The following is a 115,343-nucleotide window of genomic DNA, read 5'->3' on the forward strand; positions in this document are numbered from 1 at the left end:
CAGGAGGGCGGCGGTCAGCAGCACGGCAGCCACTGCAATGGCCACGGGTGGGATGGGTGTCTCGAAGGGCATCAGGGTTCTTCGGCGAGGTTTTTAAAGTATTCTTCGACCAGTGTGCGGTACTTGTCCGGTGGCGGTGCGGACTGGCGCTTGTAGTTGACGCGTTCCTCGACCAACTGCTGGCGCAGGTACTGCTGGAGAATCGTTTCGGCCTGATTAAGCATGCCCATCGCCTCAGTCGTGTCACCCGAGGCACCATCCCCGCCCTGAGGGGCGGACATGCGAGCACCCAGCTCGTTCAGCTCGTTATTTTTCAGGTTCTTTGCTGCCTGTTGCAGGTTTTTTCCAAGTTGGTTGAGGCTGTTGTTGCCATCCTGACCGGATTCGCCTTCCTCGCCCGGAGATTCCCCCTGCTGGCCGGGAGACTGATTCTTCTGTTGGGAGAGGCGTCTCTGCTCCTGCTCGACCTGATTGATGAGCTTTTCGAGGCTGGCGGCCGACATGGACGGGATCTGGTCGCGGGCCTTGGCGAGGTTTTCGGCGAGCGCATCAAGCCCCTCTGCCGCCTCACCCTGGAGCTGCCCGGCCTTGCCGTAGCGGCCATAGAGCAGGGCGTTGGCAGAGCGCTGCATGGCGGCTCCGGTGCGGGCCTTACCGGCTTCACGGCTGGCGCGGGCGAGTTGCTCACCGGCACCGGGAAAAGCTTCGCCCATCTGCACGGCCTGGCGCTCGATCTCGGCCATGAGCTGCTGGAACTCGTCATTAAGGCCGAGCTGCTGCTCACGCAGCGCGCCTTTAGACTCACCCTCACCTCCGGCTGTCTCGGCCTCTCCGCTGGCTTCGGCGGCTCCGGCCTGCTGTCCGGCCAGCCCCTGAGCTTGCGAGACAAGCTCGTTCATGGCTCCGGCAGCTGCCTGACGGATGCGCTCGTCGAGAAGGGCGGCGGCATTGAGAAGGGACTCTCCGGCGCGGGCTCCGGCCTTGGAGGCCTGGCCTGCCTCACCCCCGCTGATCGCACTGGATGCGCTCTGCATGGTGCGCCCGGCCTCAGCGATTTCGCGGCGGATGTCGCCCATCCCGGCTTCACCCTGGAGGGAGGCTGAGGCGTCACGGGCTGCCTGACGCAGCGCCTCCTGAGCTTGAGAAAGTTGCTGGCGTTCGCTCTCGCCGGGGCTGAAGCGCTCGGCCCGCTCATAACGCTCGTTCTGGGCTGCCTGATCCTCAGCGAGGCTGTTGAGCTTCGCCATCAGCTCGCGCATCTGCTGCATGCCCATCGCATCTTCGCTCTGGCTTTGGCCTTCTTTGTCACCCTGGGACTGCCCGCTCTGCTCGGAGGGCTGCCCCTGGCCACCCCCGGCGGAGGGCGGGAGCGTAGCCTGCAGAAAGCTTTCCAGCTGGATAAGATTGCTCAGCGCTTCTTCTTGAAGGGGGATCGCGGACGCGGGCCGGTCGGCGTTGATTTCTTCCTCGGCTTCGCCCAGGCGCTGGAGGGCGTTATTCACCATGAGGAAAAACTCGCCCCCCTCGACCTGCATAAGCAGTTGGCCGATATCCGCGAGCAGGGTACGCGCCTCGGTTTGGACCTTGTTCAAGTCCGCCCCGAGCTCCTGACGGGCCTGACGGCGGACGTCGCCGGTGAGCGGCTCGATCCGGTAGGTCTGGCGGATGACGCGCTTGAGCTCCACGATGAGCGCGCGCAGATCGATTTCCTTTTTCTTGGCTTCGTCGCCTTCGCCCCCCTGGCTGTCGGACTCGGGCTGAGGCCGGTCAAGGTCCTTGACCACCTCGACGAAGTACAGCTCGGAGCGGGCGACGTTGGGCTTGGGCTCGCGGTTATCGGCTACGGTGAAGTAGTACGAAACGACGTCACCATGCTCGACGCTGAGCCGGGGGATGTCCAGCTGCGTGAGAAAGTTGCGCTCCAGCAGTGGCTCGGAGCCGGGCCGGGCAGTGAAGACCTCGATCGGGCGTCGGGGCAGACCCGATACCGAGACGTGCAGCTCGACCTTTGAGAGCCCGAAGTCATCCGCCCCGTACAGCTCAAGCGGGAGGATGGTGTCGGGTTGGGCATTGGTATCGTGGCCGGGATCGACGACATCGGCCACGGGTGGCTCGTCCGGCGTGACGTCGATCTTGTAGGACTCGGTCACGGCTTTGCGGTTCTCGGCGTTGGTCAGGGTGATCTGGTACTCGGCGTCCCTGTCTGCCGTAAAGGTCGTTGTCCCGAAAAAGGGCGTTTCTTCCTCGCCCACGCGGAGCGTTGTCCGGACGTTGGGGGTGGTTTTGACGATCAGGGTGATCTGCGTGCCCTCGATGGGGAAGAGGTCCAGCAGCTTGGAAAACTCTTGGGCTTCGTGGCGGGTATAGGCGGGTGGCTCAAGTGTGAGTTGGACTGCCTCGATCCTGGGAGCGTCGTAAACGGTGACGCTGTACTCGGGCGAGTGCAGCGATGAGGTCTCAACGCGGTAGGTTGTGTCCTCCTGCAGATCGAAGAGGGTAAACTGCCCCACGCGCTGCCCATCCAGCATCATCGGGTAGCGCACTTCGCGTCCGTCCTCGCGCAGAATGATCTGGGGGTCGCGCTCCCAGCGGTTGATGGTGGCGGTGACGGTGAGATCCGATCCGCGCGGAGCCTCGGCATCACCGGGCTCGACGATCAACCCCGTGGCCTCGCCCGTCAGCCGGTCACGCTGGTAGTATGAGGCCTTACTGTAGAGGCTGCTCTGCTGGGTAGCCTGAAAGAGCATAAACGCGCCCACCACGATTAAGATCGCGGCTACCGGGTGGAGCCAGCGCGGCAGTGTGGCTGTGCGGAAGACGATCTTCTCGGTATCGCGCTCGACTTGCCGGATGAGGGCCTGCTCCAGCGGGTTAAAGGGCTCGCCGCGTTCCAGCACCTCGACCGCGGTGGTGAGGTTTTCGCGCAGGGCAGGGTGGCGCCGCTCCACCAGCCGGGCCAGCATAGCCAGCGTCGGACGCCGAGCCAGAATGACGAGAATCCCCCCGACAAAGCCGATGCCCGCCAGCAGCATGAGCACGTTAAAATACAGCCAGGCGCTATGCTCCTGCCATGGGCTTGCGTAGACATCCAGCCCCGACCCGGCGAGAATCGCGAGGCTGAACAGCCCCAGCAGGCTGAACACATACAGCACGAGGAACAGCACGAACAGCAGCTTTCGCTGGTGCTGCAGATGGCGGTAAAACTCAGGCATGGGCAGCCTTTCGTCGAGATGGAGCACTCAGGAGCATCTCTGCCAGCAGGCAGGCCAGAGCCCCCGCTGCCAGCCAGGGCCACAGCGCAAGCGCAGCCGGTGCCTCCGCAGAGGAGGTTGCAGACTTTCGCTCAATAGCTTCACGGCCGAGCTGTGCCCGGATGTCGCTGAGCATGGCCGCCTGCGCCAGTGACTCGGAGCGGTCGATGTTTGTTTGGATAATGTAGGGACCCAGCTCAATGACGCCGGGCTCGGCGCTGACCTCGGGAGCGATTGCGCCCGGAGGCAGCGGGAAATCAGCGGGCAGCGGCTCATCCACCGTCAGGCGGATGACCGTATCGTCGGCTTTAGTCGCCTGGGAGAGGGCTTCCCGTAGCACGGGCAGGAAGGCATTCCGCAGCGGCAGGTCGCTCCAGCGGGGGTCGAGACCCAGCGCGCTGATCAGCAGCTCGCCCTTACCGAGCGTCTCGCGTACCAGCAGGGGGTCGCCGTCTTCGGTGGCGAGCAGGACGCTCGTTTTGGCTCCGGGGCGGAGTTTTACGTACTGGTAGATCTCGGTCAGGTACAGGTCGCGGGCGGACTTTCCGGTAAAGACATCGGCCAGTGGGCTGCCCGGCTCCAGGGTGGCGATGCGGAAAGGCTCGCTACGGTCGCGGTTGCGCCCCGGCATGCCCAGAAACGCCGTCTCGGTCAGCTCGCCTTCCCGTAGCTGGCGAAACAGCCGGGAAGCGTTCTGCCCCGGGGTGATCAGGGCGACCCCTCCGTTGGCGACGTAGTCACGGAGTTTTTCCAGCTGTACGGCGTCCAGCTCGGCGGCGGTGCCGGGCAGGTAGAGCACATCAATCGCCTCCGCGACTGCCCCGAAGTCAAAATCCGGCGCCACGCCATTCAGGACGAAGGCCGGGGGCATGTCTGCGCTGGTGGCAGTGAGCGCCTTTTGCACGAAGGCCACCTCCTCGAGCTTGTCGAGCCCCTGCGCGCCGGGAAGCAGGGCGACAACCTGTGCCGGAGCTGGCGTGCCCAGCCAGACGGAAAAGCTGTTATCCCCCGCGTAGGCATCGTCAGGAAGGTTGATAGTGCCCTGCGGGTCTTCGGCTTGATCAATAAGAAAAGCCACCGTCTGGGTCTGGCCGGGGCCAAAAGTCAGGGTCTGTTCCTCGACTTGATCGTCGCTTTGTAACTGGACGGTGACGTTTTGCGCCTTTTCGGAATCATTGCGCACACGGGCCAGCACGCGGAGGCGTCCGCCTGTGGCGGGGTAGGCCCGCGCGTCGAGGACGGCGGCGTTGGGGCGGGTGAAGTCGCCCACCTTGATCGTCTCGACCTCCACGACTTCACCGGCTGCAGGCCAGGCCGAGCTTTGCCAGGTGGTTTCTTGAAAGTCGCTGATGATAACCAGCTTGCGGAGGCCATCTGGGCCGAGCTCGTTCAAGGCGGCTTCGATGGCCGGGGCGGGATTTCCCATGCGCTGACCCGGTGGGATGTCGGCCACAATCTGCTCCAGGGTGCGGGCGGGAGAGCCGACGGGGACGGTGGCGAGTACCTCGGTATCAAACAGAATTAGTCCGGTCGGGTTTCCCTGCTCGGCGATTTCACGCACAGCATTCTCGGCTTCTTCCCAGGCACCCCAGCCGCTCATGCTGGCTGAGGCGTCCAGAACGATCACGGTGCGGGTTTGGCCGGTTGTCGAGGCGAGCGGTGCGTCCTCTGGCGGCGTCCACAGTGGTCCGGCCAGTGCCAGGGCTGCCAGCGCGATGAAAAGCAACCTGAGCAGGAGCAGGAGCAGGTCGCGCAGGTGGCGACGCTTGTCTCGGGGCAGCTGCGAGGCCCCGATATAGCGGACAGAGGGAAAGCGCAGGGGGCGGGCACGGGCGCGATTGACCAAATGCGCAAGCAGCGGCAGGGCCAGAGCAGCCAGGCCGGCGAGCAGGAGGGGCTGGGCGAAGCTCAACATGCGCTTAGCGGATGGCCTCCCGGTGGTGCAGGTAGCGGGCGAGCGCGTACCCGAGGGATTCGTGGGTGGTCAGGCTGAGTAAATCCACCTGCGAGCGGTTAAAACCCGTGGTGAGCGCCTCTCTAAAGTCACTCATTTGTGACTTATAGGTCTCGCGGGTAGACTCGGCCCAGGAAATCACTTCACGCCCGGATTCGCTGTCCTTAAACCGGGCCACACCCTCCATCGGGAGGTCCAGCTCATCGGGGTCGAGCACCTGGACGGCCAGCGTGTCGCAGTGGCGCAGGCGGAAGTGCTTCAGGAGCTCAGGCAGGAGTGACTCGCCCTCCAGCATGTCGGATAAAAAGATCACGACGCTGCGCTGACGGAGTTGATTACCAAAAAGTTGCAGCATGGCCTCATGGTTGGCCGAGCCCTCGGGCTGGAGGCGGGTAAGGGCCTGCAGGACGCGCTCAAGCTGGCCAGCCCGGTGGCCGCAGGGGATGGCTTCACGCAGGGTGTCGTTGTAGGCGAAGAGCCCGACGTTGTCGCCCTGCCTTGTGGCGAGGTAGGCGAGGCAGGCGGCCGTGATGCACGCGTACCGGAACTTCGTACAGGCCGCGCGTGAGCCCTGATAATCCAGGGAGGCGGAGGCATCCAGCACGAGCTGGACGTTCATGTTTGTCTCCTCCTGGTACACTTTTGTGTAGAGGCGGTCCGAGCGGGCCAGGAGCTTCCAGTCGAGGTACTTGAGGTCCGCGCCCGGCGTATAGTCGCGGTACTGCAGGAACTCCGTCCCGAAGCCGTGGAAAAGACTCCGATGCATGCCCGAGAGAAAGCCCTCCACGGCGGAGCGGGCCATCAGGGCGTAGTTCCCCAACTGAGCCAGATGGGCGGGGTCGAGCAGGTCGTGAACGCTGGGCGGCATGGCAGGGGCCGCTTACTCAGTCCTTGAGCGTGGCGAGGATGTCTTCGATCAGCCGGTCGGAGGTGACTCCTTCGGCCTCGGCGTGGAAATTCGGGATGATGCGGTGGCGCAGGACGGGGGCGGCCAGCGCCCGGATGTCCTCGATCGATACCGCATAGCGGCCATCGAGCAGTGCGCGGGCCTTACCGGCGAGCACCAGGGCCTGCGAGGCGCGCGAACCAGCCCCCCACTTGATTTTCTCGCGGGCGATAGGCAAACAGTCGGGGTGGCTGGGTCGGGTGGCGGCGCTCAGGCGCACGGCGAAGCGTACGACTTCCTCGGCCACCGGGACCGAGCGGACGAGCTTCTGCAGCTCCATGATCTCCTCTGCGGTGAAGACCGGCTGTGGCCCCTCTGCGCGTGGGGCGGTAGTGGCGGCGACCATGGCCACTTCTTTCTCCAGCGGGAGGTAGTCGACCTTGATGTTGAGGAGAAAACGGTCCAGCTGAGCCTCAGGGAGCGGGTACGTGCCCTCCAGCTCGATCGGATTCTGTGTGGCGAGGACGAAAAAGGGTGGCTGGAGCTTGTGAGTTTGTCCCGCAGCGGTGACTTGCCGCTCCTCCATCGCCTCCAGCAGCGCGGCCTGGGTTTTGGGAGGGGTACGGTTGATTTCGTCCGCCAGCAGCATATTTGCGAAGACCGGGCCCGGCACGAAGCGGAAGTTACGGCGGCCGGTGGCGGGGTCTTCCTCCACCACTTCGGTGCCAAAGATGTCCGCCGGCATCAGGTCGGGGGTGAACTGGATGCGCTTGAAGCTCAGCGTAAAGGTGTCAGCGATACTGCGGACCAGCAGGGTCTTACCCAGGCCGGGGACGCCGGTGAGCAGGGCGTGGCCGGAGCACAGCAGGCTGATCACGATCTGCTCGATCGCTTCCTCCTGCCCGATGATGGTGCGGTTGAGTTCTTCAAACAGGCGCTGGCGGGCGTCCTTGACGCGGGCGACGATTTCTTCGCCGCTGGCGGGCTGGGTGGTATCGGGCATGACGTAAATAATACTGGCGGAAGCGCGGTGTGCGTTTCCGGGCTAAATAAGTCTGTGAGAGCGAAAAGTGCACAATTGTTCCCTTTCGCCTAAAAGGCAAGGACGTTGCCGGGTGTTGAGGTGCCACGGCCGCTGTTCCTTGCGCTATCGGGGCGAGACGGGAGGTGTGCGCGGACCCGCTATCACTGTATAAAAAAACAACCGCCCGGGGGAAACCCGGGCGGCTGCAATATGCATACCTGTATAGGTTTATTCGCTACCGGAAATCATGCCTGTAACTCCATGATTTCCGAAAAAATTGACATCGTGAGCATTTCCTCCGCGTACTCGTTGAAGTCCTTGCCAGCGGTGGGCTCTGAGCTGGAGAGCAGGGCGAGCACGATGGCTGCGCGGCGCTGGAGTCTTTCCTGTACGTAGGTCTCGGGAAAGTTGGGGAGGTGGATCAGGCTGAGGGCGTCTTTGATGACGTCACCGGCAAGCGCAGAAAGCTCGCGGTGGAGTTCCGGGTTTGTTTCCCCGACAGGCCACGCGGCCGGCAGACTCTTGGTTTCAGGGGTCCTGGTCCGCTCTGCGATTGCTGTGTTGTTCATGATGTGTGAGAGAAGTTATGCGCCTATCATCGCACGAATTGGCCAAACCGCCCATCAGGTGAATCCTGTATTTTTGTTTTTTGACGGAAAAATCACGCCATTTGCGGTCACCCGAATCGCTTTTAGTCTGCTGCCCGACCTTGCCAATGATGCCTCGTCTGTGCAGGATAAAGGTACCGAGGCCGTTTAGCCTGAGCTATATATACTATCATGAAACCGAAAGTCGTTATACTGGATGCGGGGACACTGGATTTCTCCGGGGAAGAGCCTTGGGCGCCCCTGGCAGAGCTGGCGGACGTGACTCGCCACGACCATACCGAGCACGCGCAGGAGGCGATCGTTGAGCGCTGCGCCGAGGCGGATGTCGTTATCACCAACAAGGTGCCCTTTGATGCGGCCACGCTGGAGGCGCTGCCGCAGCTCAAGCTCATCACCCTGCTGGCTACCGGGTATAACAATATCGATACCGCGGCGGCGCGGGAGCGGGGGATCACGGTGTGTAATGTCCCCGGCTACGGAAACGAATCGGTCGCCCAACATACACTGGCGCTGATTCTAGAACTGTGTAACCGGGTGGGCGACCATGCCATGAGCGTCCGCGATGGCGGTTGGGTGCGGAGCCTCCATATTTGCTACTGGCTGCAGGCCCCGCGCGAGTTGGCGGAGCTGACGGTGGGCCTCGTCGGACTCGGAGAGATCGGGCGCGCCGTGGCCGAGCGGCTCTTGCCCTATGGCTGCCGCCTGCTGGCCTTCACCCCCAGCAAGCGTCGTGGCCTCGATCACCCGCGATTTGCGTGGGCCGGGTCGATGGAGGAGCTCTTTGAGCAGTCCGACATCGTTTCCCTGCACTGCCCGCAGACCCCGACCAACGCCGGATTTGTCAACGCCGACCTGTTGGCCCGCATGAAGCCCGGCTCCTACCTGATCAATACCGCCCGTGGGACGCTCGTCAACGAGGCGGACCTGGCCAAGGCTCTCCAGGACGGGCCGCTCGCTGCGGCTGCCCTTGATGTAATCGCCAAGGAGCCTATGCAGGCCGGTCACCCGCTGCAAAATCTGCCCAATGTCTACATGACGCCTCATCTCGCCTGGGCGAGCGAACCGGCCCGTCTGCGGTTACTCACAGTCACCGCGGATAACCTGCGCGCTTTCCTCGCCGGTAAGCCCCAAAATGTAGTCAACGCCTAGCCTCGGGCGGGATTTGTGCCCTGTGAATAAGTTGTGAGCGGTTGGGGATAAGTACCGGCTGCCGAGCAGTCTCACGCTCCGATCAGCGAGCGGCCCCGGTTCTTGCGTTCCAGGCCGTGCTCTGGCTCTTGGAGGTCTTCGGGGTCGAGTGCGGCGACGACATCCGTCCAGCTTTTTCCGGCAGCGGGCTCGGTGCTGAGCGGCAGCGGCTCGCCGTGTGCCTCGAAGCTGAAGACGCGCACAGGCTTATCGTCTCCCCAAGTACTTTTGCCGGTGAAGCGCAGGGCGGTGACTTCGCGGTCCACGGGCAGCACGATGAGGCGTCGCCGATTATCCGTGACCTGATGAATCGTTTCCCACTGGCCGCTGGCAGTCCGGGCCTCGATCTGGAAGTCCCGCACGAGCTGCTTCGGCAGTGCCGTGTGGCGCTCCTGGTGCGGGTAGAGCACCGGCATGCGTTTCTTGTCATTGAGGTCGCTGTCGAAGAGCAGCCGCACGCACGCGGCGCGGCGCGGGTTTTTAAAGGAAAGCGTGAGCGCGGTGCCGGGTGCGGCCTCCCAGGCATGGTCTTCGCCGTCGATGGGGCGCTCGTGCCCGTCGAGCAGGGCAGCGGCGGTGTCATCGTCATAGCTGGCGGCCTCCATCAGCGCGGGCAGCGGCTTGGTGAGGCCGGGCAGCCAGCAGTCGTCCTCCATCAGCATGCGCTGCAGCTCCTGCAGGACGGAGCCGGTGATCTGCGCAGGGCGGATCGAGTCGCGGGTGCACAGGGCGGCGGCAGTACCGACGGCCTGCCCCATGAGCGAGCACGTCGCCATGACGCGGGTGGAGGACATGGCGCAGTGCGTGGCCGAGATATTACGCCCGGCGCAGAAGAGGTTCTTTACGTTCCGCGAATACAGGCTGCGCAGCGGGATGCCGTACGGGGAGGGCGCACGGTGGAAGATCGTGGCCTCGCCGGGGTAGTAGAGCCCGGCGGGGTGGTGGTCGTCCATGCTCCAGCCGCCGTAGGCGACGATGTCCTCAAAGGCCCCGCCCCCCTCGATGTCGTTCTGGGTTAAAACATGCTCACCGAGATAGCGGCGGTTCTCGCGCTTACCGGGGAGTGCGCCCATCCAGCGCAGGCGCCAGTTGACCAGCTTCTCAGCCTGGGGGCCACGATTCTTCATGTAGTCCCATACGCCCCAGGCGGCTTTGTAGAGTTCGTCCCGGATCGTTTCTGAGTCGGAGATGGTATTGCTCAGCCCGCCCAGCTCCAGCCACCAGAAGTTTTCCCCGAGACCGGAGCCGACCCGGGCGGGCAAGTTCGAGTCTTTGCCGAAGTGGTAGGCCCACTGCGGCGGGGCAAAGCTCTGGGCGTACGGGGTCTGCTCAAGCTGGAGCAACACGGTGTTGCCCATGGTCTTGAGGTCGGATTTGCGCGGGGCAATCGACTCGCCGTACTCCTCCCGGCTCTCGCGACCCTCACGGGTTTCCGCGCCAGAGAGAGGGGCCAGGATCGAGTCCCCGGAGCTGTCCAGAAAGGTGCGGGCCTCGACGCGGTGGCGGGTCTGTGTCGTAAGCTGCCAACCCTCGATAGACACGAGCTGCCCGTCCTCGACCTCGGCGTCGCGGCAGGTGCAGTTTAAAAGCGTGGTCAGGCCGGGCGTCATCTTTGCGTACTCGAAGAGGACCGAATCCCACATCGCGTACATGCCCTGCGGGTTGCGGGCCTGATTCAGCAGTTGGATCTCCTCCAGCAGGCCGGTTTCTTTCTTATGGGGGCCGTGCGCGCCGCAGATCCACATGCGGACCTCCGAGGAGGCGTTACCGCCGAGGACGGGCCGGTCGTGCATGAGAACGACCGAGCAGCCACGCCGTGCCGCAGAGACAGCCGCAATCAGGCCGGCCATGCCGCCGCCGACTACGCAGAAGTCAACACTGTGGGTTTGCAGAGGGAAAGGGGAGGGAGTCGAGCTTGCCATGATGTTTCCAGTCTCGCCCAGATGGCCTCACGTCTCAATGCGGTAGCGAATCAGGAATTGCACATTTTATATAAAATATTCACCATCTAACTATGCTTCGTGAAGCATCCAGGAGTACGCTGCCCAACTTTCGCCTGAGCCAGTGGGTCACGCTGCGCCTGCAATTGCTGTGGGTCTATGAGAAGGCCATGGTGAAAGAGGCGACCTCGACCTCGCAGAGCGAGTACGGCTTTCAGAGCGCGCTGCTAGTCCACAAGGGCTGGGCCTTGGCTGGTGAGTCCGAGTCCGGAGCCCGCCGTGCAGGACCGGGCCAGTGGCTGTTTCTAAGGCAGGGCAAGCGCTGGCAGCGCTTCAGTGCGGACTGTGAGCTCCTCTCCATCGGCTACCGTTTCCAGTATCCCACGGGGGAGGCTGTCTACGACGAGGGGCTGCCGCTGGTGGTGGATGCGGCAGACTGCCTACAGCTTGAGCGTGAAGCCCGAAAAGTCCTGCGCACGGTCAAGCGGCACATCGGTCTGGGCTTTTATCTGGGGGAGCGCGTGGTAGACATGCGCGCCTACCTGCTCACCCAGAATGCATTCCGTCTCTTTCTCGTCGAGCTGGCGGAGGTCTATGCCGCAGAGGGGCTCTCCCGGCGTGATCTGCGCGAACCCAGCCAGTATGTGTTGCGCGCGTTGGACCTGATTCAGGGGGTGCCATCGGGGCGGTCGGTGAAGAGTGCAGATATCGCCCATGCCGCCGGGCTCAGCCAGACGCATCTGGACCGGCTGATGGTGCAGGATACCGGACACACCGTGCACCAGCAGATCGAGTTGAGACGGCTGCAGCTGGCGCAGGACGCCCTTCAGGCCGGAGCGGTGCCGCTCAAGACCATTGCCTACGATCTGGGGTTTTGCTCACCCTCTCACTTTCACAGCTGGTTCCGTAAGCGGCAGGGGGTCACTCCCGCCCAGTTCCGCCGTCGAAACGTGTGGTGATTTCTCTCAAGCCCGCTGCGTAGCGAAAAAACGGATACGCTCTAGAGCTTACCGGCCAGATGGCTTTCCAGGAAAAAGATGGAATTGATCGCTAGGGCGTGTGTGATGCCGCCCTTACGGGCCATCTGCATGGCCTCCTCTACGGTAAAGAGCCGGACCTCCAGCTCTTCATGCGGATCAAGGTCTTGGCCGCTTTGCAGGGTGCAGCCCTCTGCCAGGACGAAATGCGTGTGGTTTCCCTGTAGCGCGGGATTGGGGTAGCACTGGGCCAGCAGGCGTGCCTGCTCACAGTGATAGCCGGTCTCCTCAGAGAGCTCACGCAGGGCGGCGGTGACGGGGTCTTCGCCGTTATCGATGATACCGCCGGGGACCTCCCAGGACAACTCCTGCGTGCCAAAGCGGTACTGCCGCACGAGGATGATCTGCCCGTCGGTGGTCAACGGGATGCACTGCACCCAGTCGTTGCACTGGATGATGAAGAAGTCGCCGTTACGGCCGTCAACGGGGTGGCTGTAGTGACGCTTGTACACGTCATACACCTTGCACTGCGCGTGCAGGGTTTCCTCACCCGGGACCCAGTGGCTGGGGGCCTGCTTACTCATCGGCGGGGAGCGGGACCTTGATCTTTTGGCCGATGCGCAGGCGGCGCGGGTCAGCCTCGGGGTTGGACTCCAGCACCTTTTGTAAAGGCACGCCGTACTGCTGGGAGATGCTGGCAAAGGTCTCGCCGGAGGCGATCACGTGCGTGCGGAAGCCCGGTTCGGCGTCTTCACCGCTGGCGGTGTTCTGCGCCGAGGTGGATGCCCCGCTGCTCGTGCTCGCGGTAGCGGCAGGGCGGCTGGCGGCGGGGCGACTCTGCCCGCTGTTGAGCGCTTCAACGACTTTGCGTAGTGCCTCGGCATTATCCGAAATCTGGCGTCGGGTACTCAGGATCTCCTGGCCCACCTGGTTCAGGGCACTCTGCGTCTGCCCGGCGATGGAGCGGACCTGCTTCTCCAGCGCGTCAAAGTCGTGCTGGAGCTTATCGTTCTTCGCGCTCAGCTCCGTGATGCGCTTTTCCAGCGTCGCCACCTGGCTGCCGCTCTCGCTGAGCTTTGCGCTAAACTCCTCCTCTTTGCCACCTGTCAGCGCAAAGTACAGGGCGAGACCCCCGAGGGCCACGCCGATGAGCGCCAGGGCAATGGGAACAAAGATAGGCGTACCGCCGTCGCGGTTATCGTCCGTGGCCCCCAGTAACGAGTCGGATGCATCGTCCATGGCGCGAGATTAGAGGCTTCGCCGTCCGTGGGGCAAGCCGCATTCTTGCCTCCGGGCAGGTTTCCGCCCCGTGTGCTGAAGTGCCCGGTCGCCGCCACGAGGCCCCAAGTAAGCATTGACTTTGCCCCCCGCTGGCAGGATGTTTGCCGTTTCTTGTGTCGGGGCGTAGCGCAGCCTGGCTAGCGCATCTGCTTTGGGAGCAGAGGGTCGCAGGTTCGAATCCTGTCGCCCCGACCATTTATATTCAACACTTTACGTTGTGTTGGAGCGACTTATGGAATTTAGGCCACCGGGGCCGAGTCTCATCCAGTCTCAATAAATTTCGCCCAGTCTCGAAAAACCCCCTATTTTTGGGCAACTTTTTGGGCAACTATTTTTGAGCTTTTCAGACCTGTTTCGGACGGATAGTCCTCATGGTAGTAATCCTGCCCGATGAGCGCCGCCCCGAAGTACGATCCCAACAACGAGATTTTTGTCCGACGTGAGGACTTTGACCGTGTCTTTTTGAAGGCCATCCCCAAGGCGACGTTCCACCGCTGGGTCAATGAAGGTAAGATCAAGAAGGCCCGGGATCTGGAGGGCTGGTACCTGCTGAACAAAACGCTCGTACACCAAGGGATGGAGCCAGTGGACGTCGAGGAGTTCCGGCAGGAGCGGCAGGAGGTGCCCCAGGGCCTAAAGAATAGCCAGTTACTTTACATCGCCGTCCTGCAATCCGACGCCGCCTTCGCGACCCTGTCCCCACCGCGTTTTAAGCTGCCCGGCACACTGACCCCGGAAGAGGTCGGCAAAATCCAAATCCTGAAGGCCGAGCACCTCAAGCTCATGGATCTCTACACGGAACGGTCCGAGCGCATCATCTACCGACATGGTTTCCTGGATGCCCTAGATGCGGCAGCTTTCGTTGATGGAGAATAAGTGGTCGGGAGCTGGTAGGGGAGAGAGGAAGTAACCCTGTATTCGCTATCATGAAACGACATATCATCGGGCACATAACAGCCCTCTGCGCCGACTTTTTTGACCTCGTTGGCGTAAATCACGCCGAAAACAAAAACGAACGTGCACCTGGAGTGCCCTGAAATCCGGGGGGGGGAAGCTTTTGGGGTCAAATTCTAGTGGGATTAGATAGTGTGTGTATTTCTTAAATAGCTTATTGATAAGAGTTTAGGTGGTTTTTTCTTGTTATGCTGTGTTTTGATGCGTGTTTTCGATTACTAATATTTAGCAAAAAATCATGCGCAAAATTCTACTAAGGTGTGAATTGCGGGCGATAAGTAGGAGTTGTTGACGCTTAATAGTAACTATTTTTCCCCGAAACAGGCCTTATTACTCTTATTGCTACTAAGGCTGACCTTATTGGGAATCGATTTTGAGAGGTGGTCCGACGAGGGGGTGGGGCGTTTTTTTTGAGGAGGGCTGAAATGTGTCCCCCCGGAGGGATATTCAGGTGTAAACCATGGTTGTCATTGAGGCTATGTTAAATGCCCACATTCAGAATCTGCTTGGATATTCGCAATTCGCGAATGGCATATGCCCTCATGAAGCCACAGGATGTCGTTGTAGCCTTGAGTATGTTTGTTTCCGGCATGCCCTCCAACTATGCTGACAAGGGCAAGAGTCTGGGGATGAGCGCATCGGAAGTACATGCGGCGGAGAAACGACTGTCAGCGGCTCGCTTGTTGGAACCGCAATCGCGAGCAATCAATCGCGAGGTCTTTATCAAATTTCTAGTGCACGGGGTTCCATACGCGTTCGCGGTTTCTCCAGCGGAGATTACGAGGGGATCCCGACAGCTTGGGCCGCTCCGGCGTTGCGTGAGCGGTTTGCCGCGAGCAATCAGATGCCTCCAGTGTGGCCAGAGCCGGAAGGGAATGTTCAGGGAAGCGCAGTCAAGCCGCTCTACCGGAGTGTTACTAAAGTTGCTCAGGCATACCCGGAGCTATACACGCTGTTGGCATTGGTTGACGCCTTGCGTATCGGTCGCGCCCGGCAAAGAAAAATGGCCGAGGAAGCATTGAAACAATATTTGAATCATCATGCCTCAGCTTAACATAAGTTCTCTGCGCGCCGTTTCCGAGCAGTTGGATCAGACTGGGTTGGATTATGCCTTTACGGGAGGTTCCATCGTCAACTTGCTTTTGGACGATCCTGAATTATCGCCTGCCCGCCCAACGGATGATGTCGATGTGATTGTCGAGATCGTCAGTGGTACGCGTTATTCCGATGTCGAGGCCGTTTTTAGGGAAAAAGGCTTTGAGCACGATATGCGGCAGGGAGCCCCGATGTGCTCCCGGAAAACAGGGAGGAGGTGCCCGAAGCGGCCTGAAAAAACCATTAGTTAACAACTTTTCTACCTTCGGAGATTGCGGAGAAAATCTTCAACTTTCCGGAGAGTGCCATGCTTGGGCAGCCAAGATTTCCTTTCGGAAACTCTCGGTGCTTCCGATTGACTCCAGAGACCCGAGACCACGTTTGTCTCGGGATTTTTTTAATCCCGCTGTCAGCAAAGACTTACGGGGTCGGGCTGCGCCGGTCCGCTCTCCCTCTCCCTGCCACCGGAGAAAACCGCTCGTTAAGCACATTTCCCCCCACCGGTCCCAAAATAGCCCTTTTTCTCCGTTTCTCCGCCAGGGACCCAAAATAAGTTAACAAGGCGTCAGCCTCGCCCCGAGCCTGACGGTTTCGGAAGTTAGTTTAGGGCAATATCGATTTCCGTAACTACAAAAAGTATTCTACATTGGATTTACCTGGATCGATCAGTCCATTGCCATACTGGGCTCTTTCATCTAATTACCAGTGGGATGTCTGAGGCTATGACCATCCACCCACTGTCCTTTTAGCAGAACTGTTTCAGGATACAATGGCAGCCCCATATTGTTGATGAAGAGTTCACGTACTACAAGATTGACGGCTGCTCTTCCCATTTGCTCGGGAGGCGAGTATATACCGGAAACATTTTTCAATCCGCGCGTTGACAACATTGCGTAGCCACACTCTTCGGGTACGGAGATACCGACTTCATGCAGCCAATTCTTGTAATCAATAATGCTAGCTACGATGCAATCCGGTCGCCATCGATGATACCATGCCAGAAATTTTTCTTTATCCAATAGTTTCTCACGTCCTGATACGAGAGGTAATCGACGGTTGTGTGGTTGGCTCTGCTGCCAGGCAAAAAATCGTCCACTAAAAGCATAAAGTGTTTCTGGGTCCAACCGTTTGTTAAGGGCTAGGCCGACCCGTTGGTAGCCTCTAGCAACCACTTGTTCGAGGCACTCGGCCATTCCAGAGGAATAATCCCAGGCAGAACGGTGAATATTTAGCTCTGGTGAATGATATGCTACCGAAACAAGGCAGTGATTTTCATAATCTAGTGTTGGGAATGGGCGCTCCAGATCTCCACCGGGCATAAGAATAACTCCGCGAATATTTCTCGCCCTTAGAATCCGTCTCAAGGCTACACTGCCGAGACCATCTGGTCCTACGGTAGGGAACTCTTGCAGTGCGAACCCCAACTCGCTGCAGCGGGCGACCATCCCGTTGTATAAATCCGAATAGAATATGTGAGGTTCACGCCAAGATTCCAGTTTCTCACCGAACTTAGTTAAAAGCGCAATTCCTTCCCGAGTTTGCGCTCGGGGGCCGCGACGCGTTGCCATGAGAGCTGAGACCATCGGATTACGACGGTAGCCGTGTTCTGCGGCAAGTTCTTGGATGCGTTTACGCGTTTCCGTTGAGACCTTGTGGCTGTTTCGCAAGGCAAGAGATACCGTCATTACGCTGCAATTAGCAATCTTAGCCAAATGCTTCATACTGGTAGCTTGCTGCATGTTTTACGATTAAACCTCTGTTCAGATTGAGTCAACGTGCAATCTTATTCACTCTTAAACCAACTCGTTAACCATGTTCACCAACACCTCGAAAATATGAGATTAGCCATGAATAAAATGCCCCAATTCCTGTCCTTAGCTGTGATTAGTGCCTTGCTCCCCATCAGCCTGCATGCCGTCAACCTGATTGAGGAAAACCCAACGCTCTACACGGACATTTCTCCGGTTGATGGGGCGGTCGAGGTGAGCTTCAATGCAACCAATTCTGCTACAATGGCTGAATTGGAAGCCCTTTCTGGTCTCGGTGTCATCTATAATTACTCGTTTACTGGGAACATTTCGGGCTCAAATAACTACATCATCGCGTTTGATGATAATGCCCGTCCCGATGTCCAGTTTACCTATGGTAAAAGTTATTCATCGAGCGTCGCCTTGGACAATAACGGGTTCAGCACCTCTAGCAGCACGGCTATGCGACTGCCGGGGGACTCGAATACATTTACCCTGCGCATCGATTTTGGTTCCTATGACTCCGAGAGTGATACCTTTACGGCAGGGGCGGGGGTGTCGGCCGTTGGCTTTACCTTGGCAGGCAACCGCTTTGATCAGGTTGACGGTGACATCGCGATAACTTATCTGGACGCATCGAATGAAATCCTGAGCACACAAACCATAACTTCGTCTTCGAGCAGCACGATAGCCGGGTTCTCTGGCTATATCAGTACCGAAAATAATATTAGTGCGGTTGTTATCTCCTACGCTGGCGGCGGATTGTTCGGTCTGGATGACGTTAGCTATACCTCGATCCCTGAGCCGAGTACCTCTAGTATGCTGCTTCCCGTCTTAATTCTGGCGTGTCTGGTAGCCTTGCGCCGTCGGAACGACTAGGCTCTGTAAACAGTAGCCCAAGTCTTCGTTAGTCATGCTTTCACCTAACTTAGTTGGTGGGCTGTCGTTCTATACCCATACACTTGGACCCATGTGGCAGGAATGCGCTTTGTAATCAAACCACATCTTTATATGGCAAAAATCATCCTTCGTTCATCCTGGCAAACCGTCAATATTGGAGATATCGGACACACACCGGGCATCTTGCAGTTGCTAACGAAGTATCTACCAGAGCATGAGATCGTACTATGGGCGAATGACCTGGATCACGGTGTTTACGAGATGCTTAGTGCCTCATTTACTGAGGTGAGTCTCTACGTGAGCGCGACCGACACCGAAGGACTACCCACGAATGCTGACTTACGGGGACACTGGGATACTGCGGACTTTTTCCTCCACGGATCTGGCCCCTATCTGGTTGCTCAGGATGCAGTGGACGGTTGGGTTCGACATGGCCGGGGACGTCCCTTTGGTGTTTATGGTATTTCGCTAGAAAGCCCAGACCCGCAAACCGTAGCGCTGTTATCCCAAGCACGTTTCGTCTTCTTTCGAGATAGTCAGTCTTTGGCGAATGCCCGCAATAGTGGTGTCGATTCGGAGTCCATGTTTTTTTCTCCAGATGCGACTTTCGCGGGCGTTAATCCTGATTTTTCTGCTGGCGATGCTTATCTGTATGACTACGGGCTGTACGATAAGCCTTTTCTGTGCGCTATTCCTCGTCTCCGCTACACTCCCTATTTCAAAATGCAAAACAGGCAGCCGACGCCTCGCGAGATTGAGAGAGAGGAGGTTAGCCTGGCTTTCCGCATGGTGGATCACCATAAGCTGCGTGGTGTCATTGAAAGCTGGATACAAGGAACCGGCAACTGGGCATTTATTTGTCCAGAAATGACCTACCAGATCGAACTAGGTAGATCCATGCTCTATGATCACTTGTCGGAGGGGATGCAGGCAGCGACGCTCTGTCGCGACACATTCTGGAATCCGGATGAGGCAGCAGCGATCTATGCGCGTTCCAGTGTTGTCGTTAGCTACGAGATGCATTCACCCATTCTTGCGCTGTCAGTTGGTACCCCGGCTATTTACTTGCGCCAGCCCACGGACACTTGCAAAGGACAGATGTGGAGAGATATTGGTTTATCGGATTGGATTTTAGAAATCGATGAATGTGACGAGAGGGATATCTCGGCTGCTGTTGATAAGATATGGTCAAAGCCGGAATGGGCTGAATCATACGTTAAGCTTGCCCAGGAACGGATCGCTGAACTGCAAGCACAGTCTATGAGCGTGCTCAGGCGAGAAGTGTCTCAGCTGCTTTCAAGATATTAGTAGCTGTTGGATAGGAGGGCCTGAAAGGGAACCATGGGAAGCCCTGCCTGGTTGTAGAGTGGTGTATCTGGGTTGTCGGCCCAGGCATAGCGGATTGCCGTCTGGTCGGATAGTTCATCCACCAGAAGGTGTATTGTCTCGCCATCGACTCTTGCTTTGGCCCAGACAAACTTGCCGTCTTGGTTTTTGACAGCAAAGCCGCCGGGGTCTTGCGTGCGACTGAGGAGGCCACCTTCGGCATGATTGAAGTGGAGGATAATCTCATTCCCCTTGCGTTCCATGTGCGAAAAGACCGGCCCGCTGTAGGTGATGTCATCCCGGCCGTAAGCTAGCGCCTGTGCGGCCAGAGAAAGGCGTGCTCCGACGTCCTGTTTGTTGGCGGGGTGGATATTCCCGGCCTCGCCAATGTCTATCGTAACGACTAATCCCGTATTTTTCTCAGTGGCAGCAGTCATCGCCTGTGCCTCACGAAGCTCTGCCCATTTGCTTTCACTTGGCTGGTTTTGATGAGGCCTGAAATTAGCCAACTGCACGATCAGGAAAGGGAAATCTTCGTGTCCCCAGCGATCACGCCAATCTGCAATGAGACTGGAGAGGAGCTTTTGGTATTGCTCCGGTCGGGAGGCGTTTGACTCTCCTTGATACCAGATGACGCCGCGTATCCCATAGGGAATCAGGGGGGCTATCATTTGATTATACAAGACTGATGGTGTGTTAGGCGGGTGATAATATTTTGGCTTTTTCGGGAGGGCGTATTGGATTTTCATTTTCCATGACCCGGCCAAGGGAATGCGTTCGCCTAAGGGATAATTGGCTGTAGTTAAAAACATATCATTGGATACACTCCCCCAGAGTCCACCTTCTCCACTGGTATCTATGATTCGAATGGCAATGATGTTTGCGCCGGCTTTAACAATCTGTCCAGGGATGCTGTATGTGCGAGGTATATTCCAATAATCAACCACGCCGCCTCTCGCTCGTCCATCAGACCCAACCTCCCGACCATTAAACCATGTGATGTCGATTTCATCGACCGGCCCCAGGTTGAGTATTAGATCATGTCCAGCCCACTTTTCTGGCAAGTTTACCGTTTTGCGCATCCAGACGATCCCATCTAAGTCCTTGTAGCCGGCCTTCTCCCATGGCTGTGGTGTCAGTAGAATATCCCATTTGGAATCATCATATTTTGGGTTTGCCCAATTTGAAGCTGCATCCTTGTCGCTTTCCAACTCATACATAAGTTGGCGGGCTTTTAGATATTTTCTGTAATCCACATAAAAGCGTGTTAGATCGCTATTGGGATCGTTGCTGGCTTGCTCCAGTGTCGCTATTGTCTCTCTAAACTCAGGGAAATTAGCATATAGCGCCTCACCGCTAATCCATGCTTCAGCTATCGTCCCTCCCCAGTTTGAGCTAATGAGCCCAACAGGACAGTCTAGCTGATCCAAGAGGTCGCGTCCGAAGAAATAAGCGACTGCAGAGAAGTAGCGAACTGTCTGTGGTGTACAGCGCTCCCACTGCCCATGAAGCTGCGTCTGCGGGGTATAGGCTAGCTCGTTTTCAACATCAAAATAGCGTAGTAGAGGCTGTTCACCGGCGAGTGTCTCGATGTTTGCGTTTGCGACTTTGTTTACTCGCCACTCCATATTTGATTGCCCCCCGCAGAGCCACACCTCGCCGACAAGCACATCCTCAAAAACAATTTCTTCGCCGGAGGTATTACAAATTTTTACCTCACTGCCTTCCTTGCATGCCGACAGGGGAGGTAGGTAGGCCTTCCAGTGGCCATTCTGGTCAACCAGGACTGTCGTTGATTTACCGTGAAATGACACTTGAACACTCTCTCCCGGAGTATCCCAACCCCATACCGAGATTTCGCGCTCTCGTTGAAGAATCATGTGAGAACCGAAAATGGCAGGGAGTTTTAATTCCGCACGGACTAACGGGGTGACCGCAAGAGCCAACGCTGCCGTTATGAATGAGCATTTGAGACAGCGTTTGAGTATGCACATTCCATGTGTTTTCAGATTGTTAAAATACACTCTTAAAGGTGGCGTACTGTTTGTGTCGGGATTTAGATGAGTGCATGGACTCTGTCTAATCCTGATCAGTGAATAGATGTAAGGTGCTGTCTCCTGTCGGGATAAAATATTGGACGTAATTTTTCAGTGGCAAAGAGCCATTGATGAATTGGCCATTGTGAGTTCCCGTTTCGTCAATAATGAGTCCATCAATTAAGATATCCTGATGGACTACTGTATCAGCCTTTTGACTCCAGCCAGCCAGCACTATGTTGTCGTCTTTGTCGGCGAAGGCAAACAGGTTAATGCCCTGCTCTGGGTTACTAAGATCTTCAATTATTCGCTTGGTGTTCAGCAGCCTATCAAACGTAGCTGTCATCACCCCTAGAATCAACGGTCGTCCCGCATACCCGAATACCATGCGGTGGGCATCGTGGCCCGGGTAGCTTTTGGGGGCAGCAGCATAGAGATAATAGCGATCAATCCCGGCGGCAGCTCCACTGATAATGCTTTTGATTTGTGTTTGGCTGGTTTGATAGCCCTCCGTGCCCTCCTTCACCCCTTGGGGGGATAGGCAGGATTCGCTATCCCATACCGGAACGATTATGCCTTCATCTAGCATCGTATCGTCAAGCGAGTCCAAGATGCGACTGTAAGCACTCGTGCCATTTGCCCCAGCGAGCGAAGCCCCGTAGAAATGCATGGATAAGGCGTCGCAGTAATCAAGGACGCCGAACTCAATTATCTCTTGCAAAAATTGACTAGTAGTAGCAGCCCCGGCGATGATCTTAATGTTCGGATCGATGGATTTGATTTCTTCGTAGGCTACTTTTACCAGTTCGACATATACCTCCGCTTTACTGCGTTGTTCCTGCGGTGACAGGTTAAAGAAAATGTGATCAGGCTCGTTCCATATTTCCCATTCACGGATTTCGTCTTGATAGTGTACGACGATGGTTCGCACGTAATTGCGCCATGCTTCCATGTCTGTGGGGGCATAGCTGCCCCATCCCAGCCAGTCGCGATCAGCTTTCAAGACATCGTCGGGTGCAGAAGATGCATATTTTGCGGTGCCATCGAGCATGCCCAGTACAGTCATGTCGTTTGCTAGAATAGCATCCACAATGTCATCCGGCATCTGCCAGTTGCCTTTGGTTGGCTCAACAAACCACCACTTGGTAATTAACGGAGGGTGCGTCCTCACGGAGCGGAATCCCAAAAGCCGACCCAGTGCTAGTTTGTTATCATGATTTAGGAATATGTCCCGGACTCCCCCCTCTGGACTCTTACGGGTTGAGGCAATATCGAAATTATGGCTCCCCATGTAGGGCGGATATTCAGTCTCTACATTTTCCAACGCGGGTAGCTTGGGCAGTATGCCAAGCTCGTAAGGCAAGGATCTTACGGCGTCTCCGTCAATATACAGACTAAAACTGTACCAACCGACATCCAAGTTGCCACAGTCAATGATTGATCCCGGTGTACCATCGGGGAGATTGCCCATGTTTACGTCGAGTCGTTTGACAAGTACACCGCGTTGGTTGGTGATATGAACTTGGGCTGTTTGCACTTTGGCGGGCGTGTTGGCAACGCGTGTCGTCAAGACAATCGGTTCTCCTACGGTTAGGTAATGATCTTTACGCTCTGCGGGAAGTATAACCTCAAATGAAGCGCGTGGGGTTATCCTTGGCTCATTATTTTGTATACTGATGTCATCGAGCTGCGCTGTGTCCGCCGTTGATTTTAGGCGCAGCCAATAGCGATTGTCTTCAATCAATGCACCGCGATCAGGAGGGGTGGGGTTATAGGAGGTGATCCAAGTTCCATCAGTGGTGTTTACTCGCCATTCAGCGACATTCTCGGCATCCGACAAACGGTATAGACACAAAATGAGTCCCCGTGGATCCCCGTTTGCTTCGACCGATATCTGATAGTTTGATCCGTATTGGAGGGAAAAACCTTCTTCGGTGGTCAGTGATGAGCCTTTCGGCATTGTTACTATTGTTTGAGTGCCAGCGTAGTTCGGTGAAATATTGCCAGTGGGGACCCATCCACTCATTCCTAGCGCAAAGTCATGATTTAACAGGATTTCTCTGCTTTCGTCTTGGGGAGTCTCAGGCAGGATAAAATCATCGGCTTCTGTCACGCGTAAGGAACGCACTTCAATCTGGCCGACACCCTGTATTTTCAGAAAGAAGGCGGCTGTCTTCAGGTAGTCGAGGTCACTATCTACTACTCGTGCCTGCATGCGCCAAGTCGTCCATGACTCGGATGGCGTCCACCCGATATGACCGTAATCGTGCCAAGGGTGAGGCTCCATGCGGAATTGTGCGGTGATAGTTTCAATCTGACCGATACACCGAGCCTCCATCTCGACGGTGTATACTTTGCTGCTCACCATCCCTCTGACCGGGTAAAAGAACTGGGATGAACCGTTTATGCCGATACTTAGGAAACGCCCATCGTCTTCGTTGCTTTCGATGTTGAAGGTGGTTTCTGTCCCCATCCACGCGCTATTGTCCTTCCAGCGTATAGGTACATCATCCTGCTCGTAGTTGACGTTTACCAGGGTATTTTCGGCCTGCTCGCTGCTTTGCGAGGAGCAACTGGAACAAAAACAAAGTATTAATAGGGAGAAGGAAAGAGATCGTGTGGTATTTATCATAGAAATGTTTTCTTCGGGGTGGATTGAGATGCGTTTCTCTTCGCTACGATCATTATTTTGACTTTTCCCTTTGACGAGTCTGGACTGGTTCAATCAGTTGAAAAATCTTCCATGCAGATGTTATTCTGCGTCGCTTATAGTCAAGGTACAGCAAGATGAAAAATCGAGTGACCCTAAAGCAAGTAGCCCAAGAGGCTGGCGTGCATTTATCCACCGCATCTTTGGCAATGCGTTCTGACCCTCGTCTGCGTCCAGAAACCCGTCAACGCGTTCAGGATATTGCCAAACGCATGGGCTATGCCCCCGATGCGATGATGAGTGCCCTGGCAGCCTACCGAAGCTCTACTCGTCCTACTCACTGTCATGGGGAGCTCGCTTATTTGACCGATTATCCAAGTAATGAAAAGCACCCTTCGATGCAGGCATTTCAAGATTTCGCCCAGAAAAGAGCCGCCGATCTCGGCTATACGTTAGTTGAGTTTCCGGTTGAAAATCGTGCTATTACACCGCGACGTCTTATGGGAATTTGGAAGCAACGCTCTATCCGCGGAATACTGATAGGTCCATGGTCTGAGTCTGGAACTCTAACCGGTTTTGACTGGACCGATTTTGTCGTTGTTGCCTATGGCCATTCTACAGTGATTCCTGGTGTCAATCGTAGCAGCTCTGACCAATTCGAGAATATGCTCTGGCACCTAAATGCCTTACGCTCGTGCGGCTATCGACGTATAGGTCTGCATCTGCATCATATGACGAATATTCGCTCAGGCAGAAAATACCTCGCAGCTTACTTATGCGATCAATATAATCATCCTCAGAAGACAGCCCCCAAAATTCTGCACGAAGTAGCGCCGACTCCGAGTCAATTGCGTCAATGGATTGATTCAAACCGGTTGGACTGTGTTATTTCTCATATTGAATATTTACCCGTTCTGAGGGAACTGGGATATCGTATTCCGGATGAACTTGGATTCTCGTTGATTAGTAAATCTTCGGCCTCCTCGCCCTCGATGCCAGAGGTGGCGGGTCTGGATGAGCGAGCCGACTTATTGGCTGCCTCGGCAATAGATTTTCTAGTCTCTCTGATTCACCAAGATTACCGAGGGCTCCACCAAAACCCACGCAACTACAGCTTGTTATGCGACTACCACTTTGGGGATACGGTCAGACGCCCTACGACTACCACCATTAAGGAATTTTAAGCGTATGAGGTAGATGTTGTAGAAGGCTTTCAACTGATTGAATAAATCTTTCGTTGCTGCGTGACTCGGCTTGTTTAAGTTTTGGCCTCATGTTAACCCCAAACGGCGATTCTTCGCATGGCACACCCCTCCCTGCCTTCTCGTTGATAGAGTTGCTCGCTGCGATATCGGTGATAGCCATTATTGCGGCAATTTTGGTCCCGATTATCAATAGCGTTCAGCGTCGTTCTTATGTCACTCAGTCAGTCAACAATCTCCGCCAACTCCAACTCGCAAACCTAACCTACGCGAGCGATCATGGTGGCGAGTATGTGCCACTCTCGACAGTAAATGACAACGGATCCATTTCAGGACAATGGATGTACAATCGCGATTTTGGGGCCTATCTGAATTGCCCGAAGCCCGGCTACACGGACAAGACTTGGCTTCCTGTCGCGATTTCGGGCTTTCCCGCGACCCCGATTCCCGATTATCCGGGAATTCGTACGATAGGATATAATGGGAGCGATTTTGACGGCAAAGATCTGAAATCCTTCCGTACTTCGGAAATCAACTATCCAGAACGTTTGATCGCATTCGCCGAGGCAATTGACTGGCAAGTCAAGTATGGATCGAGGCATCGCTGGACAGCAGAATCTGATGAAGGAAAGAAAACCTATGGTGCGATTGCCTATCGCAATGGCGGAAACTGTATCGCCGTCATGTATAGTGGAGTCGTTACCCAATTTTCAGAGGTAGAAGCTGATGATCTCTTTCTTTGGTTCAATCAACCCCAATAAAGCAAAATACCATGAATAAAATAATCCATGCATTCACACTGGCTATTCTGCCGATAGTATCAGTCAACGCGGCTACCGTATTCAATTACGGACCATCAACTGAGTATGTAACGAATGATGCCGGTTATTCAAGAAATGTTAACAGTTCTGGAAGCGGTACTAGCGGCGACCCCTATGTCTATGAAAAGCCGTTTAGCGATACTAGCGAATTGAGTCCGGCATCCTCATATACGGGACCACAATTCTTCGGCGGATATGTCCTGACGAGTACGGATATTGCCACTGGGTACAACCGTCAACAAGTGCGCACAACGACAGGGAATCCTACGCTGGATCGAATGGTGCTGCAGTTTGACAACATAGATTATACCGGAACCACACTTTCGTTTGCTGGCGTTTACATCTTCAAGCAGGATCAGTTCAACCCTGGCTATACTTCAGGGGCTGTATCCATTGATGGTTTCTACAGTATTGATTCCCAATGCTTTTCCGGGCTTAACTGCGATGCGCGATGGGTTGTTGAGATAGATGATGTATATTATGTTAACAATTCAGTTTTCTCACTGAACGGAACTCGAGAATTGACTGGAGAAAATCTGCAGAATGCGCTGTGGGCAGTCTATGATCCTGCGACTAGTCTGAATTTTGACCAATCAAGCGCGGTGTTCTCGTCGCTTGCTCTCGATAATGTCGCAGCCGTTGGTCTTTATTTTGAAAAAGATTCATTTACGGTTACTGGTACTCAGGCTCCGACATTGATGATTGGTAATATTCAGGTCACCGGAACCATCCCGGAATCATCTTCATCGGCAATCCTCATGGGGTTATTCGTTATGATCGCAGTTTTCTACAGAATGAAGCGCAGGTAATGCACGTCACTTGATCGAGTAGGCTACGCTTTTGACTATTTAAAAATAATTCTGCGTTTCGATAATTTACTTATGCGACTTGGTTTTACTAACCAAGTCGCATGGTTTGTGCATGATTAATTACAACGCATACATGCTTAATAAGTTCACGTGAACCATACAAAATCATCTATCGAATGCAATGATGTCTTTGCCCAAATCGGGGCGCATCAGGCTGAGAGCAAAATCGCTCTTATCGAGCCAAGCCCCGCACCTTTGCCTGACTGCGTACTCCCGATAAGCGCGAGTGTACCGACGTGTACGCCGGTCGAACCAGTCGATGATAGTTGTTTTCGACGTGAGTTGGAGGCACTGAAGAAGCAATTCCAGCCATTTACTCAACAGCAAGGTGCTGCTCAGGTGTCGCTTCGCCAGCGAGTCGAAATCAAGCAGGCGCGACGGCGATCACAGGATGGTGATTGGGAGTCCATAAGTATACCGCATTATGGAGGTCCCATGGGACGGGCCCTGTTCATCTATGAGATGCAGGCAGAACTGTCTGCTGCCATGTTTAAAGCAGGGCGCGTATTTTTGTGTTTCCGGGGCGTGGATTACATAGCGGAGGTATACGTAAACAATTCTTTTGTTGGAACCCATGAAGGTTTCTTTGACGCCTTTGAATACGATGTCACGGACAAGGTCCACCCCGGCCAAAATGATCTGCGTGTGATTGTGCGTAACGATGCGATCATGGGGGGCAACAATTCCTGGGGAATGCCGATTGACGGAGATAAGATCTATGCTGCCACCGGGCCGGGATGGGATGAGCCTGGCCTTGGCTGGCATCACTGCCCTCCGGGGATGGGCATCTGGCAGCCTGTATATATTGAGTCGCGTGCGCCCCTGCATTTCGGTGACTCGTGGGTACAGCCTAACCTAAGCAACGGTACTGCCAAGCTCCATGTTCTGCTCGAAAATGCGGGAAATGAGAATACTCCTTTCCGCCTCGAAGGTGAGATGATGGGGTGGAACTTTAAAGAGTATTCTCGCCCGTTAGCAATGGCCACACCGGCACCGGCTGGGCCAGGAACAAACTGGTACAGTCTTGAGATCCCAATGCCGGATTGCCGCACGTGGTCACCGGAAACACCTTGGCTCTACGAGTGTCGCCTTCGTCTTTTTTTCGAGGATGGGCATGAACTCGACAGACAGGCTGTCCGCTTCGGAATGCGCAGTTTTGTCATCGATGAAGCCCCACCTGTTGCCGGACGTATCTTCTTGAATGACAAAGAAATTCGGCTGCGCGGTGCCAACACGATGGGGCACGAGCAGCAGTGCGTGCTGCATGATGACATGGATCAGCTCTACGAAGATATTCTTATCGCTAAGCATTGTGGTTTGAACTTTCTCCGCCTGACCCAGCGCCCCGTGCAGAAAGAAATCTATGAGGCATGCGACGAACTCGGCATGATGGTTCAATCCGATTTGCCGGTATTTACCTATATTCGGCGTAGCAAGGTATCCGAATCTCTCCGTCAAAGTGCAGCCATGGAGCGGCTTGTTCGCACGCATCCTTGCTGCGTGCTTGTTAGTTTCATTAATGAGCCGTTTCCGCTCTCATGGGGTGACCGTCGGCACCGAAGTTTGGACCGTCGAGAGCTAGAGCTGTTTCTGGAGGCTGCATCCCTGGCTGTACGCCTAGAGAATCCGGATCGACAAATCAAACCGATCGACGGCGACTACGACCCTCCTGGGCCTGGTATACCGGATAATCATTGTTATACTACTTGGTATTGCGGACATGAGATTGATCTCGGTCGTTTGCACAAGGGCTATTGGAGGCCTGTCAAACCGGGCTGGCAATATGCCTGTGGCGAGTTTGGCGCTGAAGGGTTGGATTTTCCCGATTTAATGAACCGCCGCTATCCTGATAGCTGGTTACCCCGCAATGAGGACGACAAACGTGCATGGACGCCGAACCGCGTCGCGCGGGCCCAAACCGGGAGAATGCACTCGCTCTGGATGGACCCACAAGAATCACTCGAAGCATGGGTCGAGGCCAGCCAAGCTCATCAGAGTTGGGCTGTGCGTTTCATGACGAGGGCATTTCGTCGGGACTCACGAATGGTTTCATTCGCCATCCATCTACTGATAGATGCGTTTCCGGCAGGCTGGATGAAAACGCTACTTGATTGCGAACGCCGTCCTAAGCCAGCCTACTTTGCCTTCCGTGAGGCACTTGCGCCTTACCTGGCCGACATTCGAATAGACCGATGGGGTTGGTGGAGTGGCGAAGATTTTCATGCTGAGCTATGGGTATGCAATGACAAGTTTCAGCCTTTGGAGGCGGCTCGTATTCGCTACGGCCTGCAAATCGATGGGGTCACCACCGCTGGAGGACAATCCGACGCATGGGCGTCTGAAGGGCAATCGCACTGTCTGGGCATTTTTTGCGTTAAACTGCCTGATGCCCGCGTGCGAAAAGATGCGTGTATCTGGTTAGAGCTTATTTCCTCGGACGGAAAGTTGCTCAGTCGCACCGAAGAGAAAATTACGATTTTTCCTCTGTTGAATGAGCCTGTCTTAACCATATCGGGGACGGGGACTAACGTGGATAGTTTGGTTGATGATTTGGGGGCGACTTGGGTGCCACAGGAGGACACGAATGTCTGGATACATGAAAATCCAGATGATGTTACGTCTGATATTTTATCTAGGGTCGAGCAAGGTGGTACTCTGGTACTGCTCAACTTGCCGGAGGGAGATTACGAGATTGTAGGTGAAAGCTTTTGTATCGAGAAAGCTGGTTATGCCCCACGCCATTTTGTATCTCGTGCTACTGGTCATCCTCTGGTAGCGGGTTTTGAAGCGCGTGATTTCAGTCTTTGGCACGACAGTAGTTTGGATATGATTAGCCCATTGGCTGAGACACTGATGCTCGCTGAAGGTTGGGAAGCTGTCTTGAAAACCGATCAGTGTGACTGGGGTCGGAAGCCCGAGCCAGCCTTTATTTGTGCGGAAAAACGCTATGGGAAAGGATGTATCCGTGTATGTCAATTGCGCCTTAAGGGATCACTGGTGACAAACCCGGTCGCTAGACTGTTCGCTATGCGGCTTATTGGAAATAGTGATTCTATAGCTCATGCATAGTTACTTCTCGGCCATTCTCTATCGGATTGTCTTGTTATGCATATCATAGACTGGCTTATTGTCCTTATGCCCGTTTCGCTAGTTTTATTTCTAGCTGTTTACAGTCGGAAATACGTACGCGGGGTGGTGGACTTTTTGGCGGCGGGTCGCGTGGCCGGACGTTACGTGATCTCAGCCGGGGACCTGACTGCTGGGCTGAGTGTGATCACGCTGGTGGCGTTAGTTGAATCCAAATATCAGGTCGGCTATGCGTTAACGTTCTGGGAGTACCTGACGGTGCCGGTGGGTGTGATCATGGGACTGACCGGATACTGCGTATACCGCTTCCGCGAGACACGCTCGCTCTCCATCGGACAGTTTCTGGAGATGCGCTATTGCCGCTCGTTCCGTATCGTGGCGGCGACCATCCGCACGGTCGCTGAGATGGTGACCAACGCCATCGGTCCGGCGGTGGCGGCCAACTTCTTCATCTACTTTCTGGGGTTGCCGCACCGGGTGATGCTTTTCGGGGTCAACCTGCCGACCTTCGGGCTGGTTGTGGCTTTATCGCTGTGTCTTTGTATGGTGGTGATCTGGCCGGGCGGACGCATCTCGTTGCTTATCTCCGACGCCTTTCAGGGGCTGATGAGCTACCCGATTTTTGTCATTATAGCCGGATACATCTTTTTGCACTTTGGCTGGAGCGACACGATCGGGCCGGTCATGATGGACCGGGTAGACGGTGAGAGCTTCATCAACCCCTTCGACATCGAAAAGCTGCGCGACTTCAATATTTTCGCGCTGTTTGTGACGATTCTGGGCAGCGTTCTGAACCGCGCCAGCTGGATCGGCAACGACACCAGCGGCAGTGGCCGGACCCCTCATGAGCAAAAAATGGCGGGCATCCTGGGAACGTGGCGGGTGCTCTACGCGCAGCTCATGATGCTGCTGGTGGCTGTGATGCTGATTGCGCTGATGACGCACCGCAAGTACGCGGAGCAGACGCACGAGATCCGTCAGGAGCTGACGGCAAAGGTTGCGCAGGAGGCCGTGTCGGACCCGATCTTGCGCGAGCAGCTCAACTCCAGCCTGGCACAAATTCCGATCCAGGGCCACGAGATCGGCGAGGATGCGCCGCTCTCGCGTGAGGACAACATCGACACCCCGTACATCGAGACCGCTCGTCAAACGCTGACCGGCACCCCGGAGGGCAACCTCGAGTTCCAAAAATTCCGCACTCTTTACCAACAGATGATGCTGCCGGTGGCCCTGAAAAACATCCTGCCGGTCGGGCTGATGGGCTTGTTCTGCCTGCTGATGATCATGCTGCTGATCTCGACCGACGACTCGCGCGTGTTCAACGCCTCCTCGACCATCGTGCAGGACATCATCATGCCGTTCCGCAAGACGTCCTTCGCGCCCAGGCAGCACCTGCGTGTGCTGCGTTTTACGTCGCTGGGGGTCTGCGTGTTTTTCTTTTTTGTATCCATTTTTTTCGTACAGCTGGACTACATCCAGATGTTCCTGGTCATCATGACCGGGCTGTGGCTGGGCGGGGCCGGGCCGATCATGATCTTCGGGCTCTACAGCCGCTTCGGTAATTCTGTGGGCGCCTTTGGGGCGCTGATCTTTGGCTCCGGGTTTTCGCTGGCCGGGCTCATCCTCCAGCGCAACTGGGCCGAGACGGTCTACCCCTGGCTTGTCTCGCAAGGCTGGGCCGTGCCGGTCGGGCATTTTCTGGAAACGGTTTCGCACCCGTTCAGCCCCTACATCGCCTGGCAGATGGACCCGGTGAAGTTCCCCATCAACTCCTACGAGCTGTACTTTATGGCCATGATCAGCGGGATCGCCGCCTACGTCATCGGCTCGGCCCTGACACAAAAGAAGCCCTACAACCTCGACCGTCTGCTGCACCGAGGCGTCTACGATGTGGCCGGCGAGTACAAGCCCCCTTTCAAGTGGAGCCTGCACAGTGCCCTTCAGAAACTGATCGGCATTACGCCGGAGTATACCTTGGGCGACAAAATCATCGCCTGGTCGGTCTTCGGCTACGCGATTGTTTACAAGTTCGGGCTGTGCTTCGGGGCCGTGCTGGTCTGGAATCTCATCTCCCCCTGGCCGACGCAGTGGTGGAGTACGTACTTCCTCATCACGAGCCTCTGGGTCACCGCCGTGCTTGGGGTTATTTCCACCGTGTGGTTCCTCATCGGCGGCGTCATCGACATCCGTAAACTCTTCCGCGACCTCGCCGCCCGCATTGATGATCCCCTCGACAACGGCATGGTCGAGGGTCACGTTTCCCTCGCCGACAAAGCCGCCTTCGAGGCAAAAGGGGCACCCGTGGACGACAATGATGAGCAGTAGTGGTAGGTCCCCTCTTTTTCGGTTTTATCCGGTCCAGTGGTGCCGAATAGCGGCTTTTCCCTTTATTCATGGGCGTTCAGGGGCGATTGGATACTTCCCGCAATGTCAACCATGGTTGACACCCAACCCTCCGCATTGGTCGGATTACGGACTTTTTAGGGTGTTTTTTCATGGACCACGGGAAATAACCAAATAGAGATAAGGGAGTTTTCGTATCTTTATGACCCCCTGATAGCGATGAATAGCACGCGCAGTGATATCCCCGAGACGACCCGTACGACGGTCGATATCCTGCTTGGCCCGGATAATCCCAGACGTCAGGCCCGTGTTGCTGAAATCGCCGCGATCTATCAGCCGGTTTTAAGAGGGGTTGCCGCCAGCTTTTTGCTCAAGCATGCGGGCAATGGCGATGGCTTATCAGAGGTGGAGGACCTTGCTGGCAATGAAGTCCTGTTGATGCTGGACCCCGGGCGGGACTATTTCTCGACGTATGACCCGATACGTGGACGGCTGAGGCATTGGATCAAGAGCAGGATCCGCCGTCATGTGCTCGACCACTGGCGTAAGCGCAGGAAGCTGGTGGCGTCCGAACTGGACGAGGAGCACATGCACTCGGAGTCGCAAATCGTCCAGTGCATCGATGAGCTTGAGGTGAACGAAGTCTTTCGTTTGGCCATGCGTCTGACCGCCGAGCACTATGCCGAGCTGGGTCAGTCCGAGCGCTATGAGGCCTATAAGGAACTGAAGTCCGGACAGGAGCGTTCGTCCGGCGTGCAGGCGATGGGCGAGTGGGAGATGCGCACCATCAAGAGCGAGGTGGCCTCCTACATCCGTCAGCAGGCTCTCTGGCGGGCAGCCTTGACGGTGTCCGACAACCCGGAGGATGTGTACGAGCTGGCCGGGGCAGTCTGGGACCGGGCCAAGAACAAGAAAACCCTCGATCTGGATTTTTAAGGGTGTCATGGATTTTTCCGACGACGAGTTGAAGGGCCTGATCGCAGGAGACGGCGGTGCTTTTGACCCCGGAGAGATTATCGGCAATAACTTCGAGGTCCTGGAGTTTATCAAGGAGGGAGCGGACGCGGAGGTGTACCGCGTCAGGAACCTGACAGACGGGCAGGAGTATGCGGCCAAGGTGCCGAAGGATGCGAATGCCTATGGGCAGTTCGAGCACGAGATCGAGTTGTATAATATTTTGAGTCGTCGGCATCGTTCGGAGCACTTGGTGCGGGTGCACCCCTCGATCGACCACCATGGCTGCCCGGTCTTCATTATGGAGTATTTGCACGGTCATACCTTGGCCGAGCGTATTCAGTCCGGGAAGGCGCTTCGCCCGCGGGAGATCGTCAAGATCATCAAAGATATCCTCAGTGGGCTGTCCGAGCTGCACCGCTCAGGGATTATCCACTGCGACGTCAACCCGAACAATGTCATGATCACGCAGCACGGGGCCGTGTTGTTCGATCTGAGCGCGGGCGTCCTAAGCGAGAAGGTCGGTGGGCGTACGCCCAGACGCGGGACCAAGGGCTACATGCCGCCGGATGAATACCTTTCCTATGCCTGGGATGTTTATTCGGTCGGCGTGATTTACTATCAGCTGATGCTCGGAGATTACCCGGCCTGGACGCGACCGGTCGGTGTGCAGGACGAGACGACCAAATCGCTGACGATACCAGAGAAGTTCGGGCGCTACCTGGGGGCGCGTCCGATCGTGGAAAAGGCCCTGCAGCTGGACCCGGATAAGCGCTACCGCAATGCCACGCAGATGCTCGCTCAAATGCGCAACCCGGTCCACAGCCAGCGTTTGTTTGAGGGGATGAATATTTTTAAACGCCGCCACCCACTGTCGTTCTGTGTATTGGGCTTCGTGCTTGTGATCGTTGTGCTGGCTGGTGTTGGGGGCTATCTTTGGTCTACTGGACGAGCCGAGAAACTCAGGGATACCTACTCGCTGAACCTGACCCATCAGGACCATGCCCTCGGATGGTGCTTTCTGTCGAGTGAGGCCTGGGACCTGCACAAGCAGATACAGACGCAACAAAGCGCAATGGATTCACAAGACGGGGCCATCGTAGCAATCGACGAGGTGTTGCTGCGTCTGAAGGATGATGGCAGTAAGCAGTATACGCTCACGCTTGAGTTTTCTTCGTTAGCCAGTGGCAGGTCAGAGGCGGTGGAATTTCCGTTGGAGTGGTCGGAGGTCCAGGGCGGCTACTGCCTGGACCTGAAAGATGCCAGAGTGGTTAAGGGGATCACCCCGAAAACCCGCGTGCTTATCAAATTGAAACGTCACCGGCGTTTGTGGTTGGATAAGGAGTACGCGGCCCCTGAGCGGGCTTTCCAGAGACTTCAGCCTACCCCGAATGGGTGGGTGAGCTGGGAGGACGATGGTACGTCCTTCAGCCTGAGAGTTGGCGGCAGCTACCTGTCCGCGAACTGAGTTTTGCCCCCGGATCGAGATCGATCGGAGAGGGTATTGCTGTGTTTAGGCCTGTGTCCATGCTGGATTTGCGGGGCCGTGCTGTCTTTGCATTTTGAATGCGGGGTAGGGGGATGAGCCTGCCCTAAAAACTTTTTTTCAAAAAAATCCCTCAGGGTGCGGGTGCTCATGCGTAACGGGTATGAAGGGTCGAAACAACTTCGGCCTAAAACTCAAAAATATAAGAAAAACCATGAGTAAAGAAACTCATCCGACCTGGTGCGACAGCACCGCGAATCCCATGATGGGCGGCAAACACAGTGAACTGTTTGCTCCCGCCGACACGATCCTCGATAGCATCGACAAGGTCGTTCATGCCCAGTGTGGCGACTGGACGGAAGGCCAGGCCCGCGAGCTCTACGCAGAGCTGATTAACGAAGCCTACGATGCGATCGAAGCGCCCAGCGAGCATCACAGCAAAGCACTCACCACCACGAACCTCTACCACCTTCGCAAGAAATTTATCGCGAAGGTGAAAGCCGATTACGGGAAGCATTCTTCCGCTGCTGCCCATCGGGCAATTGAGGAGCGGATCACTAGCCATGCTGCCATGCAGCATTTCAAGAAGGGCTACAGCCTGGTAAATCCGGAACGTAAGCCGAAGAAGGGATATGCTCCCACCTTTGAGAGCGTGACCAAATTCAATGGCAGGGGCCGTAAGGCTGCTGCCCTGTCAGACCTGCTTGGCTGTCGCTCGGCAAATGAAGCATGGAAAGTACCGCTCGCCCGCATCATCTGCATCGGTGACCTCGGAGATGCCTTCAGCGATGAGGCGAATTTCGAGTTTCTCGAAGCAGAAATGAAGCAGGCAATCCGTAGTGAAGCAGGCCAGAAACACCTCTGGGTCTGGTCAACCATGTGCCCCGATGTGATGGGCAAGTTCGCTGAACGCATTGGCGGTTTTTTTACCAATGTCTGTGTGATGACGACGCTCACCCGTGTCGACGAAGTCAATCTGAAGCGCTTGGATGATCTCAAGGCCGTCAACGCAGCCATGCGGGCACTATGCCTCATGCCCGCAGCCGAGATTGAGATGGATAAGCTGAATCTCGATAGCATCGACTGGGTCATCCTCGAAGGGGAAAGCAAGCACGGCAAATATCCTCGTGCCTTGACGGTTGAGTGGGTGGAAAAGCTGCGTGCGCACTGTCAGGAGCAGGGCGTGGCTTTCTACCTGCAGCAACTGGGCGGCAATCCATCACAAAACGGCATGACGCTCGGGCTGAAGGACGGGGACGGTGCGGACTGGGACGAATGGTCCTCCACGCTACGTGTGCGCGAATTCCCGCAGGCCTTCCATGAGTTCCGAAAAGAGGAGTTGGATAGTCCGGGCACGGAGTATCCCGACCGGAGTAAGGGGCGTCCGAATACGTCCACCTTGCCCGCTCTGCCTATGGATAAGCTCAATGAAGCCGAGCGCGAGGAGCTGGAGCAGTGCGAGGAATGTATTCAGCGTGGAAAGCATGTATTCGAGAAAGTCGGCTATGCGCTGCTGAAGATCAAGAACGACCGACTCTACCGCGAAAAATACAAAAGCTTCCAGGAGTACTGCGAACTGAAGCATGGGTTCTCGCGTCAATACGGTTACTTGGTAGCCAATGCCGTTGCAGCAAAGGAAATTATCTCTCCGAAGCTTGCCGCGCGTGGTCTGCCGTTAATCGAAACGGAGCGAGGCTTGAGGCTCTTCGGTGGCCTCAAAGGCAGTGCCTATGATGAGGTGATCGATATCGTTGCGGAGGAAATCGGTGAGGAAAAGGCATCCATTCCTTACCCGATTATCGAAAAGGCGGTCAAAACCATCAAGCAGAAGTCCAAGAAGCCGAAGGGGCCTGAACTCGATGATTCTATGGAGGACAAGGCACCGGTGAACGATGCTGTGATGCTCGGTACCGATCTGATGATCGATGAGGATGACACGCCACCGATAAGGCTGAGCAAGCCGATATTCCGGGGATTTCTCCCTCAATCGACCAGCGATAAGTGTACTTCGTCAGGCGAGGGACTCGCTGCCAAACTGCGGCGAGCTGTATCAATGGCAGAAAAAGGTGATCTGACTCAGGTCTACGAGGTTTTGGAAGCGATCCTGAAAGAAAAGGAAGTCAGGTCCTGAACGATAACTCACAATGGCCCGTCAGGCGTGGAAATATGCCTGGCGGGCAACCTTTAACAAAAAAAACATGAACTACACATCACCTTATTCCTACAACTTCAAGGAGTTGATCCGTCAGCGAAAACGATATGCCAAGGCTCTGGTTTCATTATGTGCAACGCTTCCTGGACCGAACAAGGGGTTATACACACTGATCATTCGGGACCTGATTTATCACTTTGACCGTACCGCAGCAGGCTATTGCCGATCCTCTATCAAGCATGACGGTAGACTCTGGAATGCGGATAACTACGAGGTCCTGACGAAGCGGTATAATAGGAAACTCAAAAAGCCTGTCAGCGTAAAGACCGTGAAGCGGTACCATGCTGACATGAAGAAAAATGGGCTGCTCTATACCTCTCGCTACATTTTTCGTGGCAAGAATACCCTGCATCGAAGCATTAATATCCCGGTTATGGAGGAGGTGCTTCTGAGCGTGGATCGAGCAATTCGCCTGCGCAACGATAAAGCGTTGCAAGAGCACGAATATGACGAACTGAGGTCTATGGTTGATGAAGCGAAACGCAAAGACATATGCCGCGAGAAATATGGCGTTGTCCCGTTTACCTATCAGACGAACGGTGAAATCGATCAGATTGTGGAATCCACGATCGAATTTGGCCACCTGTTGTTCAACCTGGGGCGGCTTACCGACACGGCGAAACGACCGACGCAGCGAGCTCGGGCCAGAATCAGGCGATTGGTTGAGCTTCGCATTCTCGGCCCTCAGTTTCTTGTTTGTTTGCGAGCCGCAATAGACCATGGGGAGTTCGAGAACGAAAAGTCTATCATCACGCACCGTTTTTGGCCAAATTGGCTGGAGACTTTTTACCCCGAAGAAGGAGAGGAGTCTATTGAGGATGGCCTTGCCGCTTCCTGGTTCCAGTTTGATGGTGCAGAGGATTCGACATGGATGACGCCCAGCATGCGGTACAACTTTCGGCGATGCCATGGGTTGTTCTGCGGGTATCTGGATAGTGTGAGGTACGCTGAAAGTACCAAAAAACTTGTTCAGGAAGCTACGGAGAGTACGGGTGAAAACGAGATTGTGTAATGTCCCTGATCCTTCCGGATTTGTCCCTGGGAAGCCATATTTTTTCCTCAAGGCTGTCCCTAAGGAATGTCCCCAATATTACTGAATGTGTTACTGAATTGAATATACTGAATATGTCCTGAATTCTTATCTGAACAATATAAAGAGAAAGAGACCTCACCTTACTGGTGAGGTCTTTCTATGTCTTTTATATTTAGCTAAACACGTAGATCCATGTCGTCCATGCTTGTCGTTCGACAGATCATCCATCGGCAGTGTGCCGGTACCGTACTCCATCGAACATATAAACATGCTGAGAGTGGGGGATTCCTGTGTTCAGGGTTTGATGTCCTTCCTCGTTCACAAACTCCAGGGAACCATCACCGTCAAAGTCCCAAAAGTAATACACCTCTCCAGTCCCCTCTATCGGGGGCAGTTCTTTAGGCCCATCCGCTTGCAGGATAAAGACACGCATCACCCAGGCAGGGGAACCCGACACGGGAAAGGTTTTTACGCTCTCCAGAACAGCCAAGGCCGGGACCCCATCTACAGGTATCGGTTCCCAGGGTTTCAGGGGACTGAAGATCGACATAGGCTCATAGGGCAGTTCCAGGCAGGTGTCCGCGCCCAACCTCTTTGCATACCTTGGCCGAATCGTTAGGGGCACCTGATCCTCCAGGGAGATTTGGATCTCTGTGACATACCCTTCAGCGTCTTTTTGCAGGTTCATCTCATGCCCACTGGCAGTCGGTGTTGCCATGCCACTTAGGAAGCACGTCAAGAAGGCCACCAGGAGGGCGCTGGGGAGCGTTTTAATCATCGAAGGTTAGGTGGGTTGCTTGCCGCATTTAAAGAGGCTGAGAGGGCGTTTGGGCGTTGGGCTTCTTGGGGCACAGGTTGATCCCGTTTCCCAGGCGGATCGGAATGACCCGTATCGGCAGTTCGAAGCTCTGCACGACCTGTTGCAGACGCGTCAGATATTTTTCCTGATCAGGCTTTTCGATGACCAGGATGATGGCGGCTTGTCGTCCGGTTTGAGCAGCGTAGTTCAGGCTCTGCCCGATGGCCTCGGTCCACTTGTCAGCAAAGTCCACCTCGATGGCATAGGTATCGGTCAGGATGTCACAGCGGGTGTCGTTGGGGAGGGCGACCTCTGTCTGGCCGTTCAACTGCGTAGCCGCACGTACCTGATAAAACGCCTCCGAGTGTTCACGCGCTGCCTCCAGGGACGATACACTGATGCCTGCCAGCCCGCCCACCAGCAGGAGACGGAGCACTCTGCCCGCGCTAACTGGACTCGGTCGGCTCATCCTCTGCCTTGGCGGGTATCGTGTGCTGTTGTTTGTAGGCGTTGATGACCTGCATGCGCCGTTGGTTCAGCTTCGCCCTCTGTTCGCACCGGTCGATCCGTTGCAGGGTGTCATCGCGCCACTCCAGCTTTTTAGCGGCAACCTCCTGCATGATCGGAAAAGTGCGCTGCGAGCCATCGGCCATCATGATGGGGTCCGAACGTCCTGCGTAGACCAGATTCCGTTCTGCCCACCCGGGGGTATAAAACACCGTCTCTTGCGTCCTGATGAAGACCAGCTGCTCTCCGACCTCGACTAGGTAGGCCCTCCAGCCATCGCCCGTGATTTCCTGATCGATCGATATTTGGCTCAGGTAAAACCGTACCTTTTCTCCGAACTCCTCCTCGCGCTCCTTCAGCATTTCCTGCAAGCCCTTTCCGTACTTTTCGTAGGTCATAGAGGGCATGCCCGTCGTTGTCATCAGGCCCTCTTTGTCGTCCTGAACATAGGCATACGCGTTGTCGTAGGCGATAGAGGACTCGTTTTTAGGCATCATGGTGAGTCCAGGGATTGACGGGAGTCTGTCCCATTGAGCGAACACGCTTTGGTAAATGGTTTCCTGGGTATCCACGGACAGTGCTGACAGGGCAATCCGGTAGTACCGGTCGCCGCTGCGGTAGATGATCGCGTCCAACCCATCGAGCATCACCACGCAGCCCTCGATGCTTTGCCCGGCGGCATTTTCGAGGGTCATGGGATCGGTTAAGCCCTGTCGGTGTCGCAGCGAGTCTAGACGTCCTTGCAGGTCTTTGACCGCGTTGAGCACGCGCTCGTTTTGCTCCAGCTCACGACGAGATTTTCTCAGTAGTTGCTCCCCTCGGGCCCGTATGTCTGCCTTGCTCAGTGACCGCCCGCTGACAAAGCTTCTCATGTCGCCGGTATTGCTCATGCTTTGGGCCTCTTCGATTTTGTCCATCAGTTGCGCGTTGCGGAGCTCCAGGCGCGTCAGCAGCGAGGACCACACCGACGGATCGTCCAGGCTGTAGTTGCGGCACCATGACGCGAAGGTCGGGTCCTGCTTCAGCAGGATAAAGAGGTCGTCGCGCTCATAGCCTGATTTGTTCAAGGTCTCGTTGATGGAGAACGCGTCCGGCCCGCCGAAAGCCAGAGGGGGCACGCACATAATCAGAAGTGCACACAGGGCCAAGTGTACGAGACCTTTAACCGGCCAGTAGGAGAGGGGCGTATTCACAAACACAACCCCAGCGATCACAGGTAACAAAGGCAAGCCTATTCCCCTACAATCACTGGGGTATGGATTCCGTTGAACGTGTCGCCCGCCGAACCCGTGAACTTCGTCAGAAGCACGGCCTGACTCAACAGGAGCTGGCCGAACTGGCCGACATGTCAGAGAAGTTCCTCCAGCAGATCGAGGCCTGCCGCAAAAAGGAAATCTGGGTCAGCACCGTCGAGCGTATCGCCGCCGCCTTCTGCCTGGACGTGCACGAATTCCTCGCCCCCGACCTGCCCAGCACCTCTAAGCTCGCTAAGAAAGTCCCCAGCAGCCGGGTGCATCGACGGTAGGGGGCTGCTCGGAATAGTGTCAACCATGGTTGACATCTTCCCTCGGGGTAGGGGGGGGCGCCGTTTACTCGGACTGCTACCTCTCTGGAGTTTGCAGCCAAGAAACCGCACCAGACCCCTTCGCATGGGCTACACTCGAACTACGCCCTCATTCCGCCCAAGCCTTGACACCCTCTACAACCTAACCCTATATCACATCATTAACTCGCTCAGACTAACTCTCAATGCGGTACAGTTTGCGTAGGCAGGTCAGAGCCGAAATCGTACCCTTTTCGCATCATCCTATGAATGCCACTGAGCATAGACTATCTTACTATCCCCTCGAAGGACGTGTGGAATCTCTGTTGGCAGAGAACTGTTCCGCATCCACGTGGCAACCGAGCGGCTATGACCGTGAGCTATATCTAGATAATTGCGAACGTATCGTACGCATGGCGGTCGAGTGGGTAAACAAAGAGGGCGCGGTCATTGACCCGGTGACGGGGGAAGAATGGAACCAAACCACTTCACGTTTTGTATCCTCGGCAGCCATTCTCATTTCGTTTGGACGCTGTCAGGAATATCTGGACATCGTTTGCCGATCCATGGCTTATTGTTGCCGCCGACTGCGTGACGGTACGGCTCGCGATATGTCACCAGACTTTTGGATGCGAGAGCTAATGACCGCCGATCAATGTCTGGAAGGTATCGCGCCTCCAGATTTGCAAGCAGCCTGGCGAGATGATTTGCGGGCAGTCGACGGCGAACGTAGTTACCAGTGTGTCGATCCCGCTCATGGCGAAAAATTGAAAGAACTGCACAACTGGGTTGTCTATTCCTCTGCCGGAGAAGGAATGCGAGAGCTAGCCGGACTCGGCCCCTCGGATGATCGCTTTCTTTGGGGCGCCGACTTTTTCAATGTCTATATGGAGCCGCAGCTTGAGCACATGACCGAGTATGGCATGTACCGCGACCCTGGGGATCCGATCACCTATGACATCACGACCAGACTGCAATTTTGTGCCTCACTTGCCTACGGACTCGACACACCACTACGCCCCACGCTGGAAGAGCTGGAGCGCCGGGGTGCGCTGACCGCGTTGTTGTTTACGAGCACGGACGGGTACGCCCCCTATGGGGGGCGCTCCAGCCAGTTCCAGTTCCAGGAAGCAATCCTTAGCGCGATTTTTGAACTGGAGGCTCAAGGCTACAAAGATAGCAATCCGCGCTTGGCTGGTGCGTTCAAAGCTCAAGCCCACCGATGCGGGAGGGTCACGCAACGCTGGCTGATGGAGATGACTCCCCCACGCCATTTGAAAAACGGCTTTGACCCAGACACGCGTCACGGTATCGACGGTTATGGTCAGTACTCGGTTTACTCTCTGCTGTGCTCTTCGTTCTACGGACTGGCAGCCTTGTTTGCCGACGAGTCGATCTCCGAGTCTGTACCACCGTCTGGACACTCAGGATACGTCTTTGAACTTAAGGATGCTTTTCACAAGATTTTCGCATCTTGTGGCGATACCTACGTAGAGATCGACACTAGCGCAGACCCACACTATGATGCTACGGGTATCGGACGTTTGCTCTTCGCCGGAACTCCGGTGGAAATGGTGTTGGGGATGCCCTTTTCGGCTCATCCGCAGTACAGCTTCGCTTCAGGGGAAAAGGCTACCGATGAACCCGCAGCTCTTGCTCCTAAATGGACGACTGAGACTGGAACACTTTCTCTCGCGTCTCTGGGAACTCCCGACCTGACTTATGAGCTAGAGATACTCACAGAGAGCCCGGAAGCGGTCGCGTTCGCGATCCACTATCAGCATGCCCCCAGCGCGAGCCAAGTTGACGAAACTCTGACTCTGAGACCGGGCGCACTTGATGTTGTCGCATCAGTAACGGTGAATCACACCTCAACGGAGCATCTGACTTATATGATCCCGATTATCGTCACGGATGGCTCCTCGCAGAGTCATGTCGTGCTGACGGATGGACTGCTTAGCGTTGAGTACTTAGGCTTCCACTGGAGTGTGCGGTGGGGTCCAGAGCAGGCAAAAGGAAGTCTGAGCGATCAAACGGTAGCAAACCGCAATGGATGTTACCGGCTACTGGAGCTAGACTTCGGTAAAAACGCAGCAGGATTCTCAATCATCAACCAATAACGCTGACTCTGCTTCAGTCGCGCGTGTCAGGCCTCCTCTCTACGCTCGTTAACTCATTTTTGAAGTTCTTCCTGCTGTTTGGCCTTGTCGACCTGCTGCACCCAAAACTCTTACTCCCAGCGGTAGGACGTCTGATTGTATGATGTATGCATCGGTTGCCTTTCATACTCTGAATTTTTCCTAAACACCGACTAACTTTGCAAGTGGCTCAGTTTTCGTGGACACGGTCACCTATGACAATGCGGGACGACTGAAAACCCGTACGGGTGGACGAGGTATCGTGACGACTTATGGCTATGACCCTCTCTACGGCTATCAGACCAGTATTTCCTATGGAGATGGTGTCACGGCCTCAGTCACCTACTCAGAGTTTGATCGTGCAGGCCGAGCAGGCCAGGTCAGCGATGCGTCAGGGACGCGTATACTTGGCTTTGATGCCGGAAGGGTTGTGTCTGAGACATATTCGGCGAGTGGCGAGCCTTGGGATGGTTTTGTGGTTAATCACGACTACGATGATGCTTCGCGCCTGAGTAGCGTCTCGGTGTCCGACGGGGCCAGTAGTATGCACGCCGTTGAGTATGGCTATGATGCCAACACGGGACGTTTGGGTACGGTCAGTTTTGCTCAGGGGGGAGAGACTCACACGGCTACCTACGGCTACAAGGAGGGGACCAGCCAGATTGACTCTGTGGTGCAGACTCAGGGTTCTGCGGAAGTGCTTGCTGTCGGGAAAGATTACGATAATCTTGGACGCTTAAGGAGCCTGAGCTATGGGCAGCCCCATCAGGAGCTTGGAATGACCTACGCCTACAACATGGCCAATCAGCGGACCTACGCGACTCGCGGTAATGGCGAGTACTGGCGTTACGGCTACGATGCACTCGGGCAGGTGGTCAGCGCCACGAAGTCTCTACCCGGCGGACAGATTGTTCCTGGTTACACCTTTAGTTACGGCTTTGATGACATCGGCAACCGCTCCGCGGCGGGGCGCGATGGAAATGCCGCTCGACGGCAGCAGTACTATGCCGGCACGGATGCGACCGGTGTCAATGGTGCCAATGCACTTAATCAATATGGCAGCCGTTCGGTGCCGCGTGTACTGGGCGTGCTCGGGATGGCCAACGCTAATGCGACCGTCACCGCAAACGCTCAGGCCGCTACCCGTACGGGGGATTATTATCAGGCGTTGCTGGATTACTCTTCGGGGGAGGCCCCAGATGCTGCCCGCTATGAGGACATCCTGCTTGTGGGCACCTATGCCGGGCAGGGTGCCAATGGCACCGATGCTGTGGCCGAGGTCGAGACTCGGGCCTATCTGCCGCCCAATCCGGAAAACTTCACCTACGACGACGATGGGAATCTGAAGTCTGACTCGCGCTGGCTCTACGCCTGGGACGGTGAAAATCGCCTCGTTACGCTGGAGCCGACCGCCACAGCCATTTCCCTCGGGCTACCCGGCCAGAAGCTCACCTTCACCTATGACTCGCAGGGGCGCCGAGTGAAGAAGGAGGTCTACGACTGGAGCGATACGACGTCGACCTGGGAAACCTCTCCTGCGGCAACTACTGCCTTCTTGTATGATGACTGGAATCTCTTGGCGGAGCTGGACTATGATGTTTCGGGGGTGCAGGTAGGCTCTCGCACCTATGCCTGGGGGATCGACCTCTCCGGATCGCTACAGGGCGCAGGCGGCGTCGGTGGCCTGCTCGCCGTGAACGTGTCGAACGGCTCCTCTGCGGGCACCTATTATCCCGCCTACGACGGCAACGGCAATGTCATGGCCTATGTGGACGCCGCCGGTGGCGAAGTCGCTGCGCGGTTCGAGTATGGCCCCTTCGGTGAGCCCCTGCGTGCGACCGGTAGCGCCGCCGATGCTCTCACATACCGCTTCTCCACTAAATACACCGACCCCGAAACAGGCCTTCTCTACTACGGCTACCGCTACTACTCTCCCGGAATGGGGCGTTGGCTCTCAAGGGACCCGATTGAGGAAGAGGGTGGGATGAATTTATACGTGTTCGTTGGGAATAATGGAGTGAATGGATGGGACCAACTCGGAATGCTAACAGATGAAGCCGTTGCTGCTGCTCTACTGCGGCACTGGGCCGAGCCTAACGGTAATGATACATTTGGACGCTTTGGTGGGTATTGGGGAGAATATATGAAGAGCCTCGGTGCGATTCGAGTCGAAGCGCAGAGTGCAATGCAAAAAGAAGCCCAAAAGGCTTGGGATGGGAATCGTAGCAGTGGGCAGTATAGCTCAGGTACGATACATATAAATTTAAACAGATCATTCTCCCTCACGGCAACTCTAAACGGAATTGACTATGTAATACGCGGAGGATATGAAATTGATCGAATTAACTGCGCAATAACAATGAGGCATAATTTTCATACTATTACAGATGTTTTTGATCCACATGAAGCTGATAATCCAGAGTCAAGCTGGGCTGACTGGGTCGGTCGTAGATTGCGGAGCGGTGGCAGTGTATATCCTTCAGGATTTAAAACATACCAAGATTTTAATATTATAATAGTTTGGAACTCCGATGATATTAAGTTTCCTGTATCGAATGGAAAGGTACTTACGGATGGCGGTACAAAAGCTTGGCCGTTTGCTGCGAATTAAAATAGATGCAAGGCCTTGTGCCGCCGTTCTATGTTTGATTCTGTGTGGTTGCTTGGCTCAGCGCGTGAGCGATGTTGCACAAGTTACACGCGTTTTGGAACATAAATTTAATTTTGAATTTCCAAAGGAAACCAAGATTTTAAATGCGGATCTTTTCTACGAAAAACGAAGCTCATCATGTTCAGTCTATATGCATCTTAAGATGAGCGAAGATGTCTTTAGTGACTTTAAAATAAAGCTTGGGGATCGAATGATTTCATTGGGTGAAGCTGGATGGGGTAAACAGAAGATTAGATCGAGCTTGGATTGGTGGGATGCTCATTTGATTAAGCATGAACGCCTATATGAAGTAGACTCTATTGAATATTCTAAAGTGAAAAATTCTCGCCTTTACTTTTCCACAAGACGTGACAATGAAGACTTTGTTGATATTTATTTATATGCCCAATGGTTCGTGCCTGAATAGAGCCGATCCGATTAATGTGACTGACATTGTGCTGATGTTTTCCTATAGATATGTCTTTTGGTTTTATTGATTTATATGGGTTGCTGTTGCTATATTCTAGGAGTTGTTGCTGGCATATCGCTGTTACCCTTGCTCACGCATGCGGGGCTTCGGTGGGAGCATACGCGTTTGACTGTGCCGGTGGAGGTGGGGCAGGAGCAAGCCGTGGGGGTATATGCCTTTAAGAATACCGGGAATGAGCCAGTGACGATTCTGGATATCCACTCCAACTGCGGCTGCACGGTGCCTGAGCTGGAAAAAAAGACTTACGAGCCGGGCGAATCCGGCGAGATCAAGGCCATCTTTACCCTCGGTGACCGTACCGGACCACAACGTAAGGTGCTGACGGTGAACGCAGATATGCCTGGGCACCCGATCACCCGTCTTGTCCTGGAGGCCAATATCCCCAAGTTGATGACCATCGCGCCCAGAATTCTCATCTGGCGAAAAGGGGCCGCCAACGAGAATAAAGAGATCTATGTAACGACGGATCCGGCGAATAGCATCTCAATCGAAAAAAATGCCGATGGCTACGATGCTCCGTGGTATGAGCTGGTGCCGGACGAGGATAAACCCGGGCGCTACGTCGTGCTCGTGCACCCCGAGAGCACTGAAGTCAGCAAGAAGCTGAAATTCCTGATCGTCGTGACTACCCCCGAGGGGAAGCAGGTAAAAAACGGTGCCTTTATCCTCGTGCGTTGACCCTCGCGGGCGATACGTTGGCTATCGTTTCTGAGCTTGGATAAAGGATACGATGAACTACAGAGTTCGCTACCTGCTCTGACATATCGTTTCTAATTGTCCTCGAACTCTCAGCTAAAAGAAAAGCCCCCGTGCCCAGCGCGAGAAGGCGGGACGGCAGGGGCTTTTCTTGGTGTAAACCATGGTTGACATGATGGGTGATTGCACTGCTGAGAGCGTCCCTACTTGCGCAGGATGGGTGGCAGTCTCCATCGTCCCGCTCAATTCAGGCCGAGGGCATTATCGAGGAGCAGGTGGAGGCGGTGGGTGCGGGTGGGCAGGAGGTTGAGGTTGCCTTTGAGGGCCTCGGTGAAGGCGTTCTGAAGGCTCCAGGCGGTACGGGGATGGAAGGCCTCGTGCCGGGGTTGACGCCACTCGTGCAGGACCTTGGGGATGGTGCTGTTGGCCATGACACCGGCATCGACGGCGCGGACAATCAGGTCGTGAGCCGTGCGATCCTGAAGCGTGATGCGACGGTAGTAATCCACCCGGCGGTCATGTCGGTCCCAGTGATGCCTGAGTCCTGACACCGCCTCCTTGGCAAGACTGGGGAGATCGTGCAGGATGCGCGGAGTGTGCTTACGGGCCAGCTGGATTTCTCCTGAGAACGAGAGATTATCGCAAACTAAAACCTGGCTCCCGGCAACGACTCCGGCGGAGAAACGCTGGTCGTGGCTGTTGCGGACGCCGACCACATAGGTGTATTCAAGTCCCGATACGGGGGCGTCGACTTCGAGTAGCCCGAAGTAGCGGGCGTTGTCATGGGTGAGGCCGTGGGCTTGGCCTGCGACGGTAAAGCCTTGTTCGAGCAAGGTACGTTCGACAACTTGTAACAACCCGATGTGCGGGATCGGCTTCCAGGTGGAGGTTGCCCGGGGAGTCTTGATCTGGGCAAGGTCGCACCGGCTGACGGCATGGCTGCCACAGTGCAGGAGCAGGTTGCAGCGTTGGGGAGCTGCGGGGGAGACAGGTTCAATGGTGTCTGTTATCATGGTGTTGATGCGTTGAGGTTGTGGTTTTGAAAACTACGAAAAACGTCCTGTTTTCGTAGTTTTGGGAAAATGCTGATTCGCCTGTATGCTCGATAAATGCAGGCCCGAGAGGCAGTGGTGTCGTAATCGGGTATGGGAGTGCCCAGTCCCTGTTACCGCACCGAATGGGCAGGTGGGATAGCCTCCGATGTTTGGGAAAAGTAAAAGCCCCGCCTCGTGTGATCGAGGCGGGGCTGTATTGGCCGGGTATGACAGATCAGGCTCAGCGGTAGCGCTCACGGTCCCGTTCGTACTCGGGGTATTCCGGGACGAAGGGCGAACGTCTCACCGCTCCCACGGCATAACCGATGGATCCGATGAGGATGGCCACGGAGATGACCAGGAACGGGCTGAGCGTTTCCTTGGCCTCGTTGACGGCCCCGATGGCCACCGGCCCCACCAGCGTGCCGACGCTGTAGGCAGTCAGCGCGATGAGCACGAGCTTAAGGACGGCATTCATGGTGAGGCAGGCTGTTGTGTTTGCGTCTGTTTGAGCGCGGCGGGCTCAGGTGCTTATACCTGGCGGCCCGCACGATACTGCTGCCCCAGATGAGGGAACAGGCGACCGAGCAGCCCCCGACCCAGTACAGGGCATGGGCCAGTGGCAGGAGGACGGGTTGCTCGACCGGAGGAGGGGAGGGTGGCTCGTCGTGCTCGTTGAGCATAAAAATGCCCGCGCCCACGCTGATCACGGTGATGAGGATGGCCTGGATCATCGCGCCCCTCCTGTCCATTTTGCGCACTGCGAGCGGTAGCTGCACCAGGCACAGTGCATGCCCGGTTGCGGATGAAACCGCTCATGGTAAATGCCGTCCACCGCCGCGCAGGCGATGTCCAGCACACGCTGTTTCTCTCGTTCGCTCGCCGGTTCCAACCGGTGCACGATAACCTTCGGGACCTTGGTCTTGACGAGGAAAACCAGTTCGCGTCCCTCGACCTTTTCGCTCGTGGCCGACTCGATCAACAGTTGGTAGAGCGTGAGCTGTACCTCGTGCTGGAAGGCTTCGAGCTGGACGTTTGGGGTGCTCGCGCAGGTCTTGTAATCGACCGGCACATTGCCCACCCGAACCAGGTCAATGTAGCCCAAAACCGGGCTGGGAAGCACCGGCAGGTCCTCCTCCAGTTGGACTTCGACACCGAGTGGAAGCTCTGTCATCTGCCCGTGCTCGGAGTCCAGATAGGCCTCGACCATCTTGATGCCTTTGTCGTGGTTGGTCTGACGCGTATCCATATCCGGATACACAGAGGTCTCCTCCGGCGCATTAAACGCCTGTGTGAAGGCCTCGATAACCGTCGACCGCTCGTGGCACTCCCCACGCCAGCGAGCGCGGTGAAAGTGCTGCAAGGCGGCGTGGACAGCCTTACCCAGGTGCAGGCTGGGGGAGACAGGCTCGGGCAACTTCAGGACCTTCTTGTACCAGAACTTCAGCGGACAGGTCAGGTAGAGTTTGACCGTGCTGGCCGAGATGTGGTCAAGCAAGCCATCGGTGGAGGGCTGCTGGCCGTTGCGATCGTGTTCCAGCGGCTGAATCATGACCGGTTCCTCCCCTTGGCAGAGCCGTAGGTGCCGATCAGTTCGTCGATCAGCCCGGAGGCCTGCATCTTGTTCAGGCGGGGGAGGGGCGTCTGGAAGCGGCTTTGGGCTAACTCTTCCATCGCATCAGTTGTGATGCCGTGCTCCTTCATCATCCGCTCGATCAGGGCCTGTTGTTTGGGCGAACAAGCCCATCGGTGCGAACTCTGTCGGATGAAGGCCGGGCGGTTGGGGTCTGCCCGTAGTGGCGAGCGTGTCGGCTCGTGTATCGATGAGCCGGATACAGGCAAAAAACCCGTCTCCTGGATGTCCCGGTCCACCGCCTCCTGCAATTGCTGGTACAGGTGCGTGCTGGCCTGCTGGATGTGGGCGAGGTCGTTAACCTCCGTGCGGACCGTGATCGAGTACTGGTGCGAAGAGAACTGCGGCAGGCCCAGCTTCTTCGAGTAGTTGGCTTCGAGGGTGATAGCCATGAGGAATCCTTTCGAATGTGACCGTGTGGGTACGAAAAAGCCCGGCGACGGGTCGGTGTCTGCCGGGCTTCTGATAGCGAGATCGTCCCGCTATCACGGATATATAACGCAGGTCGAGGGCTTTTTGCGCAGGGGAGGGGGAGTGGATTCTCATTGCGGTTCTCGCCGCTGCTCTGCATTTTTATCGTGCATGGCTGCGCAGAATTTCACACCTCCATATCCGTTCGAGCATCGAGTGAGCCCGGAAGATATTCTGGCTTACAATGAGGCCGTTGACCGCGATGAGGTGCGGAAGCTCTTTCGGGCGTGGTCAGCAGAGGATGACGCCCGGGCGGTTGAGGGTGCCAAGGTCGAGGCAGAGCGAAATGAGAAGCTGGCTATGCAGGGTGCCTTGAAGGCACTGGTGCAAAGCAGTGAGTCGCTGCAACAGGCTTCAGGGATGAACCATAAGGTCTGGCTGGATCGTCAGGAAGCTGCTCGTTACCTCGGCGTATCTACAAGAACGATTGATCGAAAGCGCGAGAGGGGCGAACTGCGCGGCTATTTGGTGGAGGGAACGAAGACGTTTCGCTTTAAGAAAACGGAGTTGGACGAGCTCATGGAGGGGTGAGGCCGCTGGGGCAGGTAGGACGAAAGCCTGCGGGATTGAGTTGCTAGCTCTGCGAGGAAGTGGATGCTTGGGAAGCCCAGTAGCCTCTGGGCATCGTTTTCAGCCCCAGCTTTTTCAGATGTTTTCTCACGGCCTGATCTGAGACGCCCAGTGCGCATGCAATATGGGTAACGGGCTGCTTTTTGACCATGTCCGCGAGTTCTTTGGGCGATGGCCAGTCGGCTTTGCTGACGGGAGCGCTGGTTTTGTCCTTCAGCTCATATTTGGACCTGGATGGGGTCAGGGCAAAGAAGGCTTTGCTTGTGGCCTTAGGAGTCAGGCCCTTGTAAAACTCCTCCAATGTCTGTTGGCTGCGGTGTCCGGTCCAGCCGCAGACTTTGCCGGGGTTGGAGGTGAAAGCGACCCCGTAGGTGGCAAAGCTGTGTCGGGCTGCGTTGCGGGGGTAGTTAATGCCAGCGCTTACGCAAAGCCGATGGCGGCGGCGATCGAGGTTATGCCTGTCCAGTTGGACTACGCTGTTGCTGTCCACAAAGGGTTTCAGCCAGAGCCAAAGGGCTTCCGGTAGGTGCTCAATGTAGCGGGGCAACGGGCGACCCTTGCGTTTCCTTTTGGCTACCTCAGGTCGTATATTGATAGCCTTGTCGTCGTAGTGAATGTCTTCCGGGGCGAGACGCTTGATTTCCTCTGCCCGGATTCCGGCAAAGAACGCCAGCGCGAGACAGGGGATGAGTCCGGGGTCTTTCTTTTCCGCTTCCCGGAAAAGGGCCTTAACATCAGACACACTCAGAAATTCCTTGGCTGGGGCGTCTTCGCGTTTGTATTCAAGGGCTTCGGCGGGCGAGTTGGCGATGAAGCGGTTCTTCCGCTTGGTGCACCACTTGAAAAACGTCTTATAGCCGCGCAGGTAGTTGTTGAAGGTTGTCTCGGAGAATGGCAGGTCATCCAGTAGATCTTCAAGCAGCTCGGGGGTGATGTCCTGGATGGCAAGGCTGCCCAAAGCCTCGTTGAGCATGCGGAGGATGGACTTTTTCCCGGCGATAGTCGTCCCCTGGAAATCGGGATAGGCCTTGTCTTCATACTCTTTGAGCGCCTCGGACAAAGTGATCTCCTGGGCTTTGGGGTGTCTCTCGATCCAGAATATGGCCACTTCGCGCAGGTCGGCGCCGTCAAGCATCGCCTTTGTCTCACGGTACTCGGCGAGCTCGATCTGGGTGAGGTTTCCGCTGGCACCCAGTTCTACGTTGATCTGCTTCTGGGCCCGTACCCAAGCCTCTGCGGCGCCTTTGGTTGCGAACGTCTTTTCCCGCTGAGCGTAGATGCGCTTACCCGTATCGGAAAGGCGGGTCGTCGGCATCTGGACCCGGGCCTTCCATTTGCCGTTGGTCAGTTGACGGGGATTGAACTGAGGTGGGGTTTCGTTCACGGGGTTCATTGAATCGAACCTGACAGAAATGACAAGTCACTAGAGGACGGGGGTCACTAGAAGTCACTAGGATTTCTGTCCATTCGGGTCCATTTCAGTCAATTTTGCATCTCCCCTGAAAAGTCGAACTTTCGGCTCAACTGCCTATTTGTCAGTGATTTAGGCTTAAAATGGGATGGTGCGGGCGGAGGGAGTCGAACCCTCGTCTCAAGCTTGGGAAGCTCACGTCGATGCAGTATTTATAGGAGGTTGAAGGCGACGTTACTATATTTTTACTAGAATTCTCGATTTGAAACGACCCCTGTCTTCAAGCTTGGATTAACTTCTACCGACTCCCGGTTGAATCTTCAATCCTTTACGAGTTCCTCAATGTACTCCGAGAGGCTGATGCCCTTTTTCCTCGCCCGTTGCTGGAATTTTGCGTGAATCTGCGGTTTCAATCGAATCGTATAGGGGTGACGGCCACTGGATTTACGTCCTGCCCCTTCGCGCTTGCCTCCATGCAGGCGACGGGCGGTTGACCAATCCAAGTGTTCGCTGATGTCTTCTCCGTCATCAAAACGGCGGTCAAACTCCTCAACTGAGATTTTCTTGGCTTTCATGATAGTGTCTTTCTTCGTTTGTTCTGGCTCGGCGTACTGAGATAATGCGGATTTTTCGGCCTCTCATCGTGAAAATCGCGATCCACACCTTACCCTTCAGGCGAGCAATCAGGGCCTTGCGAGGTTCGGACGTATGAGAGGTTGAAACGACAATTGCATCTCTGTCTTCCCACAACGCTTGAGCCTCTACAAAGTCAACGCCGTGCTTGAGCTTGTTGCCTTGGCTCTTGTTGGGGTCGTATTCAAACATTGCCGGGTACTCTAGTCATGTTCACTTGAAATGCAACGTTGTTTTCAAGCTGATATCGCAGTACAGATAACGCACCTGACGAGGGATCATCCACGGCGTCGTATAGCCCTCCGACTCGGACCTCAAGGTGCTGGTCTGGGAAAAGCCCTTGTCTCGTCTGGCCGATGATCTCGGGGTGTCAGACCAGGCTATCCGCAAACGCTGCCTCAAGCGCGGGATAGAACTGCCCAAGAATGGGCACTGGCAGCGGGAAAGGAGAACCGGGTGACGGGCGATTCAGGCCACTAAGACAAATGGGGATGCCTACTGCGAAGCCATTTGAGGACGGCCTCTTTCAACTCAAGGGTAAACGCAATCAGTTCCTTGGTTTCTTCCGGGCTTGTGCGTCCGGCGACATCATACTCAACGGTGTTTCGCTTACTGCGGCAACTGTCCAGATAATCCGCGTCATCCTTTCGGTCTGTTCCCAGCACCAGCGGCAATGCCTGTAGGGTGCGGTAGTGTGCCAGATGCTTTTCCGGGCGGTAGCCTTCTGCGTAGAGAAGGATCGTGCAGAGCTTCAAGGCCGCATTGTAGGCGATGCCGAACTGCCAGTCGGAACTGAGCCTTGCTGTTTGCGCGTCAGCCAAGTCACGCTCAACGATGGCCAACAAGTCCGCAATTTGCTGACGGTTTGTTGCATGAGGCCGCAACCACCCGTTTTTATGCCAACTTTGCAAGCTCATCGTCGCTGCCAATAATCCACCGTTTGGGTTTGGTTGTCACGTCCGTAATGTAGGCATCCCTCGCCCGCAACTTCTCTGCATAGGACTGAGGAGAGATCGCGTTGGGGTTGATTTCCCTGCCGAGCGTTGCCGACAGTGGCCGGAGACGGGGAGCCAGTTGACGCAAGCCAACGGAGCCGATCACCAGAAGATCAATATCACTTTGCGCAGTGGCGGTATCGGAGGCAAAGGAACCGTAGACAAACGCAAGGTCAATGCCCTCAACGGGTCTCAGTGCTTCTGTCAGTTGCGCTAGCCAGCCGGTTGTTTTCAGTGCAATACTGTGTAATTCGGGGTACAGGGGATGCTCCGGGTTTGCCCTGAAATAGAGCCGATTGCCGTCTCTTTTCTCAAGCACAAGACCAGCCTCCCGCATGTTGGCGATTTCCCGTTGAATGGTGCCAACCGCTAAATGGCTCAATCGCGCGAGGTCACGCAAGTGCAGCGACTGGCCCGAGTCCGCAAAAAGCAGCCTCAGTAACTCAGCCCTGGCTTTCGGAAAAATTTGTTCGAGGGAATTCAAGATGGATGCTTTTAGCATACAATCGTACGCCCAGTCCATACATTTATGACAGGTAGTTTACTGCCAAACTCCATCCCTCAGATAAAAGGCTACCTGTGGATCTTTGGTCGCTTGCGGGGAGTACATTGATCGGGCGGGATAGAGCTGCCCAAGAATGGGCACTGGCAGCGGGAAAGGAGCAGGTAATGTTTCTTGTATTTCCCCCCCCTGAGCGTCAGAGCCGAATTTCGGCTTTAACCGTATTGTCCTCTGTGTCCCCTGTCCCCCGATGATTTTAGCTTCGTTTATTTCTCTCCTCCTTCTCTTCCTCCTCTTGGTATCCAAATATATATCTTGTCATGCTACAGAAAGGGGGGACGAGGGGACAAAAAGCCATTAATCCCTTTATTCATCATGGCTAGCGGGTGTCCCCTGCTTGAAAAATACCAGGGGACAATCAAGGGACAGGGGGACGTGAGGCTAAAAAAAGATTAATATTCCAAAAAAAGATTGACATTTCAAGAAAATGCCCACATATGCCCCTCCTGCTCGTAAAGCACCTAGTTGACTTTCCCGATTCGAAAGGAGGAACATGAACACCCTCATCGAAGGACGGTCAAGGGCCGCAGCGAGTAAAACGAAATAAAGATCCAAAGACATAAAAACAAATACAACTGATGGCAAGTCATTGCCAGAAAATAAAATCGGGGCGGCGCTTACACACGCGGCCCAGCACAATATGACAAAGCTGTCGCTCGGAGATGCCCTTGAGCAAATCCGGGAAGGACGCGATTACCAGGGGCGCGATTTAAAGCCCCAGATTAAGCAGATTCGCACCCAGTGTGATAAGGAGCAGAGACGGTCCCTTAAGGGCCAGTTACCTGTCCTCGTGTTTAGCGGTTTCAGCTCGACCAACAACAAGGAGGAGATCGAGGCCAGCCATAACGGCCTGATCTGCGTGGACATCGACAATCTGAGCGAGAGCCAGCTTTCTTCCGCAAGGGAGCGACTGGTAGCAGACCCGCATACCTTGGCCTGTTTCCTGAGTCCCTCGGGGAACGGCCTCAAGGTGCTTCACTACATCCCATTCCCGCAGCGTTCCTGGACTGAGAACTTCCCGCAAGTCCAAGCGTACTACCGGGGCACCTACCAGCTAGAGATCGACACCTCATGCAAGAACATCAACCGTCTCTGCTATTACAGCTACGACCGTGACATCTACATCAACGGGGAGGCAACGCCCTTGCCCTCCGTCCAGATTCCGTGTCCGCAGAAACAGGCGGCACCGCTGGCAGCCAGCACAGCGGATAGCGCACAGGCCTTAGAACGGGGCAGGCTCCTGCTTGAGATCATCTCCGACACCGTGGGGACTCATGACGAGTGGATTCGGTTCTGCGGGGCGCTCTCCAACTACCTTCAGGCGAATGGTCACACGGCGGAGCAGGCTCTCGAAGCCCTTACCCAAAAATGGGATTCCGAGCAAGACCGCCTGCAACTTAAGGCTCTCGTTAAGGACCGGCGCGATACTCCGCTGGAAGCAGCGGAAGCCCTTGCCCGGCGGTGCTCACCTGATCGGTGGAAGGAGTATCAGGCGCGCTACCTTGAGGACTGGCCACACTGGCAGCGGTATGTCTACGACTCCGTGGCCGATGAGATCGTCGATGTCCACAGCGGGACTGCCCGCACGCGCAGAGGTTTCGACCTCAAGTATGCGAGTGACCGCCCGGTCGTCCGTAACGGGGACAAGGTTTCGACCGAGTCCCCGAGCACCTATACAATCCGGCGTTGTCCAGAAGTGGCAGGCAGGGAGTATGCCCCGGCTGAAGCACGCCCGGTCTTCGTGCATGAGAACGGGGAGCGTCTACTGAATCAGTATCGGCCCGTCCAGTATCCCAAGGACGCGCTTCCCGACAGGGTCGATCTCGCCCGTGAACTGATTGTCGGACACATCAACCATCTGTTTTCCGATGAGCAAGAGGCTGCCCTCCTGCTGGATTATCTCGCGTGGTGCGTCCAGAACCCCGGCCAGCTTAGGCCCTGGATGGTAATCCTGTACGGGGTCCAGGGCGACGGAAAGAGCTGGTTCCGTGAGCTGATGGAGGCGGCACTCGGGGAGCCCAATGTCGGCGTCCTCCAGTCCAGCAACCTTGAAGACAAGTTCGCCTCCCCCGCCTACGGGAAGTGCCTGACCTTTGTCGAAGAGCTAAAGCTCGACAACGTCCGCAAGTACGACACGCTGGAACGGTTGAAGAGCCTGATCGGCAACCGTCGTATCAGCCTGCGCGAAATGCGTAAGGCCCCCCGTGAGGCCCGGGCCACCGCAAACTATCTCGCAGCCACCAACCACTCCGACAGCCTGCCGGTCTCGGATAACGAACGTCGTTTCTGCGTCCTGACCAGCCAGTGGGTAAACCGCAAGGACGAACTGCGGGCATGGGTGCTGGAGAACCCGGATTATTATCCCAGGCTCTACCGGATGGTTCGCGAAGAGCCAGCGGCCTTCCGCGCAGCCCTTATGGGACACTTGGTGAGCGATAGCTTCCTGGCCACATACGAGGCCCCACGCACCCGTGGCACGTTGAGGATGATCGAGGAAGCAATGCCCGCCGGGGCCGTCGAGTTGCAGAATTGGATCAGCGAGTGGGAAGGGCCGTGGATCAACGACCGCATTGTGTACCTCCAGGCTCTGAAGGAAAAGCATGGGATCGAGTCGGACCCACACACCCGACATACCGCTGCCCAGATTGCTTCGATGCCCAGCGACAAAAGGCTCGGGACCTACCTCAAACTGCTCGGCTACACCGTATCAGTAAAGCGCTCTGTTCGGCTGAGCGGAGGCGAAAAGCGCAACATCACGATCTACCTTAAACCCGGCGTGGACGTAGAGGAAACCTTCGAGGCCATCAAAAACGGCCAATCCCCACAAAGAGTTTAAAGCAGATCCCCGCATATTCCAACGAGCTCAGCTAATTTCGGGCTCGTTTTTTTTACCTCAAAAAAACACACCCTCACCGGCGGTACGATCAAGAGGTTTTCACCTCGTCGGTCTGTATCGCGCTCCATCGAACATATAGACCCTCTTTGACTGCGGCACGGTGCCATCGACCCTGCCGGAATGACCTTCCTCGTTTACAAACTCCAGCCTGCCGTCCGAATCGAAGTCGCTGAAGTAATAGACCTCGCCCCCACCGCGTACGGGGGGAAGCTCACGTATATGGCCATTTTCCAGCAGGAAAATACGCATGACCCACTCAGGGGCACCCGAGACTTGTAAATGTATACGATTACTCGATCTGCCCTTCATGTAAGCGTTTAACCATTTGAGAAGTAATCATGGTGAGCACTACCGACAGAGCAAAGGCAATAAACGGGACGCTTAGCTCCGACTTGCAGGCGGTGCGTCTTCTGGTTGAAATTGTTCAGGATGTACTGAGAGATTTCCTTGATGCGGTCTGGGTGCAGTAAAGCCTGTCGATTCTCTGCTGCGCTCAGCTTCTGTTCGTCTTGTTCGCTCTCAATGGCTTTGAAGCGTGGGCGGACGTCGTTGTAATCCACCTTGAATTTCAGTACTTTCTCGTCGCGGATGGCATCGGTGATGACGTACGAGTGCAGCTCGCGACCAAACACGCTGGCCGTCGTCTCTGCCCCAAGGGCATTCTGGGGGAAGATCGGCGTCCCAGTGAAGCCAAACTGATAGAATCGCTTGAACTTCTTTTTCAGGTTCTTTTGTGCTTCGCCGAACTGGCGGCGGTGCGCCAGCGGCTCAAGGAAGAGGGAATGCTCGGTAAGGATGTCCCGGTCACGCTTTATCAGGGGCGCGATCTGGATAATGCCCAAAAGCAGGATGCGCGGTATTACAGCCCCGGCGATCACGTCTATTTCATCCGTAGATACGGTCGTTTCCAGAAAGGCGAACTGGTCCCGGTTCAGTCCGTCGATGAAAAATCCCTCACACTTTTAAAGAATGGCAAGGCATCCGCCGTCAGTCTTAAACAGGCCAAGCACTTCGTGGTAGCCCGCCCGTATGAGGCGGCATTGGCCGAGGGCGACCGCTTGCAGTTGAAGTTCAACGGGCGCTCCGTGGACGGCAAGCAACTGCTCAACGGGGAGTTGGTTACGGTCTCGAAGATTTTCAAAAACGGTCACCTGTCCGTCGTCGATGATCGGGGCATCCGCAAGACGCTCGCGCCGAATCAGCGCTTGGCGAACTTGGGCTACGCCATTACCTCCTACGGCTCCCAGGGCAAGACTGTAGATACGGTCCTGTTCAGCGATTCGCAGAATCAGGCCGCGACAAACCGCAAACAGTGGTACGTCACCATCTCGCGGGCGCGGCGCAAAATCAAGATTTACACCGCCGACAAGGAGACGCTGCGGGAAAACCTCCTGCGCTCCGGCGAGGAACCGCTCGCCCTGGATATGAAGACACACGCCGAGCGTGCCCGACAGCAAAGCATGATGATGCCCTCCGGCCATCACCACAGCCCGAGCCGGTCGCACGGCATACGCATGTGAAGCCTTTCAACCATAGATAACTATCAACACCATAAAAATCATGAGTTCGCTGAAAGAAAGAATCGAAGCCCGATTGAGGCAGGCAAAAACCGATAAATCCCTCCCGCCACCGTGCGTGGCTTCCCATCCCACGTCCAAAGACCTGCTGTTGATTGATGAAAACTGCCAATGCTGGCAGTTACCGTGGTCGTGTCTTCAGTACAGCTCACGCAATAAGGACGGAGATCACTTTCACCTGTCCTTCAAGACGCATGAGGTCTGGCTATATGGCAAGTACCTGACGGAGCCGACCCAGTCGCTGGCCAGACGCGAAATCGTTTCCATCCGTGCCTTCGGCAGCAAACATACCAAGCGGTCCCGCCCGGACCATGCATTTGTCGAACGGATGACCGTCACGAGTAAGGACAATCCGCGTATACTTGTTCTCTGAAGTTCAACTGTTGGTTATTCTGGAGAATCCAGCACTGATGTCCGCCGCATGGCGGCATTTTTTGCGCCGCTAGGCCGGACCAGACCGGTTGATCCCGACTCAACCACACGTTTTGCGTGTCAATTTTCTGTTAATTTATATAGTTTGCATCCGTCTTGCTGATATCGCGGCAAAGGCGAATCACTTCTTTTTTCCACTTCAGAGTTTTCTGTGGAATCTTTTTTGAGGGTTTTTAGGAAAAAGCACGTTTAATAGACTATGAACAATCAAGAACTTGATGGCATCATTGCGCAGATGAAGCAATTGCCTCTCCCAGACTGTCCCGGATCTCTTGAGGCAAATGTATTGCGGAGGATTCGACTCTCCCGTGCAGATGCGGAACGCTCGCTTTGGGCCTGGTTCACGGAATTGTTGCCCAAGCCAGCTTTCGTCGCAGTCGCACTTACGATGGCTGTGGCAGTCAGTGCTGGTGTAACTGCCGCAAGAACAAGCAACTACACCGTGGCCGCTCAAATTCAGCAACGCGCTTCCAGCGCTTTGGACTTTGGTTTTTTGAATCACAGTGAAATCCTCAACCTCGATAACGTGCGCTGACCATGAATTGCGGATGTAACAAGCGAAATAAAGCGGGCCTGTTGCTTGCGCTCCTCACTGGTCTTATTGTGCTCTGTGTCGCTGTATCGACCGTTACGTCCCAGTTCATGATATCTGGGGATAACTGGAGTCAGCACGATGCGATGCATGGGCATCAGTGGCTACACAAAGAACTGGATTTAACCGATGAGGAAGCGGCTTCCATTGATGCTTTCGAGCCGGAATACCGGCAGCAAAAAGCGATATTGCAGGCCGAATTCCAAGCGAAAATCGAGGCACTGCGGGAACTCCTTGTTGATTCCGATCATTTTTCCCCTGAAGTCCAGCAGGCGATTCATGAGCTTCACATGGTTCATGGTCAACTACAGGAGCTATCCATTCGTCATTATTTCCAAATGATGAGCGTTTTATCGCCTCAGAAACAAGCTCGCCTCAAGCAACTCGCCGGTCAGGTACTGAGTATTCCTCAATAAATTCCCCCATGCCGAAAAGCGATGAAGACAGTCTGCTCATCCAGAAAATTGGCAGAGGGGACGAGCATGCGTTGGTTTCCCTCATGGAGCGCTTTAAGGAATCGATTTTCCATTTTGCCTATCGGTATCTGAGAAGCGAGGAGGATTGTGCCGAGGTCACAGAAGAAACATTTTTTAAGGTTTTCCAAAAAGCGCGTACGTTCTCCCCTCGTGCGACCGTCAAAACCTGGATTTTTTCGATAGCGCTAAACCTGTGCCGCGATCGATTGCGCCGACAGAAAAAATTCCACGGGCAGGTTTCCTTGGATGCGCCTGTGTTCGAAGGACAAAGTGAAGGCGATCTACTTGAATCCGTTGCTTCCGGGAGCGCTGACCCCTATTCCGAGTTGCGTTCCACGGATACTCTCCAATTGGTGAATGCCCAGATCCTGAAGCTACCCGATAGGATTAAGTTTCCTTTCGTTTTCTGTGTGCTGGAGGGGCATTCCTACGACGAATGCGCCGCTGTACTTAAGACCAACAGAAAGACGGTCGAAACTCGGATTTACCGGGCGCGAAAGCTCCTTCGCGAGGCCCTGGACGGTATTCTGTAAATATGCTGAGGGTTTCGTTGGATTCCTGCGTTTAAGAGTATGGGTGAGTTGGTGTGGGAGAATCCCACCGCCCGGCCATATCAGTATTTTCAACGAAAAAGCAGGAGGCGAAAATGAAAGAAATAAAGGCATACATCCGCAAGAAGCAGCTGGACGCCGTCATCAATGCCCTTGCACAAGTCCAGGGTTTGAGCGGCGTAAGCGTGAATACCATCACTGGCTTCGGGCGCAGTCGCGGCATCTTGCGCATGGTAGATTTCGAAACTCACCTCAAGGTGGAGGCTGTTTGCCCTGACAATGTGAAGGACGCGGTGGTCCGAACGATTCTGGACGCTGCGCATACTGGAAAAAGGGGCGACGGAAAAGTCTTTGTCACCGAGGTGGCGGAGGCTTGGCGAATCGAGTCCAAGGACGAAATCCGTCCTGCACTCTAATTCTTTCCCATCCGTTCCCTCGATTCGAATCCCACTCCTATCGACAGGCGAAGCAGGCCTCATGGCTTATTTCCTCCCTCCCGGTTTAAATTAAATATAAAAATCATGAAGCACTGCTTTACTCATATACTCGGCTGTCTCCTTCCAATTGGCTTGATTTTCCTTCTCCCCGCACTGGGCATAAGCTCGGAGATTTCATTCGTAGCTTTTCTCATAATTATGCTGGGTTGCTGTCTTTATGGGAAGATCAGCCATAAATATAAAGGCGGGAATGCAAGAGATGCTGACATGTTATCATCCCCAAACCATACTACGAATTCGACCTCTAATATTGAAAGGCAACGATCATGAGTCACGATTGTCATACGTACACTGATGCAGACGCAAGCCATTCGCACGATCAGGCCAAACATCATCACGAAGGTCACGGCCATTCCCATTCAAACTCGGTAAAGCCCTCGGCCTCTGCCAAGTACTACTGCCCGATGTGCCCGGGCATCGAATCGGATGAGCCGGGCGATTGTCCCAAATGCGGGATGAGACTGGAGCGCAACCCGGCTTACCGGGAAAAAGGGTCTACCACTTGGACCTGCCCGATGCATCCAGAGGTGCAGCAGGACCATCCTGGCCAGTGCCCCAAGTGCGGGATGGACCTGGAGCCGATGACTCCCACGGGCGACGACGCCGACGAGGAATACAGGGAAATCCTCAGTCTGAAGCGGAAAACGATCGTGGCAGGTGTGTTGACGGTGCCGATTTTACTTCTGGCCTTTGACAGTATGATTCCGGGCCTTTCATTCGAAGCCATGCTCTCGTCCCGGTTGCAGGGGTGGCTGGAGTTCATCTTGGCGACCCCGGTTATCCTTTGGGCAGGCGGAATGTTCTTTGCTCGTGGATGGCGTTCCATTGTCAATCGAAGCCTGAACATGTTTACACTGATCATGCTGGGCGTTGGGGCTGCCTATGCTTATAGCGTGATCGCAATTCTGTTTCCCGGGATTTTTCCAGAGTCTTTCCGTAAGCAGGGCGAAGTCGCTCTTTACTTTGAAGCGGGTGCGGTTATCACAACGTTGATACTCTTCGGTCAATGGCTGGAAGCTCGAGCGAGGCGGCAAACAGGCCGGGCAATCCAAAGCTTGCTGGATCTGGCAGCGAAAACAGCACACCGCCTGCGCGAAGATGACGAAGAGGAAGAAGTCGAAATCGACGCCATTCAGACGGGCGACCGTCTGCGGGTACGTCCTGGTGAAAAAATTCCCTTGGACGGCATCATCCTTGATGGAAAAAGTGCAATTGATGAGTCCATGATTACCGGAGAGCCGCTGCCGGTGGCAAAAAGAGAAGGTGACAAAGTCATTGGGGCCACGGTCAACCAGACCGGAAGCTTCGTCATGCAAGCTGAAGCCGTCGGTGAGAAAACGATGCTCTCACAAATCATTAAAATGGTTGCCGAGGCACAACGTAGCCGTGCCCCTATCCAGAAGATGGCCGACCGAGTGTCGGGCTGGTTTGTGCCGGTTGTGGTCCTTGTCTCGATTTTTTCGGCTATCCTTTGGGCCCTGCTGGGTCCCGCTCCCGCTATGGCTTACGCAACCGTTGTCGCGGTATCTGTCCTGATCATTGCCTGTCCCTGTGCACTTGGTCTTGCCACTCCCATGTCGATCATGGTTGGAGTTGGCAAAGGCGCCCAGCACGGGGTTTTGGTAAAAAACGCTGAGGCCATCGAGCGAGCGGAAAAAGTTTCCCATCTCCTCACTGATAAAACCGGCACCCTTACCCAAGGCAAACCTTCGGTAGTGGACATCCGGGCTTCTGTGGACACGTCTGAGGATGCCTTGTTACGTATCTGCGCAGCGGTAGAATCTCAGTCGGAGCACCCGCTCGCACGAGCCGTTTACGAAAAGGCCAAAGAGCGCCGCCTTGATCTGCCAAGTGTCACTGATTTTGAGAGCTCCACAGGTGGCGGCGTTCAGGCCAAAGTGAATAATCGTTCCGTTCGTGTTGGTAAACGGGCGTTCATCGAGTCAGTCGGTATCGACATCCCCTCGAATCTTGGCGACGAGGCAGCGAGATTGCAGGAGGAAGCAAAAACGGTTGTTTGGGCGTCAGTGGACCATCAACTGCTCGGCCTGATCGCCATCGCTGATCCGATCAAGACAACCTCTCGGGCAGCTATTGAATTGCTGCATGCGATGGGGATTGTCGTGGTTATGTGCACGGGCGACAATCCGCGGACAGCTCATGCGGTTGCGAAAGAACTCGGTATTGACGAGGTCCACGCAGAAGTATCGCCCGCGGACAAGCAACGCATCGTCAATGAACTTAAGGCGAAGGGGCATCGTGTCGCCATGGCAGGTGATGGCATCAACGATGCACCTGCCCTCGCTGCCGCCGATGTTGGCATCGCCATGGGAACCGGCACGGATGTCGCCATTGAAAGCGCAGGGTTGACCCTGATCAAAGGGGATCTGCGTGGTATTGTTGACGGATTGCGCTTGAGTCGCGCTGTCATGCGAAATATTCGCCAGAATCTTTTCTTTGCGTTCATTTACAATTCAATTGGCGTGCCGGTGGCCGCAGGCATCCTTTACCCCGTCTTTGGAATTCTGCTTAGCCCGATGATCGCTGGCGCAGCCATGGCTATGAGTTCGCTGTCGGTTGTTACAAACGCGCTGAGGCTTAAGCGCTTCTCTTTCAATCGATGAGCCCGGGAAGGGAAATTGGAATTGGTTCCGATCCTTATTGGCGTCCTCATTTGATTGCTTGGTAAATGCTACTATCTCTCTATTTGTTACCGCTGCCACTTTTATTGGCTCTATGCGGAATATTTCCCTCGCTGCGGTCTTGAATGCGAAGGTGGTCAAGTTTGACATGGATCATGTCTATCGCCATGGTCGTAACCAAGTTGAACTTACATTACATTTTCCTTTTAAGGGGCTGACTGTTCGGACAGGAAAAATATGGCGCGTAGCTATTGGCAAAAAAACTTTTTTTGAGGGTTTTCGGCGGTGTTTGCGTTTAAGTAGGCATAGATGAATCCAAGCCGACGTAAGAAAATGCTGAAAATAGTATTGGGCCTGACCTTGAGTGTAGGGTTGATTAGCCCCCTGCTGGAGGCTGACGAAGCACCTTCAGACTCGCAGTTGTCGGGCCTGGAGAACTATCTGAGCCGGGCGATGGCCGCCAACCCTCAGTTGGATGCGTTTGAACGCCGCTATGAGGCCGCCATGCAGCGTATCCCACAGGCATCGGCCCTGCCCGATCCGATGTTTCAGGTGACGCACTTTGTGGAGTCGGTTCAGACACGGACCGGCCCCCAGGAAAATATCTTTATGCTCAGTCAGAAAATTCCCTGGTTTGGAAAATTGAGCAGCCGTGAAAACGCCGCCTCAGCCGAAGCGCAGGCTCTCTGGTTCGCCTACCAGAGCCAGCAACTAATGTTGGCACGCATGGTATCCCTGGCTTTTTACGAATACGGCTACACGGAGGAGGCCATTCGGATGACGCAGGAGAACCTGGAGCTTCTGCGCAACCTGGAGCCCATTGTGGAAGAAAAGGTAAGGGCCGGAGATGACATCAATGCGCTCCTGCGTCTGAAAGTGGAGACCGGAAAAATCGAGGACCGCCTGCAGTCTTTGCAGCAAAAGCGTGTGGGCCAGTCGGCCAAGCTGAGGGAACTCCTCGCTCTGCCCGGAACGGCCCTACTCCCCTGGCCGGAATGGGCAGCACCGGAAATTATCTCTCTGGACGGCCCTTCCCTCGTTGTGGCGATTGAAACCAACAACCCTGAACTGCAAATGCTCGAACGCAAGATTTCCAGCGCGGAGGCGCGCCGTGAAATTGCCCGCCTGGAAAGCTATCCGGATATCACCTTGGGCTTTAACTACATCCAGACGGGGGACCCCGTCGTGAATCCGAACACGCCCGATGCCGGTCAAGACCCCTGGGGCTTTACGGTCGCGGTGAACCTCCCGATCTGGTTTGACAAGTACGACGCCGCCAAGGCTGAAGCCCTGGCCAACCAGCGCTCGTATGAAAGCGAGTACGACAACCGCTTCAATGCACTGCGTGCGGAATTATCCGCGAGCTTGGCGAGCCTCCATGATGCCAATCGTCGCCTCCAGCTTTACGGCAAAGATTTACTGGGGTTGGCCGAACAGGCCGTCGAAAACAGCCGATCCGGCTATGAAACGGGCCGTATCAGCATTCTTGACGTGATCGACAGCGAGCGCTCTCTGCTCGACCTCCAACTGCTTTACTGGCGTGCCGCCGCCGATGCCTGGCAGCAGCGCATTACCATTCAAACCCTGGCGAATCTGCCCATTTTAGGAACATTCCACGCAACTCAGAACGATGAATAAAAAACTGATTTTAACCTTTGGGGGAGCGACCGCAGCAGCCCTGATCGTCGGTATTGTTGTCGGACGGATTATTTCCGGTGGCACACCGGAACACGCTCCGGCCAGCGCCAGTCACGTCGTGACTGAAACTGCTGATGTAGCTGAAAAGCCTACGATCTGGACCTGCTCGATGCACCCGCAGATTCGCCAGTCGGAGCCGGGTAAATGCCCGATTTGCGGGATGGATCTGATCCCGCTGGTCGAAGATGCCGGTGCCGAAGACGGGCCCCGCGTACTGAGCATGAGCGAATCCTCGCGCGCGCTGGCTGAGATTCAGACGGCACTGGTGCGCCAGGAATATCCCGAAGCGGACATTCGCCTGGTCGGCAAACTGGCCTACGACGAGACCCGGGAGAAGTCGCTGACCGCTCGGTTCCCCGCCCGCATCGATGAGTTGTTCGTCAACTTCACGGGTATTCGTGTGGAGGCGGGGGATCACCTCGCCATGGTTTACAGCCCGGAGCTGCTGACGGCGCAGCGCGAGCTACTGACGGCTTACCGGGCCGACCCGGACAGCTCGATCACCCGTGCCGCCCGTGACAAATTACAGCTTTGGGACCTGCTCCCTGAGCAGATCGATGCCATCCTTGCCAGCGGCGAGGCCAAGGATCACTTTGAGCTGAAAGCTCCGATCAGCGGCGTGGTCGTCGCGAAGAACGTGAAGGAGGGCGATTATGTCAAGACGGGTGAACCGCTTTTCAAGATCGTGGATCTGAGCGAACTGTGGGCCTATCTGGACGCCTATGAGACGGACTTGCCCTGGCTGCGCTACGGGCAGGCAGTCTCCTTCACCGCCGAGGCGATTCCGGGAGAGACCTTTGAGGGGCAGATTGCGTTCATCGAACCCGAGGTTGACCATAAGACGCGCACGATTCCGGTGCGGGTCAATGTGCCCAACCCGGACGGACGCCTAAAGCCTGGCATGTTTGTGCGTGCCGTGGTCAAATCCCGCCTCGCCGAAGACGGCAAGGTCTATGCGCCGGAGTTCGCCGGGAAGTGGATCAGCCCGATGCACCCGGAAGTGGTTAAAGACGGCCCCGGCCAGTGCGACATCTGCGGCATGGACCTTGTTCCCGCAGAACAGCTCGGCTATGTGGACAACGCCACCGAATCCGCACCCCTCGTCGTTCCGGCCTCCGCCGTACTTCGCACCGGCAAGCGTGCCGTTGTTTACGTGGAGAAACCGAATACGCAACGCCCCACCTACGAGGGTCGTGAGATCGTGCTCGGTCCGCGCGCCGGTGACAACTACGTCGTCGTCGCCGGGCTGGATGCCGGGGAGCGGGTGGTCACCAACGGAGCCTTCAAGATCGACAGCGCCCTGCAAATTCAGGCCAAACCGAGTATGATGAACCCGGAAGGGGGCGGCCCCATGCCCGGCCATAACCACGGAGGCTCGGCACCGGCACCGACAACTGGCGACAGCGGAGCTTCCGCTCACGCCGGGATGGTGATGCTGGAAATCCCTGCCGATCAGCTGCCCGCTCTAATGGAGCCCTATCTGAAGATGCAGGATGCGCTTGCTTCCGACGAGCTGGACGCCGCCAAAGCGCAGGCCAAGGCGATGATGTCCATCACCGGACACAGTGGCAGCCTGCCGGAGTTGTTGCATGACATGCTTGCCGCCGAAACGCTGGATGCCTTCCGCGTACCCTTCTTTGAAAAGCTCTCGCATGCCTTTATCGCAGCAGCCCAGAAAAGCCCCCAGACTCTGAAGCAGCCCCTGCTCGTGATGCATTGCCCGATGGCGAACAACAACGCTGGGGCCGAATGGCTGCAAGCCGCCGAACCGCTGCGCAATCCGTACTTCGGATCAGCCATGCTGAGCTGTGGCGAAGTGAAGGCAACGATCGAGAATAACGCCCAGGACCACTCCGGCCATGAGTAAGAACACCTCTTTCAATCCCATCAACAGCCTGATCCGGTTTTGCCTGGAGAACAAGCTGGTCGTCATTCTATTCACCGTGGTCCTTATCCTGTGGGGCGTGGCCGTGGCGCCCTTTGACTGGGAGTCAGACATCCTGCCGCGCGACCCCGTCCCGGTGGATGCCATCCCCGATATCGGGGAGAACCAGCAAATCGTTTTCACCGAGTGGATGGGCCGCTCGCCGCAGGACATTGAGGACCAGATCACCTATCCGCTAACGACCGCCTTGCTCGGGCTGCCCGAGGTCAAGACGATCCGCAGCTATTCGATGTTCGGCTTCTCCTCGATCTACATCATCTTCAAGGAGGACGCGGAGTTCTACTGGACGCGGAGCCGCATCCTGGAAAAGCTCAACAGCTTGCCCTCCGGCACCCTGCCGCAGGGGGTCTCGCCTCAGCTTGGGCCCGACGCCACCGCGCTAGGGCAGGTCTTCTGGTACACACTTGAGGGCCGCACCCCGGACGGTAAGCCTGCGGGCGGTTGGGACCCGGAGGAGTTGCGCAGTGTTCAGGACTGGTACGTCCGCTACGCGCTTCAGGGCGTGGACGGCGTGGCCGAGGTGGCTTCTATCGGCGGGTATGTCAAAGAATATCAGGTGGACGTCGATCCCGACGCTTTGCGCACCTATAACATTTCGCTTCAGGAGGTTTTTGATGCCGTACGTGGCAGCAACCTTGATGTGGGCGCGCGCACGATTGAAATCAACGCGGCTGAATACGTCATCCGTGGCCTCGGGTTTATCAAGAATCTGGACGACCTGCGCAAAACCGTCATCACGCAGCGGGATAATGTCCCGATCACGCTGGAGCAGGTGGCCGAGATCGAATACGGCCCGGCTCTGCGGCGGGGCGCGCTCGACAAAGCGGGCGCGGATGCCGTGGGCGGTGTTGTTGTCACGCGTTTTGGAGAAAACCCGTTGGCGGTGATCAAGCGCGTCAAGGACAAGATTAAAGACATCTCACCGGGTCTGCCGAAAAAGACCCTCGCCGATGGTACCGTGAGTCAGGTGGAGATCGTTCCCTTCTACGACCGCTCCGGCCTGATCAGCGAAACGCTCGGGACGCTGGAAGATGCCGTCCGCCAACAGATTCTTGTCACGATTATCGTCGTCGTGCTCATGGTGCTACACCTGCGAAGCGCCGCGCTGATTTCCGGCGTGCTTCCGCTTGCTGTGCTTTTCGCCTTCATCGGGATGAAGCTCTTTGGCGTGGACGCCAACGTTGTCGCTCTCTCCGGGATCGCTATCGCCATCGGGACAATTGTGGACATGGGGGTGGTGCTCATCGAAAACATCCTCAAACACCTCGACGACGCGCCCCCCGATGAGAACCGCCTGGAGGTCGTTTATCGAGCGTGCGCCGAGGTTGGCAGCGCGGTGGTAACCGCCGTCTTGACGACCGTGATCAGCTTCCTGCCGGTCTTTACCATGGAGGCCGCCGAGGGCAAGCTGTTCCGCCCCCTGGCCTATACCAAGACGTTCGCGCTGATCGGTTCAATCGTGGTGGCACTGACGATTATCCCGCCGCTGGCGCACTGGTTCATCGCCGGGCGCTATAAATCAGCGTGGTCAAAGTATGGCCTCTGGGGCGGTATTGGTGTGATCGGCTTGCTGGGGGGGCTGCTGGTCAGTTGGTTCCCCTGGTGGCTGGGGCTGCTGATGGTCGCCATCGCCGTCTTCCACCTGGCAGGGGCAGCCATACCGGAAAAGGTGCGAAAAGGCATTTTATTCGTCTTCAACTTCATCGTGGCTGTCCTCGTTGCACTGGGGCTGGCTGCGGACTGGAAGCCGCTGGGGCCCGAGCAGCACCTGCACAACATTCTCTTTGTCCTGATCGTAGTGGGTGGCCTGCTGGGTTTCTTCATGCTCTTTATCAAGTTTTACGCACGCATGCTGGCCTTCCTCTTACGGTTCAAGGCGGCTTTTATCGCCCTGAGTTGCGGGATCATCGTCTTCGGGTTCACGGCCTGGATGGGGTGGGGCAAGGTCTTTGGATGGTTGCCGGAATCTATCCGCGAGTCCAGGCCCTACGTGGCGATGGCTCATGCCGTGCCCGGCCTGGGTAAGGAGTTCATGCCTGCGCTGGATGAGGGCTCTTACCTGCTCATGCCCACCACGATGCCGCACGCCTCTATCGGCGAAGTCATGGATGTGCTCAGCAAGCAGGACATGGCCATCAGCGCCATCCCTGAAGTCGAGAGCGCGGTGGGGAAGTTGGGGCGTGTCGAAAGTCCGCTCGACCCTGCGCCGATCTCCATGATCGAGACCATTATCTCCTACAAGTCCGAGTATATCACCGACGAGAACGGGCGCATCCTCACCTTCGCCTACGACAAGGGCGCCGGAGCCTTCAAGCGCGACGAGGCGGGGGAGTTGATCCCGGACAAAGACGGGCGGCCTTACCGCCAGTGGCGTGACAATATCAAGAGCCCTGATGATATTTGGGAAGAGATCGTCAAGGCCGCGACGATTCCGGGCACAACTTCGGCCCCCAAACTTCAGCCCATCGCCGCGCGCATCGTCATGCTCCAGAGCGGCATGCGCGCCCCCATGGGCCTGAAGGTCTTCGGCCCGGACCTGGAGACGCTGGAGAAGGTTGCCCTGGAGATTGAGGGCTATCTCAAGCAGGTGCCTTCCATCAAGGCCGAGGCTGTGCTGGCCGACCGTATCGTGGGTAAGCCCTATCTGGAGATCGACATCAATCGAGACGCCATCGCCCGCTACGGCATCAAAATCAAAACCGTGCAGGATGTGATCGAGGTCGCCATCGGTGGTAAGCCGATCACTCAGACGGTCGAGGGGCGCGAGCGCTACCCGGTGCGCGTGCGCTATATGCGAGAACTTCGCGACACCATAGAATCCATTGAGGACATCCTCGTCGCCGCTCCGGATGGGACCCAGATTCCGCTGCGTGAGCTGGCGAGTATCGACTACGTGCGCGGCCCGCAGGTTATCAAGAGTGAAGACACCTTCCTGGTCGGCTATGTCATCTTCGACAAACGCGAGGGCTACGCGGAGGTGGAAGTCGTCGAGCAGGCGCAGCAGTTTCTTCAGGATAAAATCGACAGCGGCGAGTTGGTCATCCCTGCCGGGGTCAGTTACAAGTTCACGGGCAGTTACGAAAATCAGGTGCGCGCCGAGAAGAAGCTCCGCATCGTTTTGCCCATCGCTCTCTTCGCGATCTGGCTGATCCTCTACTTCCAGTTCAAGCGCATATCGACGACGCTGCTGGTCTTCTCGGGGATTCTTTTCGCCTGGTCCGGTGGCTTCATCCTGATCTGGCTGTACGGCCAGCCCTGGTTCCTGGACTTCAGCCTTTTCGGACATAACCTGCGGGAGCTGTTCCAGATGGGCACGATCAACCTCAGCGTGGCCGTGTGGGTGGGATTCCTCGCGCTCTTCGGTATCGCCACGGATAACGGCGTCATTGTCTGCACCTACCTTCAGCAAATTTTCCGGGAAAAGAACCCGAAAACACTGGAGGAAATTCGTGCTGCTACCGTCGAGGCAGGTGACCGCCGCGTGCGACCGGCCATGATGACCAGCGCCACCACTATTCTCGCGCTCCTACCGGTGCTCACCTCTGTCGGACGCGGTTCAGACATTATGGTGCCGATGGCGATCCCCTCCTTCGGCGGTATGCTGCTGGCGATCCTTACCATCTTCGTTGTGCCCGTCCTTTACTGCGGACTGGCCGAGATTTCCCACACCTTAAAACGCAAATCAAAACAATCATGAAAATCAGAAATATCCTGGCCCTCGGGCTTTCCCTCCTGTTAACGAATCTGCTCCACGCGCACGATGAAGCCTTCAAGCCGGACTTTGTCAGTGGACTTGTCCCCGGCTACCTGAGCATCGAAAAAGGCCTCGTGGCGGACGACCTCCCGGCGGCCCAAAAAGGAGCCCAGAGCTTTCTCGTCGCCATGGGTCAAGCTCCCGAAGGAAGCAAACGTATTGAACGGACCAATGAGAACCTCAGCACGCCTGCTAAAGCTATTGCCGAGGCGAAGGATCTCGCCGCCGCCCGCGAAGCGTTCCAGAGCCTTTCGGACAAGATGGAAGGCCTGATCATGCACGTCGGTGTGACCGGTGATACCCGCCTCTACCTGCTTCACTGCCCGATGGCTCTCGGCGGCAAGGGCGCCAACTGGATCCAGGCCGACAAGAGCGTGGCCAACCCTTATTTCGGCATGAAGATGCTGCGTTGCGGCAGCGTCCAGAAACAACTCGCCGGTGAAACCTCTGATATGCACGGCCATTCCGAGCATAATCATTAGAAAAGCATAGTAGCATAATTATAAAAGCCGTCCGAGCCTACCAGACCGGGCGGCTTTTTTTTTATCTGCTATGGATGCAAAAATATAGCTCCATCATCACGATATAACCCACCAAATCATCGATTGACTGGGTGTAAAAACAATAATCACCGATTCAATTGTGCCCTCTTTAATCACGGGTAGTCGCGTTTGCTCTTGGCGGTCTTCAGACCGATGCTCTGATCACAACGCAAACCGGTCGTTTTGTCGATGGGTCGCGACTGGCTGACATAGAAAGCCAGGTTACTTTTGGCCCGAGTGACGAAGTAGGCACCGGCCTGATGCATGCGGTGCAGCCGTGCGAAATCGACGTAGCCACGGTCCATGACGTAGATGCTTCCGGGTTCGAAAGCGATGTCGTCGAGGATGTTCACGTCGTGGACGCTTCCGTCTGTAATGCTTATGAATACAGGGATGGAGCCCTTCAAGTCCATCAGCGTGTGCAGCTTGATAGCCGCCTTGGTCTGGCGGAAATGAGCCCACGGAAACAGGGTCAGACACAGATCGATGGTCGAGGCGTCCAACGCGTAAACCATCTCGTCGATGTCCAAGCCGTGGCTGTCGCCAGAGTAAAGCCGTCGCGCTCGTCGAATCAAAACTTGAGCAAGTTCGGCATACACGCGCCAGTCCCGATGCTCGTTGGCGTAAGCCAGATTGGTGCGCGTAATGTTGCCTCGGAACCCCATCGCGTAAAGATGCCGACACCCGCTCAGGCACGCTTCGATATCCCGCAAACTCTCGCGAAAAGTCATCTGTGCAAACGCCATCGAAAGAAACTGATCCCGCGCCGAAAAGCCCCGACTCTCTCGCGGCATCGAGTACCGAGCAACACAACGCGTCAGCTCGGTCGGATCCAGAACATCCATCACTTGGGAAAAAATCGTACGGCCTTCGTTCATCCCTTATTGAGAATGAACCCACCCAAACACCGCCAGTCGTTTCAAATGCAGGACACCCTGCATTTTGCATAACCAACAGAACAACTAGAACTTATGAATCCTCAAGCCGCTCTTAACTGGACACCAGTGCGTTTTTATAAAAAATTTGAGGGTTATGCTTACGTAATGCGTTTAATTATATGAATGCGAAATACCGCTTTCAAAACTATAAATAATAGAACAAACATGAAAAAGATTGCATCAACCCTCATCGTATTCATCACACTCACAAGTGTTTCCCTGCTCGCCGGCCCGACTCCCGGAGGATGGTATAAACAGAAGACGTTATCAACCACTGAGGATTTCGCGGCCCTTGAGCCCGGCGATCAGGTCGCTCAGGTATGCAAAAAGTGCGATACGGTTTCCATGATCGAAATCGAATCCAAGAGTCAGGCGATGGCACTGTGCAAAGAAGGAAACACCATTGATTGCCCGTCATGCGACAACGTGGCGAAAGTCGTTCGCACAGGCCCTCCGTCTAAATCACGGCAGAAAATCCAGTTCGTCGATGACCACGGGGATGCATGCATGTTTATGGCGAAAATGGAACCCAAAATGCCGATGGGCTCTTCGCATAGCCATAAATAATCGAACAATCAGATTGTTGCCCGCAAAGCGATGGTTCAAAAGGCCATCGCTTTTTTGCTATAGATATTCAATGTACAATTATAGGCTTTGGGCAAATTCCTGTACTCAAAAAAAATGTCTACCGTGAGCGGCTTGGCATGACCACGGCAAAGTCTTCGTCAATCTGGTAGGGAATCACGCTATTTAATACGTGTGCTTTCGCTGTCAGTAACCGTTCTTGGGGAGGTCGATGCCCCGAGTGAGGCAGTGCTTGCGGACTGCGTTGTCGCTGACGCCGAGGTCGTTTGTAATGTGCAGATATTTATGACTCAGGCGGTGGCTGGCCGTGTTTGCAGGAGCTTTGCTTTGGCTACGACAGCAGGGGTCATGCTGGGGATGTGCGCAATGATGGATATCGGGAGATTTTTGAGTAGGGAGAGAATGTAGTCGTAGGGCTTGAGACGGTATCATTTGGAGGACTGGGGGAGGGCAAAGAGGATGGCAGCGGTTTTGCCGGACGCGCTCCGGCATTCTGGCAGCTAAAGAAAAGCCCCCCTTAATCCCTGCCGAATAGCGGCAAGGCCGATGGTGGGGCTTCTCCGGTGTAAACCATGGTTTACACCAAGGACCTGCGAGGCCTAGTTGAGTCCGGCCTCATGGTCGAGGAGGCGATGCAGGCGTCGGGTTCTGTCCGGGAGCAGGTCCACGCGGCCCTTGAAGACTTCCGTAAAAGCGTTTTGGAGGCTCCAGAGGGTGCGGGGCGCAAACGCTTCATGACGGGGTTTTCTCCACAGGGAGAGGACCTTGGGGATGTATCCGTTGGCCATGACACCTTTATCGACAGCGCGGATAACCAGGTCATGGGCACGCCGGTCATTGATGCGGGCCTCACGATAACGGATGACCCGGTAATCGTGCTGGTCCCAGTAGCGCCTGAGCTTGCCCACGGCGGCATCCACCAGCCGGGGCAGGTCGTCGAGGATACGCGGGGTGTGCTTGCGGGCCAACTGGATCTCTCCGGAAAAAGACAGATTGTCGCAAACAAGCACCTGGCTGCCCGCGACGAGCCCGGCAGAGAAGCGCATGTCATGAGAATTCCTTACACCGACGACGTAGTGGTAGTCGGGGTTGTGGGTAAAACCGCTGACCTCGATCAGACCGAAGTAACGGGCGTTGTCATGGGTGAGCCCATGCGCCTGCCCGGCAATGGCAAAGCCCTGGGTAAGCAGGGCAACCTCCACGACTTGCAGGAGCTTTAAGTGCGCAATCGGCCTCCAGGTGCTGGTCGGAGGTGGTGTCGGTGCCTGCGCGAGCTCTCCACGGCTGACGGCGTGGCTACCGCAGTGCAAGAGCAGGTTGCAAGGCTTGGTGGTTGTGGCTGAGACGGGTTCGATGGTATCGGTGATCATGGTGTTGATGAGTTGAGGGTGGTGAGTGATGCGCCGACTTGACGCATGCGGAAAAACAAAAGCCCCGCCTCGTGTGATCGAGGCGGGGCTGTATTGGCCGGGCATGACATGTGAGGCTCAGCGGTAGCGTTCACGGTCCCGTTCGTACTCGGGGTATTCCGGGACGAAGGGCGAACGTCTCACCGCTCCCACGGCATAACCAATGGACCCGATGAGGACGGCTACGGAGATGACCAGGAACGGGCTGAGCGTTTCCTTGGCCTCATTGACCGCCCCGATGGCGACCGGCCCCACCAGCGTGCCGACGCTGTAGGCAGTCAGCGCGACGAGCACGAGCTTAAGGACGGCATTCATGATGAGGCTGACTGTTATGTTTACGTTTTATCCGGCGCTGCGGGTTCAGGTGCTTATACCTGGCCGCCCGCACAATACTGCTTCCCCAGATGAGAGAACAGGCGACCGAGCATCCCCCGACCCAGTAGAGGGCATGGGCCAGTGGCAGGAGGACGGGTTGCTCGACCGGAGGAGGTGAGGGTGGCTCGTCGTGGTCGTTGAGCATAAAAATGCCCGCGCCCACGCTGATCACGGTGATGAGGATGGCCTGGATCATCGCGCCCCTCCCGTCCATTTTGCGCACTGCGAGCGGTAGCTGCACCAGGCACAGTGCATGCCTGGCTGTGGATGAAACCGCTCATGGTAAATGCCGTCCACCGCCGCACAGGCAATGTCCAGCACGCGCTGTTTCTCTCGTTCGCTCGCCGGTGCCAGCCGGTGTACGATAATCTTCGGGACCTTGGTTTTTACGATGAAAACCAGTTCGCGGCCCTCGACCTTTTCGCCCGTTGCCGATTCGATAAGCAGTTGGTAGAGCGTGAGCTGTGCCTCGTGCTGGAAGGCTTCGAGCTGGATGTTTGGGGTGCTCGCGCAGGTCTTGTAATCGACCGGTACGTTGCCCACCCGAACCAGATCGATGTACCCGAGCACGGGGCTGGGGATGTCCGGCAGGTCCTCCTCCAGTTGGACTTCGACACCGAGTGGAAGCTCTGTCATCTGCCCGTGCTCGGAGTCCAGGTAGGCCTCGACCATTTTGATGCCTTTGTCGTGATTGGTCTGTCGCGTATCCATGTTCGGATACACAGGGGCCTCATCAGGCGTATTAAACGCCTGTGTGAAGGCCTCGATCACCGTCGTCCGCTCATGGCACTCCCCACGCCAGCGAGCGCGGTGGAAGTGCTGCAAGGCGGCGTGGACAGCCTTACCCAGGTGCAGGCTGGGGGAGACAGGCTCGGACAACTTAAGGACCTTCTTGTACCAGAACTTCAGCGGACAGGTCAGGTAGAGTTTGACCGTGCTGGCCGAGATGTGATCAAGCAGGCCATCGGTGGAGGGATGCTGGCCGTTGTGGTCGTGTTCCAGTGGCTGGATCATGACCGGTTCCTCCCCTTGGCAGAGCCGTAGGTGCCGATCAGTTCGTCGATCAGTCCGGAGGCCTGCATCTTGTTGAGGCGGGTGAGGGGCGTCTGGAAGCGGCTTTGGGCTAACTCTTCCAGCGCATCAGTCGTGAGGCCGTGCTCCTTCATCATCCGCTCGATCAGGGCCTGCTGTTTAGGAGAACAAGTCCATCCGCTCGATGCCTGTTGGTTGAAGGCCGGGCGGTTGGGGTCTGCCCGTAGCGGTGTGCGTGCGGGCTCGTGTAGCGATGAACCGGATACAGGCAAAAAGCCCGTCTCCTGAATGTCCCGGTCCACCGCCTCCTGCAGTTGCCGGTACAGGTGCGTGCTGGCCTGCTGGATGTGGGCGAGGTCGTTAACCTCCGTGCGGACCGTGATGGAATACTGGTGCGAAGAGAACTGCGGCAGGCCCAGCTTCTTCGAGTAGTTGGCTTCGAGGGTGATAGCCATGAGGAATCCTTTCGAATGTGACCGTGTGGGTACGAAAAAGCCCGGCGACGGGTCGGTGTCTGCCGGGCTTCTGATAGCGAGATCGTCCCGCTATCACGGATATATAACGCAGGTCGAGGGCTTTTTGCGCAGGGGAGGAGGCTACAGCCCGAGTGCCCGTTGTCGCTGCCAGTAGCCGTTCTTGGGCAAGTCGATCTTGTGCTTGATGCAGCGCTTGCGGATCGCGTTGTCCGAGACGCCTAAATCCTTGGCCAGCTTCGACAACGGTTTTTCCCACACCAGTTTGGCCAGATCTTTGTCATCGGGCCAGTTGTCGAGGCCTTGTCCCGTGGGAAGATCGACCGTGACGGTTTTCAGGGATTCAGGAGAAATTTCCCAGTAGGCATCGACGGACTTGGGGTCATCGATGACGTCGCGGTAATGCCGCTCGATCATCGTTCTGGACGTGCCGTTGTTGAACGCTGTGTAAGCGTCATCCTTGTCGCGCTCCAGCTGAAAGCTGATCGAGGTGTGCCGGATGATGTCCTGCACCCAGTGCTCGGCTTGAGTGGCTGCTTTGAGGACCTTCATCTTATACGCTGCGCCCTTGGGCTGACCTGTAAATGGAAACTTTTTCAGCCAGGTGGAAAGGATCTCTGGCTTGGGAACCCGCCTGTTCATCTGACGGCGTAATTTCCCTCCTGTGACAACGATGTACTCGTCCTTGATGTTCTTGGGCTCAAGGTCATCGATTTCACTGGGACGTAGTCCTGCAAAGAGCCCAAGTGCGATGACCGCAGCCATGGCTCCGTCGCTGTAGAGCATGGACGCTCGGAGCAGGCGCTTGGCTTCATCGAGGGACAGGATTGAAACCTGGGAGGTGTCGGCTGGAAGCTTGTCTAGCCTGATGCACGGGTTTTCAACCGCATAGTGATGACGAACGCACCAGTTGAAGAAGGTGTTCAGACCGCGTCGATAGGTTTTCTGGGTATTCAGGTTGTTGTATGGTTTCAGTATCCTCTCCAGGTCCTTCATCCCTATTCGGTGAATAGGAGTGTTCGGGTCGAGTTTATTCAATAATTTCAGAGATGACTCATAGTGCGTTCTTGTTTTCGCACGCAGAATCGACTTGTTCTCATGAAAGTACGCTTTAGCCGTCTGCAAGGATAGCTCCTCCAATTCGGGTGTATAGTGCTTTAGAATGTAGTCTAGAGCAGAATCCAGCGACAACCCGGCCTGCTCTTTCAAGGTTGTGCCCAGTTTCTTGTAGTGGGTGACGATTTCGACAAGCGACTTTCCTTCGGCTAAGCTGACCGCACTCTCGGCGTCAGCGAGCTGCCCTTGGGATAGGGAGGTCCGGTGAAGCTGGTAGCCGATGCTTATCCCAGCGGCCTCGGTCTCAATCCGGGTGCGGTGCTCGATGGCATCTGTCTTCTTCTGGAAATTTTTGCGTTCACGCTTCCCATCCGGCCAGTAGCCGGTTACTCTCCATGACGTGCTGCCACTGTCATTCACATACTTCTGGAGCTGGAAACGCTCTGTTTTCTTTGGACGAGCCATGCCTGTACTTTGGACAACTATTTAGACAGTTGGCAATGATAATGCAAGTGAGATTAACGTAAGATGTTTAAATAAAACAATTAAAGTATGATAAACATCTGCTTTGGGAGCAGAGGGTCGCAGGTTCGAATCCTGTCGCCCCGACCACTTTGTTTTTCACTAAATCACTGAAAACAAAAGACCTTCATGCTGGTAGCACTTTGGGGGTCCACTCTGGTTAACGCGGTTCAACTCTGGGGAACTCTGGAAAAATGGTGCATTTTTGGCAACCGCTGAGGGGCTCGACGGGTGCCGTTGTCCTCCTGAATGTTCCGACGGGGGCATATCCATAAGTTAAATATTCTACATATATGGATACTAGCGAAGGTCGGTGTTCAATGTATCGGGGTGTAACAATGTTTAACTTATTGACATGACCTCTTCATTTTGTGACCCCTTCATTTCAAACAGAAACCGCTACTAGATAGTTATTATGTTTAAGAAATTTTTCGCAAAAAAAGAGCCGTTAGAACCTAGAGTGTCAGGGGAAGGTGACGTTAGTGGTCCCGACTACCATGACTATGTGGAAGGGGGGGTCGTTTCTATATGGATTGGCTCTTTTACTGATGAATCTGATTTAGACGATTATCTCCAATCGATTTTTCCGAAAGACTTTGGGATCAAGATTCCAACTTTCAAGATTGGGGAACTTTGGGCTGAATCTTCGCCAGTATCGATTTTTGAATTAGTGAAAGATTTTTCGAAAGCAGGACGATTTGAAATGAAATGTGTAGAGGCGGCTAAGAGGTTGAATATTGTTGAGGCCTCTTGTATGTTTATTGCTTATGATTTTCGGTATGATGCTGCCTTAATGAAGAATCAATCTGCTCCACTAACGTTTGTGGGGACGATTAAATATCGCTGATTCGCCCCCCCCCCCCCTCCCCCACCTCCTTACTTGCTTTTCGCACCATACTGAAGGGGTCAGGCCAATAATTTAAATATTCTACATATATTGACACTAACGAAGGACAGGGTTCAATGTATAGGGGTTTCACAATGTTTAACTTATTGACCTGACCTCATCATTACCTCACAGCACAAATACGATGATTATGGAAGAAAAAACAAAGAGAGGCCTGTAGAAAAAGAGAAAGAGGATTAGTTTTATGAAACCACGCATAAATGAAAAGCAGCTTAGATCTGTTATGGGACTGAGTGCCCCAAAGCGTTATTCCTATTTCATCAAGAAGGTTGCCGACTGGGAAATGGTTTGGGGTTTATATCAAAATGGATGGGCTTTAACACAGTCGTCCGAGGGGAATACCGTATTTCCTTTTTGGCCTGCCATGGAGTTTGCTCAACTCTGCGCAACCAACGAATGGGAGAATTACAGCCCAGAAGAAATACCTCTATCAGATTTTATGAATGATCTTTTGCCTAAACTTGGTAGTGATGGCATCCTCCCCGGTGTATTTTTTGTTCCCGAACACGGTAGTGTAAATGCATCAGCAAATCAAATACTGGAGGATTTAAATGAAGAGCTATCACGCCTTGAGTAGTGAACACCGACGGCAGAACGTTAGCACGCGCGGTGCCATGTTTCTAAACGCGACTAACTCCTCGGCCCAAGCAGGGGCGCATTGCAACGTCGGTAGTGTATCGTTTGCCTTTTGGCAGAGCGATGTCCGTGTGCGATGAGGGCGGTTGTTGCGGTTGGGGGGCTGTATAGTGTCTAGGGCTTATATCTGGGAGATTCTCCGGTGTGCCGGTATTTCGTGCGTCATTATTCGGATGCATCTGTCTGGCGTGGCTACTTTTTTAGCTTTCTAACTGCCAGCCGGTTAGGTGATTTTACTTGGGAGTTCCTGGTGGCGGGGTTTTATGTCAAGGATAGAAAAAATAATATTTACCTTTGACATAATTAGACGGCCTTCTGATTGTGGCCCCACATAAACATCCGCTGAGGCGTGCATTTCGCCTTGTTTTATGGGTGTTGTCCACATTCGCAGTCAGGCGTAGCTACGCGCCAGAGGTTACGGCGAATATACATTGGACAGTGACGTTGCTCTGGGCGGTGTCACACACAACGGGCGTTTTTTCGGCGTCCCTACAGTAACATGATTCAACTACGCAAACATACTATCGCTATCGTTGTCACGTGCGTGGGCTTAGCCAGTTCGCTATTCGCGGCTGAGCCTACCGTTGAGGAGTTGCAGGAGCAGATCCGGCAGCTACAGGTCCAGCTCCAGCAGGCGCAGGCTCAACTGCAGGAGAAGCAGATTGCCGCGGATGCCGGCAATTACGCCCCCCTGGATGAAGCCCCCTTACTACAGGATGAGACCGGTAACCCGGAGCAGGTCGCCGACTCGATGGAGGATGCCCCGGAAAAAGTTTTTTATCTTTTCGATCCGGAAGATTTTAAGATCGGCCCGGTGACGGTGGGCGGTGCGATTCGCGCCAACTACATCTACGGCGACTACCCCAGTGATGGCAGCGGTGGCCCCTCGCGTGGCAGCAACGGAGGTAACTTCGAGCTCGATACCTTCCGGCTCAACTTTGACCTGGACTACGAGGACTGGCTCATCGGTAAAATGGAGTACCGCTGGTATGATGGCTACAGCTTCATGCACACTCTGTGGCTCGGCTATCGCTTCGAGGATGGCATGGAAATCCAGGCCGGTATCAACCGCGTGCCCTTCGGCCCCGGCCCCTACGGGATCTCCAACAGCTGGTTCTTCGACCAGCACTACTACGTAGGGCTTTCTGACGACATGGACACCGGGATCAAGGTTACGACCGATGTCGGTAACTGGACACTGGACGGCGCGATCTACTTCTGCGGCGAAGGTAGCTGGCTCGGCCCAAACGGCCCCAACAATGCCTACGCTGACTCCGCTCGCTATTCCTATGACCCGGTCAAGGCGGCCTACGGCCGTGGCTACCAGCAGGACGGGCAGCTGAACTTCCGCGGCATTTACCACACCGAGTACTTCGGCCTGAAGGCGGACCTCGGTACCTCGCTGCAGGTTGGCCACTTGAATGGCACAGGCGGCTACGATGATGGCAGCATGTACGCCGTCTCCGGTTTTGCGGTCCATCGCCTCGGTGACTGGACGCTCCAGATGCAGCTTTCTTATTATAACTACAGCATCGATAAAAATGGCATGGGCGACAACGAGCTCATACCGATGGGTGCCTACTCCTACGAAGAAGGTGTGGCCACCGAGGGGCTCATCCCCGCGATCAGCCTGAGCTACTTCTACGAGGTTGATCAACTCGACTGGCTCGACTCCGTCACGCCGTACATCGAGTACAGCAACATCATCAAGTATGGTCACGACGATGCTACCGGCCAGGCCTTCAAAAACAGCGCGCTCTCAACCGTCGGGGCGGCTTGGGCTGCGGGACGCTGGTACATTTATACCGAGACCGCGTTCTCCAACGGCAACTACTTCGTCGGCGGTGATCCGTACACGAACTTCGGAGCGAACCTGAACGAGACCTGGGAGTACCGCATCAACATTAACTTCGGCTACTACTTCTGATCGAGTAGCCGTTCCGGATTTGGGCCCGCCAGGGAGAGAGGATAACCCCTGGGCCTTGGCGGGCTTGCCACGGTACGACTTTGCAAGAGCATGAGTTTAATTGAGGTTAACAACCTGTACAAAATCTTCGGCCCACACCCTGCCGAGCGAGCTCTGCCGATGCTCAAGGAAGGGAAGGGCAAGAAGGAAATCTTAAAGAAGACCGGCTGTACGGTTGGGATTAACGATGCCTCGTTCACCGTTGAGGAGGGCGAGATTTTCGTGGTCATGGGGCTGTCGGGAAGCGGGAAATCAACGGTCATCCGTTGCCTCAACCGATTGATCGAGCCGACCTCTGGAGAGGTCATGATCGACGGCGAGAACGTCGTCGGCATGAGCAAGAAACACCTGCGCGAAGTGCGGCGTAAGAAGCTCGGCATGGTCTTCCAGCGCTTCGGGCTGCTCCCGCACCGCAGCGTGATCGACAATGTCGCGTTCGGGCTGGAGATACAGGATGTCCCGAAAGAAGAGCGCTATGACAGCGCCATGAAGGCCATCGAAACGGTTGGTCTGAAGGGCTACGAGTATCAGATGACCGACGAGCTCAGCGGCGGCATGCAGCAGCGTGTCGGTCTGGCGCGCGCGCTGGCCAATGACCCCAAGATTTTGCTGATGGACGAGGCGTTCTCCGCTCTCGATCCACTGATCCGCGTGCAGCTCCAGGATGAGCTTCTGGAGATGCAGGCCTCGATGCACAAGACGATCGTCTTTATCACGCACGACCTCGACGAGGCTCTCAAACTCGGCGGCCGCATTGCGATCATGAAGGACGGTGCGGTGGTGCAGATCGGCACGCCTGAAGATATTTTGGCCAATCCGGCCGACGACTACGTGGAAGCATTTGTGGAAAATGTGGACCGCTCGAAGGTGCTGACGGCGAGCTCCATCATGAAGCCGACCGATGTCGTCTACGATACGGCAGGCCCGCACCAGTGCGCACGCCGCTTGCGGCAGATTGGTTCATCCACCATGGTGGTGGTCAACAAGGATCGCCACTTCCTGGGCTACGTGAAGGTCGATGACGTCATGCAGCTGTGCAAGAAAGTTCCCAGCGCGGAAGATGATCGCGAGAAGTGGAACCTGCGTTCGATCATCCAGGAGGATATGCGCACGGCGAAGGTGGACGACCTGATCGCTGACATGCTCAGCGACGCTTCGGCGCAGGCGCTTCCCATCGCTGTGATTGAGGAGAATAAACACTTTAAGGGGATCGTGACGCGCGCCGCCATCCTTGGAGCCATTGGGGGGAGCTGAGACGTATGAAAATACCTGTAGGCGATTTTTTTGAACACATTGTAAACTTTCTGAAGGACAACCTTCAGGGGCTGTTCGATGTCATCAGCACGGCGGTGAAAGCCGTTATCGTGTTTCTTGAAAACATTTTTCTACTAGAGCCTCATGTGCTTTATCCTTCCGTCATTGTAGCCCTTCTCTTTGGGCTGCTGGTGGCTGTTGCGTTTTGCCGTCGGGTGCGTTTGCCGCTGGCGATTGCAGCCGGCGTTGTTGCGTGTCTGGTCGTGGGTGGTATCGAGAGCTACCGGCTCTCTGAGCTGCGGGCTATGCTGACGCCTGAGAAGAGTGCGGCCATACAGGCCGACTTGCAGGCTGTCGTCACTGCGCTGGATAAGGCCGCGCCCGAAACGACAGACCCAGCGACGACAGCCCTGAATAAATTTGGTGTGCAGGTCGAGCGCGGCAGCAAGCTGGCCCGCCAGACACGTGTCGCGGGGATCAGCCTGCGCGACGTCGATGCCGATGAATACCAGGAGATTTTAGTCTCCCTGAAGACGCTCAGGGCCGAGGCAGACGAGGCTGGGCTGGATCAGTCACAGACGGAGGATCTGGATGACGCTATCGACTACTACGAGAGCTTCAGCCTGATCAAGGATGTGGAGCCGGTTGTTGGAATGCTGAAGAGGGTCACTGCGCCGGAGGCGCGTGTTGATGTTTTGAATACACGCACGTATGCGCGTATTGCCGAAAAACTACAGATCGTACAGGCTGTCTCGACTGACGTGAATGTGCAGCAGGCCAGTGAACAGGCGCTGGCCTCGTTTACCCGGCTCGACCCGGAGCGTCTGGCCTGGATGGGTAAGGCCTTGATCCTCGCCCTGCTGGCCCTGTTTGCCTTTGTCATCGCCGGTACTGGCATGTTTGCCATGGCAGTGATCGGTTTCCTGCTTGTGATGTCGATGAGCATGTGGGACCTGACGATGTTGACGCTGGCCATGGTGCTGGCAGCCACGGGGTTTGCCCTGGTTATCGGTGTACCGCTGGGGATTCTCGCTGCGCGCAGTAAGCTGGCGGAGAAAATCATCCGTCCCGTACTGGACTTTATGCAGACGCTCCCGGCCTTTGTGTATCTGATCCCCGCCGTGATCTTCTTTAACCTCGGGGTCGTTCCGGGCGCATTTGCCACGCTGATTTTTGCCATGCCCCCGGCGGTGCGCTTCACTACGCTGGGTATCCGTCAGGTGCCCGAAGAAGTCGTTGAGGCTGCACACGCTTTTGGCGCCAACGACTGGCAGATGCTCGTTAAGGCGCAGCTCCCGATCGCGATGCCGACCATCCTGGCCGGGTTGAACCAGACAATCATGCTCGCGCTTTCCATGGTTGTTATCGTCGGCATGATTGGGGCCGGTGGGCTCGGTGAGGCTGTCTTGAGCGGCATCACCCAGATGCAGATTGGCTACGGCTTCGAGAGCGGCATTTCGATTGTTATCCTCGCCATCTACCTCGACCGGCTGACCCAGGCCCTGGGCAGTCAAAAGAAGCACTAACACACAAATTTATTATTTTATGAAAACGAATAAACGTTACACCATCATCGCACTGATGGCCGCCGCGGCTGCTCTGTTTGCTGTCGGCTGCAAGGAACAGGCAGCATCCAGTACGTCCGCTTCCGAAAGCGAAGCCTCAAGCGCACCGGTCAGCAACACGGTTAAGATCGCCTACCCGAACTGGGCCGAAGGCATTGCCATGACCCACCTGATCAAGGGCGTCATCGAAGATAAACTCGGCTACGATGTCGAGTTGACGCAGGCCGACCCCGGCACGATCTACACCTCGCTGGCCAATGGCGGTGAAGACATCATGATCGACGCCTGGCTGCCCAATACGCACAAATCCTACTGGGACAAGTACGGCGAGAACCTGGAAGACTTTGGCCCGGTTTACGGCTATGGTGTTACCGGTCTGGTCGTCCCCGCCTACATGGATGTGAACTCGATCGAGGACCTCAACGGTATCGCGGATGAGCTCGACGGAAAAATCGTCGGCATCGGTACGGGTGCTGGCATCTACGCCAACACGAATAAGGCTATCGACACCTACGACCTCAAGCTGGAGCAGATCGCCTCATCCGGACCGGCCATGACTGCTGCGCTCCAGAAGGCAATCGAGGCTAAACAGCCCATCGTCGTCACCGGCTGGAAGCCGCACTGGATGTTCTCCCGCTTCGACCTCAAGGTCCTGAAGGACCCGCAGGGTGTTTATCCGATTGATGCGGTCAAGGTTGTCGGTCGCGAGGGGTTCGCCAAGGACTATCCGGATCTGGCGCAGCTCTTCATCAACTACAGCCTGACGGAGGCTCAGCTGCTTGACCTGATGGATGCCATCAGCGAAGCCGGCTCCTCGGCCAACCCCGACGACGTGGCCCGCGACTGGATGGCCCGTAACGAGCCGCTCGTGGGTTCCTGGCTGCCGAACTAAGTTCGCACACCTTTTTGCGCAACAGGACTCCTTCCTGCGTGTGTCATGGTTTTTCATGACGGCGTGGGGAGGAGTTCTTTTTTTATAAGGCCTCGGCAATCTCTGCCGGTGATTCGTCGCAGAGGATGTAGATGGGCTCGCCGGTTACGGTGATTGTGCTGCCGGGCTGTTGGGGCAGCGGGTTGCCCATGAGGTCATGAGCGGTGCCGGGGGTCTGTAGGGACGCGCTTGTTTCGTTTTCGGTCCAGGCGATGATCAGCGTTTTTCCATCTCTCCGGTTAAAGAGGTAGAGGCGCAGGTCGCCGCCGTTGAGGACGATCTCGCGCTCGAAGGTGCCGCCGTCGAGCATCCGCACGAGAATAGCCTGAGCTATCGCGAGCGGGCGTGGAGTGTTTGTGAGCTCCATCGTGCTGACGCGGCCCGAGACACGCGGGAGGGATGCCGCGTTGAGCGGGACATGCGCGTAGTAGTACTGCCGCATTATACCCATGCTGAGGCGGACAACGCTCGCCTGTACGTGGCCGATGGCGGCCCTGCGGCCAGGTGCGGTATCGGTGATTTCCGGAGCCTCCGGAAACTCGTACTGAACGCCGCGCAGGACGGAGCCGCCGCTGATGCCGCCCTCGGACATGACGAGCGGGATGCTGTCCACATCCTCGACGCCACCATCCTCGGCGAGCATCTGGCGCAGGTTGTCGATGGTCTCGCGTATTTCCTGCGGTTGAGTGTCGGCAGAGCGGTAGTCATGCCAGGCGACACCGTCGCAGGCTTCCATGATGCCCGCGCGCAGGGCGGTGCGCGCCCACTCGCCACGCGGGGCGAACTGCGCGAAGACCGTGATCTCCGGATCCGTCGCCTTGGCAGAAGCGTAAACGACGCGCGCCAGCGAAACATACTGCTCGGGGCTGCCGCTCCAAAAGCGCGGGACGTAGGGCTCGTTCCAGATTTCCCATTCGCGGATTTCTGGAAAGGCTCGGATGGAACGCTCGACGTAGCGGGCAAGTGCGTCCTGATTTCCGGGGACCCAGCCTTTGGGGTAGCCGGTGGTTTTTCGCGGTAGGCGGTCGCCATCCGTCTGAGCCGCCCAGTAGGGGGTGGCAAACCACTGACCGTAGTGCCGGTAGCCGAGATCGAGGTAGCGCTGGTAGCGCCGTTTATCGACGGTCCATGCGCCGGGCTCGGGCTCCATGTTTGTCCACCAGGTGAACTGTGACATGTTGTGGACACGGTTACTGGCGAAGCCGAGTTGGTGGCCGACTTCAGCCATGCCCGCGTTAGCGTTAATGTGACCGCCGAAGAAGTCGTGGCGGGGCGGCACACCCGGTTGCAGGCAACCAAACGTAGTGATGTCGCGCGTTACGGTACGCTCGCCAACCCGGGTCGCTACCTCGACGCGGTAGAAGCCGGTACGCGCGGCGGTAAAGCTGAGCGGCGTGCTGAAGGTGTCATACGCGGGAAGGTCAATCTGCTTCGGGCCCCAGGTCGCGACTTCCTGATCGTGAAAGTCGAGCAAGCGGGCAGACATGGTAGCAGTGATGTCCTGCTGAGTGTCGTTGCGCACTTCGAGGTCAAAGGAGAATGCTTCACCGGGGGCGATGATCGAGTCGGTAAAATGCCGGTAGACGAGCTGTGCCTTGGCGGGCCAGCTCTCCCAGCGCCAATCGCGTTTCAGTGTATGCAGCGCTTGGGCGGCTTTCTCAGGTTGAGTGGCGAGCGTTCGGATTTCCTCTTCGCTGAGGACGCGGTCCCAGACGGTGAGCTCGTCGTATGCGCCCGGAATTGCCCCGGCTTCGATCTCGCGTCCGTGATCACCTTTGCGCATGAGGGAGCTTTCCGCTTGGGCGGCGAGCTCTCCGTTGAGGTAGATTGCGCGGGTGTTGCGTGAGGCATCCCAGACCAGCACGAGATGCGTCCAGCGCGCCGGAGGAATCTGCTTCCAGGGGATACGGCAGCCGTAGCTCCATTGAAAGTCCTCGTCGGGGAGGCTGTCCCCGGTCATGAAGGTGAGCTGACCGGCAGGCGGCAGCACGGTGAGGTTAAAGTTACCGGGGAGCAGGCGAAGCAGGTCGGCCGGCCCGTCTGTGGGCGGGAGAAAGTCCGCGTCTGTACGAACCCACAGAGAGAGGGTGCCGCGGCTTTGTTTGAAGTTACCGTTGCAGTAGAAGCGGAAGGGTTGGCCGTGGGTCTGGGTGGCGTTACCTACGCGGCCCACCGTGCTTGAGCCGGGGTTGGCGATGTCGTCTTCGCCGCGGGCGAAGTTCGCCTGCTGCGTAGTGTCATCAAAGGACGCGTAGAAGATGGCTCCTTCGGCGATGGCGCTGGGGGCCGTATCCGCAAAGGCAGAACTGATCGCAGCGAGGACAGCCGTCATGAGCAGGGTAGGGAGTAACCTCATGGCTGAGCTCATCTATATACGCCCTCGTTTCCTATGCGTCCCATGATGCCGCATTGATTTGTACGACGGATAATAGCGATTTTACTTTTGATTCTACCGATGTGAAATATAGTCATTGATAGATATGGGCTTCTTAATTCCTATCGTTATTCTAGTAGTTTTTATAGCTATAGTAATTGAACCCCATCGCTTGATCCGAAAAGTAGATTTTCATGATGGATGGATTAGAGTTCATTTCTATGTAGGAGGCAGTACCTTGAAGGCCGAAGATGTTGATTCATTTAAATTCATAGGCCTAGGTGATTTGATTTATGAACTTCCGTTCCTAACACGGTTTACTGTAAGAAATAAACTGAAGACGCTTAATACAGATTTTTTGCTTATTAAGACGAAAAATAGATTCTTTGGCCAGTTTTGGGTTTTTTCGGAAAGTACGGGTGACATATCTCAGGCCTTGAAGCTTGAGTCGGTGTCTTGAGGAATTGTGTTTTAGTCGGGTAAATCGCCGGTGAAACTGACGGCGAAGAATTCCTACCGGCAGGGGATTGTTGGCAGCAGTCATGGAAAGCCTGGTCGTGACGGTAAACCGGACTCCTATCAGTTAACGCGCTTCTCGCCTTCGAGCAGGGCCTGGAGCTGAGGGTTTTCGCGGACCCATTCCTGGCACTCCTGGAGGTGGTTGATCATCTGCAGGGGGGAGTCTGGAGAGCGGCTGAGGACGGCGATACCATGGGGCATGAAGCGCAGGTACCAGCCGCGCCCATCGATCAGGACTGTCACCTCGGAGCAATCCTCCGGGTACTCCAGCTCGACGTTCGCGGGGTCTTCTTCCTCGACGGTGTCGATGAGGTCCTCGATGCGATAGCTGGCCTCCAGGGTGATGCGGACCTCATCAAAATGCCGAAAGAGTATCGCCTGCAGGCCGGTGTCGCGCAGGGCCTCGGGGTTGTGGATATTCGTGATCTGATACTCGATCGAGTAGGCCTGCCGGTCATCCTCGTCGTGGGCGTAGGTGATGGTCAGGTCAAAGTCCTTGGTGGAGATGAGCGCGTGGGCTCCCTCGCAGGCGTAGTTGAGCTCCTTGCGCTTGTAGTGGAAGTTCTTCTTGAGCTGGTCACGCAGGGCATCAGCCTCTGCGGTGATGTCTTCGGCAGCGATGCGCGCGACAAACTCCCGCGTACGCTCATTGACGGAGTCGGGGATGCGGTGCACGCCTTTGCGGAAGCCGCTGAGGTCGCGCACCCTTCCGCCGGCCCGGCCAAAGAGATCGATGCTCCGAAGTTTCATGCCGTCAGGTTATGGAGCTAGGCAGGCCGGGGACAATCCTGTTTGTGGGGCTGCGCCTTTTGTCTCTCAACAGTTTCAGTGATTTATAAGTCCTCGGGGCTTGCTCAGGGGGGCGAATTAGGGCTAGCTTGTTATCAAACGACCCGCTTACACGGGCCAGCCAGGAGCAAGACCACTGTTTTACGTCTGGAAATCACGATAACGCCTCGGACGCCAACTCCTTCCCGAGAAGTTCCCATCCGACACGAACCGTTCTACCCCCTGCATGAGCCTTGAATCAGAGCCCGAACCTGAACCTCCTCATTTGACGGCTACGTCGCCGTTCGCACCGCCTTTCCGCTACGGTCTTTCCTTTGGCGCCAGTAACGCCTTTACCTGGATGATCGCTCTGGGCACCCCGATGGTGCTGCTGTGTGAGCAGCTCGGGGCGACGACGTTTCAGGTCGGTCTGGCCTACGCCTCTGTCTTTCTGCTGCTGCCGGTGCAGGTGCTGGCTACGGGCCTGCTGCCCTACCTCGGCTACCAGCGGCAGATGATGTTGGCCTGGGGGCTGCGCTCCATATTTTTGTTTATACCGCTGGGCCTCGCCCTGAGCCGCCCGGATGACCCGCCGCCCTGGATGGCCATGCTCATGGTGGCCAGTATTATCCTGTTCAGCCTGTTTCGGGCGATGGGCAGCGCGCTGTTTTTCCCCTGGATGTATCAACTGCTGCCGATGGGGCTACGCGGGCGCTACTATACGACAGAGCAGGCGCTGACGGGGATTGCCGGGTGCCTGACCATGCTGCTGTCGGCCGGGCTGATGGCTCTGCTCTCGCCCTGGACGGCCTTTGCGCTGCTCTATGTGCTGGCCTTGCTGGGCTCGGCTGGCTCGGTCTTTTTCATATCCCGCCTGCCCCACGTCGAGGTGAAGCAACGTTTTGACCTGCGACTGATGGCACGGGAAATTCCCCGGCTGTGCCTGCGTCCGGGGAAGTTCCGCCAGTACATGTGGCTGGTTCTGTCGGTCGCTGCGGTCGGTAACGCCTTTGCCCCATTTACGACGTACTACCTGCGCGTGCATGCAGAACTCTCCGATGGCCGCATCCTGGTCTTTATGGCCGTGCAGGTCGTGGGAAGTGTGCTGGGGGCACTGCTGCTGCGTAACTTTATCGATGGTCTGTGTGCGCGACCGGTCTTCAAGCTGTTCCTGATACTACAGGCGCTGGTCTTTACCTACTGGCTGCTTCTGGTGCATGGTGGTTCCGGCTGGCTGGACTGGCTGCCGGTGGCGTACTTTGTGGTGGGCTTTGGTGCTGCGCTGAATATGCAGGGAAATTTGAAGTACTCGCCCCAGCTCAGTAACGACGCTCAACGCGCGCTGGTGCTGGCTATTCACAGCTCCGTCGTGGGCTTTCTCGGAGGGCTGGCGCCTATCCTGTGGGGGTGGTTCCTGAAGGAGCCCGGCCCGCCCGCCCGCATGAATATCGAGCACTTCAGCTACTACCTGATCGCCTCAATCGTCATGATGGTGGTGCTTTTCCCGTTTTTTGGGAGGCTCAAGGAGTCTGCGCCGCAGCCGCTGCCTGCGTTTGACAGCAGCAGCGTGCTTCGGCCTTTCCGCTGGGTCGCGGTCTCCATCAATCTCGTGCCGCGTGGCAACGGCCATGACGAAGATGACCCGAAGCCCGCGGCAGAAACAGCGGAAAAGTAGCGCTGTACCGAAGGTGCAGACCCCGACAGGCCCCATCCAGCCGGAGCCGCATGCGAACGCTCCAGCTGGCGTGTCATGTGCGGCTACGCACCCAGAACGACGTCCACGGTGACGGCTTTTTTATCCTGTACCGGGATGAGGCTGCCCTCGATGGGCTGCCCGTCGACGCGGATTTCGAGCAGCTTGCCGCGCGGGGCTTTCTGCTCGAAGCGGAAGAGGTAGCGCGTCCCGCGGAAGCTGCGCTGGAACTGGCAATGCTCCCAGTCCGGCGGCAGGCACGGGTCCACGCGCAGGCCTTCCCACTCGGCGCGGATGCCGAAGACGTGGCAGGTCAGGGCGTAGTAGAACCAACCGGCGGTGCCGGTGCCCCAGCTCTGGCCGGTCGTGCCGTAGCGGTAGGAGTCCTTGATGGTGAAATAGCTGTTGCAGAACACGTAGGGCTCGCAGGGCTTGCGCTCCTCGGAGTCGGTGAAGGGCAGCATGGTCTTCAGGGCGAAGGCCACCTGATCGTGGCGCTTGAGTCGGGCGTCAGCAGCCAGCTTAAAGGCGCAGGCGTGCAGGTAAACCCCTCCGTTCTCATGGGTGCCAGCGGTCTTCTCGCTCATGGCACCGATGCGCGAGTCGGGCTGCGGATAGGGATTGAGGACCGATGCTGTGCCTAGCGGGGTGGTCAGGTGGCGATCAGCCGCGTCCATGGCCTTTGCGCCGCGATCACCCTTGGCGATGCCGGTATAGACCGACCAGGCCTGCGGTAGTAAAAAGAGGGTGCCGAGCTCGTTCTCCGAGCCGCCGAGCCAGCCGCCGTCATCATGACAGGCGCGCAGATACCACTCGCCATCCCAGGTCTGCTGGTCGATGAGGTCCGCCATGTCGTCGGCCCATTTTTCGGCCTGGCGGGCGTCCTCATCCTTCCCGCAGAGGCGGGCCAGCTCTGCAAACTGTCGGCAGGCACCGGCCCAGGCCATGCTCAGCCAAACGCTTTCGCCCTGGCCCTTGGAGCCGATGCGGTTGAGGCAGTCGTTCCAGTCGCCGGAGCGAATCTTCATCAGTCCGTGCGGTCCACGGTCCGTGTCGTAGTAGGAGACGGAGCGCTTGACGTGCTCGTAGAGTGTGCCGGGGCTGCCGTCGTTGAAGGGGATGGGCGTCTCCAGCAGGGCCTTGTCACCGGCCTCCATGATGAGGCGGTTAACGGTGTAGGCGATCCAGACGTGATTATCGGAAAAGTCGTGGTCGAGGATCTTGCCGTCGAGCCAGGTGCGCGGGGCGTAGCCGCTGGCGTATTGAAATGCCAATACGCGGGCAACTTCGCGCAGGGCATCCTCGGGACACAGGAGCGCAAGCGCGCCGATGTCCTGCATCTGGTCGCGGAAACCATTATGGCGGACGCGGGCCCAGCGTGCACCGAGGGTGAGCTGGCGCTTGAGCCAGGGGTTGAAGAAATCGTTCAGGAGCGGGTCGGGCGTCTCGATGGTGTCGGAGCCGAGCTGCTTTTCGATCCGGGTGCGGGCCGCCTGGACTTCGCGCTCCGGGGCACCTGCGCTAAAGAGGCGTTCGCGTAACGCGCGGATTTCGTCAAGGCTGACGACACCGCCGGCCAGGACGTTAACGGTTTTTGTCTCGCCGGGGGCGAGGGTGATACGGGACTGCAGGGCGCAGCAGCTCTTTTCCATTTCCGAGGCGGTGTTAGAGCAACTGCCCAGGGCAACAGCATCCGGACTCTCGACGGTTCCCCGACCCATAAAGCCATTTTCGGCCGCGTCGTAACTGAGCACGGACTGGTCGATGGTCATGAATACCTTGACCGCGTCCGCACCCTGGTAGGGTTGGTGCTTACTCAGGCAAACCGTGTCCAGCTCCGGGTGAAAGCTCCCGTGTCCGGGATAGTAGATCTGCGGACGGTAGGTGCCGTCGAAGGCCGTACCCATGTAGGCAAACAGGTCCAGCTCGCGCGGGCTGTTACTCTGGTTTTCCAGTGCGATGCTCCAGCACTCGCAGGGGCCTTCGTTGGGGATGAACCAGCCGAAGACCGAGTGGATGCCGTGTGAGGTGCTCTCGATCTCGGTGTAGCCCAGGCCGTGGCGACATTGGGCCCCTTCGTAGGCGGAGCAGGGGAGGGCGTTGAGGTTCCAGTGCTCACCGGTGCTGCTGTCGCGCAGGTAGACCCGGCGGTCTCCGGCCACATGAAAGCGGTGGCCCTTGCCGTCCTGCACGAGGCTTTCGCCCTGCCCGTTCTGGGCGAAGAGGCCGACGATGGAGTCGTTCCACGCATAGTTATACCAGTCGCGCGGAGTGCGCAGGTTGGTGATGGCGAACTCCTGGCGGGAGGGGTCAAAGTGTCCGAAGGTGGGCTTGGTCATGGGTGTTCGTATTGGGTCAAAGGGTTGTTTGCAGGGGTAGAGTTATTGATCGCGTTCGGAAGGGATGCCAATGGGGCAGCATGAAAGGATGGCGATTGAGCGGTGGTTCGCAAAGCTAAGCTTAGTCACACAGTCAAGCCGGTCTTGCCGTCGCTGATTTTAAATGATTCCGCGGGCTGAATAACCTCCACCTCTGCCCCTACAAATACGTCACTGCGCTGGTCGGATCGGTATTGATTTTCAGAAGGGAGAAGTTCATGCTCGCTGCATCGTACATTTAGCAAGGCCCCATGCTGTCCCAACGGCCGGGGGCCTTCTCTTTTAACCCTACCCTGATATGAGCGATTACTTCAAGACGACCCCGACCAGTGATGGTTTCTTTGGCGAATTCGGCGGCAGCTTTATCCCGCCGGAGCTGCAGTCCGAGATGGACAAGATCACCGATGCGTACTTTCGCATCTGTAAGTCTCACGACTTCATCACGGAGCTGCGGAGCATCCGCAAGCACTTCCAGGGGCGCCCCACGCCGGTCTATTATTGCCGCCGCCTCTCCGAGCAGCTGGGGGCGGGCCTCTACCTCAAGCGTGAGGACCTCAACCACACCGGTGCCCATAAGCTGAACCACTGCATGGGCGAGGCTCTGCTGGCCAAGTACATGGGTAAAAAGCGTCTCATCGCCGAGACCGGAGCCGGGCAGCACGGGGTCGCGCTGGCCACGGCAGCCGCGTATTTCGGGCTCGAGTGTGAGATCCATATGGGCGAGGTAGACATCGCCAAGGAGCACCCGAATGTGGTGCGCATGAAGATCCTCGGGGCCGAGGTCGTGCCGGTCTCCCATGGCCTGAAAACGCTGAAAGAGGCGGTCGATTCGGCCTTCCAGTCCTACCTGAAGGACCCGGTGAACACCATCTACTGCATCGGCTCGGTGGTGGGGCCGCACCCCTTCCCGATGCTTGTGCGCGACTTCCAGCGCGTGGTCGGTATTGAGGCACGGGAACAGTTTGAGGAGATGACCGGCGAGCTGCCTGACAATGTCGTGGCCTGCGTAGGTGGAGGTAGTAACGCCATGGGCATCTTCTCGGCCTTCCTGGGCGACAGCTGTGATATCTACGGCGTCGAGCCCTCGGGGCGTTCCTATGAGACGGGCGAGCACGCCTGCTCGATGAAGTTCGGGACCCCGGGCGTCATCCATGGTTTTAAGTGCATGATGCTCCAGGACGAAAAGGGCGAGCCGGGGCCGGTATACTCGGTGGCCAGCGGGCTGGACTACCCCGGCGTGGGGCCTGAGCACTGCATGCTCGGCCAGCAGGGGCGCGTCAACTATGTCGATGCTAACGACAAGGACGCGATCGACGCCTTTTACCGGCTCAGCCGGCAGGAGGGGATCATCCCGGCGCTGGAGAGCGCGCACGCGGTGGCCTACGCCTTCAGGCTGGCCGAGGAAAAGCCGCGCCAGTCGATCCTGGTGAACCTCAGCGGACGCGGTGACAAGGACATCGACTTCGTGGTGGACAACTACGGCCTGCCGGAGGACGAGTAAGCGAGTACGAGCGGGAGTTGCCACCTCGCGTTTTCTGTAGCAGCAAGGAACGACCTTGCGGGGGAGTTTCTGTGCCTGCTTGGCCGCTTGATCGAGTCGAACGGTTTCGATGTCAGGCTCATTGCGTGTGCAATGACGATGGATACTGATGGGGTAAGTCGCATCATCCTGATGAGCCGATGGCTCGAGGGGAGTGGTGTCGATATCCTTAACCCAGTAACCCCTCGATATTGCCATGAAAAACGTCTTTTCCTTGTCGCTGGCTGCGGCCGCTCTATTCGTCGCGGCATCTGCTGCTAATGCAGCCGTCCTTGTCCACTACACGGACAACTCGACGCAGACGCCGATCAACAGCGAGTACACGATTAATCCGGTTACTCCGCATGCGCCTTTTGCCTACTCTGGCAGCGAGACATGGTGGACGCGCGCCAATGGTGAGGGACTCTCTGTGAATCCAACGGGCACCGCCGCCGAGAAGGAAACCGCTACGATTGCTGCGAACAGCTACGTGGAGTTTGGCCTCAATGCGGTAGAGGGCTACCAGATCGATATCGACTCGGTGAGCTTCTATGTGACAGCCCAGAGCCCAGTCAGTGGCACAGGTCCTACTGCGGCGATGACGGTTACGGTCTTTCTGCGGAGCAGTCTGGATGACTATACGGACACGCTGGTAAGCACCTCTATCGAGATTCCCGCACGCCCGGACGAGGGAGACTTCGTTTCCGATAACATTACTGCGACCGCTAATGAACTCTCCACTGCGTACAGCACGATTTCCGGTACGGTTGATTTTCGGGCCTATGTTTACATCGAAACGGCGGAGACAAGCTCACTCCAGGTCGTGCGTTTAGACAAGTTTACGATCAATGGTGAGACCTCGGTTATTCCTGAGGCTTCGAGTATGGGATTGTTCGGTGGTGTCTTTGCTCTGGCCGTGCTTTTGCTCTTTCGTCGCCGCTCTTAAGGGCGGCGTGGAAGAGGCTGTTTGAGCCGGTCGATTTTTGTTCAATTGGGAGTTTCGATAGTCTGAACGTGTTCGTTGAAGAAGGCTTTGCGGCACGACTGAAGATGGGAAATACCCTCAGCACACGACTGAGAGAAAGCGGGCGATCTCGATTTTATGCGAGGTTGCCCTTTAACCCATCAACCCCTCGAAATTACCATGAGAAAGATCTTCTCCTTGCCGTTGGCTGCAGCCGCCCTGTTTACCCTTTCATCGACCGCCAGTGCTGACGTTCTGGTTTTCTATACCGATGACACGACGCAGACCCCGATCAACAATGAGTACACGATCAACCCGATCGCTCCGCATGCGCCTTTCCAGTACTCGGCCAGCAAGAGCTGGTGGAGCCGCGCGACGGATTCTGGCTTCCCGGTGAACCCGGCTCCGAGCGGTACCATCGCAGAGAAACAGACCGCCACCGTCACGGCAAATAGCTATGTCGAGTTTGGCCTGAATGCGGTGGAGGGGTACCAGATCTCTATCGACCAGGTTGATATACTCGTGCAGCCACAGAGTCTTACGGGTACGGATGCACCCGCCACAGAGCCGATGACCTTGACGGTCTTTCTGCGTAGCAGCCTGGATAATTATGAAAGCACTCTGGCGGTGATTTCGTCTTCAATCCCTGGGCGCGAAGTTGGTGGGGCAGTCGTGACCAACCCGGTTACCCTGACTGCCGATGCTCTGCCGACTGAGTTTAACACGATCTCCGGTACGGTTAATTTCCGGGCGTATGCCTATATCGAGACCGAGGAGTCGAGCTTCTATCAGGTCGCCCGTCTGGATAATATCGAGATCAACGGGACGACCTCGGCTATTCCTGAGTCCGCGACCGTGGGCCTGTTCGGTGGAGTCTTTGCGCTGGCAGTGCTTTTGCTTGCCCGTCGCCGCCGCTAGGCTGTGAATCATCAGGCGGCTAGGGCCGCTATTACTTTCAGGCTGCTTTGACATATTGCAAAGCAGCCTTTTTCTTGTTTGAAAATCGAACGTGTTCGATCTCATGCCTCTTGTTCCCATATGGGACTGGAAGCTAGGATACGTGATAGCCTCGCGCTCATAACGTGACGGCACTTTGTCAGCCATGCCCCACCCGACACCTACCCCCACGCTCAGGGATATTTCCCAGCAAACCGGCTATGCGGTCTCTACCGTTTCGCTGGCGCTGCGTAATGATCCATGCGTGAAGCCGGAGACGGCGCAGCGCATCCAGCAGGTGGCGGGCGAGCTGGGATATCATCCGAATCCGTTGGTCTCTGTGCTCATGCGGCAGGTCCGTGATAAGCGCACCCGCCACGAGCGTATCGCGGTCCTGAGCTGCTTTAGCGAGTCGGTCCACCGCAACAGCCATCTCGACCCTTACTACCGGATGATCCATGAGGCGATCGAAGAGCGCGCGAGGGAGCGCGGCTACGGTCTGGATGAGTTTTACCTCGGGGATGGTATGTACTCAGATACGCGCATCGAAAACATTTTAGAGGCCCGGGGTATTCTTGGGGTCTTGCTATGCCCCGGCCACGACGACCCGGGTGAGTTCGGGCATTATCCGACCTTGAGCTCTCCACATCTGGCCACGGTTCTGGTCGGTCTGAATGCCTTCCAGCAGAACCTGCACCACGCCGTTACTGACTACTACTACAATATCGACTACGCCCTGCAGCGTGCTTTGGACGGAGGCTGCAAGCGGATTGGTCTAGTGCTCGACAAGTCAAAAGACATCGTCACGAACTGTGCCTGGGTGTCGCGCTATCTATACTTTCAGCAGAGCATCCCAGCGAAGCAACGGGTGCCGCTTCTGCGCCCGCTCACCTTGGCTCAGCTGCGCCAGGACGTACCCGCATGGTATAAAAAGAACCGGCCGGATGTGATCCTGACGGCGGGCTTGCCTGCTTTTCGTGCGCTGGAGGAGGCGGGTATCCGAATGCCCGAAGAGGTGCGGGCCATTAACCTGTCGAAACGAGATAATACCCGTATGGCGGGTATCGACCCTCACTCAGAGCTGCTGGGAAAGCTCGGAGTGGACCTGCTCGTGCAGCTGCTCCAGGCCAACCAATTCGGCCCCCCTCAGTACCCGCAGACCATTTCTGTCAAGGGCACCTGGGTGCCGGGAGAAACCTTTCCTGAGCCTGAGTCTGCTCCTGCGAGGCCCTAGCGCTCATTGCCTATTCATCCGTATACTTTAACCATGCCCAATACACTCGTTACCATCGCTAAACATTTGCCGCTGGCTGCGCTCATCCTGAGCGTGACGACCGGCATGTCTCCTGCCCCGTCGGAGAGCGACTCCGCGCCGAACAGCTCGGACTATGTCGCATCTTCGACACCCGAAAAGAAAGGGACGGAGGCTCTACCGTCTATTCCCGCAGATGCTCCTGCTGACGAGGGGATCGAATCCTTTAAGGCGGGCAACCCCGCGGACTTAAAGCCCAGCCGTGAGCTGCTGCTGATGGCTAAAAGCGATCCGTCTTTGAAGGAAAAATGTTCGGCCCTGATCGGTCGTGCACGCGAGAGCCTGGAGAAACCATTGATGGTGCGTGCCTACAGTCTGGATGAGCTCCGCGCTGTGACGCGGCTGCACTGGGATGAGCGTTACGACACCGCCGACGAGTCTTTTCGCGAGACCTTTGCGCTGGGGCGTTCGGACTGGATGATGGCCCCTCAGACCTACAACGACTGCGTTATGTTTGCCAGCGCCTACGTGCTCAGTGGCGAGCAGGTTTTTCTCGATCGCGTACTGGCACAGCTTGAGGAGAGCTCCACCTGGGAGCCACTGCAGCGCTCCGGCTGGAACTCCTATGCCCGTAAGGCACCCCCTACAGCTGAGGGTGATGGGGTCTGGCTGACAACCGGCCGCATGCTGAGTACCTTTACGGATACGCTGAACATGCTGGCCGAGGAGGATGTGCCGCCTGAGCTGCGTGCACGTATCAAGACGCTCATGCAGAACGAGGTGGAGCGGATCGTCGACGATTTTAAAAGCAACCGCCCCTGGTATGTGCGGGCACACGCTATCCACTCCAACCAGTGGGCACTGCCGCTGGCCGGGCTGGTTAACGCCACAGTCTACCTCGGGCGGGACAAGTACCCCGAGGAGTATGAGTATGGTGTCGAAGGCTTGATACAGACGCTGGATGCACAGGGTGAGAAGGGCGAGTTTATCGAGGGCGTTGTTTACTCGGTGGCCACCATCGGTGAAATCCTGAGTGCGGCCTACAACTCTGCGCTCGATGGTGACCGGCGCTTGATCGATCATCCCTTCCTGAAAAATTATCCCGTCTGGCTCGCCAATCAGATCCAACCCGGCGAGTACATCGTGAACCCTTTCGATAACGGATTTGGCACACGCTATTCGCTTCGCCGATTCATTAACATGTTCTCACGGATGGCCGTGATGATCGGCAGCCCGCAGGCGATCTGGGTGCGCAACCACTTTCCGGAGTGTCCGGACAGCTCGCTGTTCGGGATGCTCTCCCTGGCACTGCCAGCGTCCGAGGGGATTGCTCCGCCGCTCTACAACGAGTTTCCTAAAAATGCCACGGTTGTCTGGCGTGACAGTTGGGATAAAGAGGCCTCTGGTTTTTGGATGCGTGGGGGCAGCCCGGCTGATTTCCATGATCACATGGATCGCGGCCATGTGAGCTTTATCGTGGAGGGGCGCGCGATCCTGATTGAGGCGGGTGCCGGGCGCTACGGTAATCCCAACTACCTGCGCGACTACCGCTCGATCATGGGGCACAATGTGCTCCAGGTCGGCGAGGTGGATATGGAGTCTGTCACGAAGGAGCAGCTATTCGCGGCAGGCCAGCCACGGGAAGAAGCGCACCGTGTGGCGCCGCTCGACATTGCCTGGCTGGATGAGGAGGGTGGTTGTATCACCGCGGACATGAGCACCGTTTACCCGGCGGCAAAGGAGTGGGTGCGTACGGTCGAATGGGATACGCATAATCTGGAGGCCGTGGACGAGGTTGTATTGGAAAATCCTGACACCGTGATCTTCCGCTGGCACCTGGGGGCGCCCGCCAAGGATGTGCGCTCGCGCTATGGCCCTACGCTCCCGAAGGCGGACCTCACCCTCGAGGATGGTGTCCTCAAGGGTGAGGGCTACACGCTGAGCTTCGAGGCAGACCAACCTGTGACAGCGGAGATCGTGGCTGCGCCGGACTATACGCTCTGGTTCTCCAGTGAGCACTACTGCCTGGTCATTCGCTCAAAGGAGCCGGTTGCATCGCTCAATTTGACTACGCGTATTGAAGTCGAGCCGGGCGCATCGGGCCATCATTAGATGCTCGTTCGCAGGTGTACATTTCAGCCCGGGGGGTGTCCCCTCCGGGCTTTTTTATGTTCAAATTTCAGGATGCTGACTCGCATGTGCGCATGGCGATGCTCTTGGCTGCTGCGGGTTCAGGAGGTAGTTTGTTCTTATTCTGTCGTGCACGTCGTACTCCTGTCGGTACTTGTACTTTCAACTCCAACCCCAACCGAAACCCTGTTATGAATAATCATCTAAAATGCCTCGTCGCTTTGAGCGGCCTGCTGGCTGCTACCGGTACCCTGTCAGCCGCTAACTTGTTTTTCGACAACTTTGATTCCTATCCTGCTGGTGACGCTATCCCCGCCGGGACAGGCCAAAACTGGTCAGAGGTCAAAACCTCGGTATCCTTTACGGCCGAAACGGATTCCTCCCATATTTTCTCCGAGAGCAGCAACCAGTACGCACTCATGCAAGCGACAGCGGCGACGACGAATGTCTACGTCGCCAGCAAGTACTTCTCGGGTACGCTGACCGGGGAGGTGAGCATGAAGTTTTACGATAACTCGGAGGATGCGTTTGCCGGTAATGGGTGGTCACTGCGAATCGGTAACAGCGGTGGCAACAGTGGCACGGCCTTTGGGGTGTTTATTGAAAACGGACAAATCATCCGGAGTGCTAACACATCCGTCAGCTCCGGAGGCGGTACCATCACGAGTTACAGCTTTGATACCGTCAACGATCTCAATATTGTCTTTAACAATTCTGAGGACGTACTGACTTACTCCGGGGGTAGTGTCGCCTCTGGGAAGATGGACGTGTACCTCAACGGTGTCCTGGTCGGTAACGATCTGGATGGCTGCGGTGAAAGCAATATCGCTGATACCGAGGTGGAAGCTACGATCCGTGTTATTAACTTTACTGCGAAGGTCGGTACTGAAAACCCGTTTACGAGCACGCTATATCTGGACGAAATTTCGGTCGATAGCGAGGCATCGATCCCCGAGCCTGCCGAGAGCGGGATCTGCATCGGCCTCGGCATCCTCGCGCTGGCCTGGCTGCGCCGCCGCTTCCTGCGGAAGTAAACGCGCCAGAGTAGAAGGCTATTCTCCTCCCTTTGGGTATCAATTAACTTAACGGGCTGCCGCGCCTGCGGCATCGGTTAAGGTTTGGAGTCCGTCCGGCGTTTATGACGCCGGGCGGTTTTCCGCGATTAGTCCTCTGTGATCGGTACGAAGTCGACGTGCCAGTCAAAGTACAGATGGAGGCGCTCGGTGCCGAAGAGAGGCTCCGGGATGAGGTTCGCAGCCCAACCAGCATTGGGGTTGGTGACGTTGGCGGCATCGGCGGCGTACATGGCAGTGGTATCGGCGGCCTCATTTGACAGGAGAACGGTGCCAAACTTTTGCGGCGGGGTGCCTTCACCGACTTCCTGTGTGGTGCTGCGGTATCCCCAGGGGTTTCGATTGGCCGAGCCGATCTTTACCCGCTGGGTGATGAAATAGCAGGGTGTGCCGTTGGCGATACGCATTTCCTCGAAGAGGGGACAGGTCAGCTGGGGAATCTGGTAGGATGTACCGGTTTCCGGCTCGGGCAGCCCCAGGTAGGAATACAAATGATAACCGAGCGAGCGGTTGTCGTTACCGTAGTAGCCGTTAGTGGTGGACCAGAGAGGACCGGGCAGGTAGCCATCGTTGTCTTGTGAATACAACTGGATGGCGGTTGCCACCTCCCGCAGGCCACTCATGGCGATCGTCTTCTGCGATGAGATATAGGCCTTTTGGGTGACCGTGAAGATGAGCGTACCCAAGATCGCCAGCACGGAAATGACGACAAGCATCTCGATGAGTGAAAAGCCCGCTCGGGTAGTGCCAGTGCTGGCAGACTGATGTTGAACTGTTCTCATGGGGTAAATGATGGTTTGGTTAGTCTGTAAAGGGTTAGGAGTCAGAAGGTGTCGGACTGATGCTAATGCTGATGCAGGCGCTTTTGACCGGATTGACGAGGTAAATGCCGAGGCGCTTGGCTACGGCTTTCTCGGGACGGTAGAAGCCGTAGACACCGTCTTGCGCAAAGGCGAAGGGCTGCCCCTGCGTGTCGATGGTGACGTACAGCGATACCCCTTTATCGGTCACTTTTACGGTAGCGTTATCGAGAATCTCGAATGTGCCACGTGTGATCAGGGCGGTGGAAAAGTTCTGCGGTTGTGAGTAGGTCACGCAGTCGGTCAGGGTGATTGCGCCGGAGCCGCTTTTACCGGGCCGCTCATAGCGCATCGTGCGGATGAGCTGATCCAGGTCGGGGGCTCGGTAGGCCTCGGTCAGGTCCACCGTGATCGTGTCGGTCTGGTCGCCGCGTACAGCACTAATGACTTCCCCGCTGGCCTCGGGGCCGGACTTCTGCATGCGATTGGCGACGAGCGGCACAGGGTGACCGTAGGAGTTGTTCAGCGCGACATCGTAGCGCTGGGGGCTGAAGGACTTGGCCGTGTAGCGCTCCATGCCGGGGTCGAGCAGCACGGGTACGCCTTTGTAGACGATGACGTAGCTGCCGATGTCATTGTGGTTATGGGATTCGCCGTTGTTGCTGATGCGCATCGCCATGCTCATGGCGGGGGCATCGGTCTGGCCGGGACGGAAGATGTACAGCTCGCTCTCCGGGAACCAGGTACGCAGGGCCGGGTCGTCGGTGATGCTGGCCTGGGCGTTAAACCCTTCCACCGGCTCGGTGTCTTCTCCGAAGCTGCGGACAATTAGCGAATAAGCCTGAGCGCCGAGCGGGTGGGTAGAGCCGGTTTCGATTTGTCCAAATTGAGCGGGATCGTTACCGGGGAGGCCGTAGCGCAGGGCCGAGAAATTGAGGAGGCTCTGGCTGGGTTTTCCGTTCGCAGACTGGTCGCCAAAGGCTCCGTAGACGCGGTCGGAGATTTCCAGACTGATGGGTGCCTGGCTGATGCGGAAGACCTTTTCATCGTCGAGCAGGTCGATGGCTCCGCCGGTGGAGCGGCGGATGATCTCGCTGGCGTACAGGAAGTGGGAAAAACCGTAACTCCAGTAGCCGACGCCTTCCTCGCTGACACCCTCCTCGGTGAAGCTGCCGATATAGCGGCCCAGGATCACCTCGGCGTCTGCGATAAACTCGGCCCGTACCATCGGGTCCAGATCCAGCGTCAGCGCTGCACCGGTGACCGCGCCGCCGCAGACGGCGGTCCAGTTGTTGGGCTTGGTCATCCAGCCGGGTACTTTTCCGGTGCGGATAGCGTTCAGGTAGGGATTGAGGACACGGCGCTCGATCTCGGTCTTGGTGCGGGCGCGCAGATCGCTCGGGAGCTCATCGGCGAGCCAGTAGTCAATGGTGGCCAGCGTCCATGCCAGCTGGCAGGAAGCGAGCTCGACCACGAATTTTTTCCCCTCAAAGACGTCCATGGTCTTACCGTGCGCGGGAACGCTCCAGCTGCCCTGGTCGAGGATGGCGGTCAGGTTTTCCTCAATGGCAGGGAGGAAGCGGCCCTTGTACTCCAGCGCTTCACCCAGCGCGAGGTCGCGCAGGCGGTTGTAGCGGGAGCTGGAGGCATTCTGATAGGCGACACGGTCACCTGTCTTATCGTACTGCTGCCACAGCTCTGCCGTGAGCGGTACGATGGGAGATTTAAGAGCTTTTTCCGCCTTGGCGATCAGGTCTTTGGCTTGCGGCTGAGCAGCGAACTTATCCCAGACCTGGCGGTCACTGGCCGGAGCACCCACGCCGACTGGTTCCTTTGTCAGCAGCTTGGCGATCTTCTCGATTTCAGCACGCTTGGGGGCTGGCGGGGGAGGTAGCCGCTTGTGCTGGCGGTTGGGCTTGGAGCCGTTCTCGTCACCGAGGGCGGGCAGGTAGGCAGGCGCTTCAAACTCGGCCACTTCGAGTGCCGTTTGCTGCGTTTCCGTGCTCTGGGCAACCGGGGTGACGGGAGCTGAATCGGGAGACTCAAGGGTATCCTTGGTGCAACCGGAGAGGACTCCGAGGGTGGCCAGGGCCGTGGCGAAAAGCTTGGGGGAAAGGCGTGTCATGAATGTAGAAAGGTAAGTCGTTTATTTGCTCTGAGTCGGCAGGGGCCACTGCTCATTGAGCTGGGCAAGGAGCTGAGCCTGGACGTCGGCGTAAGCCGGGTCGCCAGCGAGGTTTTTGATCTCGGGCTCGGGCAGGGAGTAGTCGTACAGCTCGATGGCGAGAACCTCGCCCGTGTGGGCATCCCACCAGCGGTTCAGCCGGTAGTCACCACTGCGGAGGCTGCGGCCCTCGATGGAGCCGTCCCAGTTCATGGCGGCGTTTTTACCGCCCTTGCTGCGCAGGACTTCCGTGTAGGCGTAGTCCTTACCGGAGGCACCCTTGTTGGTCATGAGCGGGAGCAGGCTCTTGCCTTCCAGCTGCGGGGGGTGGGGCAGCTCGAGGAAGTCGAGTACTGTCGGGTAGATGTCGAGCAGCTCGACCGGCTGGTCGATGCGCAGGGGCAGGGCCTTGTCGCCGGGCATGTAAATAATGAGCGGGACGGCGCAGGTGGTTTCAAAGAGGGCCGACTTGTCCCACTGTCCGTTTTCACCCACATGGAAGCCATGGTCGGCGCTGAAGATGACCAGCGTATCGTCGTCCAGGTTGAGCTCTTTGAGCGTGTCCATCACCTTACCGACAAGCGCATCCACATAGGTGGCCGAGGCGTAGTGCCCGAGCAGTTGGTCGTAGTCACGCTCATAGTTTTTATCGCCGGGCTTGGGGGAGGCGGTGCGATGGCTCTTAAGGGCCAACTCGGGCGCGTCCTCGGGGTATCCGCCGGGGCCGGGGAAGGACAACTCTTTATCCGCGTACATGTCGAAGTACTTCTTCGGGGCGGTAAAGGGGCGGTGTGGGCGCTGATACCCGATATAGAGGAAGAAGGGCTCGTCCTTGAGCTCGTGAATGACCTCGATGGCGCGATCGGTTACACGGCCATCGGGGTAGGCATTGTCGGGGACATCGGCAGCCTCGGTCAGCGGCCCTCTGTTAAACCAGCCGCGTTTGCCTGCTTTGGAGTTTTTAATGAAGATCTCGCTGTTTTCGGGCAGGGCGTATTGCTCGGGGCCTTTGGCCTCGCCAAGGTCATCGCGGGACCATGAGGCGGGATCGTGCGGGCCGTAGGTCTTTCCCAGTCCGATCGAGGTGTACCCAAACTGCTGCACGTACTGCGGAAGGGTCTGTACGTCCGGGTGGTAGTTCCGGAAATAGGAGCGACGGTAGTTGTTGTCGCGGGGGCCGGCTTCGTCGGGGCGCATGCCGGTCATGATGCTGGCCCGCGAAGGGGTGCAGATCGTGGCCTGCGCGTAGGCGTGCTCAAAGAGAGCGCCTTCGGAGGCAAGGTTGTCGAGGTTGGGGGAGATAACATCCCCGCCATAGCACTCCAGGCGTGGGCTAAGGTCGTCGGCGAGGACGAAGATGACGTTCTTGGCTGATGCACTCTGGGAACCCAGAGCACAGGCCAGGGCGAGCGTGGCGAAACGCGGAAAATTTTTCATGGGGTTGGTTAGCGGGATAAGCCGTGTGTGTGTCAATGCCCGTAAAATATATCGCATAAAGCCAACCCGCATCAATTGAAGGGAGGCTACATACTTATGAAACCGCTTTTGATGCGGGTTCGGGAGGGAGTTTTCCCTGTTCCTAAGCCTTGGGCTTGATGGTTGGACCCTCTCGCCAGGTACCCTCGATTTGGAGCATACGCCGGATCGGTGGGGCCCCAAACTCACGGCGCCTGATGGTGCCCACTAGGACATCGACGGCGGCTTCTCCGATATAGCGGGAGTTTTCCCTGACGCCGGCAAAGTGCGATTCGCTGCCGCGTGAGGCAAAAGTGGCGATGCCGATATCTTTCGGGCAGTCCACGCCTATTTCCCTGAGGGTGGCTTCGATGAAGGTGCTGCTTTCCATCATGACCGCCAGCGCATCCGGGCGGTGCTTTTGGAACCACTCGTGGAGGCGGGCTTTCTGGTCGGGCTCAGTGGAGAGCAGGCGCAGGGTGGGGATCGGCTCCTGCCAGCCTCTGACGTTGATGGTCATCTCTACCCCGTGGGCCCAGAGGTGAAAGTTCAGCTTGTCCAGCTCGTCCGGGGTCATGACGAGGACGGCTGCGATGCGCCGATAACCTCGTGCGTACAGATGGCGTGTGACGAGGGTGCCGTTGTGGTAGTGGTTGGGGCTGACCGAGTGGAAGCTCGGCTCCGTCACCGACCAGCCGAAGGTAACGGCCGCGAAATGACTCCAGTCGAGCTTGAGGGCTGGCCCGGGGATAAGAAGAGGGGGGAGGATTACGCCCTCGATCCCGCGATTGTAGAGAATGTCTGACAGGCGATGCTGGTCGCGTGCTGTCATGTCCACCTCGAAGCTTTCCAGCTTGTAGCCATGGAGCAGGGCCTGTCGCTGGGCTCCCACCAGATAGAGGTTCCAGACGGAGTCTTGAAAATAGCTCAGCTCGTACACCTTGGGGTCGTTGAGCCAGGCGAGGGTGCCGTGGTAAGACTTTTCCCGGAGGTTATCGCGATAGGAGGCCAGAGCGGTCAGCATCGGGTCCTTGCGGTAGCCCAGCTTGCGCGCGGTTTTCAGGACCAGCAGGCGTGTTTTCTTGTTTACGCGGGGGTCGTCACGGAGGGCCAGGCTCACGGTGGACTGGTTTAGCCCGGTGGCTACGGCAATGTCTTTTTGGGTAACGAGTGAGGCCATGCGTGTGAATACGGGTGAGTGCCAGCGCGTCGGAACGATTAATGATTCTATGCCTCATGGCAATCCATGCAACCCTAATCCATATGTATGGAGCTGCGGGGGCATAGACACCGTATTGAGCCTGATATAGATTCGGAGGCGTATCATTAATGGTACGAAACCCACGCTTAAACCCCTCAAAAAAAGATACTATTATGACCCCAAGAACCCTTGTACTCGCGCTGGCATCCCTCACAGCCGCCAGTTTTGTCCAGGCACAGTGGACAGATCTCGTCTCTGATGATTTCGAAAGCTACACCTTCGGTGAGCAGCCCACTGGTAACTGGTATCGGCTTGGAAACAATGCCTCCTCTGGCTCGAATGAGTTGATCACGGATACCGATGGCGGTATCGCCAGCGCCTCCGGGCTGGACCTTCCCGGCTCTGGCGCAGGCCATGGCAATGCCCTTTACTTTTATGATAACAACACCAAGGGCTCTGCGCGTGCCGGTCTGAATCTGGACCCGACCGGCAGCTCGAACTACGACATCGTGCGCATGAGCGTTGATTTCAAATTTGATGCGATTGGGTCTACCTCGACTGGTTTTGGTTTCATCGGATTGGTCCCGGCTGACTTTACTGCCTTTGGAGGGGCAAAGTCCACGGCTCTGGCGATTAACCTTAGGTACGATGCCTCCCTGAGCTGGAGTGGCGGTAGCATCGATCTCAATGATACCAACTGGCACTCGCTGGAAGTCGTGGCTAACCGTACGGACGGCTCCTTTTCTTACACGGCCTTAGACGGTAGCGGGTCAACCAGTATCGACGCCAATAGCTACGACCTGTATGTCGACGGGGCGCGTGTTGGTTCCTCTGTCGCTATGGTGGTGCAGGATGACGACAGCATCCTGGAGATGGGGCGCTTCGGAATAAATACTTATAGCGGGTCAGAAGGGGTCGAGTTTACCATCGACAATCTGAAGACTTACACCGCCCCCGTTCCCGAGCCTGCCGAATCGGCTGTTCTGCTGGGAGCCGTGGTACTGCTGGCAAGCTGCCTCCTGCGCCGCAAGCGCGCGTAATCCTGCATGTTTTTTGGCATCATCCGACGAGGTAGATCCCGTCGGATGATGATAAATTACGTGTCCATGGGATAATTGGATCCATATGTATGGAGAGGACTCGTCGTGGACAGGTAAGGGCAGCGTAGCTAAGTTCGTCCATGTATCATCACTGGTACAAAACCATGCTTAAAACCCCTCAAAAGAAGATACTATCATGACCCCCAAGACCCTTGTATTCGCACTGGCATCGCTCACGACCGCCAGTTTTGCCCAAGCCCAGTGGACAGACCTCGTCTCCGATGATTTCGAAAGCTACACCTTCGGCGAGCAGCCCACTGGTAACTGGTATCGGCTGGGAAACAATTTCTCCACTAGCTCCAACGAGTTGATCACGGATACCGATGGCGGTATTGCCCCAGACTCCGGCCTGGATCTTCCCGGCACCGGGGCAGGCCATGGCAAGGCCCTATACTTTTATGATTACGGTGGTGGCTCTGCACGTGCCGGGCTGAACCTGGACCCGACGGGCAGCTCAAACTACGACATCGTTCGTATGAGCGTTGATTTCAAGTTTGATACGATTGGGACCAGCTCGGCTGGTTTTGGTTTTATCGGACTTGTCCCTGCCGACTATGTTACCTTCGGAGGGGCAGACTCTACGGCGCTGTCGATTAACCTTAAGTATAATGCCTCTCTGAGCTGGTCTGGTGGTAGCCTCTCGCTCAATGATACCAACTGGCATTCGATGGAAATTGTGGCCAACCGCACGGACGGTTCCTTTTCCTATGACGCTCTGGACGGTAGCGGAACAGTGAGCATCGACGCCAATAGCTACGACCTGTATGTCGACGGGGCGCGTGTTGGTTCCTCTGTCGCTATGATTGTGCAGGATGACGAAAGCATCCTGGAGATGGGGCGCTTTGGGTTGAATACTTACAGTGGGTCAACAGGGGTCGAGTTCACCATCGATAACCTGAAAAGCTATACCGCCCCCGTTCCCGAGCCCGCCGAATCAGCTGCGCTGCTGGGAGCCGTGGTCCTGTTGGCAAGCTGCCTCCTGCGCCGCCGCAAGCGCGCGTAAATCGGCTCTGCTTTTGACATGCTCCGGCGGGGGCGACTCCCCGTCGGATGCGTGCCCAAGCATCAGGCTCATATCCCACACCGTTTAGATCGGTATGACAAAACTCCGTCTGATGAAGATAAACTACGAGCTCCTGCGATGGGATGATCCATATGTATGGAAGGTCCATGCCGTGGACAGGTAAAGGCAGCTCAGCTAAGTTCCCTCATGTACCAGCGCTGGTACAGAAACTCATGTTTAAAACCCCTCAAAAGAAGATACTATCATGACCCCCAAGACCCTTGTATTCGCACTGGCATCCCTCACAGCCGCCAGTTTTGCCCAGGCGCAGTGGACATCCCTGGCCTCAGATAATTTTGAAAGCTACACCTTCGGTGAGCAGCCCGGTGGCAACTGGTATAAGCTCGGTAGCAATGCCTCTTCTGGCGCAAATGAGTTGATTACTGATGCATCTGGCGGCACTGCTTCTGCTTCAGGGATCGTCCTCCCTGCTACGGGTACAGATAAGGCGTTGTACTTCTATGACAATGCCACCCCGAGCACGTCCCGAGCCGGTCTGAATCTGGATACCAGTGGCAGCTCGAACTACGATGTTGTCCGAGTGAGTCTCGACTTCAATTTTGCCACTGTCGATTTGGAGAATACAGGATCTTTTGGCATTATCTGTCTGACGTCGGCCGGAAATACGTCTTTCGGTGGCCCGTTAAATCAGGCGATGTCGATTACCCTTCGGTACGACGGTACTCTTGCTTGGTCGGGAGGTTCACTGGCCATCGCTGATACCAACTGGCACTCGATGGAGATCGTGGCCAATGAAACTGATTCGTCGTTTTCCTATGATGCCCTTGATAGCAGTGGTCAGACGAGCATAGATGCTAATAGCTTTGACCTCTATGTCGATGGTGCCCGAGTTGGCTCATCCATCGCTTTGATTCAGCAAGATGACGACAGTTATATCGAGTTGGGGCGCTTCGGTGTGAACACTTACAGCACCGCCGTTGGAGCCGACTTCATGATCGATAACCTGGAGACCTTCACCGCGCCCATTCCCGAGCCCGCCGAGTCGGCTGCGATGCTCGGTGCCGTGGCTCTGCTGGTTGGTTTCCTCCTGCGTCGTCGCAAGCTTTAGTCCCGGGCGAGGGGTCCGGGATTTGAAAGGTACTGCTACGGGGCTTCGGCCCCGTGGCAGCGCCGATTAAAGCCCGCCTTAACCGGATACCGTCACATCTCGCTTTAACATTTTCTCTGTCGTGCTCCGTTGGGCATGGCCGGGGTATTTCTATCGATTGAATTGACCATGAACAGTGCATCTACAAAGCAGCCGAATATTATTTTCATGATGGCCGACCAGCTCCGCTGGGATTTTCTGGGCTACGCGGGAGCGGATTTTATCCATACCCCGAATATCGACCGTCTGGCTGCCCAGAGCACTCGCTACTCGCGCGCCTATTCGCAGCACCCGCTGTGTGTGCCTGCACGCGCGGCGCTCATTACCGGCATGCACGGCCTCACTACGGGGATTTTGACCAACGGGCAGTGGGTTCGCCCGGACTACGCGAAGCAAGGCATCCAGACCTGGCCCCAGCGCTTGGAAGCCGCGGGCTACCACAGCGCGGCCGTTGGGAAAATGCACTTTTACCCCTGGACCGAGCGCATGGGCTTTGGCTTCCGCTCCGTGACCGAGGATAAGCGCTGGCCGTACATCCGCGATGATTACTACCGCTATCTGCGCGGACACGGCAGCCGTAAGTACACGGGGCTGGAGCACGAGGGGTATCAGGATAACAAGGGGGCGATCATCAGTCGTAACCCCTGGGAGTTGTCCTGGGATCACTTCGTGGGCATGGAAGCGGTCGACTACCTGAATACCTATGGTGGGGATACGCCTTTTGCCATGATGGTCGGCTTTACGGGGCCGCATTGCCCCTATGACCCGAACGAAGAATTTGTCTCGAACATCGACATCGACAAGATTCCTGACCCGGCTCCGAGTGTTCCGGGAGATTGCGATGAGGCTAAAAAGGCCAACCACGCGGGCTGTAAGGGAGGCTGGAACGGTGTTGACCTGGATGGGTGGACGCTGGAGCAGAAGCGCCGCGTGCGCCAGCACTACGCCGGCCTCGTCCAGCAGATCGACTACGAGGTCGGAGAGATCCTGAAGGCCCTCGAAGCCGCCGGACAGCTCGACAACACACTCATTATCTTTACCAGTGACCACGGCGACTATGTCGGTGACCACGACATGGCGGGTAAGGGGACCTACTATGAAGGCAGCTGCCATATCCCGATGATCGTGCGCGATCCGGTCAGCCCCGAAGGGGTCGACTGCGACGATCTGGTGACCCTCACCGACGTGACGGCGACCATGCTCGCCTACGCAGGTGTAGAGCCGCCGGCCGAGTGGGAGAGTACTCCTCTGCCGAAGCTGCCCTACATGGGGCGTGGGCGTCCGGATGTGCCGACCCGCAGCAGCGTGATCGGCGCTCTCTCCAATGCCCGCATGTATTTGTCCGGTGACTGGAAGTACTCCAAGTACGCGACCGGGGAGATGACGCTCTTCAACCTCGCTGAGGATCCTCAGGAGCAGCGTAACCGTGTCAACGACCCTGAATGCTTCAAGCTCGTGCTCGAGTGCGAGCAAGCCCTGTGCCGTGCGGAGATCCCGATGACGCAGGATGGGCACCGCGATAAGGTGGTTGAGATGGGGGATCACCTCTGGCGGAGTGAGTCCTTTGGGCGCGAAGGCTACGTCCGCACGTACCCCTATCCGTGGGATAAGTCGCATACCCCCTCCAATTAGTAAGTATAAGGCGGAGGCTTTGCCATTTATAGCCGGATAGTATTAATGTCTATCCGACTGCTCCTATGTGGCGCAGATGGCCGTGGCCGAGCGGAAATACATGCAGGTGGTTTGCGATAGTGGGATGGTGGGTTTTTACTAAACGAGTTTAGTAAAAAAGCCCTTGTTGTGGTATAGTGTTAGGGTCTATTTTACATAGACTCCAACAACAGCTTTAGCTCCCCAAACTAAAGCCCATCAACAGGCACTACTCATGTTTCTACCCCTCTTCACTCGATATCTCCGCTCTCAGATCGGGCGGGTTGCACTTCTTTCACTTGGTAGTTTCGCTCTTGCAGCTACCAGTCAGGCTACCGTGCTAGCCTACGATACGTTTGATAGCTACACCTCCGGCAGTTCACTTTCTGGGCTCGATGGCGGCTACGGCTGGGAAAGCAGTTGGTCAACGAATGTGACGACCGATGTCAGTAGCTCATCGAGCATCTCGTTTAACAATGGCAGTATTGTTCGTGGTGGTGGTAACTCTTTGGTTATTAGCTCACAGTCAAGCTCTTCCGCCATCACGCGTAGTATGGCGAGCGACAGTAGCACCTACACAGGCTCGACCTACTATACCAGCTTCATCTTCCAGGTTAATTACGGTACGGGTACGAGTACAACCGTCACGAACGTCGGTTATCAGGAGGGAAGCTCTTTCTTTGGTGTAGGTGTAGATAATGGTACGACTTCATCGGTGACCAGCCTGCCCCAAGGCGGCATGAACGGGGCCAGAGCTTTTGCACGCGTTAATGCAAGCGGTGTAACCGATAATGTTGATCAAAATCAGATTAAATACAATAACACCTACTTTATGGTAGTTGAGCATGTCTGGAGTGGTACGACGAACTCCTACAGCTCAGTGAACGTTTATCTTTACGATGAGGCGAATACCATCAGTGGTCAGGTTGTGTCCTACGACGGTACTGCCAGCGAAACCAGCATCGAGCAGTTGGCCATGCGCGTTTTCTATATTGGTGGAGGTGACCGCAATGGTGAGGCCTACACGAATGACGTCGATTTGATTTTCGATGATTTCCTTTTCGCCGACAGCTTTGAGAGCGCAACCGGGGCTATCCCTGAGCCGAGCACTTATGCGGCACTGGCTGGGCTGGCAGTCCTTGGCATTGCCGTCCTCCGCCGCAAGCGCCGCGGTTAAGCGTGGAGTCGGCAAGTAGCCAAGTTCACACTATGCCGAGGGGCGTTATTTTCCGAGGAGGAGTATCCGTTTTTTATAAGTCCGTAAATCGCTTGTTAAGATGCCTTTAAATAGGGGCTTCGACTTGCAGTTTCCGACAGGTTTGATATACTATTATCATAGTTTGTTCTAGCAGCCACATCACCTATGCATTGTGTGGCTTAATATCTGTAATATTCTACCCCACCCCTATTCCCCATGTTTTCCCCTCTTAAGTCATCCCTTTGGCGTACCCCTCTTACGAGAGCGGCGCTTTTAGCCCTTGGCAGTTTGTTCGTTGGAGCGACCAGCCAAGCTGCAGTCCTCGCCTACGACACTTTCGATAGCTACACGAGTGGTAGCACCCTTAGTGGGCTTAATGGGGGCTATGGTTGGAATGGCGCTTGGGCTTCCAGCGTGAGTACCGACGTCACCAGCTCCGAGAGCATCTCGTACAATTACAACGGCATCGTTCGTGGTGGCGGTAACTCTCTGGTGGTCAGCAGTCAGGCGAATGAAGCGGTTGCCAGAAGTCTGGCCGGCAACGCCTCTACCTACACGGGAGCCGACTATTATGTCAGCTTTATCTTTCAGGTTAACTACGGGACCGGGACCGGGCAGATTTCCAACAGCAGCTATTCCGAAGACAGCTCTTTCTTTTCCGTAGGTGCTGGCGAAACTGCTACGCAGGCTCCTAACCTTGCCTTGGGCGGGGTGATTGGGCCGAGGCCTGTTGCTCGTATCAACGGCACCGGCGCCTCGGGTTCGTCGGTTGCAGATTACAACACGACCTACTTCATGGTGATTGAGAACGTCTGGAGCGAAACGTACAGCGCCTACACCCAGACAAATGTTTACCTCTACGATCAGACCGGTGAGGTTGCCGGGCTTGCAGTCAGCACGACGAATACAGCTTCCACTCAGAACAGCATGGAAAAGCTGGCGATGCGGGTTTTCTACATCGGAGGTGGTACAAACGGGGGCGTGCCCTACACCAACGACGTGACGCTGACCTTTGACGATTTTCTCTTTGCCGATAGTTTCGAGAGCGCAACGGGAGCCATCCCTGAGCCTGGCACCTATGCCGCACTGGCCGGGTTGGCTGTCCTCGGTGTCGCGCTCCTCCGTCGCAAGCGCTCATAGTCTCCTCTAACGCTGTCGCGGATGCCTCATGGCTGACTGTTAATTAGTCAGTGCTTGGTGTTTTGTTTTTTATATCATTATGGGGTAGTATTTAGATGCATCATATTTGCATCTGTCGAGATCTCATAAGGCTAAGCATGGCATTCTGATTGGGGATATTTTACTTGCGGCTACGGGGGCTTAGTAATAGGTTTATAACGTACCTTTCCCATACCCCAACTGACCAACATTCTACCCCCATGCGATTCACCCAACTCCTTGCCCCCCTCCGACTTCCAGCGGCTCTGGTTACATTAGGCCTACTCGCTCCAGCGATCAGTGCGCATGCGGCTGCGCTGGCGTGGGATACCTTCGAAGATTACACAGCCGGCAGCTCATTAAATACCCAGAACGGTGGTACCGGCTGGACGAGTGCCTGGGAAAGCTCAAACGCCACCCAGGTATCATCCACGAGCATCTCCTACAACAGCGGCGGTATTGTCCGCGGAGGTGGGAACTCGATGGTGATCAGCACATCGAGCACAGATGCGCTTGTTCGTGACACTTTCACCAGCGGTCAGACTGGTAGCGACTTTTACGTCAGCATGATTTTCCAGGTCAACAATCCTGAGATGGGTGACACAGACAAAGTGGGGGCTGGCTACACGGACAGTGGCTCATTCTTTGTCATGGGTGCTAATAACAGTTCGGACACGGGGATTTCGGCACTGTCCCGGGGTGGCATGAATGGCAGCGAGATTAACTCGCGCGTCGCTGGCGATACAGCGAGTACCAGTAACAATACGATCTACTATTCCACGACGTACTTTTTAGTCGTTAAATACGGCTGGGATGCCACTGCCAACGCCTACAGTACCGTAGAAACCTGGCTGAACCCCACGACATCCACAAGCAGCGGAACTTCTGTCCTGAACGAAGCCGGAGCGGGTGGTTCGAACAACATCGTCGGTATCAAATCACGCGTCTTCTACGTCGGGATGAGCGGTTCTGATCCGGTATACGACAACACCACGACGTTGGCTTTTGACGACATTGTCTTTGGCGACAGTTTTGCCAGCGTGACCGGAGCGATTCCTGAGCCGGCGACCTACGCGGTCTTTGCCGGGCTGGCCATACTGGGCATCGCAGTTTTGCGGCGCCGGTATCGCTCCTGAGTGGCATGGCGGTTATCGTTACAAATTTTACCACGACGCGCACTGTTTGACCATTACGTAGATTCATCGTAGATTTAGGTTTCACCTCCTGTATTTTCCGCTCCATGTTTCACTCAAGATTCGTTTCCCCCCTATGTTCCCTTTTGGCACTGGGCGACATCGGCTACCAACACTGTCGTCGATGCTGGTTTGAGTTTTAACGCCGGTGGTATCGTGCGTGGTGGAGGCAACGCGGTGAACCTGACGTCCGCTAGCACCTATGCCATGGTGCGTGATGTTTTCGAGAGCCTCAATACCAGTGGAGCGGACTACTACCTGAGCATGGCTTTTCAGATCGTAAGTGAGTCGTCTACCGGCACGGTTGGTTCCGGGACCTCATACTTCGCCTGGGGCGCCGATGATGATGTGACTTACGTGCATAATCAGACCCTCGGCGGTACTAATGCATCGAACGTTATTGCCCGTGTGGGGGACGCTAGTGAGTATCGGGCCTCCA

At 56.3% G+C, this 115,343-nt stretch carries 93 protein-coding genes, 1 tRNA gene and 2 pseudogenes (2 of these 96 only partly in view); 56 read left to right on the top strand and 40 right to left on the bottom strand.

Going from position 1 to position 115,343, the window contains the following annotated elements; genetic code table 11:
• The 6 genes from K0V07_RS04215 to K0V07_RS04240 all read right to left on the bottom strand — a co-directional run.
• Positions 1-72, bottom strand: the start of a protein-coding gene (locus K0V07_RS04215) for a vWA domain-containing protein (RefSeq protein WP_220623291.1). 2,106 nt of this gene lie to the left of the window's left edge; only the first 72 of its 2,178 coding nucleotides appear in the window; it begins with the start codon at positions 70-72; its stop codon lies beyond the left edge, outside the window.
• Positions 72-3,212, bottom strand: a complete 3,141-nt coding sequence (locus tag K0V07_RS04220; RefSeq protein WP_220623292.1) for a DUF4175 domain-containing protein — start codon at positions 3,210-3,212, stop codon at positions 72-74. Before K0V07_RS04220 ends, K0V07_RS04215 begins: the two co-directional genes overlap by 1 nt.
• A complete protein-coding gene (locus K0V07_RS04225) occupies positions 3,205-5,166 on the bottom strand; it encodes a vWA domain-containing protein (RefSeq protein ID WP_220623293.1) in 1,962 nt (653 codons plus the stop codon). The genes K0V07_RS04220 and K0V07_RS04225 overlap by 8 nt, the downstream gene beginning before the upstream one ends.
• Positions 5,167-5,170: 4 nt before the next feature.
• On the bottom strand, positions 5,171-6,073 hold the full coding sequence (locus K0V07_RS04230) for a DUF58 domain-containing protein (RefSeq protein ID WP_220623294.1): 903 nt from the start codon (positions 6,071-6,073) through the stop codon (positions 5,171-5,173).
• A 16-nt stretch (positions 6,074-6,089) separates the two neighbouring features.
• Positions 6,090-7,094 (bottom strand): MoxR family ATPase, encoded by a 1,005-nt coding sequence (locus K0V07_RS04235; RefSeq protein WP_220623295.1) that lies wholly within the window; start codon positions 7,092-7,094, stop codon positions 6,090-6,092.
• Between the two features lie 266 nt (positions 7,095-7,360).
• On the bottom strand, positions 7,361-7,684 hold the full coding sequence (locus tag K0V07_RS04240) for a hypothetical protein (protein WP_220623296.1): 324 nt from the start codon (positions 7,682-7,684) through the stop codon (positions 7,361-7,363).
• A 210-nt stretch (positions 7,685-7,894) separates the two neighbouring features.
• Here K0V07_RS04240 and K0V07_RS04245 point away from each other — a divergent pair, with 210 nt between their 5' ends.
• Positions 7,895-8,872 carry a D-2-hydroxyacid dehydrogenase gene (locus tag K0V07_RS04245; protein WP_220623297.1) on the top strand — a complete coding sequence of 326 codons (978 nt, stop codon included), beginning with the start codon at positions 7,895-7,897 and terminating at the stop codon, positions 8,870-8,872.
• 71 nt (positions 8,873-8,943) lie between these two features.
• On the opposite strand, the gene K0V07_RS04250 is transcribed toward K0V07_RS04245, so the two are convergent.
• Positions 8,944-10,833 (bottom strand): FAD-dependent oxidoreductase, encoded by a 1,890-nt coding sequence (locus K0V07_RS04250; protein ID WP_220623298.1) that lies wholly within the window; start codon positions 10,831-10,833, stop codon positions 8,944-8,946.
• 92 nt (positions 10,834-10,925) lie between these two features.
• Here K0V07_RS04250 and K0V07_RS04255 point away from each other — a divergent pair, with 92 nt between their 5' ends.
• Positions 10,926-11,810 carry an AraC family transcriptional regulator gene (locus K0V07_RS04255; RefSeq protein WP_220623299.1) on the top strand — a complete coding sequence of 295 codons (885 nt, stop codon included), beginning with the start codon at positions 10,926-10,928 and terminating at the stop codon, positions 11,808-11,810.
• A gap of 41 nt (positions 11,811-11,851) precedes the next feature.
• Here the strand turns inward: K0V07_RS04255 and K0V07_RS04260 are convergent, their stop codons facing one another.
• On the bottom strand, positions 11,852-12,412 hold the full coding sequence (locus K0V07_RS04260; protein ID WP_220623300.1) for an NUDIX hydrolase: 561 nt from the start codon (positions 12,410-12,412) through the stop codon (positions 11,852-11,854).
• Positions 12,405-13,067, bottom strand: a complete 663-nt coding sequence (locus K0V07_RS04265) for a LysM domain-containing protein (protein ID WP_220623301.1) — start codon at positions 13,065-13,067, stop codon at positions 12,405-12,407. The genes K0V07_RS04260 and K0V07_RS04265 overlap by 8 nt, the downstream gene beginning before the upstream one ends.
• Before the next feature lie 159 nt (positions 13,068-13,226).
• Here K0V07_RS04265 and K0V07_RS04270 point away from each other — a divergent pair.
• From K0V07_RS04270 to K0V07_RS04280, 3 genes are all read left to right on the top strand, one after another.
• A tRNA-Pro gene (locus tag K0V07_RS04270) sits at positions 13,227-13,304 on the top strand.
• Between the two features lie 195 nt (positions 13,305-13,499).
• Positions 13,500-13,985: a hypothetical protein gene (locus K0V07_RS04275; RefSeq protein WP_220623302.1), complete on the top strand. Its 486-nt coding sequence runs from the start codon at positions 13,500-13,502 to the stop codon at positions 13,983-13,985.
• A gap of 1,118 nt (positions 13,986-15,103) precedes the next feature.
• The gene (locus K0V07_RS04280; RefSeq protein WP_220623303.1) at positions 15,104-15,409 is read left to right on the top strand and encodes a hypothetical protein; all 306 of its coding nucleotides are present in this window, start codon (positions 15,104-15,106) and stop codon (positions 15,407-15,409) included.
• A 444-nt stretch (positions 15,410-15,853) separates the two neighbouring features.
• On the opposite strand, the gene K0V07_RS04285 is transcribed toward K0V07_RS04280, so the two are convergent.
• Positions 15,854-16,897, bottom strand: a complete 1,044-nt coding sequence (locus K0V07_RS04285; RefSeq protein ID WP_220623304.1) for a LacI family DNA-binding transcriptional regulator — start codon at positions 16,895-16,897, stop codon at positions 15,854-15,856.
• A 108-nt stretch (positions 16,898-17,005) separates the two neighbouring features.
• Here K0V07_RS04285 and K0V07_RS04290 point away from each other — a divergent pair, with 108 nt between their 5' ends.
• Both K0V07_RS04290 and K0V07_RS04295 read left to right on the top strand, forming a co-directional pair.
• On the top strand, positions 17,006-17,785 hold the full coding sequence (locus K0V07_RS04290) for a hypothetical protein (protein ID WP_220623305.1): 780 nt from the start codon (positions 17,006-17,008) through the stop codon (positions 17,783-17,785).
• Between the two features lie 132 nt (positions 17,786-17,917).
• Complete coding sequence (locus tag K0V07_RS04295) at positions 17,918-19,114, top strand: polysaccharide pyruvyl transferase family protein (RefSeq protein WP_220623306.1); 1,197 nt, start codon at positions 17,918-17,920, stop codon at positions 19,112-19,114.
• Here K0V07_RS04295 and K0V07_RS04300 read toward each other — a convergent pair.
• Together K0V07_RS04300 and K0V07_RS04305 are read right to left on the bottom strand one after the other, a co-directional pair.
• On the bottom strand, positions 19,111-21,012 hold the full coding sequence (locus K0V07_RS04300; RefSeq protein ID WP_220623307.1) for a sialate O-acetylesterase: 1,902 nt from the start codon (positions 21,010-21,012) through the stop codon (positions 19,111-19,113). The genes K0V07_RS04295 and K0V07_RS04300 overlap by 4 nt on opposite strands.
• 199 nt (positions 21,013-21,211) lie before the next feature.
• Positions 21,212-23,800 (bottom strand): hypothetical protein, encoded by a 2,589-nt coding sequence (locus K0V07_RS04305; protein WP_220623308.1) that lies wholly within the window; start codon positions 23,798-23,800, stop codon positions 21,212-21,214.
• Positions 23,801-23,955: 155 nt separating this feature from the next.
• On the opposite strand from K0V07_RS04305, the gene K0V07_RS04310 reads away from it, so the two are divergent.
• The 9 genes from K0V07_RS04310 (at position 23,956) to K0V07_RS04350 (ending at position 37,804) form a co-directional block, all read left to right on the top strand.
• Positions 23,956-25,002: a LacI family DNA-binding transcriptional regulator gene (locus tag K0V07_RS04310; protein WP_220623309.1), complete on the top strand. Its 1,047-nt coding sequence runs from the start codon at positions 23,956-23,958 to the stop codon at positions 25,000-25,002.
• 89 nt (positions 25,003-25,091) lie between these two features.
• Complete coding sequence (locus K0V07_RS04315) at positions 25,092-25,781, top strand: prepilin-type N-terminal cleavage/methylation domain-containing protein (RefSeq protein ID WP_220623310.1); 690 nt, start codon at positions 25,092-25,094, stop codon at positions 25,779-25,781.
• Between the two features lie 11 nt (positions 25,782-25,792).
• A complete protein-coding gene (locus tag K0V07_RS04320) occupies positions 25,793-26,650 on the top strand; it encodes a hypothetical protein (RefSeq protein WP_220623311.1) in 858 nt (285 codons plus the stop codon).
• Positions 26,651-26,800: 150 nt separating this feature from the next.
• The gene (locus K0V07_RS04325; RefSeq protein ID WP_220623312.1) at positions 26,801-29,779 is read left to right on the top strand and encodes a sugar-binding domain-containing protein; all 2,979 of its coding nucleotides are present in this window, start codon (positions 26,801-26,803) and stop codon (positions 29,777-29,779) included.
• 66 nt (positions 29,780-29,845) lie between these two features.
• The gene (locus K0V07_RS04330) at positions 29,846-32,122 is read left to right on the top strand and encodes a hypothetical protein (RefSeq protein ID WP_220623313.1); all 2,277 of its coding nucleotides are present in this window, start codon (positions 29,846-29,848) and stop codon (positions 32,120-32,122) included.
• Between the two features lie 237 nt (positions 32,123-32,359).
• The gene (locus K0V07_RS04335; RefSeq protein ID WP_220623314.1) at positions 32,360-33,076 is read left to right on the top strand and encodes a hypothetical protein; all 717 of its coding nucleotides are present in this window, start codon (positions 32,360-32,362) and stop codon (positions 33,074-33,076) included.
• A gap of 7 nt (positions 33,077-33,083) precedes the next feature.
• Positions 33,084-34,562: a serine/threonine-protein kinase gene (locus K0V07_RS04340; RefSeq protein ID WP_220623315.1), complete on the top strand. Its 1,479-nt coding sequence runs from the start codon at positions 33,084-33,086 to the stop codon at positions 34,560-34,562.
• A 181-nt stretch (positions 34,563-34,743) separates the two neighbouring features.
• Positions 34,744-36,711, top strand: a complete 1,968-nt coding sequence (locus K0V07_RS04345) for a DUF5131 family protein (RefSeq protein ID WP_220623316.1) — start codon at positions 34,744-34,746, stop codon at positions 36,709-36,711.
• Positions 36,712-36,724: 13 nt separating this feature from the next.
• Positions 36,725-37,804, top strand: coding sequence for a hypothetical protein (locus tag K0V07_RS04350; protein WP_220623317.1), 1,080 nt, complete (start codon positions 36,725-36,727; stop codon positions 37,802-37,804).
• A 241-nt stretch (positions 37,805-38,045) separates the two neighbouring features.
• Here the strand turns inward: K0V07_RS04350 and K0V07_RS04355 are convergent, their stop codons facing one another.
• Genes K0V07_RS04355 through K0V07_RS04365 form a run of 3 tightly spaced genes read right to left on the bottom strand, consistent with a single transcriptional unit; the run spans position 38,046 to position 40,255 of the window.
• On the bottom strand, positions 38,046-38,603 hold the full coding sequence (locus tag K0V07_RS04355) for a hypothetical protein (RefSeq protein WP_220623318.1): 558 nt from the start codon (positions 38,601-38,603) through the stop codon (positions 38,046-38,048).
• A 28-nt stretch (positions 38,604-38,631) separates the two neighbouring features.
• The gene (locus K0V07_RS04360; RefSeq protein WP_220623319.1) at positions 38,632-39,060 is read right to left on the bottom strand and encodes a hypothetical protein; all 429 of its coding nucleotides are present in this window, start codon (positions 39,058-39,060) and stop codon (positions 38,632-38,634) included.
• A 10-nt stretch (positions 39,061-39,070) separates the two neighbouring features.
• The gene (locus K0V07_RS04365) at positions 39,071-40,255 is read right to left on the bottom strand and encodes a hypothetical protein (protein ID WP_220623320.1); all 1,185 of its coding nucleotides are present in this window, start codon (positions 40,253-40,255) and stop codon (positions 39,071-39,073) included.
• A gap of 131 nt (positions 40,256-40,386) precedes the next feature.
• On the opposite strand from K0V07_RS04365, the gene K0V07_RS04370 reads away from it, so the two are divergent.
• From K0V07_RS04370 to K0V07_RS04390, 5 genes are all read left to right on the top strand, one after another.
• Positions 40,387-40,656, top strand: a complete 270-nt coding sequence (locus K0V07_RS04370; RefSeq protein WP_220623321.1) for a helix-turn-helix transcriptional regulator — start codon at positions 40,387-40,389, stop codon at positions 40,654-40,656.
• Between the two features lie 332 nt (positions 40,657-40,988).
• The gene (locus K0V07_RS04375) at positions 40,989-42,794 is read left to right on the top strand and encodes a hypothetical protein (protein ID WP_220623322.1); all 1,806 of its coding nucleotides are present in this window, start codon (positions 40,989-40,991) and stop codon (positions 42,792-42,794) included.
• A 217-nt stretch (positions 42,795-43,011) separates the two neighbouring features.
• Positions 43,012-45,423, top strand: a complete 2,412-nt coding sequence (locus K0V07_RS04380; protein WP_220623323.1) for an RHS repeat-associated core domain-containing protein — start codon at positions 43,012-43,014, stop codon at positions 45,421-45,423.
• Positions 45,386-45,889: a hypothetical protein gene (locus K0V07_RS04385; protein ID WP_220623324.1), complete on the top strand. Its 504-nt coding sequence runs from the start codon at positions 45,386-45,388 to the stop codon at positions 45,887-45,889. The genes K0V07_RS04380 and K0V07_RS04385 overlap by 38 nt, the downstream gene beginning before the upstream one ends.
• Positions 45,890-46,063: 174 nt before the next feature.
• The gene (locus tag K0V07_RS04390) at positions 46,064-46,630 is read left to right on the top strand and encodes a DUF1573 domain-containing protein (RefSeq protein WP_255568182.1); all 567 of its coding nucleotides are present in this window, start codon (positions 46,064-46,066) and stop codon (positions 46,628-46,630) included.
• 260 nt (positions 46,631-46,890) lie between these two features.
• On the opposite strand, the gene K0V07_RS04395 is transcribed toward K0V07_RS04390, so the two are convergent.
• From K0V07_RS04395 to K0V07_RS04415, 5 genes are all read right to left on the bottom strand, one after another.
• Complete coding sequence (locus tag K0V07_RS04395; protein WP_220623326.1) at positions 46,891-47,661, bottom strand: DUF932 domain-containing protein; 771 nt, start codon at positions 47,659-47,661, stop codon at positions 46,891-46,893.
• Between the two features lie 262 nt (positions 47,662-47,923).
• A complete protein-coding gene (locus K0V07_RS04400; RefSeq protein ID WP_220623327.1) occupies positions 47,924-48,160 on the bottom strand; it encodes a hypothetical protein in 237 nt (78 codons plus the stop codon).
• Positions 48,144-48,416: a hypothetical protein gene (locus K0V07_RS04405; protein WP_220623328.1), complete on the bottom strand. Its 273-nt coding sequence runs from the start codon at positions 48,414-48,416 to the stop codon at positions 48,144-48,146. Before K0V07_RS04405 ends, K0V07_RS04400 begins: the two co-directional genes overlap by 17 nt.
• Positions 48,413-49,234, bottom strand: coding sequence for a PD-(D/E)XK nuclease family protein (locus tag K0V07_RS04410; RefSeq protein ID WP_220623329.1), 822 nt, complete (start codon positions 49,232-49,234; stop codon positions 48,413-48,415). Before K0V07_RS04410 ends, K0V07_RS04405 begins: the two co-directional genes overlap by 4 nt.
• Entirely contained in the window at positions 49,231-49,707 is a 477-nt protein-coding gene (locus K0V07_RS04415) for a hypothetical protein (RefSeq protein ID WP_220623330.1), read from the bottom strand. The genes K0V07_RS04410 and K0V07_RS04415 overlap by 4 nt, the downstream gene beginning before the upstream one ends.
• Before the next feature lie 190 nt (positions 49,708-49,897).
• On the opposite strand from K0V07_RS04415, the gene K0V07_RS04420 reads away from it, so the two are divergent.
• On the top strand, positions 49,898-50,317 hold the full coding sequence (locus K0V07_RS04420) for a helix-turn-helix domain-containing protein (protein WP_220623331.1): 420 nt from the start codon (positions 49,898-49,900) through the stop codon (positions 50,315-50,317).
• Between the two features lie 43 nt (positions 50,318-50,360).
• Here K0V07_RS04420 and K0V07_RS04425 read toward each other — a convergent pair whose 3' ends face one another.
• From K0V07_RS04425 to K0V07_RS04445, 5 genes are all read right to left on the bottom strand, one after another.
• The gene (locus tag K0V07_RS04425; protein WP_220623332.1) at positions 50,361-51,740 is read right to left on the bottom strand and encodes a hypothetical protein; all 1,380 of its coding nucleotides are present in this window, start codon (positions 51,738-51,740) and stop codon (positions 50,361-50,363) included.
• Positions 51,741-52,087: 347 nt separating this feature from the next.
• Positions 52,088-52,342, bottom strand: coding sequence for a hypothetical protein (locus K0V07_RS04430; RefSeq protein ID WP_185677044.1), 255 nt, complete (start codon positions 52,340-52,342; stop codon positions 52,088-52,090).
• Positions 52,317-52,592, bottom strand: a complete 276-nt coding sequence (locus K0V07_RS04435; RefSeq protein ID WP_220623333.1) for a BrnT family toxin — start codon at positions 52,590-52,592, stop codon at positions 52,317-52,319. Before K0V07_RS04435 ends, K0V07_RS04430 begins: the two co-directional genes overlap by 26 nt.
• A 284-nt stretch (positions 52,593-52,876) precedes the next feature.
• Positions 52,877-53,317, bottom strand: coding sequence for a hypothetical protein (locus K0V07_RS04440; protein ID WP_185675598.1), 441 nt, complete (start codon positions 53,315-53,317; stop codon positions 52,877-52,879).
• Positions 53,295-53,879, bottom strand: coding sequence for a nucleotidyltransferase domain-containing protein (locus K0V07_RS04445; protein ID WP_185675597.1), 585 nt, complete (start codon positions 53,877-53,879; stop codon positions 53,295-53,297). Before K0V07_RS04445 ends, K0V07_RS04440 begins: the two co-directional genes overlap by 23 nt.
• A gap of 718 nt (positions 53,880-54,597) precedes the next feature.
• On the opposite strand from K0V07_RS04445, the gene K0V07_RS04450 reads away from it, so the two are divergent.
• Positions 54,598-56,793 (top strand): BT4734/BF3469 family protein, encoded by a 2,196-nt coding sequence (locus K0V07_RS04450; RefSeq protein WP_220623334.1) that lies wholly within the window; start codon positions 54,598-54,600, stop codon positions 56,791-56,793.
• Positions 56,794-57,233: 440 nt separating this feature from the next.
• Here the strand turns inward: K0V07_RS04450 and K0V07_RS04455 are convergent.
• Positions 57,234-57,707 (bottom strand): annotated as a pseudogene (locus K0V07_RS04455) (type I restriction endonuclease subunit R); the annotation flags it as partial.
• On the opposite strand from K0V07_RS04455, the gene K0V07_RS04460 reads away from it, so the two are divergent.
• From K0V07_RS04460 to K0V07_RS04510, 11 genes are all read left to right on the top strand, one after another.
• Positions 57,636-58,373 (top strand): hypothetical protein, encoded by a 738-nt coding sequence (locus tag K0V07_RS04460; protein WP_220623336.1) that lies wholly within the window; start codon positions 57,636-57,638, stop codon positions 58,371-58,373. The pseudogene K0V07_RS04455 and the gene K0V07_RS04460 overlap by 72 nt on opposite strands.
• A gap of 40 nt (positions 58,374-58,413) precedes the next feature.
• Positions 58,414-58,803 (top strand): hypothetical protein, encoded by a 390-nt coding sequence (locus K0V07_RS04465; protein ID WP_220623337.1) that lies wholly within the window; start codon positions 58,414-58,416, stop codon positions 58,801-58,803.
• Positions 58,804-59,061: 258 nt separating this feature from the next.
• Positions 59,062-59,397 carry a hypothetical protein gene (locus K0V07_RS04470; RefSeq protein ID WP_220623338.1) on the top strand — a complete coding sequence of 112 codons (336 nt, stop codon included), beginning with the start codon at positions 59,062-59,064 and terminating at the stop codon, positions 59,395-59,397.
• A 2-nt stretch (positions 59,398-59,399) separates the two neighbouring features.
• Positions 59,400-59,870: a periplasmic heavy metal sensor gene (locus K0V07_RS04475; RefSeq protein ID WP_220623339.1), complete on the top strand. Its 471-nt coding sequence runs from the start codon at positions 59,400-59,402 to the stop codon at positions 59,868-59,870.
• 8 nt (positions 59,871-59,878) lie between these two features.
• Positions 59,879-60,463 (top strand): RNA polymerase sigma factor, encoded by a 585-nt coding sequence (locus K0V07_RS04480; protein ID WP_220623340.1) that lies wholly within the window; start codon positions 59,879-59,881, stop codon positions 60,461-60,463.
• A gap of 113 nt (positions 60,464-60,576) precedes the next feature.
• Positions 60,577-60,897 carry a P-II family nitrogen regulator gene (locus tag K0V07_RS04485; protein WP_220623341.1) on the top strand — a complete coding sequence of 107 codons (321 nt, stop codon included), beginning with the start codon at positions 60,577-60,579 and terminating at the stop codon, positions 60,895-60,897.
• 347 nt (positions 60,898-61,244) lie between these two features.
• Complete coding sequence (locus tag K0V07_RS04490; RefSeq protein WP_220623342.1) at positions 61,245-63,602, top strand: copper-translocating P-type ATPase; 2,358 nt, start codon at positions 61,245-61,247, stop codon at positions 63,600-63,602.
• 351 nt (positions 63,603-63,953) lie between these two features.
• On the top strand, positions 63,954-65,258 hold the full coding sequence (locus tag K0V07_RS04495) for a TolC family protein (protein ID WP_220623343.1): 1,305 nt from the start codon (positions 63,954-63,956) through the stop codon (positions 65,256-65,258).
• Positions 65,251-67,185: an efflux RND transporter periplasmic adaptor subunit gene (locus K0V07_RS04500; RefSeq protein WP_220623344.1), complete on the top strand. Its 1,935-nt coding sequence runs from the start codon at positions 65,251-65,253 to the stop codon at positions 67,183-67,185. The genes K0V07_RS04495 and K0V07_RS04500 overlap by 8 nt, the downstream gene beginning before the upstream one ends.
• A complete protein-coding gene (locus tag K0V07_RS04505) occupies positions 67,178-70,960 on the top strand; it encodes an efflux RND transporter permease subunit (protein WP_220623345.1) in 3,783 nt (1,260 codons plus the stop codon). Before K0V07_RS04500 ends, K0V07_RS04505 begins: the two co-directional genes overlap by 8 nt.
• Positions 70,957-71,499, top strand: coding sequence for a DUF3347 domain-containing protein (locus tag K0V07_RS04510; RefSeq protein WP_220623346.1), 543 nt, complete (start codon positions 70,957-70,959; stop codon positions 71,497-71,499). The genes K0V07_RS04505 and K0V07_RS04510 overlap by 4 nt, the downstream gene beginning before the upstream one ends.
• Before the next feature lie 173 nt (positions 71,500-71,672).
• Here K0V07_RS04510 and K0V07_RS04515 read toward each other — a convergent pair whose 3' ends face one another.
• The gene (locus K0V07_RS04515) at positions 71,673-72,437 is read right to left on the bottom strand and encodes an IS4 family transposase (protein ID WP_220623347.1); all 765 of its coding nucleotides are present in this window, start codon (positions 72,435-72,437) and stop codon (positions 71,673-71,675) included.
• Between the two features lie 225 nt (positions 72,438-72,662).
• Here K0V07_RS04515 and K0V07_RS04520 point away from each other — a divergent pair, with 225 nt between their 5' ends.
• Complete coding sequence (locus K0V07_RS04520; protein ID WP_220623348.1) at positions 72,663-73,064, top strand: hypothetical protein; 402 nt, start codon at positions 72,663-72,665, stop codon at positions 73,062-73,064.
• A 617-nt stretch (positions 73,065-73,681) separates the two neighbouring features.
• Here K0V07_RS04520 and K0V07_RS04525 read toward each other — a convergent pair.
• The 6 genes from K0V07_RS04525 to K0V07_RS04550 form a co-directional block, all read right to left on the bottom strand.
• Positions 73,682-74,452, bottom strand: coding sequence for a DUF932 domain-containing protein (locus tag K0V07_RS04525; protein ID WP_220623349.1), 771 nt, complete (start codon positions 74,450-74,452; stop codon positions 73,682-73,684).
• A 117-nt stretch (positions 74,453-74,569) separates the two neighbouring features.
• Positions 74,570-74,806, bottom strand: a complete 237-nt coding sequence (locus K0V07_RS04530) for a hypothetical protein (RefSeq protein WP_220622020.1) — start codon at positions 74,804-74,806, stop codon at positions 74,570-74,572.
• Positions 74,790-75,062: a hypothetical protein gene (locus K0V07_RS04535; RefSeq protein ID WP_220623350.1), complete on the bottom strand. Its 273-nt coding sequence runs from the start codon at positions 75,060-75,062 to the stop codon at positions 74,790-74,792. Before K0V07_RS04535 ends, K0V07_RS04530 begins: the two co-directional genes overlap by 17 nt.
• Positions 75,059-75,880, bottom strand: a complete 822-nt coding sequence (locus K0V07_RS04540; RefSeq protein ID WP_220623351.1) for a PD-(D/E)XK nuclease family protein — start codon at positions 75,878-75,880, stop codon at positions 75,059-75,061. The genes K0V07_RS04535 and K0V07_RS04540 overlap by 4 nt, the downstream gene beginning before the upstream one ends.
• Positions 75,877-76,353, bottom strand: a complete 477-nt coding sequence (locus K0V07_RS04545) for a hypothetical protein (protein ID WP_220623352.1) — start codon at positions 76,351-76,353, stop codon at positions 75,877-75,879. Before K0V07_RS04545 ends, K0V07_RS04540 begins: the two co-directional genes overlap by 4 nt.
• 141 nt (positions 76,354-76,494) lie before the next feature.
• Positions 76,495-77,892 (bottom strand): site-specific integrase, encoded by a 1,398-nt coding sequence (locus K0V07_RS04550; protein ID WP_220623353.1) that lies wholly within the window; start codon positions 77,890-77,892, stop codon positions 76,495-76,497.
• A 472-nt stretch (positions 77,893-78,364) separates the two neighbouring features.
• Here K0V07_RS04550 and K0V07_RS04555 point away from each other — a divergent pair, with 472 nt between their 5' ends.
• The 6 genes and pseudogenes from K0V07_RS04555 to K0V07_RS04580 all read left to right on the top strand — a co-directional run bounded on the left by K0V07_RS04555 (position 78,365) and on the right by K0V07_RS04580 (position 85,169).
• Entirely contained in the window at positions 78,365-78,796 is a 432-nt protein-coding gene (locus tag K0V07_RS04555) for an immunity 22 family protein (RefSeq protein WP_220623354.1), read from the top strand.
• Between the two features lie 244 nt (positions 78,797-79,040).
• A complete protein-coding gene (locus K0V07_RS04560) occupies positions 79,041-79,433 on the top strand; it encodes a DUF2750 domain-containing protein (RefSeq protein WP_220623355.1) in 393 nt (130 codons plus the stop codon).
• Positions 79,434-79,991: 558 nt separating this feature from the next.
• Positions 79,992-81,419, top strand: coding sequence for a hypothetical protein (locus K0V07_RS04565; protein ID WP_220623356.1), 1,428 nt, complete (start codon positions 79,992-79,994; stop codon positions 81,417-81,419).
• A 90-nt stretch (positions 81,420-81,509) separates the two neighbouring features.
• On the top strand, positions 81,510-82,712 hold the full coding sequence (locus K0V07_RS04570; RefSeq protein ID WP_220623357.1) for a glycine betaine/L-proline ABC transporter ATP-binding protein: 1,203 nt from the start codon (positions 81,510-81,512) through the stop codon (positions 82,710-82,712).
• A gap of 845 nt (positions 82,713-83,557) precedes the next feature.
• Positions 83,558-84,238, top strand: a pseudogene (locus tag K0V07_RS16650) (ABC transporter permease subunit); the annotation flags it as partial.
• A 19-nt stretch (positions 84,239-84,257) separates the two neighbouring features.
• On the top strand, positions 84,258-85,169 hold the full coding sequence (locus tag K0V07_RS04580; protein ID WP_220623359.1) for a glycine betaine ABC transporter substrate-binding protein: 912 nt from the start codon (positions 84,258-84,260) through the stop codon (positions 85,167-85,169).
• An 82-nt stretch (positions 85,170-85,251) separates the two neighbouring features.
• On the opposite strand, the gene K0V07_RS04585 is transcribed toward K0V07_RS04580, so the two are convergent.
• Both K0V07_RS04585 and K0V07_RS04590 read right to left on the bottom strand, forming a co-directional pair.
• Entirely contained in the window at positions 85,252-87,564 is a 2,313-nt protein-coding gene (locus K0V07_RS04585) for a LamG domain-containing protein (protein ID WP_220623360.1), read from the bottom strand.
• A 597-nt stretch (positions 87,565-88,161) separates the two neighbouring features.
• Positions 88,162-88,851 (bottom strand): hypothetical protein, encoded by a 690-nt coding sequence (locus K0V07_RS04590; RefSeq protein WP_220623361.1) that lies wholly within the window; start codon positions 88,849-88,851, stop codon positions 88,162-88,164.
• A 265-nt stretch (positions 88,852-89,116) separates the two neighbouring features.
• On the opposite strand from K0V07_RS04590, the gene K0V07_RS04595 reads away from it, so the two are divergent.
• Positions 89,117-90,544 carry an MFS transporter gene (locus K0V07_RS04595; protein ID WP_220623362.1) on the top strand — a complete coding sequence of 476 codons (1,428 nt, stop codon included), beginning with the start codon at positions 89,117-89,119 and terminating at the stop codon, positions 90,542-90,544.
• A gap of 83 nt (positions 90,545-90,627) precedes the next feature.
• Here K0V07_RS04595 and K0V07_RS04600 read toward each other — a convergent pair whose 3' ends face one another.
• The gene (locus tag K0V07_RS04600; RefSeq protein ID WP_220623363.1) at positions 90,628-92,901 is read right to left on the bottom strand and encodes a hypothetical protein; all 2,274 of its coding nucleotides are present in this window, start codon (positions 92,899-92,901) and stop codon (positions 90,628-90,630) included.
• Between the two features lie 337 nt (positions 92,902-93,238).
• On the opposite strand from K0V07_RS04600, the gene trpB reads away from it, so the two are divergent.
• The 6 genes from trpB (at position 93,239) to K0V07_RS04630 (ending at position 100,775) form a co-directional block, all read left to right on the top strand.
• On the top strand, positions 93,239-94,441 hold the full coding sequence (gene trpB / locus K0V07_RS04605) for a tryptophan synthase subunit beta (RefSeq protein WP_220623364.1): 1,203 nt from the start codon (positions 93,239-93,241) through the stop codon (positions 94,439-94,441).
• A gap of 235 nt (positions 94,442-94,676) precedes the next feature.
• Positions 94,677-95,405 carry a hypothetical protein gene (locus tag K0V07_RS04610; protein WP_220623365.1) on the top strand — a complete coding sequence of 243 codons (729 nt, stop codon included), beginning with the start codon at positions 94,677-94,679 and terminating at the stop codon, positions 95,403-95,405.
• Between the two features lie 198 nt (positions 95,406-95,603).
• Positions 95,604-96,341 (top strand): hypothetical protein, encoded by a 738-nt coding sequence (locus K0V07_RS04615; protein ID WP_220623366.1) that lies wholly within the window; start codon positions 95,604-95,606, stop codon positions 96,339-96,341.
• A gap of 184 nt (positions 96,342-96,525) precedes the next feature.
• The gene (locus K0V07_RS04620; protein WP_220623367.1) at positions 96,526-97,593 is read left to right on the top strand and encodes a LacI family DNA-binding transcriptional regulator; all 1,068 of its coding nucleotides are present in this window, start codon (positions 96,526-96,528) and stop codon (positions 97,591-97,593) included.
• 33 nt (positions 97,594-97,626) lie between these two features.
• The gene (locus tag K0V07_RS04625) at positions 97,627-99,723 is read left to right on the top strand and encodes a heparinase II/III family protein (RefSeq protein WP_220623368.1); all 2,097 of its coding nucleotides are present in this window, start codon (positions 97,627-97,629) and stop codon (positions 99,721-99,723) included.
• Positions 99,724-99,932: 209 nt separating this feature from the next.
• Positions 99,933-100,775 (top strand): hypothetical protein, encoded by an 843-nt coding sequence (locus K0V07_RS04630; protein WP_220623369.1) that lies wholly within the window; start codon positions 99,933-99,935, stop codon positions 100,773-100,775.
• Between the two features lie 128 nt (positions 100,776-100,903).
• Here K0V07_RS04630 and K0V07_RS04635 read toward each other — a convergent pair whose 3' ends face one another.
• The 4 genes from K0V07_RS04635 to K0V07_RS04650 form a co-directional block, all read right to left on the bottom strand.
• Positions 100,904-101,596 carry a type II secretion system protein gene (locus K0V07_RS04635; protein WP_220623370.1) on the bottom strand — a complete coding sequence of 231 codons (693 nt, stop codon included), beginning with the start codon at positions 101,594-101,596 and terminating at the stop codon, positions 100,904-100,906.
• Between the two features lie 34 nt (positions 101,597-101,630).
• A complete protein-coding gene (locus tag K0V07_RS04640) occupies positions 101,631-103,739 on the bottom strand; it encodes a heparinase II/III family protein (protein WP_220623371.1) in 2,109 nt (702 codons plus the stop codon).
• A gap of 21 nt (positions 103,740-103,760) precedes the next feature.
• Positions 103,761-105,215, bottom strand: a complete 1,455-nt coding sequence (locus K0V07_RS04645) for a sulfatase (protein WP_220623372.1) — start codon at positions 105,213-105,215, stop codon at positions 103,761-103,763.
• A gap of 142 nt (positions 105,216-105,357) precedes the next feature.
• Positions 105,358-106,413 (bottom strand): LacI family DNA-binding transcriptional regulator, encoded by a 1,056-nt coding sequence (locus tag K0V07_RS04650; protein WP_220623373.1) that lies wholly within the window; start codon positions 106,411-106,413, stop codon positions 105,358-105,360.
• A gap of 194 nt (positions 106,414-106,607) precedes the next feature.
• Here K0V07_RS04650 and K0V07_RS04655 point away from each other — a divergent pair, with 194 nt between their 5' ends.
• The 8 genes from K0V07_RS04655 to K0V07_RS04690 form a co-directional block, all read left to right on the top strand.
• Positions 106,608-107,474 carry a hypothetical protein gene (locus tag K0V07_RS04655; RefSeq protein ID WP_220623374.1) on the top strand — a complete coding sequence of 289 codons (867 nt, stop codon included), beginning with the start codon at positions 106,608-106,610 and terminating at the stop codon, positions 107,472-107,474.
• Between the two features lie 196 nt (positions 107,475-107,670).
• Positions 107,671-108,537 (top strand): hypothetical protein, encoded by an 867-nt coding sequence (locus K0V07_RS04660; RefSeq protein ID WP_220623375.1) that lies wholly within the window; start codon positions 107,671-107,673, stop codon positions 108,535-108,537.
• 265 nt (positions 108,538-108,802) lie between these two features.
• The gene (locus K0V07_RS04665) at positions 108,803-109,666 is read left to right on the top strand and encodes a hypothetical protein (RefSeq protein ID WP_220623376.1); all 864 of its coding nucleotides are present in this window, start codon (positions 108,803-108,805) and stop codon (positions 109,664-109,666) included.
• Between the two features lie 168 nt (positions 109,667-109,834).
• The gene (locus K0V07_RS04670) at positions 109,835-111,337 is read left to right on the top strand and encodes a sulfatase-like hydrolase/transferase (RefSeq protein WP_220623377.1); all 1,503 of its coding nucleotides are present in this window, start codon (positions 109,835-109,837) and stop codon (positions 111,335-111,337) included.
• A gap of 253 nt (positions 111,338-111,590) precedes the next feature.
• Entirely contained in the window at positions 111,591-112,532 is a 942-nt protein-coding gene (locus tag K0V07_RS04675) for a PEP-CTERM sorting domain-containing protein (protein WP_220623378.1), read from the top strand.
• Between the two features lie 435 nt (positions 112,533-112,967).
• Positions 112,968-113,693 (top strand): PEP-CTERM sorting domain-containing protein, encoded by a 726-nt coding sequence (locus K0V07_RS04680; RefSeq protein ID WP_220623379.1) that lies wholly within the window; start codon positions 112,968-112,970, stop codon positions 113,691-113,693.
• 239 nt (positions 113,694-113,932) lie between these two features.
• The gene (locus K0V07_RS04685) at positions 113,933-114,847 is read left to right on the top strand and encodes a PEP-CTERM sorting domain-containing protein (RefSeq protein ID WP_220623380.1); all 915 of its coding nucleotides are present in this window, start codon (positions 113,933-113,935) and stop codon (positions 114,845-114,847) included.
• Positions 114,848-115,081: 234 nt separating this feature from the next.
• On the top strand, positions 115,082-115,343 hold the start of the coding sequence (locus tag K0V07_RS04690) for a PEP-CTERM sorting domain-containing protein (RefSeq protein WP_220623381.1). The gene runs 368 nt beyond the window's last position; the window shows 262 of its 630 coding nt (coding positions 1-262); it begins with the start codon at positions 115,082-115,084; its stop codon lies beyond the right edge, outside the window.

The sequence above is a fragment of the Ruficoccus sp. ZRK36 genome, assembly GCF_019603315.1.
Lineage (GTDB): Bacteria > Verrucomicrobiota > Verrucomicrobiia > Opitutales > Cerasicoccaceae > Ruficoccus.

Coding starts and splice junctions, on each gene's coding strand:
- K0V07_RS04355 (WP_220623318.1), bottom strand. CDS start 38,603: ATGATTAAAACGCTCCCCAGCGCCCTCCTGGTGGCCTTCTTGACGTGC.
- K0V07_RS04530 (WP_220622020.1), bottom strand. CDS start 74,806: ATGAATGCCGTCCTTAAGCTCGTGCTCGTCGCGCTGACTGCCTACAGC.
- K0V07_RS04685 (WP_220623380.1), top strand. CDS start 113,933: ATGCGATTCACCCAACTCCTTGCCCCCCTCCGACTTCCAGCGGCTCTG.
- K0V07_RS04365 (WP_220623320.1), bottom strand. CDS start 40,255: ATGTGCGTGCCCCCTCTGGCTTTCGGCGGGCCGGACGCGTTCTCCATC.
- K0V07_RS04265 (WP_220623301.1), bottom strand. CDS start 13,067: ATGGACGATGCATCCGACTCGTTACTGGGGGCCACGGACGATAACCGC.
- K0V07_RS04340 (WP_220623315.1), top strand. CDS start 33,084: ATGGATTTTTCCGACGACGAGTTGAAGGGCCTGATCGCAGGAGACGGC.
- K0V07_RS04545 (WP_220623352.1), bottom strand. CDS start 76,353: ATGGCTATCACCCTCGAAGCCAACTACTCGAAGAAGCTGGGCCTGCCG.
- K0V07_RS04300 (WP_220623307.1), bottom strand. CDS start 21,012: ATGATTCTTCAACGAGAGCGCGAAATCTCGGTATGGGGTTGGGATACT.
- K0V07_RS04565 (WP_220623356.1), top strand. CDS start 79,992: ATGATTCAACTACGCAAACATACTATCGCTATCGTTGTCACGTGCGTG.
- K0V07_RS04510 (WP_220623346.1), top strand. CDS start 70,957: ATGAAAATCAGAAATATCCTGGCCCTCGGGCTTTCCCTCCTGTTAACG.
- K0V07_RS04610 (WP_220623365.1), top strand. CDS start 94,677: ATGAAAAACGTCTTTTCCTTGTCGCTGGCTGCGGCCGCTCTATTCGTC.
- K0V07_RS04535 (WP_220623350.1), bottom strand. CDS start 75,062: ATGATCCAGGCCATCCTCATCACCGTGATCAGCGTGGGCGCGGGCATT.
- K0V07_RS04435 (WP_220623333.1), bottom strand. CDS start 52,592: ATGTTTGAATACGACCCCAACAAGAGCCAAGGCAACAAGCTCAAGCAC.
- K0V07_RS04250 (WP_220623298.1), bottom strand. CDS start 10,833: ATGGCAAGCTCGACTCCCTCCCCTTTCCCTCTGCAAACCCACAGTGTT.
- K0V07_RS04410 (WP_220623329.1), bottom strand. CDS start 49,234: ATGATTCAGCCGCTGGAACACGATCGCAACGGCCAGCAGCCCTCCACC.
- K0V07_RS04515 (WP_220623347.1), bottom strand. CDS start 72,437: ATGAACGAAGGCCGTACGATTTTTTCCCAAGTGATGGATGTTCTGGAT.
- K0V07_RS04495 (WP_220623343.1), top strand. CDS start 63,954: ATGCTGAAAATAGTATTGGGCCTGACCTTGAGTGTAGGGTTGATTAGC.
- K0V07_RS04665 (WP_220623376.1), top strand. CDS start 108,803: ATGACCCCCAAGACCCTTGTATTCGCACTGGCATCCCTCACAGCCGCC.
- K0V07_RS04490 (WP_220623342.1), top strand. CDS start 61,245: ATGAGTCACGATTGTCATACGTACACTGATGCAGACGCAAGCCATTCG.
- K0V07_RS04485 (WP_220623341.1), top strand. CDS start 60,577: ATGAAAGAAATAAAGGCATACATCCGCAAGAAGCAGCTGGACGCCGTC.
- K0V07_RS04370 (WP_220623321.1), top strand. CDS start 40,387: ATGGATTCCGTTGAACGTGTCGCCCGCCGAACCCGTGAACTTCGTCAG.
- K0V07_RS04560 (WP_220623355.1), top strand. CDS start 79,041: ATGAAACCACGCATAAATGAAAAGCAGCTTAGATCTGTTATGGGACTG.
- K0V07_RS04540 (WP_220623351.1), bottom strand. CDS start 75,880: ATGATCCAGCCACTGGAACACGACCACAACGGCCAGCATCCCTCCACC.
- K0V07_RS04475 (WP_220623339.1), top strand. CDS start 59,400: ATGAATTGCGGATGTAACAAGCGAAATAAAGCGGGCCTGTTGCTTGCG.
- K0V07_RS04500 (WP_220623344.1), top strand. CDS start 65,251: ATGAATAAAAAACTGATTTTAACCTTTGGGGGAGCGACCGCAGCAGCC.
- K0V07_RS04220 (WP_220623292.1), bottom strand. CDS start 3,212: ATGCCTGAGTTTTACCGCCATCTGCAGCACCAGCGAAAGCTGCTGTTC.
- K0V07_RS04590 (WP_220623361.1), bottom strand. CDS start 88,851: ATGAAACTTCGGAGCATCGATCTCTTTGGCCGGGCCGGCGGAAGGGTG.
- K0V07_RS04655 (WP_220623374.1), top strand. CDS start 106,608: ATGACCCCAAGAACCCTTGTACTCGCGCTGGCATCCCTCACAGCCGCC.
- K0V07_RS04450 (WP_220623334.1), top strand. CDS start 54,598: ATGACAAAGCTGTCGCTCGGAGATGCCCTTGAGCAAATCCGGGAAGGA.
- K0V07_RS04465 (WP_220623337.1), top strand. CDS start 58,414: ATGAGTTCGCTGAAAGAAAGAATCGAAGCCCGATTGAGGCAGGCAAAA.
- K0V07_RS04430 (WP_185677044.1), bottom strand. CDS start 52,342: ATGAAAGCCAAGAAAATCTCAGTTGAGGAGTTTGACCGCCGTTTTGAT.
- K0V07_RS04320 (WP_220623311.1), top strand. CDS start 25,793: ATGAATAAAATAATCCATGCATTCACACTGGCTATTCTGCCGATAGTA.
- K0V07_RS04635 (WP_220623370.1), bottom strand. CDS start 101,596: ATGAGAACAGTTCAACATCAGTCTGCCAGCACTGGCACTACCCGAGCG.
- K0V07_RS04310 (WP_220623309.1), top strand. CDS start 23,956: ATGAAAAATCGAGTGACCCTAAAGCAAGTAGCCCAAGAGGCTGGCGTG.
- K0V07_RS04235 (WP_220623295.1), bottom strand. CDS start 7,094: ATGCCCGATACCACCCAGCCCGCCAGCGGCGAAGAAATCGTCGCCCGC.
- trpB (WP_220623364.1), top strand. CDS start 93,239: ATGAGCGATTACTTCAAGACGACCCCGACCAGTGATGGTTTCTTTGGC.
- K0V07_RS04260 (WP_220623300.1), bottom strand. CDS start 12,412: ATGAGTAAGCAGGCCCCCAGCCACTGGGTCCCGGGTGAGGAAACCCTG.
- K0V07_RS04670 (WP_220623377.1), top strand. CDS start 109,835: ATGAACAGTGCATCTACAAAGCAGCCGAATATTATTTTCATGATGGCC.
- K0V07_RS04405 (WP_220623328.1), bottom strand. CDS start 48,416: ATGATCCAGGCCATCCTCATCACCGTGATCAGCGTGGGCGCGGGCATT.
- K0V07_RS04415 (WP_220623330.1), bottom strand. CDS start 49,707: ATGGCTATCACCCTCGAAGCCAACTACTCGAAGAAGCTGGGCCTGCCG.
- K0V07_RS04230 (WP_220623294.1), bottom strand. CDS start 6,073: ATGCCGCCCAGCGTTCACGACCTGCTCGACCCCGCCCATCTGGCTCAG.
- K0V07_RS04660 (WP_220623375.1), top strand. CDS start 107,671: ATGACCCCCAAGACCCTTGTATTCGCACTGGCATCGCTCACGACCGCC.
- K0V07_RS04245 (WP_220623297.1), top strand. CDS start 7,895: ATGAAACCGAAAGTCGTTATACTGGATGCGGGGACACTGGATTTCTCC.
- K0V07_RS04460 (WP_220623336.1), top strand. CDS start 57,636: ATGCTCGGTAAGGATGTCCCGGTCACGCTTTATCAGGGGCGCGATCTG.
- K0V07_RS04550 (WP_220623353.1), bottom strand. CDS start 77,892: ATGGCTCGTCCAAAGAAAACAGAGCGTTTCCAGCTCCAGAAGTATGTG.
- K0V07_RS04630 (WP_220623369.1), top strand. CDS start 99,933: ATGAATAATCATCTAAAATGCCTCGTCGCTTTGAGCGGCCTGCTGGCT.
- K0V07_RS04385 (WP_220623324.1), top strand. CDS start 45,386: ATGGCGGTACAAAAGCTTGGCCGTTTGCTGCGAATTAAAATAGATGCA.
- K0V07_RS04650 (WP_220623373.1), bottom strand. CDS start 106,413: ATGGCCTCACTCGTTACCCAAAAAGACATTGCCGTAGCCACCGGGCTA.
- K0V07_RS04620 (WP_220623367.1), top strand. CDS start 96,526: ATGCCCCACCCGACACCTACCCCCACGCTCAGGGATATTTCCCAGCAA.
- K0V07_RS04225 (WP_220623293.1), bottom strand. CDS start 5,166: ATGTTGAGCTTCGCCCAGCCCCTCCTGCTCGCCGGCCTGGCTGCTCTG.
- K0V07_RS04675 (WP_220623378.1), top strand. CDS start 111,591: ATGTTTCTACCCCTCTTCACTCGATATCTCCGCTCTCAGATCGGGCGG.
- K0V07_RS04570 (WP_220623357.1), top strand. CDS start 81,510: ATGAGTTTAATTGAGGTTAACAACCTGTACAAAATCTTCGGCCCACAC.
- K0V07_RS04395 (WP_220623326.1), bottom strand. CDS start 47,661: ATGATAACAGACACCATTGAACCTGTCTCCCCCGCAGCTCCCCAACGC.
- K0V07_RS04625 (WP_220623368.1), top strand. CDS start 97,627: ATGCCCAATACACTCGTTACCATCGCTAAACATTTGCCGCTGGCTGCG.
- K0V07_RS04315 (WP_220623310.1), top strand. CDS start 25,092: ATGTTAACCCCAAACGGCGATTCTTCGCATGGCACACCCCTCCCTGCC.
- K0V07_RS04555 (WP_220623354.1), top strand. CDS start 78,365: ATGTTTAAGAAATTTTTCGCAAAAAAAGAGCCGTTAGAACCTAGAGTG.
- K0V07_RS04525 (WP_220623349.1), bottom strand. CDS start 74,452: ATGATCACCGATACCATCGAACCCGTCTCAGCCACAACCACCAAGCCT.
- K0V07_RS04280 (WP_220623303.1), top strand. CDS start 15,104: ATGCCTCAGCTTAACATAAGTTCTCTGCGCGCCGTTTCCGAGCAGTTG.
- K0V07_RS04400 (WP_220623327.1), bottom strand. CDS start 48,160: ATGAATGCCGTCCTTAAGCTCGTGCTCATCGCGCTGACTGCCTACAGC.
- K0V07_RS04595 (WP_220623362.1), top strand. CDS start 89,117: ATGAGCCTTGAATCAGAGCCCGAACCTGAACCTCCTCATTTGACGGCT.
- K0V07_RS04255 (WP_220623299.1), top strand. CDS start 10,926: ATGCTTCGTGAAGCATCCAGGAGTACGCTGCCCAACTTTCGCCTGAGC.
- K0V07_RS04335 (WP_220623314.1), top strand. CDS start 32,360: ATGAATAGCACGCGCAGTGATATCCCCGAGACGACCCGTACGACGGTC.
- K0V07_RS04290 (WP_220623305.1), top strand. CDS start 17,006: ATGAATAAAATGCCCCAATTCCTGTCCTTAGCTGTGATTAGTGCCTTG.
- K0V07_RS04240 (WP_220623296.1), bottom strand. CDS start 7,684: ATGAACAACACAGCAATCGCAGAGCGGACCAGGACCCCTGAAACCAAG.
- K0V07_RS04305 (WP_220623308.1), bottom strand. CDS start 23,800: ATGATAAATACCACACGATCTCTTTCCTTCTCCCTATTAATACTTTGT.
- K0V07_RS04470 (WP_220623338.1), top strand. CDS start 59,062: ATGAACAATCAAGAACTTGATGGCATCATTGCGCAGATGAAGCAATTG.
- K0V07_RS04600 (WP_220623363.1), bottom strand. CDS start 92,901: ATGACCAAGCCCACCTTCGGACACTTTGACCCCTCCCGCCAGGAGTTC.
- K0V07_RS04275 (WP_220623302.1), top strand. CDS start 13,500: ATGAGCGCCGCCCCGAAGTACGATCCCAACAACGAGATTTTTGTCCGA.
- K0V07_RS04480 (WP_220623340.1), top strand. CDS start 59,879: ATGCCGAAAAGCGATGAAGACAGTCTGCTCATCCAGAAAATTGGCAGA.
- K0V07_RS04615 (WP_220623366.1), top strand. CDS start 95,604: ATGAGAAAGATCTTCTCCTTGCCGTTGGCTGCAGCCGCCCTGTTTACC.
- K0V07_RS04440 (WP_185675598.1), bottom strand. CDS start 53,317: ATGAGCTTGCAAAGTTGGCATAAAAACGGGTGGTTGCGGCCTCATGCA.
- K0V07_RS04585 (WP_220623360.1), bottom strand. CDS start 87,564: ATGAGGTTACTCCCTACCCTGCTCATGACGGCTGTCCTCGCTGCGATC.
- K0V07_RS04505 (WP_220623345.1), top strand. CDS start 67,178: ATGAGTAAGAACACCTCTTTCAATCCCATCAACAGCCTGATCCGGTTT.
- K0V07_RS04420 (WP_220623331.1), top strand. CDS start 49,898: ATGGCTGCGCAGAATTTCACACCTCCATATCCGTTCGAGCATCGAGTG.
- K0V07_RS04295 (WP_220623306.1), top strand. CDS start 17,918: ATGGCAAAAATCATCCTTCGTTCATCCTGGCAAACCGTCAATATTGGA.
- K0V07_RS04520 (WP_220623348.1), top strand. CDS start 72,663: ATGAAAAAGATTGCATCAACCCTCATCGTATTCATCACACTCACAAGT.
- K0V07_RS04330 (WP_220623313.1), top strand. CDS start 29,846: ATGCCCGTTTCGCTAGTTTTATTTCTAGCTGTTTACAGTCGGAAATAC.
- K0V07_RS04640 (WP_220623371.1), bottom strand. CDS start 103,739: ATGACACGCCTTTCCCCCAAGCTTTTCGCCACGGCCCTGGCCACCCTC.
- K0V07_RS04580 (WP_220623359.1), top strand. CDS start 84,258: ATGAAAACGAATAAACGTTACACCATCATCGCACTGATGGCCGCCGCG.
- K0V07_RS04345 (WP_220623316.1), top strand. CDS start 34,744: ATGAAGGGTCGAAACAACTTCGGCCTAAAACTCAAAAATATAAGAAAA.
- K0V07_RS04350 (WP_220623317.1), top strand. CDS start 36,725: ATGGCCCGTCAGGCGTGGAAATATGCCTGGCGGGCAACCTTTAACAAA.
- K0V07_RS04645 (WP_220623372.1), bottom strand. CDS start 105,215: ATGAAAAATTTTCCGCGTTTCGCCACGCTCGCCCTGGCCTGTGCTCTG.
- K0V07_RS04285 (WP_220623304.1), bottom strand. CDS start 16,897: ATGCAGCAAGCTACCAGTATGAAGCATTTGGCTAAGATTGCTAATTGC.